Genomic DNA, 113,439 nt, shown 5'->3' with positions numbered 1-113,439 from the left:
GTCGGCCCGGGTTGAAGTTGCCCGTTGCTCCGGTGTCGCCGACGGACTGGCAGATCTGGCCGTTGTAGTTGCCGGCGTTGCCTGACGTGGAAATGTACGAGGAGAGTTGCATGCCGCAGGTCGCGTTCACCGTGACGCTGCCGCGGGCGTCGATGCCGGGGTTTACAGGATCGAGCGCGTAGAGGCACGCTGCCGGGTTGCCCCCACCCGCGGCCACAGCCACCGATTCGGCCTTCGCCTCGAGGCTGCGGTAGCCGAAGATCCAGGCGAAGTAGACCGGGATGGCGTTGCCCAGGGCGGCGCTGCGCCGGGCCGTGACCTTGACCGCGTTGGGCTGGGCGCCGCCGGCCGTGAACGCCTTGGCGCCGGGGTCGTAGGTGCCGACCACGACGTCCGTGGCCGCGGCGGCCGTGCCGTAGCTCGGCGGCAGGTTCTGCCCCACGAGCGAAACGCCCCGGCTCACCGCGGTCGCTGAATCCGGCAAGACCTGGACCGCCCCGAGCGCGGCGCTGTCGGCCGCGTTCTGGAGGCGCAGTTGGCTGAGGTGGAGGTTCGCGCCGTCGAGCACGACCGCGGCCGTTCCGAGGAGCACCGGAAGCACGATGCCCACGATCATCGTCATCGTGCCGTCCGCGTCGGCGCGGAAGCGGGCGAGAAGTGCCCTCACGGGCTCGGCTCCTTCTGCATCACCACGGTCGTGCTGAGGACCAGCCCGCCGTAGAAGCGGGCGAGAATCGAGGTCGGGCTCGCGGCCGAGGCGGGCAGCGAGACCGTCATGGTGTATTGGCCGTTCGCGAGAGTGGGGCCGATGACGGTGACGCTCCGATCGCCGACCCAGCCTGGCAGGCCGTCGCGCACCTTGGCGGGGGCGTCGGACGGGCTGATCCGGTTGGCGGCCACCTGCCTGGACACGTCCCAGGTCACGCGCTGCTCGGCCTCATAGGTGAAAAAGATGAGCCCGAACTCGACGACAGCCATCAAGATGAAGATCAGGATGGGCATGAGGAAGGCCAGCTCGATCGCGACGGCGCCGTCCTGGTCCTTGAGCATGGAAAATCGTCTTTCTCGGCGCGGTACGGCCTGAAACGTGCCACCGAGGCAGTGGCCTCATGGGCAATAGATGCAATAATCGGCATTCTGGCCCTTTTCTGTCTGTAAAGGGGCCGCTTCATCTTCCCGGTGAAAGGGTGGACTTGCATCCACCTTAACTTATACCAACCGCCCGAGATGCAGACGCATCGGGCCGTTGACTCATCTCGAAAGGTTGATGCCAAGCCAAAGGCTTGGCAAAAATTCGAGAGCGGAACCAACGGTTATTGGAAACGCCCCTTGGTATTGCGGATGTCACTATGGCGCCCGGAATCTCTTCCCTCAGGCCCGACGGCCGGGAGGAGCCTTCACCCGCAGCACGGGCAATTGGCGCCTCTCCGGACAAATGGCGGAAAAATGTTCAGTTTGAAGCTAAATTTCCAGCAATCTTGTTAAAAAGAGAAGACAAATTGGTTCCGACCGACGACGCCGCTGTGATCAGCGCAACCGCAATCAAGGTCGCGAGAAGGCCATACTCGATCGCAGTTGCGCCCGACTCGTCGACGATAAAGCGCTTCACCATGGTTGGCTGCCTTTAAGCTGGTGTTGCCGTGATCGGCCGGTCCATTTGACCTAGATCTTATTAAAATATATTTAAGGCGAATCGGCTTATTGATATTGCTGTGGATTGAACGGAGCGCCGCCGGAGAACTATCAGTTGTGGGGCGGGACGTGCGTGGCCGGGTGCTGCCAACGGTCATTGAAGGCCCATTGGTATGAGTTCACCACCGGCCAAGCCGACCCTGGGGGATGAAACCGGCTGACCGAGCGCTCCCTCCCGTGGCAGCCAACCCCGGCCCTCATGCTGAGGTGGCCGGCGGAGCCGGCCCTCGAAGCACCCCAGACCGGTGATCCCGGCCACCCGCGTCTCGGACCAGCGGTCCGGGGTGCTTCGAGGCAGCCTGCGCGATCTTCGATCGCCAGTGCGATCTGCGATCGCCCGCGCCTCAGCATGAGGACCGGTGGGGCTGCCACGCAGGTCGGTTTCGATTTAGCCGGTCGCTCGGCCACCGGCGGAATGGCCCAGCGTCGTACGTCACCCTGATCAGGATTGCCCGGCATGGCTCAGGTCGGTGGCAGAGGACCGAGGGGTCATCCCATGCGGCTGACCATCAGCCCATGCTCCGGACATCCGCCGAGGCGGTGATCTCGTCGTCCTGGGTGGCCCGGCGCACGAAGCGCGAGACGCGATCGATGGCCACCGACGGCCTTGAGCCCCGAGATCGTCACGGCGCCGCTTCAGTGGAGAGCCGGCAGCCGCCCGCCAGATGCCGAGCTTGTCGTCAGTTCAGGTCTCGGGTGGGGCAGATCGGCGCTCTGCGATGAACCCTTGGTCGGGACGGATCAGCGATGATCCGTCATGGGTTGTCTCGGGACGAGTGGCTAACCGAGTGGATGCAGCGATGGCCCTCCTTGACGATATCGTAAAAGGCAATCCCGTTACGGCAATCGGGATCGGCGCTGCCGTCATCGCGGTGCCGGTTCTCTTTCCATCCCTGCGCCCGCAATGGGCCGTGGCCATGAAAGGCGCGGCCAAGCTGTTCCTGGAGGCCGAGGACGGCGCTGAAGGCGACATCATTGACAGCTTGGCCCGGAAAGCAGTCGATCAGCTGGTCGATGCCATTGCCCATCACGAACCTGAACGGCGCCATGCGACGGCGGCGGCCGTGATCGCGAACTACAGGCACCGCGCGCAGGCTCGTGCCGATCGGTTCGGCTATGGCGAGAAGGACCGCGCGGCACGTTTCGACAGACACATGGCTCACCTTCGGCACAAGGTATTGCGCCGCCATTCAAGAGCATCGGACGAAGAAAAGGCCAGATGGGTCCATGTTGCGGAGATGATCTCCGAGGGATAGGGCTGGTCTGGTACGCCACCAGCACTCGGCTGCTCGATTGATGATCGATGCGGAGGCAATCATGGCATTTGTCGACGACATGCTCAAGACGACGGGTGGAGCGGGTGCCGGGATGATCGGCGCTGTCGGAGCTGTGCTTCTCGCGCCCATCGTGGTTCCGATGATGGGACGGCTGATCCGCCCGGCGGTCACGATCGCGTTGCGGTCGGGGATCGTTCTCTACCGCCAAGTCGGTCACGCAGCGTCCGAACTCGTTGCGGAGGCGCGGTCCGAGATGGCGGCGGATGCACGGCATGCGGACACGTCATCAGCTGCGAGGGTCCGACCGCATCACGAAACGGAACGAGAGCCCAGTCCAGCCTGAAGCTTCGTTCTGCCGGTGCAGCGCTCCGAATGGTCGAAGGCCGCGGGGCCGGACAACTCAGATGCGTCAGGAATAGAGGGAATCTGACCTCTGCAAGGAGAGGCCCATGGGCGGTGACAACAGGCCGGCCGCTCCCGAGGCGGACGATCGGACGGTCCTGTTGTTAAGCTGGCTTAACAAATTACAAGGCATTCGGCCCTCGTTCGTGCAACGAATGCGGTTTGGCCCGGATGCAGCCATCGGCCGTGATCGGCATGAGGCGCGAGGTCGAATGCCATGTCCGCTCTCGAAGATGCGTTCAAAGGCGGAAACGTCGTGACGGCGCTGGTCTTGGGGGTCGGGGCCGTCGTGATTGCGCCGGCAGTCCTGCCGGCAACGCGTCCCGTCGCCAAGGCGCTCATCAAGGCCGGCCTGATTGCCTATGATCAGGCTCGGACCGCACTTGCCGAGCTCAACGAGCAGGCCGGCGACATCCTGGCTGAGGCGCGCGCGGAAATCGCCGAACATGCTCCAGCGCCGGCACCAGAGGCCGAAAAGGCCTGAAACAACACGCAGGTGTCATTCCGGGGGCGGCACTTCGTGCAAGTCGGGAGAATGGAATGGCTCTCTTCGAAGATCTGATGAAGGGCGAGGGACTGGGCCTGGGCCTGGGCGTCGCCGTGGTGGCGACTCTCGCCGCCCCGGTCGTCCTGCCTCTGATGCGGCCGCTCGCCAAGGGCGTGATCAAAGCCGGTCTCATCGCCTATGATCAGGGCCGCGTTGCCCTCGCGGAGCTCAACGAGCGGACCGGCGACATCGTCGGCGAGGCCCGCGCCGAGATTGCCGAACGCGCCGAGGCGCGCGCCGCTGAAGCGGAGCGCGGCGGACGCGAGGAGCGGCGCCGGCGTCGGTCGATGACTGAACAGCCCGAGCCTGCGGCCACCTGACGACTTGGCACCTGACGACCTCGGGCGCAGGACCATTCAATCCAGGGCCCGGCTAGAGCAGAATCCGTTCACGGTGGAGCGGCTTCTGCTCTTAAGCCTTTGAGTTTGCCGCATTTTCTGCGACGAACCGGCATCCATTTCGTCGGACAATGCTTCTTCAAGGGCGCGGAGACCTCGGCCGCAATGGCGCAAACCGCTGCTCCGTCGCCCGGACCGCTTGAGCCTCCGTCTCGGCACACGGAACCGGGTGTTGCGGATCATTCCCTGCGGCCCGTGTCAGTCGTGCCGCTTCATGCCGCCCGTTCCGGCCGGGTGCGCGTGGCCGTCCATGGGCTGAGGGGATCTCCGGACCTCGGCGGCCGGTTGGAGCGCGGCCTCGCTGCGACCTCCGGCATTCGTTCGGCCAGCGCCAGCAGCCTGACCGGCAACGTCATCGTGCACCATGCGCCCGACACCACGGTCGAGGCGATCGTCGGGCGCCTCACGGCCCTGCTGCGAGGCGACATCGCTCCAGCCGAAGCGGATGCCGCATCGCGGTGGCATGTTGACGCCGCGACGGCCGTCGCCGCCGACCTGCATTCGGATACGAGGGTCGGCTTGAGCACGCGAGAGGCGGCGACCCGCCTCACCGCAGGAGCGAATCAGCTGCCCCCGGTGCGCCACCGCTCGTCCTGGGCCATCCTTGCCGGGCAGTTCGAGAGTTTGCCGGTGCTGATGCTGGCCGGCGCAGGCGCAATCTCCTTGGTGACCGGCGCTCTCGTGGAAGCCGGCGCCATCGCGGCTGTCGTCGCGCTCAATGGCACAATCGGCTTCTACACCGAGAGCCGGACGGAGCGGACGATCGAAAGCCTGGGGGCACCGGCCCCCCTCACCGCGCGGGTGATCCGCGACGGCAGATCCCAGAACCTGCCGGCGGAGGCGCTGGTGCCCGGGGACGTGATCACGCTCCAGCGCGGCATGGTCGTCCCCGCCGATGCGCGTCTGATCGAAGCACAGGCGCTCACGGTCAGCGAGGCCGCGCTGACCGGGGAGAGCCTGCCGGTGGTGAAGGCACCGGATCCCTTGCCGATTGAGGCCGTGCCGCTCGCCGACCGCACCAACATGGTCTATCGCGGGACGGTCGTGACCGGAGGCAGCGGCACGGCCCTCGTCGTGGCGACCGGCGGGCGTACCGAGGTGGGGCGGATTCAGAGCCTCGTGGGCAGCACCGCGGCGCCCGCGACCCCGATTCAGAAGCAGCTCGAATGTCTCGGGCGGCAACTCGCCTGGATGACGGCCGCGGCAGGTCTCGGCATCTTCGTCATCGGCCTGGTGCGCGGCTTGGCGCCCCTGCAGATCCTCCGCCTCGCGCTCGCCACAGCCGTCGCCGCGGTCCCGGAGGGACTTCCGATGGTGGCGACCTCGACTCTCGCGCTCGGGGTCGGGGCGATGCGGCGGCGGAGTGTCCTGGTGCGCCGTCTCGACGCGATCGAGACCTTGGCCGCGGCAGACGTGATCTGCTTCGACAAGACCGGCACCCTGACCCAGGGCACCATGTCGGTCTGCGTGATCGCGGTGGGGGAGCGCATCTGCGAGGGGCGCTCCGGAGAGTTCTTCGATCAGGACGGTGCGGCCGCCGCCCTCTCCGACGAGCGTATCAAACACCTTCTCGGCATCGGCAGCCTGTGCAGCGAGGCCGGTTTCGACACCGTCGACGGCCAGCTGGTCCCGACGGGCTCGGCGACCGAGAACGCGCTGATCCGGGCGGCCCTCGATTTCGGGCTCGATGTTTCGCAACTCCGGCGCGATTTCGCCCTTCGCACGATCCAGCATCGGACCGAGGCCTACCGCTTCATGGCCACGGTGCACGCCACCGGGACCGGAACCCTGATCGCTGTCAAAGGGAGCCCCGGGGAGGTGCTGGCGCGGTGCCGCTACGAGGCCCTGCCCGGGGGGCGCTGGCTCCTCACCCACGATCGCCGCACCGCGATCGAGGCCCTCAACGCCCGCATGGCACAGGACGCGCTCCGGGTCCTCGGCTTCGCCTATCGGCTGCGCGATGGGGAGCCGGATGGGCAGGCCATTGTCGAGGACCTGACCTGGGTCGGTCTGGTCGGTCTCGCCGATCCGGTTCGTCCGGGCCTCGGCGACATGATGCACTGCCTGCATCGAGCCGGTCTCCAGACCTGCATGTTGACCGGGGACCAGCGCGCGACGGCCCGGGCCGTGGGCCAGCAGATCGGCCTCGGCGCCGGCAACGGGAACCATGGCCTGACGGCGCTCGATGCGGCCGAGCTCGAGACCATGACGGAGCCGGAGCGTCAGTCGGTGCTGCGCCGGACGCAGGCCTTCGCCCGCATCAGCCCGGGGCAGAAGCTGGAGGTGGTGCGCGGCCTGCAGCGCTCCGGCGCCGTCGTGGCCATGGTCGGGGACGGGATCAACGACAGCCCGGCCTTGCGAGCCGCCGATGTCGGGATCGCATTCCGGCGGGACAGCCCGCCAGCGGCGCGCGAGGTTGCCGATATCTTCCTCGATACGGACGATCTGCAGGCTCTGCTGCCGGCCATCGCCCGCGGCCGCATGACGGCGGCCAACATCCGCAATGCGATCCACTACCTGGTCAGCACCAACACCAGCGAAATCCTCGTGATGCTGGTCGCCACGGCTGCCGGTTTTCGCGAGGCGCTCTCACCGATCCAGCTTTTGTGGATCAACCTGATCTCCGACGTGCTTCCGGGCATCGGCCTCGCCATGGAGCCGCCGGAGCCGGGCATCATGGAGGAGGGGCCGAGGCCCGTCGATGCTGCTCTCATCGGTGCCGACGAGGTCGGCCGCCTCGCGCGGGAAGCCAGCCTGATGACCGCCGGCGCCTTGCTGGCCTCGCTCGCGGGGGCTGCCCGGTACGGACGGGACGCGCCTCAGACGCGGACGATGACGTTCGGCAGCCTGACGGTCGCGCAGCTCCTGCATACGCTGACCTACCGCGGAAGCCGCGGCCAGATCAGGCCCCTCACGGACAATCCTGCGCTCATGCGCATCCTCGCTGGCTCGTTCCTGGCGCAGAGCGCGGCCTTCCTGATGCCCGGGGTCCGTCGCGTCCTCGGAATCACGCCGATTGCGGCCGCGGATGGCCTCGTGATGCTCGCCGGCGGATTGGGTCCCCACCTGGCGGCCCGAACGCTCGCGTCCAGGCGCCTCGATGAGGACCTGTATTTCCGCAGGCCGCAGACGGCGACCGGCCCTATGCTGCAAGCGCCAGAGGGCGAGGGGGCGGCAGGGGCAGAGGCTCGGAGCGATAGGCCTGAACCAAGGACATACGCTCGGAGCGGCGGGCCTGCACCCGCTTGAGCACGGCTTTGACGAGCGCCTCGACACAGAACTCGATGAGTTGCGCTCCGAATTGCCGGGTCACGAGCGCGACGATCATCTTGGTGGCGACGGCGCCGAAATTCGATTCAGCCCTCGGGAGCGACGCGACGCCCGCTCCGGCCTCGACCTGGGCGGCGTGAGGGCGGGACATGCGTCCGGCCGGCATCATGTCGAGGAACCGCTGGAGCAGGAGTGCGGGTTGGAAGCCGGTCCGGCTGTGGATCACGACGCTGGCCGCGAGCGGGTTGACGCCGACCTTCACGATTCCCGGCTGAGCCGAGAGCGAGCGTTGCAGCTCTGCAAAATACAGGCGATCGCCGCGCCGCCCCGGAACGACGATTCTCTGACGATTTCGCACGCAATGAACCAGATACGCTTTGTCTTTCTCGATCATCAAACCAGCCTGCCAGAGCTCGGTCCGGCGTGGACCCATGCAACCGCGCCGAAGGATGCGTCTGGATATGCACGCAATACGAATGCTGTGTGACAGCTTCCGGCGAGTCAGGCGGGTTCGCTCGGCGTGGCGTCAGACGGCGCATCGTGCGCGCCCGCGGCTTGGCGGGCTTGCTCGGCATGCGTCGCGAGCAGGATCCCGTAGAAGGCCAGCGAGGTCGCGGATCCGAGGAGTTCGCCGCGCAGCAGCTGCAGAAAGCCCAGAGCGCCGAAGAGGGCTGCGAGGCGCGGACGCCGGAGAATGCGGGCCGAACCATAGGCATGCCAGAAGCTCTCGGCGGCACTGCCCAGGAACTCGCCCCGGGCCGCCTGGGCCAGAGCAAGGCCGGAGAGGCCCGCCGCCGTCGTCTCGAGCAGCGCGGGCGGCAGGGATTTCGAGGGATCGATCTCGGTTTCCGTCGTGATGAACAGCTCGGCCTCGGCCGCGAGAGCGAGCACGGCCTCGATGACACCGGCGTGGTGCACGACGAGTCCGGCGGTGCGGGGGTCTGCCCGCAGCTCATGGATTGCGGGATGGTGAGAGAGTTGCCTCACGAGAGACGCGAAATACGGCTTGTCGCCGCGTCGAGACGGGATCTTGAGGCGAACCCGACCGGGGCTGTGGTGGATAATGTAGGCGGTTGGAGGCACGGACGGACAAACTCCGCCAAGCTTAACGTTCGAGTTGCAAGATCTTGCCAGCTTTTCGCTCGGACCTCCACATTCGACGCAGCCGCATGATCGTCGACGCGTCCGGAAGCCGGCAGGATGCGCATCCGGAAGACGACGCGCGGCGATGATGGTTGGAGTGGTGGCGATGCCCGCTGGCGTATCCGGATTCCCCCCGCCGGCCCCGTTCGGCCCGAGACCGTCCGACAAGGAAGGAGCGGCGCAGCGGCTGCGGCGCAACCGCGCCGTCGCCACGGGACTGCTCGCCGGCATGGGCGTGGTTTATGGTGCAACCTTTCTCGTTCAGGCTCCCGGCTTCGCCATTCTGCTTGTCCGCGCGACGGCTGAAGCCAGCGTGGTCGGCGGCCTGGCCGACTGGTTCGCCGTGACGGCACTGTTTCGTCACCCTCTCGGCTTGCCCATCCCGCACACCGCGATCATCCCGAGCAACAAGGACCGGATCGCGCGCGCGCTCGGGCGCTTCATCGAACGCAATTTCCTGACCCGGGAAGCCTTGCTGCGGAAGCTGAGGGACATTCATGTCGGGCGCAGGCTGGCCGAATGGCTCTCCACCCCCGAAACCGCTTCCCTCGTGACGGATACGGCCGTCGCGGCCCTTCCGCCTCTGGTGCGGTCCCTATCTCACCAGGACCTGCAGGAGTTCTTCCAGCGCACGGTCGGTGAACAGCTTCAGCAAACCGATCTCGCACCGATCCTGGGGCGGATCATCCGCCTGTTGTCGGCAAGCGGGGAGGCCGACGAGCTGTTCGAGCGCGCGGCGGACGTGGCGATGGACTGGATCGAGGACAACCGGCAGCGCATCGATGAACTGGTCGCCGAGCATAGTCGCTGGTGGATTCCAACGGCGATCAACCGTCGCGTCGCCAACGCCATCGTCACAGGCCTGATGGAGATCCTGGAGGGGTTGCAGGAGCCGGAGAACGAGGCGCGCCAAAAATTCCGCGAGGCCCTCAACGGCTTCGTGGACGAGCTTCTGACCTCGCCGGAGCGGCAAGCCGAGGTGAGCGCAGCGAAGAACCGGATTCTCGGCCATCCCGACGTGCAGGCTTGGCTCAACACCGTCTGGAAGGATGCGTCGCAAGCGGCGCTCGACGACCTGACGCGACCGGATTCCCGAACGCGGGCCGCGCTTTTCCAGACGGTGACCCTGATCGGAGGCGCATTGGCGACGGACCCTGCCTTGCAGCGCTATGTCGACAGGGCGGTGGAGCACCTCGCGGCCCGCCTCATCGCCTGGCGTGGAGAAATCGGCGGATTCATCGCCGAGGTGGTCCGCGGTTGGGATGCTCAGACACTCTCGGAACGTCTGGAATTCGTGGTCGGAAGCGACCTGCAGTACATCCGAATGAACGGCACTATCGTTGGCGGACTAGCTGGAGCCTTGATTTTTATAGTGACCAGGATCCTGGCGGAGTCCTAGGCTGGCAATGATTTCGTGTGTTCAGACATCGACTTATACGGTTTCCGGTTGATCTGTTCCGGCGATTACAGGCCAAGAGGTCAATAGAAACCGTTATCCGCCAACGCCCGCGCCATGTTCCGTCGGAGTTCGCCATCCTTGAACGGGAACGACGCGAAGAAGTGCGCCTGAGACATGCTCCCCCTGCGGCTGCGGACGTCTGCCGCCCAGCCCGCCGCGCGCTCGGGATCCTTGTTCAAGGAATGGGCGATCACGGCGATGAGCGATATCATCACATGGGCGCCGGGCGAGCGAGCCGCTCTGTCGGCCCAGGCCGCGGCCTGCTCCGCGTCGCCGTGGATGAGGTATGTCAGGGCACGGGTCGCCAGCATCGCATAGAGAAACGGGTCGAGCGGGCTGAGCGAGATCGCGATGTCGACGTTCTCGCTTCCGTTCAGATCGTGCTCGCAGATCGTCTCCGCCCATGCTCTGGCGTAGAAGCCCTGCGCATAGCTCGGACACAACGAGACCGACCGATCCAGCCAGGGAAAGCTCCGGTCGACATCGCCCGTCAGCCAGAATGCCCGGCCCATCGTGAAGTTGGCGAAAGGGTCGAGCGGGTCGAGTTCCACGCTGCGTTCGGCGAAGCGACGGGCCGCCCTGACATTGGCATCCGGATCTGCCGAATACCGGAGGAAGGCGCTCTGGAAATGCGCCGAGGAGAGACCGGCGCTGGCCCGGGCGAAGCCAGGCTCCAGGGCGACGGCGCGCTCGAACAGCGCCACTGCCGCCGCATTGTCCGAGGCGTTGAATCGATACAGATGCCTGAGGCCAAGGTGATAAGCGGACCAAGCGTCCAAGCTGCTCGGCACGGCAACGCTGGCGAGGGCCGCCTCGTTCAGCGGAATCTGGATTTCAAGAGCCGCGATGATGCTTGCGGTGATGCGGGCACGGATCTCGTGAATGTCGTCGATGCGGCCTGCAAATCGGTCTCCCCAGAGGATTCCGGCCGTTCTCGTGTCGGCAAGCTCGGCGGTGATCGTCACCGTGCCGGCAACGGTCTCGATGACGCCGGACAGGCAATAGTGAGCATCGAGCAGTCGCCCGATGCCGCAGATGTCGGGATCGTCCGATCGGAAGCGAAACGATGAGCCGCGGGCGATGACGAACAGCCACCGCAATCGGGACAATGCGGCGATCAACTCGTGCGCGATCGCATCGCCGATGGCCGGGTGCAGTTCCGACCGGCCGATGAGCCGAAACGGCAGGACCGCGATCGAGGGTCGTGAATGGTCCGCAGGCTTGGGCGGCCCCTTCTCCAGGCCGATCGGGGTCGGCAGCACTCGACCCGGGGCGGCGATGGTTCTGACATCCGCAACGAAGCGGAAGCCTTGGCCATGCAGGGTGCGGATGAAACGCTGTTCCTTCCCATCGTCCCCGAGGGCGCGGCGAGCAGATTTGATCCGGCTTGAAATCGCCGAATCGGAGACGAACCGCCCACCCCAAACCTTTTCGACGATCTCATCTTTCAAGACCATGCGGTCTCTGTTCTCCAACAGAAGCCGCAACACCGCGAAGACCTGAGGCTCGATAGGTATGATCACGCCATTCTGGCGCAGCTCGAGCTGGTCGGTGTCGAGTTCGAACCCTTCGAAGAGGTAGGGCATCGCCGGCCCTCCGTGGACGAGTGCATCGGCGCTGAAATTCTAGCACATCTCCACGATTTCTCCCCGGCCTCTCCAGGCCGCCTCCAAGCATGGCCGATCGGGTGCGCGATAGAACCGGGCCTGCAAGCCCGGGGCGGTTCCGGGCAAGGACCAGGGAGCACGATCATGCCACTCGTCGATATTCAGCTCATCGAAGGCGTCTTCTCGGCGACGCAGAAGAAGGAGATGATCGAGAAGGTCACGGATGCCATGGTCGCGATCGAGGGCGAGGCCATGCGCGGCGTGACCTGGGTGCGCGTGCAGGAATTTCGCAGCGGCGACTGGGGCATCGGTGGGAAAGGTCTCCGCACCGAGGACGTGAAGGCGTTGCGATCCTGAAGAGCCGGCACCCGGATCGGCACGACCTGTTGAGCGAACCGACCTGTTTCGTCTGCGCGCGAGCGGACTTGCGCGCAGGCCGCCCTGTCTCCGCGCACCTCGTCGACATGGCTGATTCTTGTTTCGAGACAAATGCCGCTCGAAATTAAATATTTCCTGAAAATCTTCGAAACGTCCTTTGTATTTTATATTTTAAAACCTAGAAAGATATCATCAGACGAATTGGCGTGTTTTATCCAGAAATCAGGAGTTCGTCATGCCGATGGCAGCAAGCCGGCTGTTCGTTCTCGCTGAGGACGGGTACGGTGAGGAGAGCGCGCAACTCGTTCTCGCTGCGGAGAGACGATTGCACGAGATTTATCAGCATAGCACGTGGGAGGGCGAACGGCTGATGGCAGCAGAGGTTATGAAAGCCATGAAGCGCATCGATGTCATGATCCAGGCTCACCGAATGCGCTTGGCTCGGGTCGGTGCCGCTGGCCCAACCGCTCGCCCGGTCCTGGAAAAGCGCCGCTGGTGGTTGGCTCTGCACCGCACCTAAGGGTGTTCTAGAGCAGGATCCGATCACGTTGCAATCGGATCCTGCTCCAGATCTTTGTTTTTTGCCGCATTTTCTGCGACGAACCGGCATCCACTTCGTCGGAAAATGCTCTAGGGAACAGCGCTCCGGAAGTCGAATGAACCCGATCGGCTTTCCCGCAGCATTGAAGATCTTCACTCCATCGAGATCCTCTGGCTGGATCTTGAGCGCGTAGACCCTGCGTCCATTCAGGTCCGAAGGCTCGGATTGCAGCTGGCCGTTGCTGCCCCAGCCGCACCAGAGATTGCCGTCGCGATCGACCCGGAAGCCGTCGAGCGCGCCCGGTACGGTTCAGGCGAGAATGCCTCGGCTGCAGGTGCTCTCGACGCGCAGTTTCAGGCTCTGCGGCCGAATTCCGCTGTCTCACGGCTCCAGGCGATCGCCTGCTCGCTCATGCTCACGCCGAGCCCCGGCCGGGTCGGAACGATCATGCGGCCGTCCTTGAGCTCAAGGCGCTCGTTGAACAGCGGTTCGAGCCATTCGAAATGCTCCACCCACGGCTCGCGCTGCATGGCCGCCGCGAGGTGGATGTGCAGTTCCATCGAGAAGTGCGGCGCGATCGTCAGGCCGGCGAACTCGGCGAGCGCGGCGACCTTCAGGAAGGGCGTGATGCCCCCGACGCGCGGCGCGTCCGGCATCAGGAAGTCGGCGCCGTTCTGGCGGATGAAGTCCCAATGCTCGGCGACGCTGGTCAGCATCTCGCCCGTGGCGATCGGCGTGTCGAGCTGCGCTGCCAGCGCGGCGTGGCCGGCAGCATCATAGCAATCGAGCGGCTCTTCGATCCAGATCAGGTTGAACTGCTCGAAGATGCGGCCCATCCGCTGCGCAGTCGGCCGATCCCATTGCTGGTTGGCATCGACCATCAGCGGAAAGGCATCGCCGAGATGCTTCCGCACGGCGGACACGCGCTTGAGGTCGAGGGCCCAATCCGGCTGTCCGACCTTGAGCTTGATGCCGCCGATCCCCTTCTCGCGGGAGCGCGTCGTGTTGGCCAGCACCTCCTCCAGGGGCGTGTGCAGGAAGCCCCCGGAGGTGTTGTAGCAGCGCACGGAATCGCGGTGCGCGCCCAAGAGCTTGGCGAGGGAGAGCCCCGCCCGCTTCGCCTTGAGGTCCCACAGGGCGACTTCGAAGGCGCCGATCGCCTGGACGGCCAGGCCGCTGCGACCGACCGAAGCTCCCGCCCAGGCCAGCTTGTCCCAGGCCTTCGCGATATCGTTCGGGTCCTCCCCCAGCAGAGCCGGTGCAATCTCCTTGGCGTGAGCGAACTGTCCCGGCCCGCCCGCCCGTTTGGAGTAGCTGAATCCGAGGCCGCGCTGCCCCTCGCTCGTCTCGACCTCGCAGAACAGGATCGCGATCTCGGTCATCGGCTTCTGGCGGCCGGTCAACACCTTCGCATCGCTGATCGGATTCGTCAGCGGCAGATAGACCGAGTGCAGCTTGATCCAGCTCACCGTCTCTTTTGCACCTGACATGATGGTCTCCGGCTGAAGATCTGCGACCAGCGATTCGACGCTCCCACGTGGTCTTGACGGTGGGAGCGTCGGCGGGCGGTCAGGTGGGCAGGGTCGCGATCTTGTGGGCCGGCCGCACCCGCGACGGCACCGTCACGACGGTAAGCAGCGCCGACAGGATCGCGCATGCGGTCAGGAAGCCCAGTGCGGCGCCGAACCCGCCCGTGGCGTCCTTGATCCAGCCGACCACGAAGGGCCCGACGAAGCCGCCGAGATTGCCGATCGAGTTGATCATCGCGATCCCGCCCGCGGCCGCCGTTCCGGTCAGGAACTCGCTCGGCATGGTCCAGAAGGCCGGCTTGCATCCGTAGAGGCCGACCGTGGCCACCGCGATGGCGACGACGGCCATCATGGTGCTGCCGTAGAACCCTGCCGCGGCAAGGCCGCCTGCGCCGAGAAGGCAGGCCACGACGTAGTGCCACTTGCGCTCTCGCATGCGGTCGGACGACCAGCTCCATGCGAGCAGCCCGACCGTGCCGACAATGTAGGGCGCCGCGCTGATCAGGCCGATCTGCAGGTTGGAGCCGCCGATTCCCTTCACGATCTGGGGTAGGAAATAGGTGATGCCGTAGGTCGCCGTCACGATGGTGAAGTACATCAGGGCCAGGGACAGGACCCGGACGTCCGTGAAGGCGCGGCGCAGGGTCATGTGGCCGCTTTCCTGCCTGAGCAGGTCCTGCCGCTCCTTCTCGATGGTGGAGCAGAGCCATGCCTTCTCGTCCGGCTGCAGCCATTCGGCCTTGGCGGGCGTGTCGGTGAGGTATCGCAGGACGACGAAGGCCAGGAGAACGGCCGGCGCCGCCTCGATGATGAAAAGCCATTGCCAGCCCGCGAGACCGAACAGCCCGTCGAGGCCGAGCAGCACGCCCGACAGGGCCGCGGTCACGGCATTCGAGACCGGGACGGCGACGTAGAGCGAGGCCAGCACGCGGCTGCGGTACGATTTGGGGAACCAGTAGGTGAAGTACAGGATCACCCCCGGAAAGAAGCCGGCTTCGGCGACGCCGAGCAGGAACCGCATGATCACGAAGCTCGTCGGCCCTGTCGCGAAGGCCATCGCGGCGGCAACCAGGCCCCACGAGATCATGATCCGGGCGATCCACCGCCGCGCACCGGCTTTTTCGAGCAGAAGATTGCTCGGGACCTCGAACAGAAAGTACCCGAGGAAGAAGATGCCGGCACCGAAGCCGAAATCCTTCGCCGACAGGCCGAGCGCATTGGACATGCCGCCCGTCGCGGCAAAGCTGACATTGGTCCTGTCGATATAGGCGACCAGATAGATGATGACGATGAGAGGCAGAAGCCGCCAGGCGACCTTGCGTATGGTCCTCGCCTCCAGCTCATCGTTGGCGCGATTCATCGTTCCCTCCTCTAAAAAACAGGATGATTTCTTGTTTTGATTATTGCGAGCCAAACTGAAAGGATGTGCAGGAGGCCTGCATCGATGCAGATGAAGCTCGGATCGGCTTAAGTTACGGGCGCCGGGTTGAACAGCGTGAGGTCGTTGTAGAGGCCCCAATGGTCGGACCACGGCTTGCGGCGCCCGCTCGCCACGTCGAGGATCAGCCGGAAGAGCTCCCAGCCCATCTCCTCGATCGTCGCCTTGCCGGTGGCGATCCGGCCCGCGTCGAGGTCGATCAGGTCCGACCAGCGCTCGGAGAGTTCGGTGCGGGTCGCCACCTTGATCACCGGCGCCTGCTTGAGCCCGTAGGGCGTGCCCCGCCCCGTGGAGAACACCTGCAGCGTGATGCCGGAGGCAAGCTGCAGCGTGCCGCACACGAAGTCGCTCGCCGGGGTCGCGGCGAAGATCAGCCCCTTCTGGCGCACCCGCTCGCCCGGCGCCAGCACGCCCCGGATCGCGCTGGTGCCCGACTTCGCCACCGAGCCCAGCGCCTTCTCGACGATGGTGTTGAGCCCGCCCTTCTTGTTGCCGGGAGACGGATTGGCGCTGCGGTCGGCCTCGCCGCGGGCGAGATAAGCGTCGTACCACGCCATCTCGCGGATGAGCGCGCGGGCCACCTCCTCGGTCTCGGCCCGGGGGGTGAGCAGGTGGATGGCGTCGCGCACCTCCGTGACCTCCGAGAACAGCACGGTGGCGCCGCAGCGCACCAGGAGGTCGGCGGCAAAGCCGAGCGCCGGATTGGCGGTCACGCCTGAGAAGGCGTCGCTGCCGCCGCATTGCAGCCCGACCACGAGGTCGGAGGCCGGGCAGGTCTCGCGACGGCGGCGGTTGAGCACCTCCAGCCGCGCCTCGGCCATGGCCATGATGCTGTCGAGCATCATGCCGAAGCCCTGGTGGCGCTCGTCTTGGAGGCGCACCACGCCCTCGGTCTGCCCGTCCGGCAGCAGGCGCTCCGCGACCAGCTTCTCGCAGCCGAGCCCCACCACCATCACCTCGCCGCCGAAATTCGGGTTCCGGGCGAGGCTCTGGAGGGTGCGGATCGGGATCGCCGCCTCCGGCGCATTGATGGCGACGCCGCAGCCATAGGCATGGGTGAGGCCGACCACGTCATCGACATTGGGATAGCGCGGCAGCAGCTCCTCGCGGATGCGCCGGATGGCGACGTCGAGGGTGCCGGCGACGCATTGCACGCTGGTGGAGATGGCCAGGATGTTGCGGGTGCCGACCGAGCCGTCGGGATTGCGGTAGCCCTCGAAGGTGTAGCCGTCGAGGGGCGGCAGTGGAGCGGGGACGCGGGTGGCGAGTTCCAGCGCGTCGAGAGCGGGGGCGGGCGGGGTGCGCATGCGCGATTCCTCGACCCAGGCGCCGCGCGGGATGTCCTCGCGGGCGGTGCCGATCACCTCGCCGTAGCGCCGGACCGCCTCGCCCGCGGCGATGTCGGCGAGCGCCACCTTGTGGCCCTGCGGCACGAATTCGCGCAGCACCAGGCCGTCCGGAAACACCGTCCCGGCCGGCAGCCCGAAGGCGTTGACCACGATCGCGACGTTGTCCGCCTCATGCACCCGGATGGTGCGCGGCACCTCGCCCATCGTCTTCATGTCTGCTTCGGCCAGCACGGATTCCTCCCTGTCCCGCGAGGCAGCTCCCGGTACTGCGTCAGCCTCGGTGCTGGCGCGGGAACCCGATGGACTGCGCTCTCCGGCTTGGGCGAGTGGCCTCACCCGATTTTGCTGAGTTCATAGAACCGTCAATCATCCAAGGCCAACTCATTGTCGGCATTGATCGATGCAACGATTGGATCAATCGCCTTAAGTGCCTGCAGCGCAGCGAGAACTCCCTCCGGACCATGCCGGTGATGGCGAGCGTCGGAGCTCAATGCGGTTCAGGTATCGATCTATGCTCTTTTTGAGCTTGATCAGCATTGAAACCGCATGCGTGGCCTCGTCCGCCTCCGGCCGCGAGCGACCGTGGAACCATTCCCGGCAGCCGCGATCGAACGAAATTGTTCGTCGTCGAGAGCGATTCTTTGCGCTTCCCGGCTGCCGATCGGATTCCTACGTTCTTTCTGTGATCAATAGATCTTGGCAGCCGCGGTGTACGAGGGGGATCCAGATGGCGACGGATGCACAAATCAGGGATGTTCTTTCCAACGTCACCACGGCGACCATCACGACAATTCTTCTGAAGAAAGGGCTGCGCAACGTCTGGCTGCGCGGGACGAAGCCGCTGCGCACGGGGCAGCCGCGGCTGGTCGGGCGTGCCTTCACCCTCCGCTTCGTTCCTGCGCGAGAGGACCTTGCGACGCCCGAATCCTGGTCGTCTCCGCGCTCGACACGTGCTGCCATCGAAGCCATGCCCGAGGGCTGCATCGCTGTCGTGGACGCGATGGGCGTCACCGATGCCGGGATCTTCGGTGACATCCTGTGCGCGCGCATGAGCAAGAAGGGCGTCGCCGCCCTGATCACCGACGGGGTGGTCCGCGACGTGGCGGGTGTGCTTGCCACGAACCTTCCGGTCTGGTGCCAGGGGGCCGCGGCCCCGCCTTCCGTGGCCGGCCTCACCTTCGTCGGCTGGCAGGAGCCGATCGCCTGCGGCGGGGTCGCCGTGTACCCGGATGACGTGATCGTGGTGGACGACGACGGCGCGGTGCTGATCCCGGCCGCCCTCGTGGACCACGTCCTCGAGACCGCACCCGAGCAGGAGCGGCTTGAGGGATGGATCATGAAGCAGGTCGAGGGCGGAGCCTCGCTGCCCGGCCTGTACCCGCCGAACGACGACAACAAGGCGCGCTACGCGGCCGAGACGAAGCGCTGAGGGCGCATCACAGCCTGACGGCCGGAGCCCGATGTCTCCGCCCGCATGGCGGCAGGCGTCGATGCCGAGGCCGTCGCGTCCCGACACTGAACGGAGCGCCATCCTGATCCCGCTCTGGAATCGGGATCAATCGGAAGCCATCGCTCCGTAAGGAGACAGGCGATGTTCGTCCAAGCGCGGCCCCGCCGGGCGCGACGAAACTTGCAGAAGAGTCCCCAAGAATCAGAAGAGTCCCGAATCATCGGCTGGAGCCCTCGGCTTGCACGTCGGGCCCTTGTCACCGGGATTGTGTGACAGCCTCCCTGACGCACCCCAGGAAGAGCTCGACGGCCGGGACGGTCCGCTGAGAGTAGCGGACGACGGCCTGGAGCGTGCGGTGGAACGCCAGCCGACCGAGCCGCAGGACACGCACCCGATCCGCCGTGGTGATCCACAGACCGGCCAACGGCACGATCGACACACCCAAGCCGCCCTCGACCATCCTCACGATGGCTTCGATCTCATCGAGTTCGAGGATCTGGTCGGGATCGATGCCCTGCTGTTGCAGAAACCGGGCGACCAGCCGCCCGGCGAAGGACGCCCTGTCATAGCGGATGAACGGGTGGTCCGACAGGATCTCGGCCGGATCGTCTGACGTGATGCGATGCGGCGTGATCAACACGAATTCTTCTTGCGCCAGATCCTCCGAATGCAAATCCTTCTGCAGGGAAAACGGCGGCTTCACCAGAAGAGCAAGATCGATCTCGCCGGAATCGACCTGATTGAGCAAAGTCAGGGACATTCCAGGAACCAGGTGGATCTTGAGATCCGGCGCTTGGCGTTGCAGGCTCACGAGCGCGCCAGGCAGTATGCCGGTCTGCACCGTCGCAATCGCTCCGACCTTCAGCTCGCCGCGTATGGTTGCGCCGTCTCCAACTTCAGCCATGCGCGAGAAGGTCGCCAGCATCTCTTCTGCGAGAGCGAGCGCCTTTTTGCCGTTCATGTTGAGCAACGCGGTGCGGCCGGTGCGGTCGAACAGGCGCATGCCGAGTTCCTGCTCCAGGTTGCGGATCTGCGCGCTGATTGCCGACGGCGTCAGGCCGATGACCTGTCCGGCCGCTGCGAAGCTCCCGTGGCGAGCGACGGTGACGAAGGTCTTGAGTTCACGGAGCATGGTTTCCAAACCGGCCTTGGCAGCAGGCTGCGTCTGACTTCGACAGGTCGCAGGGTGAAGCGTCGGGAGGATGGCGAGCAGCCCGGCGGCGCCGGAAGGTGGTCCGCTGCGCGCGGGGCGCTTGCCCTTCGGAGCGGCGAGCCCCGTTGGCCGAGTCAGGGTGAGGCCCCTGGTCCCAAGGACACCGACGTCGGGTGCGGGTGTTCCTCCGTCCCGCCTGACGCTCCTCGCTGGCCATCCAGGGGCAGCTTGTGCGGCCGGGCAGAGCGGTCCCGGCAGCCGACAGGGCCGCGCTTGCACCATTTGCGAGGAGCGCTGCCGTGACGGATCAAAGCGCCACGCCTGCTCCTCGCTGGCGCAACGGAGCCCTCCCAACGACATTCCGCGACCCAACGGCAGGCTGCGCTGGGCGGAACGGACGTCCGCTCCGCCTCTCGCAACCGTTCGACGCGACTTGCGCAGGATGTCCGTCCTGCGTCCCGCACGACGCTCGAACGCAGGACCCTATATGCCGCCCATGCAGAGATACTTGATCTCCAGATAGTCCTCGATGCCGTAATGCGAGCCCTCGCGGCCGAGCCCGCTCTCCTTGACGCCCCCGAACGGCGCCACCTCGGTCGAGATGATCCCCTCGTTGATGCCCACAATGCCGTATTCGAGCGCCTCGGCCACCCGCCACACCCGGCCGATGTCGCGGCCGTAGAAGTACGAGGCCAGCCCGAACTCGGTGTCGTTCGCCAGTGCCACCGCCTCCTCCTCGGTGCGGAACCGGAACAGCGGCGCCACCGGCCCGAACGTCTCCTCCCGGAAGATCTTCATCGCGGGGGTCGTCCCGCTCAGCACCGTCGGCTCGTAGAAGCTGCCGCCCAGCGCGTGGCGCCGCCCGCCCGTGAGGAGCCGCGCCCCTTTGTCGAGGGCGTCCCTGATGTGCTCCTCGACCTTCACCACCGCCTGGGCGTCGATCAGCGGCCCGATCACCGTGCCGGCCGCAAAGCCGTCGCCCACCCGCATGGCCTGCACGGCGCTCGCCAGGCGCTCCGCGAAGGCATCGTAGATGCCGTCCTGCACCAGGATGCGGTTGGCGCACACGCAGGTCTGGCCGGCGTTGCGGTACTTCGAGGCGATCGCGCCCTTCACCGCGAGATCGAGGTCCGCATCGTCGAAGACGATGAACGGCGCATTCCCGCCCAGCTCCATCGAGGTCTTCTTGATGGTCTTGGCGCACTGCGCAAGCAGTTCGCGGCCGATCTCGGTCGAGCCGGTGAAGGAGAGCTTGCGCACGATCGGGCTGGCGGTCATCGCCCCGCCGATCGCCTGGGCCGAGCCGGTCAGGCAGGAGAGCACCCCCGGGGGGATCCCGGCCTGCTGCGCCAGCGCGCACAGCGCCAGCGCCGAGAACGGCGTCTGGCTTGCGGGCTTGAGCACCATGGTGCAGCCGGCGGCCAGCGCCGGTCCGGCCTTGCGGGTGATCATGGCGGCCGGGAAGTTCCAGGGCGTGATCGCCGCGCAGACGCCGATCGGCTGCTTGAGCACGACGATCCGCTTGTCCGGCCCGTGGGCCGGGATGACGTCGCCGTAGACGCGCTTGGCCTCCTCGGCGAACCACTCGATGAAGGCGGCCGCGTAGGCGATCTCGCCGCGGCTCTCGGGCAGCGGCTTGCCCTGCTCGGCGGTCATGATGGCGGCGAGATCGTCCTGGTTCTCCAGGATCAGGCTGAACCAGCGGCGCAGGATCGCGGCGCGCTCCTTGGCGGTGCGCCCCCGCCAGTCGGGCAGCGCCGCCTGGGCTGCGGCGATGGCGCGCTCCGTTTCGGCGGCGCCCATCCTGGGCACCGTTCCGAGGACCTGGCCCGTGGCCGGGTTGTCGACCGCGATGGTCTCGCCGCTGTCGGCATCCACGAAGGCCCCGTCGATATAGGCCTGCTGGCGAAACAGCGCAGGGTTCTTCAGCGTAGGGAGCTTACTGCTCAGTATGTTTTCCATGATCAGCCATCCCTCGTGCGTTGGCACATTCAGAAGGCGCACAGCGCGTTGCGCCTCTCATCGTTTCGACAGCGCGTTCGCGGTCCCCCCTCCCCAGTGGATCATTCGCCGATATCTGTGCACGAGACCATGATGGAAACCTATGGCCTATGATGATGCGGCTGTTGGGCGACGTGCCGGCATGTCTGGCGCCGGATCGGATGGCGGCTTGGCCAGGAGCTTGAGTAGCGATCCATCTCGGTGGTCGGCTTGCGAACCGAGCCGCTCCAGCGCCTGGCGGGCGAGCGCGCCCCAAGCTTCAGCTCTGGGCGCATTCGTGAATCAAACTGCACAAATCCAAGATATGTAACCTGATTATCAGTCTTAGAATGGATGATATTCTCGAAGATTTTCGATAAAATACCGAAGTTTATCAGCGATAAATTAGCAAGTTATATTGCAATTATCTCCAATATTCGATGATATGCTGGAAAAGATCTTCAAAATCTGGACATCACCGGGCTGGCTCCGGGGATGAGCCGAGGCACACTTTCCGGATATCAACTTATCTGGATTCGACTTGGTGATTCGTGGGGTCTCGAGCTGAGTGCTGCAAGCTGCCACAGCCTTGGCAGGCGCCACTTCCGAGACGGATTCGAGAAATCAGCGATAGTTCAACCATCCGGCCTATGCGATCATGCGAGAGACACTAGGCGGCGCTGCGCCGCGATGGGTGTCGCGCACCAGGGCGAGAGGCGAGATGGCTCCTCAAGGCCGGTTCGTCTGGTTCGAGTTGATGACGGGCGACATGGCGGCGGCGAGGGCCTTTTACGCCGATGTCGTCGGCTGGGGCACGAGAGACGCCTCTGTGCCGGGCATGCCCTACACGCTCCTGACGATCGGCGAGACGTCGGTTTGCGGGATGATGGCGCTGCCCAGTGCGGCGCAGCGGACGGGGGCGCGGCCGAGTTGGATCGGCTATGTCGGCGCCAGCGATGTCGATGCCGCTGCCAACCGGGCTGTACGTCTCGGCGGCACGCTGCACATCCCGCCGACAGAAGTCCCGAATGTGAGCCGTTTCGCGGTCATCAGCGATCCGCAGGCGGCGCGGCTCGGGCTGTTCAGATGGCTCGTGCCCCGCCCGGAGGAGGTCGATCCAGCCGACCGTCCGGGCCATGTTGGCTGGTCCGAGCTCCTTGCCGCTGACGGACGTACCGCGCTGGGCTTCTACCGCGAACTCTTCGGCTGGGACTACGCGGAGGGCGGGGAGGTCGATCCGGCGGGCGAATACAGCGTGTTTGCGGCGGGCAGGCAAGCGATCGGCGGCGTGCTCACCAAACCCGAGATCGTGCCCGCTGCGTTCTGGCTTCACTACTTCGTGGTCCCGGACATCGCACGGGCGGCCGAGCGCGTGACGTCCGGAGGCGGCCAGATCCTCAACGGACCGATGGAAGGTCCCGGCGGCACCTGGATCCTGCACGGCATGGACCCGCAGGGAGTCCTGTTCGCCCTGATGGGGAGAGGACGCGCCCGGACCGTCACCGTGACGTGGGCAAGCGACTGGCACGGGCGCTCGTCCGGAGGCAGGGTCCTGATGACGCGCATCGGGTCACTCCATGCGGAAGCTCCCGGGGCGCCCGACGCGCCGCCGGAAGGCCCGCCGGGTCGGCGCGCGTGAACTCCCCCTGCAGCGTGCGAAGCGGCGCTTCGGCTTCCGGGCCGCCCGACTCGCCGGCGCTCGGCGGGATGACCATGAACCGGCCCGCGCCCGTCGCACCGGGGCCGCTCTCTTCCCGTCGGCGCCTGCTCATCGGTCTCTGGCGCCTGCTGCTGATCGGGGGAGTCCTCCTGCACGAGCGCGGCGCTGTCGCGGCGCGCCGGCCACGCGAGGCGCACACTGCACGAACGATCGCGGCCGTGATCGACCGCATGCTGCCGGCCGACGAGCTGCCGGGTGGATGCGCGCTCGGGATCGACCGCCGCATCCTCGCACTGGCCGATCCGGAGCTGCAACGGAGCCTCGCGGCCGGTGTCGCGTGGCTCGACGGCCGAGCCCGGAGGGTGAATGCCCCGGATTTCCTCGCGCTCGACGAAGCCCGGCAGGAGGCGATTCTCAGGGCCGCGAGAGCCTCCACTGCGGAGGGCGCTGCCGCCATCGCGTGGCGCCTGCGCGAGTTCGCTCTCACCGCCTACTACTCCCATCCGACCGTGATGGCGGCGTTCGCGTATGCGGGGCCGCCCCAGCCCGGGGGCTTCCCGGACTTCGAGGAGGCGCCGCGGTGACGGCGCCCGGCTGGGACGTCGTCGTCGTGGGAAGCGGGGCCGGAGGAGCCGCGGCGGCGTACGGCCTGTGCGAGCGCGGCCTGTCGGTCCTCCTGCTGGAAGCTGGTCCGCGCTTCGATCCGGCAGCCGATTACGGCCAGGCCAGGACGGATTGGGAGCTGCGCGACTTCCCCGAGAAGCCAGGGTCGCAGGGCCGGGTGAGCTTCGCGCGCGGTCAGGTCCTGGCGGCGGACGAACCCCAGCTCGCTTCGTGGAATCGTGTCTCGGGCCGTCACGTCGAGGGGCGGCGGCGCGTGATGGGCCAGTATCATCACGTGCGCGGGGTGGGCGGCAGCACTCTCCACTTCACCGGAGAGGCCCACCGTCTCCATCCCGCAGCGATGCGGATGCGGAGCCGCTTCGGTGTCGCCGCGGACTGGCCCATCGACTACGCGGAACTCGAACCCTTCTATGTCCGGGCCGAGCGGATCATGGGCGTCGCGGGCCCGGCGGCGCAGGGCGCCCGCTGGCGTTCCGCGCCCTTTCCGCTGCCGCCCCATCCCCTGTCCTACGGGGCGCGGACCCTCGGCCGGGGGGCTGCCGCGCTCGGGCTCGGCTGGGAGGCCAACAGCCGCGCGGCTCTCTCGCGGCCTTCCGGCAAGAGGCCGCCGTGCAACTATTGCGGCGCCTGCCAGATGGGCTGCATGCCGGGGGACAAGGGCAGCGCCGACGTCACATTCGTCGCCGGCGCGCTCGCGACGGGCCGCTGCACATTGCGTGCCGAATCGCCTGTCGTCCGGATCGAATCCGGCCCCGACGACCGCGTGGCCGCCGTGCTGGTCGGCCGCCCGGACGGCAGCCTGGAGCGGATCGTCACGCCACATCTCGTGCTGGCCGCCGGTGCGGTCGAGACGCCGCGACTGCTGCTCGCCTCGGACGACCTCGCCAACGAGAGCGGGCAGGTCGGGCGCAACTTCATGGAGACGCTGGCAACCGTGCTGATTGCCCTGCACCCGGAGCCGCAGCATGCCCGGCGGGGCTTGCCCGACGACGCCATCTGCTGGGACTTCAACGCACCCGACGCGATCCCGGGCGTGGTGGGCGGGTGCCGCCTCTACAACTCCTCGGCCGAAGCTGGCTTTCTGGGCCTGTCGGCCTTCGCCATCCATGCGGTGCCGGGCTGGGGCCGCGACCATGCCCGTGAGATGCGCCGCACCTGGGGGCACTCGCTGAGCCTCTCGGCCCTCGGCGAGAGCCTTCCCAACGCAGTCGCCCGGGTCGACCTCGACGCGCAGGCGCGCGACAGGTTCGGCATTCCGGTAGCCCGTATCACCTCCTGGCTGGTGGAATCCGAGATCGCCCGCCTGCGCTTCATGGCGGTCACCTGCCGCGCGATGCTGGCCGCCTGCGGCGCCACCGACCTGATCGATGTGCTGACCACCTGGGACATGTTCAACGCCACGCACGTCTTCGGCACCTGCCGTATGGGCACAGATCCGGCAACCTCAGTGATCGATCCGAGCCTGCGCTCCCACCGCTGGCGCAATCTTTGGATCACCGACGCGAGCGTCTTCCCATCGTCGGGAGGTGGCGAGGGGCCCGCGCTCACGATCGCGGCCCTGGCGCTGCGCACGGCGCAGGGGATCGGGCGCTGAACGGCGCGCCGGAGGTCCTATGCCGGGCCGTCCGCCTCCTCCTCGTCGAGCCCGCGCCCCAGCGCGAACTGGCCGACGGCCCCTTCAATGTGGTGCGGCAGGCCCGTCATCCTCGCGAAGAGCTCGATGTTGGCGCTGCCGATCGCGCAGCCGCCGAGCCCCATCTCCGTGGCTACGAGGTACAGCGTCTGCGTGAGGACGCCGACGTTCTTCAGGATCAGCTCATAGGCCACGGCGCTGTACTTCCACGACACACGGCCGAAGCGCGCCGCGATGGTGATCAGGACCTGTGGCGGGCCGGGCGCGCCCATCGCGAAGGCGGCGGCCGCAAGCAGCGCATCGAGGTCCTGCGGGCGCACATGGAGGAGCGTGAGGGCGTGCCGGCCTGCATCGTAATGATAGTAGCCGGGCGCGAGCCCGTCGCAGTGCCGGACCGCAAGGTAGAGTTCGAGTTCGTAGCTCGCCCCCGCCGAGGGATAGGGCCTCGCCGTGTAGGACATCATCGGGCCGCCATGCTCGCCGTCGAGCGGGCTGCACCACGTCGCCTGGACCCGAGCCGCGCTGTCGAGGAGCCGCGCCAGTTCGGCGCGCGTTAGCGGGGCCCGGTCGTCGAAGCTGCGGGTCGAACGGCGCTCGCGCAGCAGCGCCGTCACCGGCCGGACCGTTGCGCCGGGGGTGTCCGAGTCTCTGCGCAGGTCGATGGCCCGGCCGGGCCAGCGGGGGCGAATAGCCGGCGGAGGGTTCGACAGGCCGACATAGGGGTAGCGCCCCCCTAAGGGATTGGCGTGCCGGCCCTCCGTACTGCGGGTGTGGAAGAGAAAATCGTGGAAGTCCCAGAGCACGAGATGCTCGTCACCCTCCGTCGCGCGCAGCCCGGCATCGCCATCCGCCTCGATCCGAAGGAGAATCTGGCTGTCCAGCAGCAGGGCCAGCAGCTCGGTGCCCGGGAAGCCGTCCTGGCGGCGGAGCCGCGCGACGGGCTGCGGCTCGGAGAGGCTGGCGAGCATGGCAGCGGCAGCAGGATCGCCGAGCCGGAACAGGGCGCCGGAGCGGGGCGATTCCAACACCATTTCGCTCGCGCGCCGCCGCATGTAGGCGAACCGCGAGAGGACCAGGGTGTCGCCGTCGGTCAGGTCCGGCAGTTGCGGCCAGTAATCCGGAACCTGCGGCTCGATGACGACCTCGCCGCCGCGATCCGCGCGGACGAGGCTGTACTCGACGAGGCCGCTTCGGGCGAGGCGCTGGACGAGCCGCAGCACCTCCCGGTCGACGCTATCCCGGCTGGCGGCCAGCAGGTCCACCGGCAGACCCGCCGAGAGAGCGCGCATGTGCTCCACCACGCAGGCATCGAAAGTGCCGAGACTGACCGCTTGATGCTCGACGCGGACCAGGATCTCGCCGCCTGCGGCCGCCTCGAGGGCGATGTGGCGGCTGAGCCGGACCGACAGCGTCGCCGGCGACGCAGCCTGTATGTGCGCGGTCCGGGAGGCTTGCATGCTGGCAGCCCTCTCAGGTCGGGGGGAACAGCGGATTGAGGTCGCGCTCGGCAACGGGCCGGTCGAGCCAGCCGAGCGCGAGCGGAACGTCGTAGAGTCGTCCCGGGCCGAAGCGGCGATAGAAATGCCGCATCCCGGGGACGATCACCTTGACGACCGGTACGTCGATGTCTGGACGCGTCTGGTCGAGGACGAGGAAGTTGAGGCCGAGACGCGCCGTCAGGTCCACGCAGGCAAGGACTTGGTCGCGCCGGTCGAGGCGGGCGAACCCCGGGCGGAAATCCGGCGGAAGCCGCGGCGCGCCCTCGGGCACGAAGTACGGGTTGGCCTCCAGCCGCCACTGCTGGGCGTTCTCGTGAGCAGCATCAATGCCGTGCCGGCGCGCCATGAGCCCAATCGAGAAGAATTGATTGAGTTCGGTGATCGCGCGCAGCGCGGCGATCCGCGTGTCGAAATGGGCTCCCGAGCCGAACTCGATGCACTCCTCCCCATTCTCCATCCAGTGCGAGACCGCCACGAAGGTCGGGATGCCGAGATCGTTGGTGATGTCGAGCACCCACAGCCGGCGCCCGGCTTCGGTCAGTTGGGCGTGCAGGTCGCGGATGTAGGAATCTTCGAGCGCATCAAGGTCGAGGGGCGGCCGCCGCAGCCGGTTGTACCACCAGATCGCGTAGGCATCCCGCTCGACGAGTTCGAGGAAGCCCTGCACGATGGCTTCCTCGACCGTGTTCCCGGCCGCGCAGCCGTTCGAATCCGCACTGGTCTGGGCATGGCCCGGACCCCAGTAGAAGTAGTACAGGAAGCTCGTCGGCAGGTATCTGAACTTTTGGTCCCGCAGGGACCAGACCGGCGACCATTCCAGCGGAGCGGAGGGGTCGAAGGGGGCCGGCGCGGCGGATTCGTGATCGTGCGGCCCCGTCACGCGTTGACGGTATTGCGCATCGCTGAAGAGCATGACGTCGTTCGGAGCGATCGCCTCGCCGGGCGTGAACTCCGTGAAGCGCCGGACCACCCTGATCTCGTCGCCCTGGAAGATCCCGGAATAGCGCTCGATCGCCTCCATCAGGGCGCTGGCCTGGGCCTGCTCGGCCGTGCTGCCCTTGCCGTAACTGTCGCCGCCGAGCCCTGCCTTGAGCGCCCAAACAGTCTCGGGACGGGGCGAGAAGTTGTGTCGCGCGACGTAGCTGGTGTTCAGCGAGAGGTCGGCTTCCATCGGCTCCAGGCGCGAGACGACTCCGGTGAGCGGGCTCACGTGCTTGCTGTAGCGCGCGAACGTGGCTCCGGGTGACAGCGCCCGGTATCCGCCGCTCGTCAGGACGAGCTTGCCACCAGCCTTCAGCTCAAGGGGGATCGGCGGACGGCTCGGATCGCGCCGCCCTGGGTCGCCGCAACTCGGACATTGCGGACGCGCTGCCACGAAGTGCCGGGCGATGGTCGACCCAGTCAGATCGAAGCTGAGCACATGATCGCGCAGGTCCGTGCGGAAGCCGGTGGCGATCGCCTTCGCGATCTCGATGGCGGCAAAGGGCACGGCGCTCTGCCCGACCATGTTGCGGACCAGAGGCGACAGCGCCATGGGCTTGGCCTGCCGGCGCTCCAGGAAGGCCTTGATTTCCCGGTTCCATCGCATCCGGTCGGCGAGGCAGGTCCAGCAGGCGCCCCGTCCCGGGGTGAACAGAGGCCCCACGAGCGGAAAGATCCCGGAGGGTTGAACGAGCAACCAAGGCGTTCCCTCCGACAGGTGCCGCCGGTTCTCCGCCGCGAGACGCGCCTCGAGATAGTCGCTCGCCAGCACGATCGTGAGGTCGGCGGCGCGCCTGACCACCCGCACGCCGAGATCGGCCAGTGCCGCCGCGAGGTCCTCAGTGCCTGCCACATCGAGCGCTCGGATCCGCACTCGGCAGTTCCGGAGGTTCAGCTCCGCGGCCTCGGGCGGCAGGCCGAGGCTTGCCCAGAAGGCGGCCGCCGTGCCGTTGCCCGCCGTGTCGGTGAGCAGGACGAAGCGTCGTTCGACCAGCCGCCGGAGGGCTTCGGTGATGGCCGCGGTCGGGAAATCGGGCTCCAGCGTGTCGAAGATCGCCGCGAGGGTCAGCTCGGCCGCCAGCAGCGGTGCGAGCGCAGCATAAAGATCACCTTCCAGAAAGAACTTGCGGTGCTCTGAATAGAGGCAGACGGCGTTCGGAGGCAGCACGTAGATGGAAAAGTTCGGCGCGAACCGCGGAATCTCCCGGCCGTCTCGCCGAATCGCAACGTTCCCGCGATCAGCTGTCATCCTGAGATCGCCCTCCATGACATTGGTTTCGTCTTTGTTATGCGGTGCCTCATCATCCAGCCTCATTCCCGGGAGCCGATACGCAGCAGGCCAGACCTGCATCATCGCAGCACACGCGCGACATGATCAGCCTCCGCCTGGAGCGGACAACGCAGCGCCACCTGAATAAATCGGGTTCCGCAACAATACCCGACTCTTGTCGCTCCTGGAGAGATGCGAGGTCACCCTCTCAAAGCGTCCGGCGGCCTCGCGAGGCCCTCGTCTCCTCACACGAGGTCGAGTACCCGCTCATGGTTGAACGGGCACCAATTTTGAACAACTGGCCGAAATCGACTTGATCCGGGCCAGCTCGCCTGCCGTTGAGCCGTCGGGGTCGCTAGCACCGGCAGCCGCCGCAGCCGCCGCAGCCGCAGCGGCAGCCGCGGCAGCCACGGCAACCCCAGCAGCGACATCCTCTGCAGCCGCGCCATCCCCAGCAGCCGCGGCAGCCCCGGTAGTAGCCTGCGAGCTGCACGTCACCGCGCAACGTATCGGTCATTTCCCTGTCGAAGACGAAGAATGTCGCAAGGCTGACGTCGCTGATTTCTTCCTCGTGGAGACCGAGCGCCATCTCGGGCCGAGGTGGGACGTCCTGCGATGCTGCCTCCAGCGTTGGAACGCCGACAGCTGCGGACGCTCCACTGGCCATCGACAAGGTCAATCCGACAATGCCCGCTACTGGAACAGCCTCGTTCCGACACTTGTCCTTCGATGTTCGCGACACGGTTCCCTCCATTGTTGGAGTGAGAGTCGGACCGGTCCTTTGCATTCCATCCTGGCGCTGACGCGCTGGAAATTCCCATCATAATGATTTTCCAAGAAATGTCAATATGACTTGCGCCATTCCGTTCGGATTACTGTCGATTTGCAAGCAACACATCTAATCATATACGGAGTATTTTCTCAGGATGAATTCTCGTCAGTATGGCATATGAGATAGATACTTTCTTGTATAGACCTAATATACTTCTTAAATTAGGGCTGAATAAACAATATCATAGCATTATTACCTATGTTCAGACGGCGATATATTGGCAAGAGAGCTAAAATCACCTTACAAATGGCTGTAGATTGTCAAATCAGTAGACTGGTATCAACTCTCAAGCTTATCTGCGTCAAGGATCATCCCGGAACAATCAAGTTACGTCACGAGTCGAGATTCAGTTTCGGTTGAATCATGATTCAATGAGGCGGCAGCAGTCGTTTCGTGAGTGGAATTTTCAATGCGGCGAGTTCCGGCAATTAGATCCTGTTCACTGACCGGCTGCAGATGAGGTCCTGTCGGCGCAAGCATGCGCATCACCGCCATTGACGCCCCTCGTCGTCAAGTCACAGAACCCACGCATCGCAGTAGATTCGCCTCATACGAGTCGAGTTCAGGCTCTCAGGTCAGCGTCAGCCACGTTCAACGCGTTTTGAAGAAATAATCCTCACGCCTGAGAGCGCCGTAGACGAATGGCTCCTGTTTGCGGCCTGTATCCGCCAGCACATCATCGTGTACCAGCCCGAACATCTTGCGGATTTCGATACCCGGATTGGCAATATTCTTGATCAGGGCCGCCGCGAAGGGACTGTTCCCCGGACTGCCTTGCTCAACGAGCGCCACCTGGCCATGCCTGGCTGTGAACCGCAGACAGGGCCGCCCGCCTGGCTCCGCCATGGGCCGGCAGCGGATTCTGCCGATCAGCCGCCTGTGGAGATAGACCCGCTTCTCGCGCGTGACGGCCTCGCCATCGAACTGCCAGCGGTGGTCGGTGCGTCGCGGCAAGCTGTGCTCCGCCCCCGCCAACAGGATCGCCATCTTCGGGGACATTCGCCGCTACGCTTCCGAGCCATCGTTGCTACGCTTCGGGCTCGCCAGCCCCCTGCCGCCCGGTCGAGGCCGATCCCATCCGTGGAGTTGCTCGGGCCGGGCGCCGGGCCGTTCAGGCAATCGGCGACGCCGCGTTCAGGTGCTCGTCGGGGACCTGCTTGAGCTTGGACAGCTCGCCGATGGCCGGAAGTGTCGGCATGCCGGGGATGGCAGCGGGCCGGGTCGGAGGAAGAGGCAGCGGATCCCGGCCCGCCGGTGACGCCACGAACAAGGAAAAGGCAGCGCCACACCCATGGGCTGCTCGCTCTCGCGCCGGCCGTCTCTCACTCAGGTTGAGCGTCACCGAAGATGGTCGGCTTCAACGGCTCGTCCGGCCACGGCCTTGCGGAGATCGTCGAGGGCCGTTGGTCCCCGCATGATCGCGGATTGAGCGACTTAGAGCCGCCGACCTGATGCAATCAGGTTGGGAACGGCTCTAGTGGCCGTCGGCCCCGCCGCGGCGGCTGGCCTCGTAGAGGAACCACGTGCGCTCCTCGGCCTGATCGATCCACTCCTCGAGCATGCTCGCCGTCGAGACGTCGTTGTGCTCGTCGCAGAGGTCGTGCAGCTCACGCATCCGCGCGGTCGTCGCCTTGTTGTCGTCGCGCAGCTCCGCGAGCATGTCGAGGGGGTCGACGTAGTCCGCGTTGTTGTCGGCGATCCGCGTCTTCCGGGCCGCCTGGCCGAGGGAGCGCAGGGTCGTGCCGCCGATCTTGCGGGCGCGCTCGGCGACGTCGTCCGTCACCGCCAGGATCTGCGCCGCCTGCTCGTCGAGCAGCAGATGGTAGTCGCGGAAATGCGGGCCGCTCACGTGCCAGTGGAAATTCTTGGTCTTGAGATAGAGGGCCAGGAAGTCCGAGAGCAGCACGGTCAGTCCCTCGGCAATCTCCCGGGATGCCTCGGGCGAGAGGTCGGAGGGGGTGTTGAGCCGCTCGGCCGTCACGCGCAGGCGGGCATCGGCCGTAGCGGTCTTCGGCCGCGCGGCGCGGCTGCGGGAGGGCCGGACCGCCGCGCCGGCCTTGGGAGTACGGGCCATGAACCAATCTCCGGGTGGTCGGGCGCCGCCGGCGGCGCGCCTCCGCTCGCCAATTCGAGCGCGGCCGGATGGTTCCGCCGGAAGCCGCCCGGACCGAACCGGGCGCCATCAGGTCCGCGGATTGGGAGCGGATGCGGCGGGCGGTGCCTTCGGCGCCGTAGCGGGCTTGGGCACGGCCGGAGCTGCGGTCGAGGCCGTGGCCCGGCCCGCGGCGGGCTTCGGCCAAGGCTTCGGCGAAGGCTTCGGCGCGATCGAGGCGGTCGCGGCCACGTCGGGCTCAGGTCTGCCCGGAGCGGGCGACCCGCCGTCGAGGCTGTAGACGTCGTCGCGGAAATGTGCCCGTCCGTCGGGCGTGGCATAGCCGGTGAGGTACACGAAGGTGACGGGCACGGGCTTCGCGAGCTTGATGTCGCGCCGCTCTCCCGTCGCGATGCCGGTCTCGATCTCCATCGGCCCCCACACGGTGCCGGGGCCGCCCGGGCCCGGCGTCCCTTCGAGGAGCCACCCCACCAGCCCCTTGACCTCCGCCACGCGCACGCAGCCCGAGGAGTGGAAGCGCGCGGTGCGCGAGAACAGGTTCTTGGAGGGGGTGTCGTGCATGTAGACGGCGTGCCGGTTCGGCATGTCGATCCGCACCTGCCCGAGGGAATTGTCGAAGCCCGGATCCTGGCGCAGCGTGTAGTTCACCGCCTTCTCGGTCGACCAGTCGATCGCGGTCGGCTGCACCTCGTTGCCCTGCCCGTCCAGCATGCGGATATGCATCTTGGCGAGGTATCCGGGGTCCTTCCGCATGTGCGGAATGATGTCCTTCTTGATGAGCGAGACCGGGACGGTCCAGGTCGGGTTGAAGTTGACGTTGGTGATCCTGGTCTCGACGAGCGGCGAGGCGCGGTCGGGCTTGCCGACGACGGCCACGTAGCGGCGCGCGACGGTGCCGCGCTCCACCGCCTCGACGGTGGCCGAGGGGATGTTGGCGACGACGTAGCGCTCTCCGAAGGGGAAGCGGGATCCCATCAGCCGCGAAGCGGAGGCCGCGAGCTGGCGCTGGCGCGTGCTCGCCGGGACGTTGAGCGCCTTCACGGTCATGGGGCCGAGGAGGCCGGTGTCCGGCAGCCCGTGGCGCTGCTGGAAGCGCTTGAGGGCCGCCACGAGGGCCTCGTCCATGACGTCGGAGGCCGGGGCATCGGCGGCGAGGTCCTCGGTGACGGCGAGGCGGCGGCGCAGCAAGGCCACGGCAGGGTTCCGGTCACCGGGCTTGAGGGACAGGTTCGCCGGGACGCCCGGCCAGCCGCCCGCCTGGACGATCGCCTGGTAGCGGTCGGCCATCCGCAGGGTGTCGAGGAAGGTCGAGGGGGCCAGCGTCGGCGTCGGATCCTGCGAGATCTTCGCCAGTACGAGCGGCGGCAGCGCGCGGGAGGCCTTCTTCGGCGTGTCCTTGGGCGGATCCTTGGGCGCATCCCTGGACGGATCCGGAGCGGTCTCCCGCGCCGGTTCCGGGGTCGGCTGCGGCGGCAGCGCCGCGGGTTCCGGCGCGGGGGCCTTCGCGGGCTCGGGGGCCGGCGGAGCATCGGCCGGTGCCGGCGCGGCGCCCGGCGCCGGGACGGCGGCCGGCGGCACCGGCGCGGGCTGGGCGAGCGCCGAGGCCGCTCCGAGGAGCCAGGTCGCCGCGACGAAAGGCGACAGACGCGGCCGGCGCCGGCCGGGCGGGAGGGCAACCTGACGCAACACCATTGCCGGCCTCGTGATCGGACGAGACCGGAGAATCACCCGATTAGGGTTACGAAAGTCCTGCCGCTTCCGGCCCGGCCTTCGGCCAGGCGAAGAAGTCGCGCCCCTCGCTCTCCAGATGCCGGTTGAGCACCATGCGGTGCACCTCGTCGGCGCCGTCGACGAGGCGGGCCTGCCGGGCGTAGCGGTAGATCCACTCCAGCACCGTGTCCTTCGAGTAGCCGCGCGCACCGTTGATCTGGATGCCGATGTCGGCCGCCCGGTGCAGCAGGTTGGCGACGTGGATCTTCGCCATCGAGACCTCCTTGCGGGCGAAGCGGCCCTGGTCGAGCTCCCAGGCCGCGCGCATGACGAGCAGGCGCCCGATCTCGATGTCCATGGCAAGCCCGCCGAGCATCAGCTGCACGCTCTCGCGATCGGCGAGCCGCATCCCGAAGCCCTTGCGCTCGGCCGCATAGGCTCGCGCGATCTCCACGCAACGCATGGCGAGGCCGAGCCAGCGCATGCAGTGGGTCAGCCGGGCCGGCCCGAGCCGCACCTGCGTCACCTTGAGGCCCTTGCCCTCCCCGAGGAGCACGTCCTCGGGGGCGATCTCCAGCCCGTCGAAGGCGAGCTCGCAATGACCCCCGTGCTCCTCCGGCCCCATGATCGGGATGCGCCGGACGATCTCCCAGCCGGGCTGGTCGCGGTGGAACAGGAAGGCGGTGAGCCCGTGGCGGGGATCGTCGGAGGTGCGGGCGATCAGGATGAAATGCGCCGCGTCCTCGGCGCCGGTGATGAACCACTTGCGGCCGTAGATCCGGTAGCGCCCGTCCGGCCCACGCTCGGCCCGGGTCCGGATCATCGACGGATCCGAGCCGCCGCCCGGATGCGGCTCGGTCATGGCGAAGGCGGAGCGCACGGCGCCGGAGACGATCGGTTCGAGCCAGCGCTGCTTCTGCTCGGGCGTGCCGAGGGCTTCGAGCACCATCATGTTGCCGTCGTCCGGGGCGGCGGAGTTGAACACCACGGGGCCGAAGATCGAGCGATTCATCTCCGTGTAGCAGGCGGCCATGCCGACCTTGCTCAGCCCCTGCCCGCCGGTCTCGGGGCGCAGCTGCAGGCACCAGAGGCCGGCGGCCTTCGCCCGGGCGCGCAGATCCGCGAGCAGGTCGAGCCGGATGTTCTCGTGGGAGTCGAAATTCGCCCGGTCGGCCTCGACGGGCAGGATCTCGTCGGCCACGAAGGCCGCGATGCGGGCCCGGTAATCCTCCACCCGGGGCGGGAGCGTGAAGTCCATGGCAAGCCTCGGCTCAGTTCCAGTTCCGTGTCGCGCCGGTTTCGACTGCCCGATGCCCGGTCCTCGCGGCACGATCGGGCGGGATGACCGCATGCCGCGCCGCCCGGCCCTGCGCTGATCTTCGGCGCAGGACGGAAAAACGATCCTCCCGCGGGCGCCTTTGCCGCCGCTGCGGCGCGAAAGGAATTTCTGCGGCCAGGATTCACCTGTGTACGGGTCGGAACGCGACGGGGCTCCTAATGTTCTCTGTCAGGAGCCCCGTCGCTCCGGCCGGCGCCTCTGGCCTGTCCTGCCCGCAGCACTCGCCAGAAGACCCGGCCCTGATCCCCTCAGGCGATCGGGCCGGTATGCTTCTCGAGCAGCGCCCAGGCGTCGTCGCCGAACTTGCCCTTCCACTCCTTGTAGAAGCCAGCCGCCTGCAGCTTGGCCTGGAAGGCCTTGGTGTCGACGTCGTGGAAGATGAGGCCGCGCGCAGTGAGGTCCTTCTCCGTCGAGATGTTGCGCCGCGCCGTCTCCTCGCGCTGGGCCACGGCCTGCGTGTTGAAATGCTTGGCGACGACGGTGCGCACGTCCTCGGGGAGCCCGCGCCAGATCTTGCCGTTGGCGAGCAGCCAGAAGCCGTCCCACATGTGGTTGGTCTTCGAGAGGTGCTTCTGCACCTCGTAGAGCTTGGCCGCCTCGATCAGCGCGAGCGGGTTCTCCTGGCCCTCCGCGATCCGGGTCTGCAACGCCGAGTACACTTCCGCGAAGTTGATGGTCATCGGGGCGGCGTCGAAGGCCTTGAACATCGAGGTCCAGAGCGGGCTCGGAGGCACCCGGATCTTGAAGCCCTTGAAGTCGTCCGGCGTCAGGATCGGGCGGGTCGACGAGGTCGTCTGGCGGAAGCCGTTCTCCCAGATCCGATCGAAGGCAAACAGCCCCGCCTTGCCGATCTTGTCGCGCACATGGGCGCCGAGTTCCCCGTCCATGGCCGGCCAGAGCTTGTCGTAGGACGACCACGCGAAGCCGATGCCGCTGATGGCCGCAGCCGGGACCAGGGTGGCGAGGATCAGAGGCGAGAGCGTGAAGAACTCGAGGGCGCCCGAGCGCAGCTGGCTCAGCATATCGGTGTCGCCGCCGAGCTGGTTGTTCGGAAACACCTTGATGTCGACCTTGCCGCCGGTCTCCTCGCGGATCGCGTCGGCGGCCTTGACCATGTAGATGGTGAGCGGGTGGTTGACCGGGCTGTTGTTGGCTGCCTTGAGGCTGAACTCCGCCCCCTGAGCGGTGCTGATCCGCAGCACGGCGGGCGCCGCGACGGCGCCGGCAAGAGAGAGCTGGAGCGCACGGCGGCGCGAGATCGAAGTCATGGCGTCCTCTCCTGGCCCTCGAACGGGCCCGACCGGGCCCGTGGGCCCGCGTTCTTCGTTGGGCGCTCCCGCCCCCTGTGGGGCGGGTCCGCGGCGCGCTTAAAGCACGTTTCGAGTGCGCCGACATCAGAAAGCGCTCGGGCTTAGCTCTGCAACCGGCGCCGGGCCAGCCTCCATCGGCGTGCAAGGCTCGCACCAGCCAAAAGCCGGTAGAACATCCCCGGGAAGTCCGGCCCGGCGCCCGCCGGGGCGGCAACGGGGCTCAGGGAGCGGTGCCATGGGCGGGAAAACGAGATATCGGGGCGGCCTCGCGGCGCTGGCCCTGCTGGGAGCCGGATTGCCGGCGGCTGCCGGATCCTACGAGTTCGTTCCGGCCCCGCAGGCCGACCTCAACCGCGTCTACCGGGTCGACAAGGTCACGGGCGAGGTCACGTCCTGCCAGTACGGGCTGCAGGAGAACACCATCGGCACGACCCTGTGCTTCGGGCCCGGCGAGGGCGCCGGCCCCCAGGCTCCCTCCGAATACGGCCTCGTCGCCTCGCGCCACCTGCGGGAGGCCGGCGTGTTCCGGGTGAACCACCGCACCGGCGCCATGAGCATCTGCTACGTCCTCGACGAAGTCGTGGTCTGCACCCCGCAGGCGAGCGCCGGGAGCGATGCGCCCGCCGCACGGACCACCGGCAATGTCGTGACGCCTCAGCCCGCGCGCCCCTGACGCACGGGTCGCGCCGGCGCTTCCCCGGCAGCGGGCGCGCATGCTAGGGGCGTGCTGGCCCGCTTTAGCCATGCGCCGCGGGCACCGGACCGTCAGGGACACCGCCCCATGCTGCCCGCCTTCCCGCTTCCCTGCCCAGCCGGAGTTCCAGCGTGAGCGCCGACCTCAAGCGCGCCGCCGCCGCCCGTGCCGTCGACCTCGTCCAGGACGGCATGCGGCTCGGGATCGGCACCGGCTCGACCGCGGCCCAGTTCGTGGAGCTGCTCGGCGCACGGGTGCGGAGCGGCCTCTCCGTGGTCGGCGTGCCGACCTCCGAGGCGACGCACCGCGCCGCCGCCGCCGCCGGCATCCCGCTGACGACGCTCGACGAGACGCCGGAGCTCGACCTCACCGTCGACGGCGCCGACGAGATCGACGGATCGCTCCGTCTCATCAAGGGCGGCGGCGGTGCGCTCCTGCGCGAGAAGATCGTGGCGGCGGCCAGTCGCCGGATGGTCGTGATCGCCGACGGCAGCAAGCAGGTCGCCACGCTCGGCCGGTTTCCGTTGCCGATCGAGGTGGTGCCCTTCGGCCTCGGCGCGACGCGCCGCGCGATCGCGGCCGCGCTGACGCGGACGGGCTGCGCGGGCGAGCTCACTCTGCGCACCGGCCGCGACTTTGCGCCGTTCCGGACCGACGGCGCCCACCTGATTCTCGATGCGCATCTCGGTCGCATCCCGGACCCGGACGCCCTCGCGGCGGCGCTTGCGGCGGTGCCCGGCGTGGTCGAGCACGGGCTGTTCCTCGGCCTGTGCACCGGCGCCATCCTGGCCGCCGAGGAGGCCGGCGCCATCCGTCTCCTCACCCTCGGCGCGGTCTAGAAGCCGCGCTCCCGCGATGTCACGGCCGCGGGGTTCTCCTCTTTACGCGCCGCCATCGCCCCTGAGACCGGCGGCGCCTCTCATCGGAGCCTGTCCATGCCCTCGTGTCCTGCGCCCCTCCTCGCGGGCCTCCTCGCCGCCGTTCTGGCGGCCGCCCCGGCCGCAGCCCAGAAGGCGCCCGCCGCCGCTCCGGCTGCCCCCGCGGCCCCGGCGCCCGCCATCACGCCGAGCCACCTCGCGCTCGCCAAGGAGGTGATGCTGAATTCCGGCATCGCCCGCTCCTTCGACTCGATCATCCCGGTCTTCGGCGATCAGATCAAACAGGCCGCCGTCACCCGCCCCGAACTGACCAAGGATCTCGACGACGTCATCGAGAAGCTCCAGCCCGAGCTGGAGCTGCAGAAGCAGAAGATGATCGACACGGCGTCGCGCATCTACGCCGCGAAGCTGAGCGAGGCGGAGCTGCGCGAGATCGCGATCTTCTTCCGCTCGACCGCCGGCAAGCGCTACGTCGAAACCCAGCCTCAGGTGCTCGACGACATGGTCCAGGCGATGCAGTCCTGGACGCAGGATGTCTCCGAATACGTCATGGTCCGGGTCCGCGCCGAGATGGGCAAGCGCGGCCACCAGATGCAGTAGCGCGATGCGCGCCGCCGCTCCCACGGCCCAGGCGGAGGCCGGGCCGCCGATCGCCGCGCGCCTTGCCGGTTTCGCGGCCATGCTCCTGGCGGCCCTGCCCGCCGTGATGGCGGCGGCGAACCGGTCGAGCCCGGTCGTGGTGGGCTTGGCCGCCCTCCTGTTCCTGGCCGCCGCCGTCGCGGCGGAGGGCTGGCGGACGGCGACCGAGCGCCTTGCGGAGCCGCTCGCCACGCCGCTCGGCCTCGCGGCCCTGGCCTTCCTGGGCTGGTGCGCGGTGAGCGTCGCGTGGAGTCCGCTTCCGGCCCTGTCGCTGCGCCATGCCTCCGAATTCCTCCCGACGCTGCTCGCGGGTTTCCTGGTCGCGCGGCTGGCGCCCCCGCATCTCGGGCCGGTCCTGCGTCCCGCCGGCTGGCTGCTTCTGGCGACCTGCCTGTTCATCGAGATCGATCTCGCGACCGACGTCGCGGTGCGGCGACTCCTGCACGAGCGCGCCTTCGACTATGTCTACAACCGGCCGCTCGAACTGATCGTGCTGCTCTCAGGTCCGGTCGCGGTCCTGCTGGCGCGGCGCGGCAGCCCCCTCCTCGCCCTTCTCGCCGCCGCCGCTGCCGGCGCGGCGGCGTGGTTCTCGGCGAGCGGCGCCTCCGCCCTCGCCGCGATCGTGGCCGCCGCCACCTACGGGCTGGCGCGGCTGCTGCCGCAGCGGGCGATGGTGGCGCTTGCGGGCCTCGGCCTGATGGGCGCCCTCGCCCTTGCACCGCTCGAAGGCGATGTCCTCGCCGCCGTCATGCCGCCCAGGCTGCACGCGGAGATGGCGGCCAGCAACACCCGGGAGCGGGTGGTGATCGCCCAGAGCTTCGGCGCGGCGGTGGCGGCGGATCCCTGGCGCGGGACCGGCTTCGGAACGAGCGCCCGGTTCGACGCGCTGCCGGTGGCCCGGCGGCTCGACCCGGAGATGCGCCCCATGCTCACCGCCGGTCACCCGCATAACAGCTTCCTGCAGGTCTGGGCCGAGCTCGGCATCGTGGGCGCGGCGCTTGCCGCCATCGTGCTGCTGCTGACGCTGCGCGCGCTCTCGGCCTGGCCCAAGCCCGACTGCGCCGCGGCGCTCGCCGCCATGGCGGCCGCGGCGGGCATCGCCTTCGTGGGGCACGGGGCGTGGCAGGGATGGTGGATCGCGGGGCTCGGCGCCCTCGTCGCGTGGCTGCGCGCCATGCGCCATAGTGCCAAGGGCCAAGGAGACGCACCATGGGCAACGGAGCCGCCACGGACGATTTCGACGTCGACCTCTTCGTGATCGGGGGCGGCTCCGGCGGCGTGCGCGCGGCCCGGATCGCCTCGAGCTACGGCGCGACGGTCAAGCTCGCCGAGGAGTACCGGGTCGGGGGCACCTGCGTCATCCGCGGCTGCGTGCCCAAGAAGCTGATGGTCTATGCGGGCCGCTTCGCCGACGAGTTCGAGGACGCGGCCGGTTTCGGCTGGAGCGTCGAATCCCCGCGTTTCGACTGGGCGACGCTCAAGCGCAACCGCGATGCCGAGGTGACGCGGCTCGAGGGAATCTACACCACCAACCTGATGCGCGCCGGCGTCGACCTGGTGGCCGATCGCGCCGTCATCGAGGACGCCCACACGGTGCGCCTCGTGCGCTCGGGCAAGACGGTCCGCGCCCGTTTCATCCTGATCGCGGTGGGCGCGCATCCGGTCAAGGAGCCGGCGATTCCCGGGGGAGAGCTCGGCATCACCTCGAACGAGGTGTTCGAGCTCGAGCGCCAGCCCGAGCGCATCCTGATCGTCGGCGGCGGCTACATCGCGGTGGAATTCGCCGGAATCTTCGCCGCCCTCGGCAGCCGCACCACCCTGCTCCACCGGGGCGACCGGCTCCTGCGCGGCTTCGACGACGAGATCCGGGATGCCCTCGGCGCCGCCTATGCGCGCCGCATGGACCTGCGGCTCAACCGCACCATCGAACGCCTCGACCGGCGGGACGGCGCCATCCTGGCAACCCTCAGCGACGGAACGGACCTCCTGGTCGATCAGGTGCTGGTGGCGACGGGCCGGCGCCCGAACGTGCAGGGACTCGGACTGGAGAAGGTCGGCATCACCCTCGACACGGCCGGCGCGATCCCGGTCGACCGCTTCTCGCAGACCGCGGTGCCCACGATCTTCGCGGTGGGCGACGTGACGAACCGGGCCGCCCTCACGCCGATCGCCATCCGCGAGGGCCACGCCTTCGCCGACACGGTCTTCGGCGGCAAGCCCTGGGCGGTCGACCACGATCTGATCGCCACCGCGGTGTTCTCGACGCCGGAGATCGGCGTCATCGGCCACAACGAGGACGTGGCCCGCGCGCTCTACGGCGACATCGACGTCTACGAGGCGCGCTTCCGCCCCATGAAGGCGACGCTCTCGGGACGCGAGGACCGCATCCTGATGAAGGTCGTGGTGGCGCGCGAGAGCGACCGGGTGGTGGGCGTGCACGTCCTCGGCCACGACGCGGGCGAGATCATCCAGGCGGTGGCGATCGCGGTGACGATGGGCGCCACCAAGGCGGATTTCGACCGCACCATCGCGGTCCACCCGACGGCCGGCGAGGAGCTGGTCACGCTGCGCACGCCGCTCGCCGTGAAACAGCCGGTGGGCGTGGGGTAGCGCCGGCAGCAGCCCGCAGCGACACGCGTCTGCTTGCCATCCTGGTTGGGAATGCGGCGAACCGGCCCCGCGTCAGTTGCCACCGGCCTTGGCCGCCCCTGACGGATGAACCCGGCCGCAAGGCCCCGATGGCAGCCCCACCAGCCCTCATGCTGAGGTGCTGGGCGGCTTCCAGGTAGGTCAGGGTCTGTTTAGGTCGGGCGTCCGACGAGAGCAGGATCCGAGCCAGCCCGCATCGCCTGGATCTCGGGCACAGGTCCGATCTCCTCCGGGACGGCGCAGAGCCGGTGGCGGGCCATCCAGAGGCCGAGGCGCGGCGAGGCGGTGAGGACCGCGAGGGGGATCGCCGCGAGCGGCCCCAGAAGGAGCGGCCACAGCCATGGCAGCAGACCGGGCGCGAGAAGCGCGAGCCCCCCGCACAGGGCGGTGCCGAACAGCACCACGTCCGGCAGCCCCCGGCAGGCAGCGAGGACCGACAGGCCCGCCGCCTGCCGCCGCTGCCCTGCCCAGGTGACCCGGCGGTCGACCAGGAGCCCGGCCACGAACAGGCTGAGCCGCACCATGGCGATGCCGTAGAGCAGGAAGGAGAACACCGTCTCGGCCACGATGCCGGCGAGGAAGCGCGGGAGCCCCCCATGAGCCGCCGCCCCGCCGAGAAGCGCATCCGCGTAGCCGGCATATTTCGGCGCGAGCACGAGGCCGAGCCAGCCGAGATAGAGCGCAGCGGCCAGATCCGTCGGCGTCTCCGCCGGCAGATCGAGGAGCCGCAGCGGGAGGAGAAGCAGCGCCAGCGCGGTGGCGGGCGCACCGAGGAACATCAGGATCGCCCAGACGAGCTGGAAGCGGCTGACCGGGAGCAGGCCGGGCAGGCGCAGCAGCCGGACATATTGCAGGTTGCCCTGGCACCAGCGCGCGTCGCGGGCGAGGTGATCGAGGAGCGTCGGCGGATTCTCCTCGAAGCTGCCGGTCTCCACCGGCAGCACCCGGACCTCGTAGCCGGCCCGGCGCATCAGCACCGCCTCGACCTGATCGTGCGAGAGGATCGACCCGCCGAGCCTTCCTGGCCCGAGGGCGGGCAGCCGGCAATGCTCCGCGAAGGGGGCGATGCGCACGAGGGCATTGTGGCCCCAGAACGGGCCGCACTCGCCCGTCCACCACGCCATGGCGATGGTGTAGGGGCGCATCCCGTGGCGCATGCCGAACTGGAACAGCCGTGCGAAGGGACTCACGGCCGGCGCTGCGACGACGAGGCCCTGGAGGATGCCGATCCGCGGATGAGCCTGGGCGATGCGCACGAGCCGCAGGATCGCCTCCCCGGTCATCAGGCTGTCCGCATCGAGCGGCAGCATCAGTTCCTCGTCGGCGCGGGCGCAGAATTCCTGCAGGTTGCCGGCCTTGAAGCCCGCATTCTCCGCCCGCCGCCGGTAGTGGAGGCGCGCGGCCCGCGCCCCCGCCAGCGCGGCGCGCCACGCGGCGAAGGCCGCCTCCTCGCGGGCGATCAGGGCGGGAGCATCCGTGTCGCTCAGCACGTGGAAGCTGAACCACCCGCCATGGCCCGTGCGGTCGAGGCTCTCCTGCACGAGGCGCAGCCGCGCGAAGGCGCGCTCCGGCTCCTCGTTGCGCAGGGTCATCACGATGGCGGTGCGCAGGCGCGGCGGATCGGGCCGGTCTCCCGCCGCCGCGAAGGGGGCGGCTGCGGCAAGGCCCCGCGGACCGGCCCGCAGCAGCCCGAATCCGATCACCGCGTTCCAGAAGCCGAGCACGGTCCAGGGCAGCGCGAGCAGGCAGCAGGCGAACAGCGCGACGTCGATCGCGTCCCACCCGCCCGCGCCGAGGATCCGGGCGAGCGCCGCCGCGAACCCGGCGCAGCTGACCAGATTGAGGGCCAGCATGGCGATGCGGCGGCGGCGCAAAGCCGCGACGGGTTGCAGCCCCGCCGGCGTCGTGAGAGGAGCGGCGGTGGCCGAGTCTTCTTCGGCCAGCACCGGGGAGTCAGAGTGCAGCATCGCTCGGGATCCAGCGGCGCGGAAGAGCAGGACGGGACGGCGTCCGCCCGCGCACTCTGGTACACGGCGCCGGGCCGGGCGGAGTTGCGACGCCACACATTGCCCTCTCTCCGCCCCGGCGAGGTCCGGGTCCGCACCCTCTGGTCCGCGCTCAGCCGTGGCACCGAGCGCCTCGTCTTCGAGGGAAGGGTGCCGGAGCCGATCCGCGCGCGCATGCGTGCGCCGGCCCAAGAGGGCGATTTCCCGTTTCCGGTCAAGTATGGCTATTGCGCGGTCGGACGGATCGAGCCGGACGGCCCCCTCATCTTTGCGCTCCACCCGCACGAGGAGGCCTTCACCGCCACGCCGGAGGCCCTGTTTCCGCTGCCCGATTGCGTGCCGCCCCGCCGCGCGATCCTGGCCGCCACCATGGAGACGGCCCTGAATGGGATCTGGGATTCGGGCGCCGGGCCCGGCGACCGGATCGCGGTGGTCGGGGGCGGTATGGTCGGCCTGCTGGCGGCCGCCCTCGCCGCGCGCCTGCCCGGGGCCGAGGTGACGCTGATCGACTGCGACCCCTCCCGGGCCGCACCGGCCGCGGCGCTCGGCGTGCCCTTCCGGACGGCCCCGGAGGCGGATGGCGCGGCGGACGTCGTCCTCCATACCAGCGCCAGCGCCGAGGGCCTGGCGACCGCCCTCGCGCTTGCGGGCGAGGAGGCCCGCGTGGTCGAACTCAGCTGGTATGGGAGCGACAGCGTGCCGGCTCCCCTCGGAGTGTTCTTCCACCCGCGGCGGCTGCGGCTGGTGTCGAGCCAGGTCGGACAATTGCCGGCGGCCCGGCGCCCGCGCTGGACCCCTCGCCGCCGCCTGCTGAAGGCCCTCGATCTCCTCGGGGACCCTCGCTTCGATGCCCTGATCACCGAGGAGGTCGCCTTCGCGGATCTACCCGGCTCCCTGCCGCGCCTGCTCCGCCGCGGAGCGCCCGGGCTCTGCACCGCCATCCGTTATGATCCCCCCGAGGAGCCCTGATGTACGCCGTCGAAGTCCGCGACCACGTGATGATCGCCCACAGCTTCCGGGGCGCGCTGTTCGGCCCGGCCCAGGCGCTGCACGGGGCGACCTTCGTGGTCGACGTGGCCTTCTTCCGCGAGAGCCTCACGCCGGAGGGCGTCGTGGTCGATATCGGGCGGGCCGGCGAGGTGCTGAAGCGGATCCTCGCCCCGCTCAACTACTGCAACCTCGACGACCTGCCGGACTTCGCCGGCATCAACACCACCACCGAATTCCTCTGCGGCCATATCCACCGGGCGATGGCGGCGGCCGTCCGGGCGGGCGATCTCGGGCCGGGCGGCGAGGGCGTGTCGCGCCTGCGTGTGACCCTGCACGAATCGCATGTCGCCCGCGCCTGGTGCGAGGGGCCGCTCGATCCGTGATCGACGCCGTCTTCGCGGTTCCGGGCGATCTCGACGCGCCGACCGGCGGCTACGCCTATGCGCGCCGCCTGCTCGCGGAATGGCCGGCCTGCGGCCTGAGCGCCGTGCCCCTGCCCCTGCCCGGCTCCTTTCCAGACCCATCCGCCGCGGATCTGGCGCGGACGAAAGCCGCTTTCGCTCGCCTGCCCGCCGGCGCCGCCCTGCTGGTGGATGGCCTCGCCTACGGTGCCCTGCCCGAGCCGGTGATCCGGGCGGCGGGCGACCGGCCGCTCGTCGCCCTGGTGCATCACCCGCTCTGCCTGGAGACCGGCCTGTCCCCTGCCCGCGCCGAGGCGCTCCGGGCGAGTGAGCGCGCCGCCCTGGCGCTGGCGCATCGCGTCGTCGCGACGAGCCGCTTCACCGGCGCGTTGCTGATGCGCGACTTCGGGGTGCCGCCGGATCGGATCACCGTGGCGGAGCCCGGCACAATGCCGGCCGGACGAACGCCCTTCAGGCAGGGGGGTCCCGTCTCCCTGCTGGCGGTCGGCACGGTGACGCCACGCAAGGCCCATCACCTGCTCGCGGAGGCGCTCGACGGATTGCGCGACCTCGACTGGCACCTGACCATCGCGGGCGCCCTCGACCGGGCCCCCGCCTGCGCCGCGGCCCTGCGGCAGACCGTGACCGAGCAGGGGCTCGGCGATCGCATCCGGCTCGCCGGGGCGGTGTCGGGCGAGGTTCTCGACCGCCTCTATGCCGAGGCGGACCTGCTGGTCTCGGCGTCGCTCTTCGAGGGCTACGGCATGGCGCTCGCGGAAGCCCTGGCCCGGGGCCTCCCCGTCGTGGCGACGAGTGGCGGGGCCGCGGCCGAGACCGTGCCGGTGGCCGCCGGCCTCACGGTGCCGCCCGGCGACATCGCTTCCTTACGCGCGGCGCTGCGCCGCCTGATCGCCGATCCCGACGCGCGGCGCGCCGCCGCGGAGGCGTCCTGGGCCGCCGGCCAGCTCCTGCCGCGCTGGGCCGACACGGCAGCGGCGGTGGCGGCCTGCCTGCGGGGCGCGCGCCCGTGACGGGTTTCAGCCCCGAATGGCTCGCCCTGCGCGAGCCGGCCGACCATGCCGCCCGCGATCCCGCTCTCATGGCCGCGCTCGGTCGCGCCCTGGCGGCGCGAACCGAGCCGATCCGCGTCCTCGACCTCGGCTGCGGCACGGGCTCGAACCTGCGGGCGCTCGCCGGGCATCTGCCGGACCGCCAGCATTGGTGCCTGATCGACCACGACCGGGCGCTGCTCGCGGCGGCGCGCGCCGCCCTTGCGGACTGGGCGGAGCACAGCACGACGGATGGGGACGACCTCGTCCTGCGGCGGGCGGGGCGGGTGCTGCGGGTGTCCTGCCACGCCCGCGACCTCGCCTCCGGCCTCGGCGCCGTGCTCGATCCGGCCATGCCGGCCGATCTCGTCACGGCGGCGGCCCTGTTCGACCTCGTGTCGGAACGCTGGATCGACGCGGCGGTACGGGCCGTGGCGGCGGCCGGCGCGGCCTTCTACACCGCCCTCACCTACGATGGCGCCGAGCGCTGGACCCCGCCGCATCCGGCCGATGCCGCGGTCCAGACCGCCTTCCTGACGCATCAGATTCGCGACAAGGGGTTCGGACCGGCCGCAGGCCCGCAGGCGACGGAGGTGCTGGAGCGGGCCTTCGCCCGGTCGGGCTACCGGACCCTGCGGGGGCCAAGTCCCTGGCGCCTTCGCGAGGGCCCCCTCCTCGACCGGTTGGCTGCGGGCAAAGCCGCGGCGGTGCAGGAGACGGGCCTCGTTGCGCCGGAGCAGGTCATCGCCTGGCGGGAGGCCCGCACCGGCCCGGATCGCGCGGCGGTGATCGGCCATGCCGACCTCCTCGCCCTCCCGGCGCGCTGATCGCCCAAGCAGGTTTCGGAACAGTGCGTTGCGGTTTTCCGTCAAAAACCTGCGACACATCAAAAGCCTGAGCGGACGAAGCGGTGGCCTGCCCGCCAAGTCTGCTCAGCGTCACTCCGCCTCGTTCGGGGCCGGCTGCACATCGGCCGCCGCCTTGCGACCGAAGCCGCCGCGCTTGGCCAGGGCCGCCCGCTCGGCCGCGTAGGTCGGCGCGATCATCGGGTAATCCGGCGGAAGGCCCCATTTCCGGCGATACTGCTCGGGGGTGAGGCCACGCGTGTGAAGGTGACGCCCGAGCGTCTTATAGGGTTTTCCGTCCTCGAGGCTGATGATGTAGTCTGGCGTCACAGTCGTCTCGATCGGAACCGGCGGCGCTTCCTGCACCTCGACTGGCTTCGACGTCCGCTCGATGTCCTCCAGGGCGGAATGGACCGATCGGATCAACTCCGGCAGTTCTTGCGTCGAGCACGCATTGTTTATCAGATACAAAGCGATGATGTCGGCTGTCATCAGGGTGAGCTCGGACGCCATAGCCAGTACAAACCTGATCGATACAAAGAGTTACGCCGTCAACGCCTGACTATCGACGGCATCCCGGAAGTCAATGCGGGTTCCGGACGCTGCGTAGAAATTCGGCAGGGATAACGCACCGGGCCTCGACCGCGATTGTGCGGCGCGCTGCCGCATCATGCTGCGGTGCGGCAAGTCGTCACTGGCCTGCCGGAGATACACGCAAGGCGAGCGTCATGACGCATGTATCGCCCAGGTCGTACTGCCCCGGAGCACCCGGTTTCGGCCGTGGCGGCCCGCAGTCCCACACTGGCAACGAGATCGCGGCTGGTTGATAGGCACCGGGGACGGCCCGCCTATCCTCTTCGGAGCTTCGAGGAGGCTCGAGACGGCTGGTCTGGACTGGTCGATCCCAAGCTGGAATGGAGCAAGATGGCACCTTCGCCTTGACGAGCGTCGCTCCCGCGCGCGTTGCACGGCGGACACCGATGATCGCGCTTGCTCGACGCTGCCATCAACAGTCCCAGATGGCATGTGCGATGCTCAAGGTCCCGCACATTCATCAACCGGAGGTGCCCATGCGCGCGATGCTCACGGAACGCCGTGCCCTTCGGGAGGTCCGTCGGATCCCCCCGGATACCCTGGCTCCTCTCCGGGAGTCGGCGGATCACGGCGATGCCGGGCTGATCGCAACCTGCGAACGCGCCATCGCCTTGCATACCCTGCTGAGCAATCCGGCCGTCGTGCGCAGCATGAGCGACGACGAGTGGCAGGAAGCCTGCGACGGGTGGAACGGGTTCGTGGAGGCGGTCGCCACCATGCCGGCGGGCTCGGCGGACGGGCTCGCGGCCAAGGCGCGGGTGTTGCTGGACGAGGTCTCGACCACGCTCATGGCGGGGGCCCAGTTCGCCTGGGACGAGCGGGAACGACACGAGCGCCTCGTGGTCTCCCTCATCCAGGATCTGCTGCGCCTCGCGCGCGACGACACGGGTGGTTCCTCTCCCCATCGGTCGAAGGCGGGTTGAAGGCGTCGTCCCCGCCTCTGCCGCGGGAATGGCCGCGGGCACGAAACCGCAATTCAAGGTTGCATTCTTGGCAGGCCCGGTGATACGGCTTCCGGTTGATCTGTTCCGAGACGAATCCACGCGGGGACCCCCTCTCCCGAGTGGGAGAGGGGGCCCGCGCCCTCTTGTCTCCGAACGGGTCAACCGGAAGCCTTATGAGAGGTCGGGCGCGGAGCCGATCCGGCTGCCGCGGAACTCTCGCGGACATTACCGTCACCGCGGCGCAAGCTCCCCGGGCGCCGAAGCCGACTCCGCTTGCGGCGGCCGCGCCGCCTCGGGGCAAGCCCCGGGATAGCGTGAGGCCCGATGCTCCTCCCCCTCTCGTCGTGGTCGCCGCGTCGGGTCATGATCGGCCCCCGCGGGAGCCCGTCGGGCAAGCGCGGCGGTTGGACGGGTTCTTGCGTAAGCTCGGAGACCGAACGGGACCGGGAGGCGGGATGGACCTCAACACGATCACGGCCCTCCTGACGCCGCGCAGCCGGGAGGATCTGGCCGCTTGGCGGGAGGGGGATGCGTGGCTTGCCGGCGGCACCTGGCTGTTCTCCGAGCCGCAGCCCGGGATCGCCCGGCTCCAGGACCTCTCGCGGCTCGGCTGGACGCCCCTCGAGATCGACGACGAGGGATTGCGGATCGCCGCCACCTGCACCCTCGCGCAGCTCGACCGGATCGAGTGCCCCTCCGCCTGGATGGCCGCTCCGCTGATCGGCCAGTGCTGCCGGGCGCTCCTCGGCTCGTTCAAGATCTGGACCATGGCGACGGTCGGCGGGAATCTCTGCATGGCGCTGCCGGCCGGACCGATGATCGCGCTCACTGCGGCCCTCGACGGCACCTGCCTGATCTGGCGGCCGGACGGGAGCGAGCGGCTTCTGTCCGTGGTCGATTTCGTGCGGGGGCCGCAGGAGACCGCGCTCCAGCCGGGCGACATCCTGCGCCGCATCGATCTGCCGGCCGCCTCCCTCCGGCGGCGAACGGCCTTCCGGCGCATCTCGCTCAGCCCCAACGGCCGCTCGGGTGCGCTTCTCGTCGGCACGCGCGACCCGGGCGGAGCCTTCGCGCTCACCGTGACGGCGTCGATCCGCCGGCCGCTGCAACTCGCCTTCCCGACGCTGCCGGACGAAGCCGCCCTGCAGGCGAGGATCGCCGCGGCGATTCCGGACGCTCTCTACTACGACGACATCCACGGCGCGCCCGACTGGCGCCGCCACGTGACCCACCTCCTCGCCGAGGAGATCCGGCGCGACCTCGACGGAGATCCGCGCCCATGATCCTCACGGTCAACGGGCTGAGCCAGAGCGCGCAGCCCCGCCCCGGCCAGTGCCTGCGCACGCTCCTGCGCGACCTCGGCTGGTTCGGGGTGAAGAAGGGCTGCGACGCGGGCGATTGCGGCGCCTGCACGGTCCATCTCGACGGCGAGCCGGTCCATAGCTGCCTCGTGCCGGCGCTGCGGGCCGAGGGGCGCGCCGTGACCACGATCGAGGGGCTCGCCGGCCCCTGCCGGCCCGGCGATCCGGTGCCGGCGCGGCTGCATCCGCTTCAGGAGGATTTTCTGGCCGCGCAGGGCTTCCAGTGCGGCTTCTGCACGCCCGGCATGGTGATGACCGCCGCCGTCCTCGACCAGGGGCAGAAGCGCGACCTCGGCACGGCGCTCAAGGGCAATCTCTGCCGCTGCACCGGCTATCGGGCGATCGCGGATGCGATCGCGGGCGCGGGTGCGATCGCGGGCGTGGCGTCGGCCGAGGCGGAGCCGGAGGCAGACCCCTGCGGGCGCAGCCTCCCGGCCCCGGCCGGTCCGGCTTTGGTCAGCGGGCGGGCGCGCTACACCTTCGACCTCGCGCTCAAGGGCACCCTGCATCTGAAGGTGCTGCGCTCGCCCCATGCCCATGCGGAGATCCGGCGCATCGACCGCAGCGCCGCGCTCCGGGTGCCGGGCGTCGTCGCGGTCTTCACCCACGAGGACGTGCCGGGAGCGCGCTTCTCGACCGGGCGGCACCAGGATCCGCGCGACGACGCACCCGACACCCTGATGCTCGATCGCGTGGTGCGCTTCGTCGGCCAGCGCGTGGCGGCCGTGGTCGCCGAGAGCGAGGGGGCCGCCGAGGCCGGGATGCGGGCCCTCATCGTCGATTACGCGATCCGCCCGGCCCTGCTCGATCCCGAACGGGCCTTCGATCCCGACGCGCCCCTCGTCCATGACGGGCGCGACCGGCCGGGCGAGGATGCGCCCCCGCTCCATGCCCACCCGAACCTCGCGGCCGAGGTGCATGGGGCGATCGGCGATGTCGAGGCCGGCTTCGCCGAGGCCGACCTCGTGGTCGAGGGTACCTACCGCTCGCAGCGCATCCAGCACGCCCATCTCGAAACCCACGGCGCCATCGGCTGGCTCGACGAGGCGGGCCGGCTCGTCCTGCGCACCAGCTCGCAGGTGCCGTTCCTGACGCGCGATGCGCTCTGCGCCCTCCTCGGCCTCGACCGCGAGCGCGTCCGGGTGGTCTGCGGCCGGGTCGGCGGCGGCTTTGGCGGCAAGCAGGAGATGCTGACCGAGGACCTCGTCGCGCTCGCGGTGCTGCGCACCGGCCGGCCGGTGAAATGGGAATTCACCCGCACCGAGCAGTTCGTCGGCGCGACCACCCGCCATCCGATGCGGGTGCGGGTGAAGCTCGGCGCGCGCCGCGACGGCACGCTCACGGCGATCGCACTCGACGTGCTCTCCGAGACGGGCGCCTATGCCAATCACGCGGGCGGCGTGCTGCATCACGGCTGCAACGAGGTCATCAGCGTCTATCGCTGCCCGAACAAGCGGGTGGACGGCTATGCCGTCTACACCCATACGGTGCCGGCGGGGGCCTTCCGGGGCTACGGCCTCAGCCAGACGATCTTCGCGGTCGAATCCGCCATGGACGATCTCGCCCGGGGACTGAGGCTCGACCCTTACGAGATGCGCAGCCGCAATGCCGTGCGGCCGGGCGATCCGCTCGTCTCCACGAGCCTCGAACCGCACGACGTGGAGTACGGCTCCTACGGGCTCGATCAGTGCCTCGCCCTGGCTGAGGCCGCCATGCGCTCCCCCGGCGGCGAGGATCCGCCGGGCCCGGGCTGGCGCATCGGCGAGGGCATGGCGATGGCGATGATCGACACGATCCCGCCCCGCGGCCATTTCGCCGAGGCGCGGCTGACGCTCGACGGCGAGGGGGCCTATGCGCTCGCCGTCGGCACCGCCGAGTTCGGCAACGGCACCACCACAATCCACGGCCAGATCGCCGCCTCGGTGCTCGGCACGGTGCCGGCCCGGATCGCGATCCTCCAATCCGACACCGATGCGGTCGGCCACGACACGGGGGCCTATGGCAGCACCGGCACGGTGGTGGCCGGGCAGGCGGTGCTGCGCGCGGCGGAAGCACTCGCGGCCGCGATCCGTGAAGCGGCCGCCGCGCGCACCGGGACCGCGGCGGCGGCCTGCCGGCTCGTCGGCGGGGCGGTCGAGACGCCCGCGGGCCGTGTCTCCCTCGGCGACCTCGCGCCGCTCGCGGCGACGGGCCGCGCGGACGGCACGCCACGCTCGGTCGCCTTCAACGTCCAGGCCTTCCGGGTGGCGGTGCATCCGACGAGCGGCGAGGTGCGCATCCTGCGCAGCGTCCATGCGGCGGATGCGGGGCGGGTGCTCAACCCGATGCAGTGCCGCGGGCAGATCGAGGGCGGGGTGGCGCAGGCGCTGGGCGCGGCGCTCTACGAGGCGGTGCGTCTCGACGAAGCCGGCCGGGTCGTCACGCAGACCTTCCGCAGCTACCACATCCCGGCCTTCGCCGACCTGCCCCGCACCGAGGTGCTGTTCGCCGACACGCATGACCGAATCGGCCCGCTCGGCGCCAAGTCGATGAGCGAGAGCCCCTACAACCCGGTGGCGGCGGCGCTCGGCAACGCGATCCGCGCCGCGACCGGCGCGCGGCTCACGCAGACACCCTTCGCGCCGGACCGGATCTACCGCGCCGTGATGGCGGCGACGCAGGAGACCCCCGATGGACATGACGCGTGACGCCGCGACCGCCCGGCCGGAGGGCCTGCTGGAGCGGCTCTTCGCCCTGAAGGAGCACGGCACGACCGTGCGCACGGAGGTGCTCGCGGGGTTCACCACCTTCCTGACGATGGCCTACATCGTCTTCATCAACCCGAGCATCCTGGCCGATGCCGGGATGCCCAAGGGTGCGGTGTTCGTGGCGACCTGCCTCGTCGCGGCTTTGGGCTCGCTCATCATGGCGTTCCTCGCCAACTACCCGATCGCGCTCGCGCCCGGCATGGGTCTCAACGCCTATTTCGCCTACGTGGTCGTGCTCCAGATGGGCTATACTTGGCAGGCAGCGCTCGGCGCGGTGTTCATCTCCGGCGTCTGCTTTTTGATCGTCACGCTTACGGGCCTGCGCAGCCTCATCATCGGGGGCATCCCGCGCTCGATGCGGATCGCGATCACGGTCGGCATCGGGCTGTTTCTCGCGATCATCGCCCTCAAGAACGCGGGCGTGGTGGCGGCGAGCCCCGCCACCTTCGTGACCATGGGCGACCTGCACAAGCCGAGTACGGTGCTCGCGGTGCTCGGCTTCATCATGGTGGCGGTGCTGTCGGTGCGGAAGGTGAAGGGGGCGCTCCTCGCCAGCATCCTCGCCGTCACGGTGCTGAGCTTCCTCGTCGCCGGCAACGGCTTCCAGGGCGTGGTGTCGCTGCCGCCCTCGATCGCGCCGACGCTGTTCGCCCTCGACCTGTCGGGCGCCCTCTCGACGGGGCTCCTCAACGTCGTGCTGGTGCTGTTCCTGGTCGAACTCTTCGACGCCACCGGCACGCTGATGGGCGTGGCGAGCCGGGCGGGGCTCCTCGTCGAGGGCAGGATGGCCCGGCTCAACCGGGCGCTCATGGCCGACAGCAGCGCGATCTTCATCGGCTCGCTGCTCGGCACGTCGAGCACCACGGCCTATCTCGAGAGTGCCTCGGGCGTCGAGGAGGGCGGGCGCACCGGGCTCACGGCCGCGACGGTGGCTCTGCTGTTCCTCGCCTGCCTGTTCTTCGCGCCGCTCGCCGGCTCGGTGCCGCCCTACGCCACGGCGCCGGCCCTGTTCTACGTCGCCTGCCTGATGCTGCACGAACTCGTGGATCTCGACTGGGACGACCTGACCGAGGTGATCCCCGCCTGCGTCACGGCACTGCTGATGCCCTTCACCTACTCGATCGCCAACGGCGTCTCCTTCGGCTTCATCACCTACGCGGCGCTGAAGCTCCTCACGGGACGGGCGCGGGAGGTGAAGCCGATCGTCTGGGTGATCGCGGCCGTGTTCCTGTTCAAGTTCGTGGAGGCGGGCGGGGCTCACTGACGCGGCCGCACCCGGACCAGCGACGACGCCTTGCCAGGAAACCCCGCCCAGCAAACCCCGCCCAGGAGATCCCACCGTGCCGACCGACAGCCCTTCCCCGCCGCCCCGCCTCACGGCGATCCGCGGGTCGGCGATCAGCTTCTCCGGCAATCCGTTCCACCTGCCGGCGCGGGCCTGCTTCATCCATCACGCGGATGCGCTGATCCTGATCGAGGACGGGCGCATCAGGGCCTTCGAGCCCTACGATCCCGCCCGCGTGCCCGCCGGCGTCACGCCGGTGCATTACGAGAACGCCCTCATCTGCGCGGGTTTCGTGGATACGCATGTCCACTACCCGCAGGTGCAGATGGTCGGGTCCTTCGGCGAGCAGCTGCTGGCCTGGCTCGAGCGCTACACATTCCCGGCCGAGCGCGCCTTCGCGGATCCGGCCCATGCGGAGATGGCCGCCAGGGTCTTCTTCCGCGAGATCCTGCGGGCCGGCACGACGACGGCGGCGGTCTACTGCACGGTGCATCCGCACTCGGTCGACGCCTTCTTCGCGGAATCCGAGCGGTTCAACACCCGCATGGTCGCCGGCAAGCTGCTGATGGACCGCAACGCCCCGGACGACCTGCGCGACACCGTGGAGCGGGGCTACGAGGAGAGCCGCGCCCTGATCCGCCGCTGGCACGGAAACGGGCGCCAGCATTACTGCGTGACGCCGCGCTACGCCGGGAGCTGCACGGAAGCGCAGCTCGACTCGGCCGGCGCGCTCCTGCGCGAGCATGACGGCCTGTTCCTGCAGACGCATCTCAGCGAGAGCCCGGACGAGGTGGCCTGGGTGCGCGACCTCTTCCCGGCCCGTTCCAGCTATCTCGACGTCTATGCCCATGCGGGGCTGGTACGGCCCCGGGCGGTGTTCGGCCACGGCATCCATGTGAGCGAGGAGGAATTCTGCACCTGCCACGCCACGGGGGCGGCGCTCGCCCATTGCCCGACCTCGAACCTGTTCCTCGGCAGCGGGCTGTTCCGGCTGTTCGATGCGCTCGATCCGCGCCGGCCGGTGCGGGTCGGCCTCGGCTCGGATGTCGGGGCGGGCACGAGCTTCTCGGCGCTGCGCACGCTCGGCGAAGCCTACAAGGTCGCGGCGTTGCGGGGCGATGCCCTCGACGCGCTCCGCGCCTTCCATCTCGCGACGCTCGGCGGGGCGCAGGCGCTCCATCTCGACGACCGCATCGGCCGCATCGCGCCCGGCTACGACGCGGATCTGTGCGTGCTCGCCCTCGACGCCACGCCCTTCCTGGCCTTCCGCACCGCCCGCTGCGAGAGCATCGAGGACCTGATGTTCGTGCTGATGACACTCGGCGACGAGCGCACGGTGCGGGCGACCTGGGTCGCGGGCGAATGCGTCTACGACGCGTCCCGCCTGCCCGACCCCTTCCGCTATCCCGGGAGTCCAGAGGGCGAATAGCCCTCTGGCGCGGGTGCAGGGCGTGCGCAGCGCCCTGCTCCTATTGCATCAGCGCGAGTGCGTCCGAGAAGAAGGTCGGGCCGCCGAAATTCCCGGATTTCAGCGCGAGCCGCATGTCGCCCCGCACGGTGCCGAGCACCGGCACGCCGGGCGCGATTTCCGGCCCGACGCGGAAGGCCGTGAGCCCGAGCGCATCGACGACGGCGCCCGAGGTCTCGCCGCCGGCCACCACCAGCCGGCGCACGCCGCGGGCGACCAGCCCCTCGGCGATGCCGGCCAGCGCCGCCTCGATCGCGTGGCCCGCCGCCTCGCGGCCGTGCCGGGCCTGGAGGACCGTGACGGCCTCCGGGCTCGCGCTCGACGCAATCAGCACCGGGCCGCTCCCGATCCGCTCCGCCGCCCAGGCGAGGGCGTCCTGCGCCTCCTCGGGGCCGGCGAGCAGCCGCTCGGGATCGAGGCGGCGCACCGGCATCACGGCCTCCGCCATGGCGATCTGCCCGAGGGTGGCCTGCGAGCAGCTCCCGGCGAGGCAGGCGGCCGGCCCGCCGACGGGCGCGCCGAGCCCCTCCGCGGCGGAGGCGGCCTGCACGCGGCCGCTCGCCACCAGGGCCTGGGCGAGGCCGAGGCCGAGGCCGGAGGCGCCGGTCGAGACGGGATCGGACAGGCAGGCGGCGCCGAGCACCGCCAGATCGGCGTCGAAGACCGCATCGGCGATTGCCGCGCCCTTGCCTTCGGCCGCGAGCGCATCGAGGCGGGCCCGCACGGAGGCCGGCCCCTTCGCCACCGTGGCGAGATCGACGAGCCCGACCGGATGGCGGCTCTGGCGCGCGAGCACCCGCACCAGATTCGAGTCCCGCATCGGGTTGAGGGGATGATCCTTGAGCGGGCTCTCGTGCAGGGGCACTGCACCGACGAAGAGGTGGCCCTGGAAGACGGTGCGTCCGGTCTCCGGGAAGGCCGGGGTCACGAGGGCGATCGTCGCGCCCGCATCCGCCCGCAGGGCGTCCGTCACCGGGCCGATATTGCCGGCATCGGTGGAATCAAAGGTGGAGCAGACCTTGAACAGGACGTGGCCGGCGCCGCGGGCGCGCAGCCAGGCGTCGGCCTCGCGCGCGCGGGCCACGGCCTGATCGGCGGGGATCGAGCGGCTCTTCAGCGACACCACCACCGCGTCGATGCCGGGCAGGTCGAGATCCGGTCCCGGCACGCCGATGGTCTGGACCGTGCGCAGGCCCGCCCGGGTCAGCGTGTTGGCGAGGTCGGAGGCGCCCGTGTAGTCGTCGGCGATGCAGCCCAGTGCGAGACTCATGACCGGCCTCCCCGGAAGGGCGCGAACCAGCCGAGGCCGGCTTGCGTCCCGGCCTTCGGGTTGTACTCGCAGCCGACGAAGCCGTCATAGCCGAGCCGGTCGAGTTCCGCGAACAGGAAGGCGTCGTTCATCTCGCCGGTTCCGGGCTCGTGGCGGTCGGGGACGCTCGCGGTCTGGACATGCCCGATCATCGGCATCAGGGCGCGCAGCCGCATGGTCACGTCGCCATGCAGGATCTGGCAGTGGTAGAGGTCGAACTGCAGCTTCAGGTTCGGCAGGGCAAGCTCGCGGATGAGATCCGCGGCGGCGCCGAAGTCGTTCAGGAAATAGCCCGGCATGTTGCGGCCGTTGATCGGCTCGAGGAGCAGGTCGAGCTCTTCCCGCGCGAGCCGCTCGGCGGTCCAGGCGACCGCGCGGCGATAGGCGTCCCGGGCAGCCGGATCCGCCCGGTCGGCCATGCCGGCCATCAGGTGGAGGCGCCGCACGCCCGTCTCGGCCGCGTAGGCGAGCGCGGTCTCGACGCCCGCCTTCAGCTCGTCGAACCGGTCGGGCAGGGCCGCGAGGCCGCGCTCGCCCACCGCCCAGTCGCCGGGCGGCAGGTTGAACAGGGCCTGCGTCAGGCCGTGGCGGCGCAGGCGCTCGCCGATGGCCTGTGGCGGATGCTCGTAGGGGAACAGGAACTCCACCGCCGCGAACCCGGCCTCCGCGGCCGCCGCGAAGCGGTCGAGGAACGGGTGCTCGGTGAACATCAGCGTGAGATTGGCGGCAAAGCGCGGCATGGCTCCTCCCTCCTTTCGCGGGTTGTCTCGTCGGCCTGGGTCAGGGCAGCGCCGTGCCGGTGACCTGCGCGTAGAGCCGGGCGACGGACGCGTCGTCGTCGCGCCCCATTCCGGCAGCCGAGGCCATCAGGAACATCTGCAGGGCGGCCGCCGCCACCGGCACCGGGAAGCTTTGCGCCCGCGCCATGTCCTGCACGATGCCGAGATCCTTGACGAAGATGTCGACGGCGCTGCGGGGCGCGTAATCGCCCGTGAGCACCCGCTTCATGCGGTTCTCGAACATCCAGGAATTGCCGGCCGAGGCGGTGATCACCTCGTAGACCTTGGCGAGGTCGAGCCCCTGGCGGGCCGCGAAGGCCATGGCCTCGCTCGCCGCCGCGATATGCACGCCTGCGAGGAGCTGGTTGATCATCTTGAAGGCGGCGCCCTGGCCGGCGGCGTCGCCGAGTTCGTAGACCTTCGCCGCCATGGCGTCGAGCGCCGGCCGGGCGCGGGCGAAGGCCGCCGCGCTCCCGGAGGCCAGGATGGTCAGCGCGCCCTCGGCGGCCCGCTGCGCCCCGCCGCTGATCGGCGCATCGAGATAGTGCCGGCCCTGCGCTTCGAGCCGGGCGGCAAGCCCTCGGGCGATGTCCGGATCCATGGTGGCGCAGGAGATGAAGACGGCGCCCTCCGGCATCGCGCCCGCGACGCCCGCCTCGCCGTCGCGCCCGAACAGCACCGCCTCGGTCTGCGCCGCGTTCACGACGACGCAGACGACGATGTCGGCACCCGCGGCGGCCGCGGCGGGGCTCGCGGCCTGGCCTCCGCCCTCGCCCGCGAAGCGGGCCATGACTGCCGGATCGAGGTCGAAGCCCACGACGTCGAGTCCGGCGCGGCGCAGCGACAGCGCCATTCCGAAGCCCATGGAGCCGAGGCCGATTACGGCCGCGCGAGCAGACCTGTCGGTCATGGCGACGTCCCTCCCCCTGGTGCGTCGTCGTGCGGTGCGACGCGCGAGCACTGTGACACGGCGGCGATTCTCCGCCAGCCCCGCCCGGCGGCGCCGTGCCCGTCCCCCGGCTTACCAAGCTCTGGCAGCGCTGCCAATCGCCATCACCTTCCTGTTTCAGATGCGTTGAGCGGGGCCGGAAGACATGACATCGTGCGGTGCCGGGCGGCGAAACCTCGTCGGAGCCGATCCGGGCGGGAGGATTCATGGAGGATCACGAGGGACGGGGCAGCTCCGCCGAGGGGCTGTCGGCGGGCCGCGAAACCGTAGCGCGCCGTCCCGTGACGCTCGCGGACGTCGCCCGAGAGGCGCGCGTGGGCGAGAGCACGGTCTCGCGGGTGCTGCGCAGCCACGGCTCCTTCTCGGAACGGACGCGGGCGCAGGTCGAGGCGGCGGTGGCGCGGCTCGGCTACGTGCCGAACCGCATCGCCGGGACGCTCGCCTCGACGGGCTCGCGGCTCATCGGCATCGTGATCCCGTCCCTGTCGAACATCGTGTTCCCGGACCTGCTGCGGGGCGCCACGGGCGCGCTCGATGCGGAGGGCTTCCAGTCGGTCATCGCCGTTACGGATTACGACGAGGAGCGGGAGGAGGCGCTCGTCGCCTCCCTGCTGAGCTGGCGGCCGGCCGGGCTCATCGTCACCGGCCTGGAGCACACGCCGGGGACGGTGCGGCGGCTCACGGCGAGTGGGGTGCGGGTGGCCGAACTCCTCGATATCGACGGGCCCGGCCTCGACATCGTGGTCGGCTATTCCAACCGGTCGGCAGGCGAGACGAGCGCCCGCTACCTAGTGGCGCGGGGCTATCGGCGCATCGCCTATCTGGGCCACGACCTCACGCGGGATCGCCGCGCGGGCAAGCGCTACGCGGGTTTCCGGGCGGCCCTCGCCGAGGCCGGCCTGCCGCTGCACGCCGAGGAGCGCATCGCGGCGCCCTCGTCGGTAGAGGCCGGGCGCAACGGCCTCGCGGCCCTGCTCGGGCGGGCGCCCGACTGCGACGCGGTCTATTTCTCGAACGACGACATGGCGCTCGGCGGCTATTTCCACTGCCTCGCCGCCGGACTGACGGTGCCGGACCGGCTGGCGCTCTTCGGCTATAACGGCCTCGACGTGGGCCGGCTGATGCCGCAGCCGCTCACCACCATCCGCACGCCGCGGGTGGAAGCCGGGGCGACCGCCGCGCGCCTGCTCTGCAACGATGCGCCCGCTACCGTCGTGGATCTCGGCTTCGAGCTGATCACGGGCGCGACGGCGTGAGGGAGGGGGCCGATGAGCGAGAGCGACCTGCGTGAGGCGATCTGCCGGTTCGGGCGCTCGCTGTTCGAGCGCGGCCTGACGCCGGGCTCATCGGGCAACATCTCGGTGCGGCTCGACGACGGCGGCTGGCTCGTCACGCCGACGAACGCCTCGCTCGGCTTCCTCGACCCGGCCCGGATCTCTCGCCTCGATCGCGAGGGGCGGCTCCTCTCGGGCGATCCGCCCACCAAGGAGATCCCGCTCCACGGCGCGCTCTACGACTCGCGGGATTCGGCGCGCGCCATCGTCCATCTGCATTCGACGCATGCGGTCGCGGTCTCGATGCTGCCGGAGATCGACCCCCGCGCGGTGCTGCCGCCCCTCACCCCCTACAGCGTGATGCGGGCGGGCGCCGTGGCGCTGGTGCCCTATTACCGCCCGGGCGACCCGGCCGTGGCCGACGCGATCCGGGGGCTCGCGGGCGCCTATTCGTCGGTGCTGCTCGCCAATCACGGCCCGGTGGTGGCCGGGGACACGCTGGAAGCGGCGGTGTTCGCGACGGAGGAACTGGAGGAGACCGCCAAGCTCTACCTCCTGTTGCGCAACCTCAACCCGCGCCACCTCACCCCGGCCCAGGTCGAGGATCTGGTGCGGCATTTCGGGCTGACGCTGCCGGAGCAGCACAGGCATTCCGACTGAAGCAGTCCGAGACGATCACGTCGCATCCGCGATGCGGATCAGCGCGAAGCCGTCCCAGCCCTTCTCGCCCACGGTCTGCACCACGGTGGCATCGAGGCGGGGCTCGGCGGCGATGAGGTCGAGGGCGCGGCGCACGCCCTGCACGTTGGCGTCGCCCTCTGCATCGACCACCGCGCCGCTGCGCACGACGTTGTCGAGGACGATCGCGCCGCCGGGCCGGCTCAGCTTCAGCGCCCAGGCGAGGTAATCCGGGTTCGAGGGCTTGTCGGCGTCGATGAAGACGAAGTCGAAGGGCGCCTCGTCGACGAGGCCGGGCAGGACGTCGAGCGCCCGCCCCTCCTGCAGGGAGATCACCTCCGACAGGCCCGCCCGCGCGAAGGAGGCGCGGGCCACCGCCGCATGAAGCGGATCGGCCTCGATCGTGACGAGGCGCCCGCCCTCGGGCAGGGCGCGTGCGAGCCAGAGGGTCGAGTAGCCGCCGAGCGTGCCGATCTCCAGGATGCGCCGCGCGCCCTGCATCCGGGCGAGCAGCATCAGCAGCTTGCCCTGGTTGGGCGCCACCGCGATCGGCGGCAGGCCGGCCGCATGGCTGGCCTCCAGGGCCGCCGCGAGCGCAGCGTCCGGCGGAATCAGCCGCTCGGCGACATAGCGGTCCACCGCCTCCCAGCGCGGCGCCTCGGTCATCGGTGCCTCACTCGATCCAGCCGCGCAGCTCGCGCCGCACGATGTGCTCGATCACCCGCATGCCCTCCGGCCCATCGTTGAGGCAGGGCAGATAGGCGAAATGCTCGCCGCCCCCCGCCTCGAAATAGTGCCGGTTCTCGCCGTCGAGCTCCTCCAGCGTCTCCAGGCAATCGGCCATGAAGCCCGGCGCCACGATGGCGAGGCGCTTCACGCCCTGCGCCGCCAGTTCCTTCACGGTCTCGTCGGTATAGGGCTTGAGCCATTCCTCGTTGCCGAAGCGGGACTGGAAGGTCACGCGCATCCGCTCGGGCGAGTAGCCCAGCGCCTCGCGGATCAGCCGCCCGGTCTTCACGCATTGGCAGTGATAGGGGTCGCCCTTGAGGAGGTAGGATTTCGGCACGCCGTGGAAGGAGGTGAGGATCACCTCTGGCTCGAAGTCGAGCTTGGCGAGGTCGCGGCGGATCGCGCTCACCACGGCCTCGATATAGACCGGATCGTCGTGATAGGGCGGCGAGACGCGCACGGTCGGCTGCCAGCGCATCTTCATGAGCGCCCGGAACGCCTGATCGCAGGCCGTGGCCGAGGTCGCGGCGGCGTATTGCGGATAGAGCGGCACCAGCAGGATGCGGTCGCAGCCCTGGTCGAGCAGGGCCCGGATGCGGCCCTCCACCTCCGGCTTGCCGTAGCGCATGGCCCAATCGACCACGACGCGGTCGCCCATGGCGGCCTGAAGCTTCTGCGCCTGGCCCCGGGTGATGGTCTTGAGCGGCCCTTCGTCGAGATCGGTGTTCCACACCGAGGCGTAGTCGCGTCCCTTCGGCCCCGGCCGCTTGGTCAGGATCACGAGGTTGAGGAGCGGCCACCAGATCGCCCGCGGCACCTCGATGACGCGGCGGTCCGAGAGGAACTCCTTGAGATAGCGGCGCATCGGCCAGTAGCCGGTGCCTTCGGGCGTGCCGAGATTCATCAGCAGCACGCCAACCCTGCCCCAGGCCACCCGGGGATGCCCCTCCGGACGCACACCGGCCGAAGCCGGCGGGACAGGAGTGGCGCCGCGTTCCAGCACCGCGGCCTTCGTCACCTCGTTCATGACCATCCAGACAAGTTCGCCGCGGCTCGTCCACGGACCATCCCACCGTGTCCAAAATAGCGCGCAGCGGAGGCGATCCAACGCGTCGAGACGCAGCAGCCCGCCGGGCGGGCGCAGCCGCCTTGCACCGCCGTGCGGAAAGCTTGACCATACGCGCCGGCGCCGCCAGGGGGCGAATCGACGGTTCCGGACCTCGGCACTGCGGCAGCGCCCGTCTTGATCAAACGGTGGCCGGTGTTCGCCTTCCCCTACGACATACCCGGAACGCTGCTGGCCGCGGCGCTCTGCATCCCGTTCCTGCTCTGCCCCGGCGCGGTGTTCGCGCAAATCCTCGATGCACCCGGCTGGGCGGAGGCGCGCACGCGGCTCGACCGTATCGCCGTCGCGGCGCTCTGCAGCTTCGCCTGCCTGCCCGTGCTGCTCGACCTCGCAGGGCGGCTCGGCCCCTGGCCGATGGTCGCGAGCGTGGTCGTCCTGGCGGTTCCCGGCGCCGTATTCCTGGCCAAGCCGGCGCCCACGCCGGTCCCACGGCGCGGTCTCATCGTCACGGCCCTCGCGCTCGCAGCCTACGCCGCTTTCGTCGTCGCGATGCTGGTGGACTGGCATGTCTCCGGCGGGGCGAGGCGCAGCCTCCTCATGGTGGATTACGTCAAGCACGCCACCGCCAGCTGGGTGATCGCCGAGGCGGGAACGCCGCCCTACAACCCGACCTTCCTCACGCCGGACCGCCCTGCTGCCTATTACTACTTCTTCTACACGCTGACGGCGGTCATCGAGCGCCTGGGCCTCGGGGCCGTCGCGGGCCGACAGGCCGTCTTCGGCCTCGACCTCTGGATGGGACCCGCCCTGTTCGCCCTGGCCCGGACCGTCTATGGCCAGGCTCGGCTCGACAGGGCCCGGCCGGGCGCGTGGCGTGCCGAGACCTGGCTGCTGATCCTTCTCCTGACGACGGGGCTCGACCTCCTCGGCGTCGTGGTGATCGGCATCCTGTCGAACGGGGCCAACTTCCTCGTCGACTTCGAGCAGTGGAACACGCAGGTCTCCGCATGGCTCACGAGCGTCCTGTGGGTGCCCCACCACGTGGCCGGCCTGATCGCCGCCATGGTCGGGGCGATGGCGCTCGCCGCCGAGGACGACGCGCCGCCGGATCTCCGGCGCAGCCTGCGGCGCGGCGCGCTCGCCGGCCTCGCCTTCGCGTCGCTCGCGGGCCTGTCGATCTACCTCGCGATCGGTCTCGCGGCGACGATGGCCCTCTGGCTGGTCCGCCTCGCGCTGCGTCGGCGGTGGGCCAGCCTCGCGCGGGCCCTCGGCGCGGCGGCGCTCGCCCTTGCGCTCGCCGGATCGTGGCTCGCGACCATCGTGCAGGGTCGCGTCCTGGGGGGTGGCGACCCGTCGCTCGCCTTCGAGATTCGCAAGTTCCTGATCGTTGACATCCTCCTGCCGCCGGGCAGCCCGATCCAGGCAATCACCAACTTCCTGGCCCTGCCCCTCAACTACGGCCTGGAGTTCGGGGCATTCCTGATCGGCTCGCTCGTGTTCTGGAAGCGCGAGGGGCGGCGCGGCCTCGCGAGCGAGCTCTCGGTCGTCCTCGTCCTCGCGACTGCGGCCTCCTTCCTGATCGGCTCGTTCCTGCGGTCGAGCATCCTGTTCAACGATCTCGGCTGGCGGGTGATGCTGTTCGCGCAGCTCGCCACGCTGCTCTGGACGCTCGCGGCCGTGCGGGCGGGATTCGAGGCCCGCCCGGTTCTCGCCCTGGGCGGGTCCCGGCGCGCGGCCGTCCTGTTCCTCGCCTGCATCAGGCTCGGCATCGCAGGCGAGATCTACGGGATGATCCAGCTGCGCTGGAACCGGATCATGACTGCCGAGGAGGTCGCCCTGCTGCCGCAGGAGCGCGACGCCTGGGCGTGGCTCACCCGGAACGCGCCCCGCGGCACCGTCGTGCAGGAGCGGCCCGACCCGCCCCTGTGCCGCGCCTACGGCTACGGGCTCTACGGCCATTTCCCGACCGCCGTGTCGGATCCCTGCAACGGCCTGCTGTTCGGCGCCTCCGCCGCCGCCGTGGAGGCGCGCATCGCCCGGCTCGCCCCCGTCTTCGCCGATCCGCGCCTGACCTTCGCGGAGGCGATGGCCGTCGCGGCCGAGGAGCGCGTCGGGATTCTGGTGGTGACGCAACAGGATCCCGTTTTCGCTGCCCCGACCGCCTGGACCCGGGCGGCGCAGCCGCTCTACGCCAATCCCGGCGTGATGATCTTCGCGGTGCCGGACGCCGCGCGGGCGCCATGAGGGGCTGTGTGCTCGGCGGCCTCGTCGCCGCCGCCCTCACCTACGGCCTCGCCCTGATCCTCGGCACGGCCCTGTTCCTGGCGATCACCCGTACGGGCCTGTTCGCCGGCATCCCGATCCTGTTCTATCGCGGGATCGCCTCGCTCGGCGCCACATTCGTCCTGCTCGTCGGCGCGATGGCCTGGGTGACGCGCCGTCCGCGCCTCGGCCTCGCGCCGCGCGATGCGGTCGGGGCGAGCGTCACGGCGGTCGCCCTCCTGCTGACCGCCTTCACCCTCGGACCCGTGACCGTCGACCGGTCGATCTCGGTCTTCGTCCTCAGCCGCTTCGCCGCCGCGCCCGAGGGGCTCGACGAAAAGGCGGTCCGGGAGGCGTTCCTGCGCATCTATGTGGGCGAGTGGGCGCAGATCCAGCGCCGGCTCGACGAGCAGGTCGCGTCCGGCAACCTCGTGCGGGCCGACGGCAGCTACCGACTCACGCCGCAGGGCGAGCGCTTCATGCGGACCGCACGGGAAACCGCCCGGGTCTTCGACACCGATCGCCGCTTCGTCGGCCTCCCGGCGGAGCCCTGGTGAAACCGCGGCGTCTTCCACCGGTCAAGAAGCTCGGCCAGAGAGGAAGCGCCCGCCCCCCAACCCCACGAGACCCGTCGCGATGCCCCATCCCACCCGCCGTGAGACCTTCGGCTTCGGCCTCGGGGCCGGGCTGACCGCCGCCCTGGCTCCCGGAGCGGCCCGGGCGCTCGGGCCCGACACGGATTTCACCGTCGTCCTCATCAACGACATCTACCGCATGGGGGCGCTCGACGGACGCGGCGGCTTCCCGAAGCTTGCAGCGATCGTGAAGAAGGAGCGGGCGCGGGGCGTCCCGGTCCTGGTCTGCCATGCCGGCGACACGCTCTCGCCCTCGCTGATGTCGGGCATCGACAAGGGCCGGCACATCATCGAACTCACGAACATGATCCGGCCGGACGTGTTCGTGCCGGGCAACCACGAGTTCGATTTCGGGCAGGCGGTCTTCCGGCAGAGGATGTCCGAGGCGAACTTCCCGGTCTTCGCCGCCAATCTGCGGCAGGCGGACGGGACAGCGATCCCGGGGCTCCAGGATTCGACCATCCTCAGCCTCGGTCCGGTGGAGGTCGGCGTCGTCGGCATCACCCTGCCCGAGACGCCGTCGAAGTCGCAATCGGGCGACTGGCGCTTCGGCCCTGCCCTCGACGCGCTGCGCCTGGAGGCCGGCCGGCTGCGGGCGGCGGGCGCGGCCTTCATCGTGGCGGTCACCCACACCGACCGCCCGACCGACGAGGCCCTGGTGGCGAGCCGCCTCGCCGAGGTGGTGCTGTCCGGCCACGACCACGACCTCGCCCTGCGCTACGACGGCCGCACCGTCTTCGCGGAATCGGGCGAGGAGGGCTACCATGTCACGGCCATCGACATCCGGCTCGAGCTGCTCGGTCAGGGCCGGGAGCGCCGCATCCTGTGGGCGCCGCGCTTCCGCATCCACGATTCGAGCGAGGTCGAGCCGGATCCCGAGGTCCAGGCGGCGGTCGACCGCTTCGAGGCGGAGCTCTCGCAGGAACTCGACCGCCCGCTCGGCCGCACCGACACGGACCTCGACACCCGCGTCGCCGCCGTACGAACTTCGGAAACCGCCTTCGGGAACCTCGTCGCCGATGCCTTGCGCGACGCGACGGACGCCCAGGTCGCGATCACCAACGGAGGGGGCATCCGGGGCAACAAGCATTATCCCACCGGACGGATCCTCACCCGGCGCGACGTGCTCACGGAACTGCCCTTCGGCAACACCATGGTTCTCGTCGAGATCACCGGGGCGCAGCTGCGCGCGGCGCTCGAGAACGGCTTCCTCGATGTCGGACGCCCCTCCGGCCGCTTCCCGCAGGTCTCCGGTCTCACCGTCACCGTGGCGGCCGCCGCTCCGCCTAAGCAGCGCGTGACGGAGGTCCGCATCGGCACCGAGGCCCTCGATCCGGAGCGCCGTTACCGGGTCGCCGCCAACAACTTCATGCTCGGGGGCGGCAACGGCTACGGCATGCTCGGCGAGGGCCGGATCCTGATCGGGGCGACGGACGGAACGCTCGTCTCCAACGCGGTGATGACCTACATCCGGAAGTCCGCGCCGCTCACCATCGAGACCGGCCGCATCCTGATCCGGTGATCCGTCCGCCGCATGCCTGAATCCGACACCGTCGCGGGGGCGCTCTCCCGCTTCCGCGCGAGCGAGTCACCCTGGCTCGCCCTGCCCTTCTTCCAGAACGGCAGCGCCGAGCGGGTCGCCGCGGCAGTCGATGCCCGCCGCGCCGCGGGGGCGACCGTGCTTCCGCCCGCCGATTCCGTCTTCGCCGCCCTGATCCTGACGCCGCTCGACCGGGTGCGCGCCGTGATTCTCGGGCAGGATCCCTACCCGACTCCGGGGGATGCGCACGGGCTCGCCTTTTCCTATCGGGGCAAGCGGCGCCTGCCCGCCTCGCTCAAGGTCATCCTCGCCGAGATGGCCGAGGAGACCGGCAGCCCGGTTCCGACCAGCGGCGATCTCACGGCCTGGGCGCGCCAGGGCGTCCTGCTTCTCAACACGGCGCTGACGGTGGAGGCCGGCAAGTCCGGCGCGCATCTCAAGCTCGGCTGGTCGGCGCTCACCGACCAGGCGGTGGCCGCGGTCTCGGCGGAGCAGCCGGCGGTTGCGTTCCTGCTCTGGGGCGCCCCCGCACGCCAACGCGCCGCGCTCGTCGACCGCGCCAAGCACCTCGTGCTGGAGGCGGGGCACCCCTCGCCGCTCAACCGCCGGGCGGATTTCCGCGGCACTCGCCCGTTCAGCCGGGCGAATGCATGGCTTGCGGAGCGCGGCGTCCCGCCGATCGACTGGCGCCTCGCCTGAGGCTCAAGCCAACGGTCATTTTCAATGACCGTTGGCTCCGTTCCCGGATTTTCGCCAAGCCGAAGGCTTGGCATCGAAAATTCGAGATGGCTCAACGGCCCGCTGCGTCAGCACTTGGCTTACGTCAGCAGCCTGGGCCGTTGAGATCAAGCGGCCGGAGCCTTCGCGGGGATCCCGGTGACCTCGGCCGAGGGCTCCTCGCTCAGCCAGCGGTAGAGCACGCCGCCGAGCACGCCCCCGATGAGCGGCGCCACCCAGAACAGCCACAGCTGCCCCAGGGCCCAGGCGCCCGCGAACAGGGCCGGGCCGGTGCTGCGGGCCGGGTTGACCGAGAGATTGGTGACCGGAATGCCCACGAGGTGGATCAGCGTCAGGCCGAGCCCGATGGCGATCGGCGCGAAGCCGACGGGCGCCTTGCCGTGCGTCGATCCCATGATGATGAACAGGAACATCATGGTCAGGACGAGCTCGGTCAGGAAGGCCGAGACGAGGCCGTAGCCGCCGGGGGAATGCGCGCCGTAGCCATTCGCCGCGAAGCCCTTGCCCAGGTCGAAGCCCGGTGCGCCGCTGGCGATCGCGTAGAGCACCACCGCCGCCACCACGGCCCCCACCACCTGCGCACCCACATAGGGCCCGATGTCCCGGACCGGGAAGCGCCCGCCCGCCGCAAGGCCGACCGTCACCGCCGGATTGAGATGGCAGCCCGAGACGTGGCCGATCGCGTAGGCCATCGTCAGGACGCTGAGCCCGAAGGCGAAGGAGACTCCGAGCAGCCCGATTCCCACTTGCGGAAAGGCCGCGGCGATCACCGCACTGCCGCAGCCCGCGAAGGTCAGCCAGAACGTGCCGATCGCCTCCGCCACGCATCTGCGCAACATCATAACACTTTCTCCTGGATCCCTGTGCCCGCGACCGTTGTCGACCGGCGCATCGCGTCGACGCGACGCCGTCAGCCGGAGGCTGGATCAGCCGCGTTGCTGCGGCCGGCAGCATACGCTGCCGTAAGTGCCTGGCAAGTGGAGGCACCCGTCCGTTCCACCGAATACTCGGCACACGCGTGGCGTGCGAACTAATGGCCTTGCATCCGAATCAAAAGCCAAGTATGCGGGCCGTCAGTCGGGTTCGGCCTCTCCGGCCACGAAGCGGAGGGTGCGCAGTCGGGCCTCCTCGTCGGTGAACTGGCGCGGCGGCGACTTCATGAACCAGCTCGACGGACCGACCAGGGCGCCGCCGATGCCGCGGTCGCGGGCGATCCCTGCGCAGCGCACCGCGTCGATCACGATGCCGGCGGAGTTCGGCGAGTCCCAGACCTCGAGCTTGAGTTCGAGATTGAGCGGCACGCCCCCGAAGGCCGTGCCTTCGAGGCGGATATGCGCCCATTTCCGGTCGGACAGCCAGGGCACGTAGTCGCTCGGCCCGACATGGATGTCGGATGGGTCGAGCGGCACGTCGAGCTGGCTCGTGACCGCCTGAGTCTTCGAGATCTTCTTGGATTCGAGGCGCTCGCGTTCGAGCATGTTGCGGAAATCGGCGTTGCCGCCGAAGTTCAGCTGATAAGTGCGGTCGAGTCTGACGCCGCGCTCGCGGAAGAGGTTGGCGAGCGCGCGGTGGACGATGGTGGCGCCCACTTGGCTCTTGATGTCGTCGCCGATGAGCGGCAACTGCCGCGCCGCGAACCGCGCCCGCCATTCGGGATTCGAGGCGATGAAGACCGGGATGCAGTTCACGAAAGCGCAGCCGGCCGTGAGGGCGGCCTCGGCGTAATGCTCGGTGGCGGCCTGCGAGCCGACCGGCAGGTAGGAGACGAGCACGTCGGCGCCGGCCTTGTCCAACGCGGCCGCCACGTCGACGGGCGCTTCCGGCGATTCCTCCACCAGGTCGCGCAGGTAGCGGCCGAGACCGTCGAGGGTCGGCCCGCGGGCGACCGTGACGCCGGTCGGCGCCACGTCGGCGAAACGCGCGGTGTTGTTGGGCGCCGCTCCGATCGCCTCGGCGAGGTCGCGCCCGACCTTCGAGGCCGCGACGTCGAAGGCCGCCGCCACCCTCACATCGGCCACGTGGTAGCCGCCCAGCACGACGTTCATCAGACCCGGCACAGCCTCGCCCGCTTCGACCGAGCCGTAGAAGGTCAGGCCCTGGACGAAGGACGACGCGCAGTTCCCGACGCCCGCGATGGCGACCCGCAGAGTCCTCTGTCCCAACGCACGCACTCCTCTGGCAAGAGGCCCGGCGGCGCCGGACCCTGACGAACCTGCGGCTCCGGTCCTCGTATCCGGGGCCAGGTGGGTAAGTAGAACACTATCAGGGAGTATCATCCCCTCGCGCAGCCCATCGCCTTCGGCGTCGCGACCCCGTAGGCTCGAACCGGGAGGCAGGCATGAGAAGCTTCGACGGGCCCGAGGCCCTGACGGCGGCGCTCGGCGAGGAGATCGGCGTCGGCGATTGGATCACGGTCGATCAGCCGATGATCGACCGCTTCGCGGAGGCGACGGGGGATCATCAGTGGATCCACGTCGATCCGGAGCGGGCGGCGCGCGATTCGCCCTACGGCGCCACGGTGGCGCACGGCTATCTGACGCTGTCGCTGGTGCCGCTCTTCATCGCCGGGGTGCGCCGGCTGGAGGGGCTGCGGCTCAGCCTGAATTACGGGCTCGACCGGGTGCGCTTCCCGGCGCCGGTCCTGGTCGGCTCGCGCCTGCGCGGCCGCGTGCGCGTGGCCGCGGCGAACCCGGTGCCGCCGCGGGGCCTGCGCGTCACCTACGGCGTGACGGTGGAGATCGACGGCCAGGAGCGCCCCGCCTGCCTCGCCGACGCGGTGGTGCTGCACCACTGGTGAGGGTCCCTCCGGCTTGGCCGGACGGGCGGTCCCCGCCTTTTGCGAGGCACCTTTCGCGCCTTCGTGAGTTCGCCACCGGCCGGGCCGACCCTGATCGACGAAACCGGCTGAATGAGCGCTCCCGCCCTGGGGCAGCCAACCCCGGCCCTCATGCTGAGGTGCTGGCGATCGCAGATCGCACTGGCGATCGAAGATCGCGCAGACTCGAAGCACGCCTGAGCGCTGGTCCGAGGCTCTGGCGGGATGGGAGGATCGGTCCGGGGTGCGCGCCGGCTGATGCCGGCCAGAGGCTCGCTCCGGTGCGATCTTCGATCGCCTGTGCGATCTGCGATCGCCAGCACCTCAGCATGAGGAGCGGGGCGGCTTCCACCTCGATTGAGGACCGGCCTAGCCCCAGCCGCGGCCGCTATGGCTTCTTCGGCTCTTCAGCCTTCGGCGCCGCGTCCGTCTTCTCGATCTTGGCCTGTTCGCGCAGCTTGGTGATGATGTCCTGCTGCGTCTTGCGGGTCAGATAGGTGTCGATCTGCTCCTTCATCTCGTCGAAGGACGGCACCGGCTTGGTGCGCTTCTCCTCCACCTTGATGACGTGCCAGCCGAACTGGGTCTTCACCGGGTCCGATACCTTGCCGGCATCGAGCTTGAAGGCGGCCTCGGCGAAGGCCGGGACCATGCGCTCCTTGGTGAACCAGCCGAGATCCCCGCCCTCGGCCTTGGAGCCGGGATCCTTCGACGTCTCGGCGGCGACCTTCGCGAAGTCCTCGCCGCCCTTGATGCGCCCGGCGATCTTCTTGGCCTCGGCCTCGCTCTCCACGAGGATGTGGCGCGCATGCACCTCCTCCTCGGGCTTCAGGGTCTTGACCGTCTCGTCGTAGAGGCTGCGGGCCGCCTCGGGCGTCACCGCCTTCTTGGCCTCGCGTTCCAGATACTCGTCGAGGAGCAGCTTGTCGCGGAAATAGGCGAGCTTGCGGCTGAAGTCCGGGCTCTCCCCGACCTTGGCCTTCTCGGCCGCCTGGGCGCCGAGCTTGAGGTCCACCATGTAGTCGACGAGGAGGCCCTTCTTCTGCTCGTCGCTCACGCCCGGCAGGGACAGGGCCGGATCGTCGGCCGCCACCGCGAGATCACCGGCCGTCACCGGGGCGCCGTTCACGCGGGCCACCACGGTGTCGGGGGCCGGAGAGGGGGCCTGGTTGGTCTGCGCGGCAGCCGGAAGGGCAAGGCCGAGCGCGAGGGCAGCCGTGCGCCAGAGAAGGGAGAAGGTCTGCATCGGACGATCCTTGCGCCTCGTGTCGGGCCCGTCCGGGACGGGCGCGGCGGACAGGTGGCGCAGATCGCCCGGCAACACAAGAGAGTTGCGGGGCCGCAGCGTCGCCGCAGGGGGCTGCGGGACCGTCTTGTGCGGTCGCCACCCGCTCGATCTCCGTCCCGCCGAATCGGAGGCGGTGCGGCGTCCCGAAGGGATCGAAGGAGATCAGGATCCGCGTGCTCGCGGCGCGGCCGAGTCCAGGCTAAGCAGGTTTCGGAACAGTGCCTTGCGGTTTTCCGTCAAAAACCTGCGACACAGCAAAAGCCTGAGCGGACGAAGCGGTGGCCCGCCACCGCTTCGTCCGCTCAGGGCGGATTCTGTTGAAAAACTCCGCTGTTGCGGCGGTAGTCGCGGGGTGATTCACTCCTGTCGAAAGACGGAGATCGAAGCAGATGATGGGACCTCGGCAAGTCGAGCAGGGCGCCCTGTTTTACGAGTTCTCGCTCGATACCCACGTACCCGCCGACCATCTCCTGCGCGCCATCGACCGCTTCGTCGACCTGTCGGGCCTACGCGCGCACCTGCGTCCCTTCTACAGCACCACGGGTCGGCCTTCGGTCGATCCCGAGCTGATGGTTCGCATGCTGCTCGTCGGCTACTGCTTCGGCATCCGCTCCGAGCGCCGTCTGTGCGAGGAGGTGCATCTCAACCTCGCCTACCGCTGGTTCTGCCGGCTCGGGTTGGATGGCGCGGTGCCCGACCACTCGACCTTCTCCAAGAACCGACACGGTCGTTTCCGTGACAGCGACCTGCTGCGCGAGGTGTTCGAGACCACCGTGCAGCGCTGCATCGAGGAGGGGCTGGTCGGTGGCGAGGGCTTCGCGGTCGATGCCAGCCTGATCCGGGCCGATGCCAACAAGCAGCGCTCCGCAGACGCCTCCGAGGCCGTCGACTGGAACGATCTCGCCCGGATCCGCCGGTCGGTGCGCGAGTACCTCGACACCCTCGACGAAGCCGCCTGGGGAGCAGCGAGCGAGGTCCAGCCGAAGTTCGTCTCCCGCTCCGACCCGGCGGCGCAGTGGACGGGCGCGCTGAAGGGCCATGCCTTCTTCGCCTACGCCACCAACTACCTGATCGACCTCGACCACGCCGTGATCGTCGATGTCGAGGCCAGCCGCGCCATCCGGCAGGCGGAGGTCGGGGCAGCCCGCACCATGATCGCGCGCGCGCAGGACCGCTTCGGGCTGTGGCCGGCCCGGCTTGCGGCCGACAGTGCCTACGGGTCGGCCGAGCAGCTCGCTTGGCTCGTGCACGAGCGCGGGATCGAGCCGCACATCCCCGTCTTCGACAAGTCCGAGCGCCGCGATGGCACCTTCAGCCGGTCAGCCTTCACCTACGACCCTGCAGCCGATGCCTACACCTGCCCGGCCGGCCACCCATTGCGGCCACGCCAGAAGGTCTATCGGACGCCGTTCCCGCTCGTCGACGACGATGGCATGATGCGCTACCGGGCCAGCAAGCGCGACTGCGACGCCTGCGCGCTGAAGCCACGATGCTGCCCCACCACACCCGCCCGCAAGATCCCGCGCTCGATCCACGAAGGCGCCCGGCAGATGGCGCGCGACATCTGCGCCTCGGAGGAGGGCCGCACCTCGCGGCGCGAGCGCAAGAAGGTCGAGATGTTGTTCGCCCACCTCAAGCGAATCCTGAAGCTGGATCGGCTGCGGCTGCGGGGTCCGAACGGGGCCCGGGACGAGTTCCACCTCGCCGCAGCGGCCCAGAACCTCAGGAAGCTCGCCCAGCTGATCCCGCTACAGCAGCTGAGCCCGGCCTGATCGGCCGGGATCCCCCTCATGTTGGATCGGCTCGCTCAGCCGATCGGTGCTCGATCCAGATCGCCCGCGAGTTTTTCAACGAAATCGGCGCATGCCGGCCTTAACCAGGTGCCCTCGGCCCGGCTTGAGAATGCTGCAGTGCAGCACAATCTTCGCAACGCCATCCAGATCTGGACGGCCGGATCTCGTGCCCCGCTGCCCCCCGGCAGCACGATCGCCTCTTCGAGGAGCCGCCCCGATGAGCACCTACCGCTTCGACCGGATCCTCTCCCCCCGCTCCGTCGCGCTCGTGGGCGCGAGCGCAAGGCCGGGCACCTTCGGCGCCGCCATCCTGCGCAACCTGCGCGAGGCGGGTTTTCCTGGCGCCATCTGGCCGGTGAATCCGCACCACGCGCAGATCGGGGACCTGCCATGTCTTCCCTCGGTGACGGAGCTGCCGGAGCCCGCCGACCTCGTCGTCGTGGTCTCGCCCGCCGAGACGGTGCCGGGGGTGGTCGCGGCGGCCGGCGCCCGCGGATGCGGCGCCGCGGTGATCGTCACGGCGGGCCTCGGCGCGGGCGAGGGCTCGGCCGCCGAGGCGGCCCGCCGGGCCGCGCGGGCGCACGGCCTGCGCCTGCTGGGGCCCGAATGCATAGGGCTCGCGATCCCGGCCGCGCGGCTCAATGCCAGCCTGCTCGCGCACATGCCCCCGAAGGGCGATCTCGCGCTGATCGCCAAGTCGCGCACCGTGGCAGCCGGCATCGCCGAATGGGCGGTCGGGCGCGGCTACGGCTTCTCCGGCGTGGTCTCGCTCGGGCTCGCCCTCGATGTCGACATCGCGGATTGCCTCGACCATTTCGCCGCCGACCGCGGCACGCGCGCCATCCTGCTTCACCTGGAGGCGGTGAAGGACGCACCGAAATTCATGTCGGCGGCCCGCGCGGCCGCCCGTGCCAAGCCCGTGGTGGTCCTGCGCTCGGGCCGGCACGAGACCTGCCGCGCGGATGGGCGCCCCGTCACCCACAGCGGCACCCTGGCCAAGCCGGATGCGGTCTACGATGCCGCCTTCCGGCGCGCCGGTCTGCTGCGCGTCACCGCCCTGCAGGAGATGTTCTCGGCGGTGGAGACCCTGGGGCGGCAGCGGCCCTTTCCCGGCAAGCGCCTCGCCATCGTGGCGAACGGGCGGGGCGTCGGCGCCCTGGCGGTGGACCGTCTCGCGGATCTCGGCGGCATGCTCGCCTGCCCCTCGGACGAGACGCGGGAGCGGCTCGATGCCGCCCTGCCCTCGACCGGACTCGCGCCGGCCGCCTGGACCAATCCCCTCGATCTCGGGGCCGATGCGGACGGCGCACGCTACGCCGCCGCCCTCGACGCGCTCCTCGCCGACCGGGAGAACGACGCCGTGCTCGTCATCAACGTGCCGACCGCGCTCTCCGACGGCCAGGCGGTGACGGGCGCCGTGGCGGAAGCGGTGCGGCGCGGCCGCCGCGCGAGCTTCCGGGCGAAGCCCGTCTTCGCCGTCTCGGTCGGGGACACCGCCGCTTCCACCAACACGCTCGGGATTGCGGGCATTCCCCACTTCGCCACCGATACGGAGGCCGTCGAAGGCTTCATGCACCTCGTGCGCTACCGCGAGGCGCAGGACAACCTGATGAAGACGCCCGATTCGCTGCCGAAGGATTTCTCGCCGGACGTGCCGGCGGCGCGGGCGATCGTCGAGGCCGCGGTCCGGGAGGGGCGCACCTGGCTCGATCCCCGCGAGGTGGCCGGGCTCTTCGCCGCCTACGCGATCCCGATGCTGCCGGTCCATTTCGCCGCCGATGCCGATGCGGCCGCGACGGCCGCATGGCCCGTGATCGCGGCCGGCGGGACGGTGGCGCTCAAGGTGGTCTCGCCCGACATCGTGCACAAGTCGGATATCGGCGGGGTCCATCTCGACCTCACCAGCGAGGCCGCCGTGCGCGAGGCCGCAGCCGAGATCCTGGCGCGGGCCGCCCGGGACCGGCCCGACGCGTCCGTGACCGGCTTCGTGGTGCAGCCGATGCTGCGCCGCCGCAAGGCCCGCGAGCTGATCGCGGGGCTCACCGACGATCCGGTCTTCGGCCCCGTGGTGGTGTTCGGCCGGGGCGGCACGGCGGTCGAGGTGATCGACGACCGGGCGCTCGCCCTGCCGCCCCTCGACCTGCGGCTCGCCGCCGAGCTGATCGGGCGCACCCGCGTCTCGCGCCGGCTGAAGGCCTACCGCGACGTCGCGGCGGCGGACGAGCGCGCCATCGCCCTCGTCCTCGTCAAGATCGCCCAGCTCGCCGCCGACCTGCCGGAGGTGCGCGAACTCGACATCAACCCGCTTCTCGCCGACGAGACCGGCGTGATCGCGGTGGATGCCCGCGTGGCGGTCGCGCCGCCCGGGGCCGCCCCGCGCCATGCCCGCCTCGCCGTCCGGCCCTACCCGACCGAATGGGAGCGCCGGATCGCCCTCGATGCCTTCAGCGTCTTCATCCGTCCGGTCCGGCCGGAGGACGAGGGGATCTTCGAAGAGTTCTTCAGGCACGTGAGCGAGGCCGACCTCAGGCTGCGCTTCTTCGCGCCGGTCCGCGATTTCAGCCATGCCTTCCTGGCCCGGCTCACCCAGCTCGACTACGCCCGCGCCATCGCCTTCGTCGCCATCGACGACGAGACCGGCGCGATGATGGGCGCGGTCCGCCTCCATGCGGATGCCAACCACGAGTCGGGCGAATACGCGATCATGATCCGCTCCGACCTCAAGGGCGTCGGGCTCGGCTGGGCGCTGATGGGCCTGATGCTCGACTGGGCGCGGGCCGAGGGCATCCGCCATGTGGAGGGCCAGGTGCTGCGCGAGAACACCACGATGCTCGCCATGTGCCGCAAGCTCGATTTCGACGTGCGCACCGATCCGTCGGATCCGGAGGTGATGCTGGTGCGGCTGGACCTCGACTCGCCGCGGCCGGAACCCGAGGCGTGAGTCACCCTTGCCCTTCGCCGAAAACCTGCTATAGGGCGCGCCTCGCGTTCGCTCCGGCCGGGGGCTGAACGGACGGTGCCGCCTGCCGGCATGTGGGGCCGCAAGGCCCCGGCGTCCCGTGTCTCCGCCTTCGAACAACCGCTCGGGCCTTGCTTGCAGGCTCGAAGGGCTTGGCGCCGTGCGACGCGACCGAGAACCGGCCCGACCGCCAGACTTTAAGTCCGGCGCGACGGCTCCACTCCGACGAAAGGCCCACCATGGCTCTGTACGAGCACGTGTTCCTGGCGCGCCAGGACGTGACCTCGCAGCAGGTCGAATCGATGATCGACACCTACAAGGGCGTCATCGAGGCGAACGGCGGCAAGGTCGAGAAGACCGAGATGTGGGGCGTGAAGTCCCTCGCCTACCGCATCAAGAAGAACCGCAAGGCCCATTTCACGCTCCTCAACATCGACGCGCCGCCGGCGGCGCTCGCCGAGATGGAGCGGCAGATGCGGATCTCGGAGGACATCCTGCGCTTCCTCACCATCCGGGTCGAGGCGCTGGAGACCGAGCCCTCCGCCATGATGCAGAAGCGTGACCGCGACGAGCGCAAGGACCGCGAGCGCGGCCGGCGCCGGGACGAGGACGGCTTCAGCGGCGACCGGAACGAGGAGAACTGATCATGGCCTTCGGTGCTGGTGGCGGTGGCCGCCGTCCGTTCTTCCGTCGGCGCAAGACCTGCCCGTTCTCGGGCCCGAACGCCCCGAAGATCGACTACAAGGACGTGAAGCTGCTCTCCCGCTACGTGTCGGAGCGCGGCAAGATCGTTCCCTCCCGCATCACGGCGGTGTCGGCCAAGAAGCAGCGCGAGCTCGCCCAGGCGATCAAGCGCGCCCGCTTCCTCGGCTTCCTGCCCTACGTGATCCGCTAGGCCGGATCCTGTTCCTGAACCCGGCGGTCACGAGGCCGCCGGGGTCGTTGGGGTATGAGACGCCCCTAACCCTGCCGCAACGGCAGCGGGACAGCGGATGGATTGATGGCTTCTTCCCTCGGCATCGGCGTCGTCGCCGGCCTCGCCTCGGCGCTCCTCATCGGAGTGATCGTCACCGCGACGCCGCTTGCGCTCCTCCTCTACCTGCTGGCGCCGCTGCCGATCGTCATCGTGGCGCTCGGCTGGAGCCATCGGGCGGGCCTCGTCGCCGCCGCGACCGGAACGGTCGCGCTGATGCTCGCCGCCTCGCCGCTGCGCGGCCTCGCCTTCCTGGTCTCGACCGCGCTCCCCGCCTGGTGGCTGGGCTACCTCGCCCTGCTCGGGCGGCCGGCGGCCGGCGGCCCGCCGAGCACCCTCGAATGGTATCCCCTCGGCCGGCTCCTCGCCTGGACCGCGGCGACGGCGGCCGTGGCGATCATCCTCGTGGTGATGCTGTCCTCCGGCGACCACGCGGCCTACGAGGAGCGCATCCGCCGCATCGCCCATGCGGTAATGCAGATCGAGATGCAGACCGTGCAGCCGGGCGGCGCGCCGCCTCTGCCCGAGGCCGATCTCGCCCGGGTCGCCGACCGCCTCGCCCGCATCGCACCGGCGGTGATGGGCGTGACCTTCACGCTGCTCCTCGTCTTCTATCTCTGGGCGGCCGGCCGCATCGTGCACCTGTCCGGCCGCCTGCCCCGGCCCTGGCCGGACATCCCAGGCACCATGATGCCGCGGCGCATCCTCTGGGGGCTCGCGGCCGCCGTCGCGCTGACATTCGCACCGGGCTTTGCCGGCACCTTCGGGATCGGCCTCGTCGGCGCGCTCTGCGCCGCCTTCGCGCTGCAGGGGCTCGCCGCCATCCACGACCGCAGCCGCGGCCGGCCCGGACGCGCCCCGCTCCTGATCGGCCTCTACCTGCTGGTCCTCCTCACCCAGGGGCTTGCACTCGCGGCCCTGACGCTGTTCGGGCTCGCCGACACGCTCTTTTCCCTGCGCCGCCCGGCGGAGGTGCCGACGCCCTGACTCCGCGCCCCGAAGGGCGCGCATCCTTTCTCCCATCCTCAGAAGGAGTGACGACGATGGAAGTGATCCTGCTCGAACGCGTGGCCAAGCTCGGCCAGATGGGCGAGACCGTGAAGGTCCGCCCGGGCTTCGCACGCAACTACCTGCTCGCCCGCGGCAAGGCCCTGCGCGCCACGGAGGCGAACAAGAAGCGATTCGAGGACCAGCGCATCCAGCTCGAGGCCCGCAACCTGGAGCGCCGCAACGAGGCGCAGGCCGTGGCCGAGAAGCTCGACGGCCAGAGCTTCGTGCTCATCCGCCAGTCCGGCGAGACGGGCGTGCTCTACGGCTCGGTCTCGACCCGCGACCTCGCCGAGGTGCTGACGCAGAACGGCTTCACGGTCGGGCGCGACCAGTTCAGCCTCAACCAGCCGATCAAGACGCTCGGCCTCCACACCGTCCCGGTGGTGCTGCACCCCGAGGTCGAGGTGACGGTGACGGTCAACGTCGCCCGCAGCCCCGAAGAGGCAGAGCGCCAGGCCCGCGGCGAGTCGACCGTCGTGCGCGATGAGCTCGACCTGGAGGAGCTCGGCCTGGAGGTCGGCGCGGCCCTGGCCGAGGCCGGCCCGGAGGGCGAGGAGCGCTGAGTCCGTCGCCCGGGCGATTCGGTCGGGGACCGAGTCGCCCGGCAGCTGCCTGGCCGCATCGAGCGGTGCCGAGGGCAGGCGCCCGAACGGGAAAGCCGGGAGAGCGGGGACAAGCCAGCCTCCGGGCTTGACATGTTCCACTTTCGTTCCAGCATAGCGGGGTCCGATGCGCGAGCACCGGACCCCGTTCGCATTCGCCGGGCCGTGACGGGCGGGGCGCCGTGCCGCCCGGGACCGTCAAGCTTCGGTCAACCCTGCCGGTGCCATCGTCGCCGGATCGCCGAGAGGCCGCGCGCCGATTCGCGGCGCAACGACACGGAGTTTCGCCGGATGGCCATTCCCAGCACCCTGACGGCGAACCTGGAGGCCGTGACGCAGGAATACCGCGTGGCGCCCCACAACATCGACGCCGAGCAGGCCCTTCTCGGCGCGATCCTGGTCAACAACGATGCCTATTACCGCGTCTCGGACTTCCTTCTCCCCGAGCATTTCATGGAGGAGGTGCACCGGCGCATCTTCGAGGTGGCGGTCAGCCTGATCAAGGCGGGCAAGCTCGCGAGCCCGATCACGCTGAAGACCTATCTGGGCGACGCCGATCTCGGCGGGCTCACGGTGAGCCAGTATCTCGCGCGGCTCGCGGCCGAGGCCACGACGGTCATCAACGCCGAGCATTACGGGCGCACGATCTACGACCTCGCCCTGCGGCGGCGCCTGATCACGATCGGCGAGGATCTGGTGAACGGCGCCTACGAGGCCCCCGTCGAGACCTCGCCCCGCGACCAGATCGAGGCGACGGAAAGGCGCCTGTACGAACTCGCCGAGACCGGCAAGTACGACGGCGGCTTCCAGAGATTCTCGGAGGCGCTCACCGCCGCAGTCGATATGGCGGCCAAGGCCTACCAGCGCGAGGGCCGGCTCTCGGGCATCGCCACGGGCCTCTCCGACCTCGACGCCAAGATGGGCGGCCTGCAGCCCTCCGACCTCATCATCCTGGCGGGCCGGCCCGGCATGGGCAAGACCTCGCTCGCCACCAACATCGCCTTCAACATCGCCAAGGCCTATGCGGGCGAGAAGCAGCCGGACGGGACGCTGAAGACCGTGAACGGTGGCATCGTCGGCTTCTTCTCCCTTGAAATGTCGGCCGAGCAGCTGGCCACCCGCATCATCGCCGAGCAGTCCGGCGTGGCCTCCTACAAGATCCGCCGCGGCGACATCCGCCCGGAGGATTTCTACAAGATCACCGACGCCGCCCGGGACATGCAGACGATCCCGTTCTACATCGACCAGACCGGCGGCATCTCGATCGCGCAGCTCGCCGCGCGGGCACGGCGTCTGAAGCGCCAGCGCGGCCTCGACCTCCTGGTGGTCGACTACCTCCAGCTCCTGTCAGGCGCTGCCCGCAAGGGCGACAACCGCGTGCAGGAGATGACCGAGATCACCACCGGCATGAAGGCGCTCGCCAAGGAGCTGGAAGTGCCGATCATCGCCCTGTCGCAGCTCTCGCGCCAGGTGGAGGCCCGCGACGACAAGCGGCCGCAGCTCTCGGACCTGCGCGAATCCGGCTCGATCGAGCAGGACGCCGACGTGGTGCTGTTCGTCTTCCGCGAGGAATACTACGTCAAGAACAAGAAGCCGCGGGAAGGCACGGAGGAGTTCTTCGCCTGGGAAGCGGAGATGAACCGGGTCTACGGCAAGGCCGAGGTCATCATCGGCAAGCAGCGCCACGGGCCGACCGGCACCGTCGAGCTGCAGTTCGACGCCGAGATCACCCGCTTCTCGAATCTCGCGCATGGGGACCGGCTGCCGGATCAGATGTGAGGGGCGTCGATCCCGTCCGTCCCGCAGATGATGGGCGGCCGGCGGGCCCGCGGGTTTCGGTGGCAGGCAGCGCAGCCTCGCCGATCCGGCTATAAGCCGGGCGACGCGCCGCGAGACGAAACGGCCACCGACAATCTTCCATCCGGATTTGGGGCGATGACTGCGACCTCCTCTCACGGCGCCCGTCTGACGATCGACCTCGGCGCCCTTGCGGCGAACTGGCGCCGCCTCGCGGCGGAAGCCGCCGGGGCCGAATGCGCGGCGGTGATCAAGGCGGACGCCTATGGTTGCGGCATTGCGCAGGTCGCCCCCGCCCTGTGGGACGCGGGCTGCCGGACCTTCTTCGTCGCCCATCTGTCGGAGGCCGAGCGCACCCGCGCCGTCCTCTCCGACGCGACCATCTACGTGCTCAACGGCTTTCCGCCGGGCAGCGCGCCGGCCTATCGGGCGATGGGATTCCGGCCCGTCCTCGGCTCCCGCAGCGAGATCGCCGAATGGGCGCAGGCCTGCCGGTCCCTCGGCGAGCGGCTCCCGGCCGCGCTGCATGTCGATACCGGCATGAATCGGCTCGGGCTCAACCCCGCCGAGGCGATCGATCTCGCGGGCGACGCTGTGCTCGGCGCGTTCCAGCCGACGCTGCTGATGAGCCATCTCGTCAGCGCCGAGGTGCCGGGCGATGCGATCACGGCCCGCCAGATCGCCGAATTCGCGCGGGTGCGCATGGCCTACCCGGCCCTGCCCGCCTCGCTCGCCAATTCGGCAGGGATCTTTCTCGGCAAGGCCGCGCGGCACGAGATCGTGAGGCCGGGCTACGCGCTCTACGGCGGCAACCCGACGCCGGAGCGGGAGAACCCGATGCGCCCGGTGGTGCGCCTCGAAGCCGCGATCCTGCAGCTGCGCGAGGTCGCGGCGGGCGAGACGGCCGGCTACAACGCCCGCTGGACCGCGCCCGGCCCGCGGCTTCTCGCGACCCTCTCCCTCGGCTATGCGGATGGCTATCCGCGGGCGGGGTCCGGCCGCGCCGAGGCGCTGGTGGGGGGCGTGCGCTGCCCCTTCGTCGGCACGATCTCGATGGACCTCGTCATCCTCGACGTGACGCAGGCGCCGCCCGAGGCGGTGCGGCGGGGCGCGCCGGTGGTGCTGATCGGCGACGGCCTCACGCTCGACGAGGTCGGGCAGCGGGCCGGAACGATCGGCTACGAGATCCTGACCAACCTCGGATCCCGCTACGATCGTCACTATATCGAGGGATCATCCCTCTCCGCATAGGACGCGGAACCCCTCTTCCGGACGGTCGAGCGGGTCTCCGCGGCTCATCCGGCGGGTTGAGACTCTGTCAGACGCATCTGGAAGCGCCCGACGGAGGCTCAGTCTTTGATTGGTCGTATGTCCGGACGGAGAACCGGCGCCGGGGGGCCGGTGTCCGCTTCTCCTGGACAGACTCTAGCGCGAAAGACCCATGGCCAGATCCCACCAGACCTTCGTTTGCCAGTCCTGCGGGGCGGTCTACAACCGCTGGCGCGGGCGCTGCGAGGCCTGCAACGGCTGGAACACGATCGTCGAGGAAACCGGCGGGGCGAGCCCGGCGGCCGGGCCGGTGGCCACGCGGCCGAGCCGGGCGAAGGGCCGGATCTTCCCCCTCGAAGGCCTGTCCGGGGAAGTGAAGGATGCGCCGCGCACCCCCTCGGGGATAGCGGAGCTCGACCGCGTGACGGGCGGGGGCTTCGTGCGCGGCTCGGTCATCCTGCTCGGGGGCGACCCGGGGATCGGCAAGTCGACCCTGCTGATGCAGGCCTCCGCGGCGCTGGCGCGGCGGAGCGAGCGCGTCGCCTACATCTCGGGCGAGGAGGCGGTCGGGCAGGTACGGATGCGGGCCGAGCGGCTCGGCCTCGCCGCCGCTCCCGTCGAACTCGCGGCCGAGACCAATGTCGAGGACATCGTCGCCACGCTGACGCAGGGACGCCCGCCGGCACTGGCCATCATCGACTCGATCCAGACCATGTGGACCGAAACGGTCGAATCGGCGCCCGGCACCGTGACGCAGGTGCGTGGCTCGGCCCAGAGCCTGATCCGCTTCGCCAAGACCAGCGGCACGGCCGTGATCCTGGTCGGCCACGTGACCAAGGACGGCCAGATCGCGGGCCCGCGCGTCGTCGAGCACATGGTCGACGCGGTCGTCTCCTTCGAGGGCGACCAGGGCCACCATTTCCGCATCCTGCGCGCGGTGAAGAACCGCTTCGGCCCGACCGACGAGATCGGCGTGTTCGAGATGATGGATGGCGGCCTTGCCGAGGTGCCCAATCCCTCCGCCCTGTTCCTGGCGGGCCGCGACCTCGCGGCGCCCGGCACCGCGGTCTTTGCCGGCATGGAGGGCACCCGCCCGCTCCTGGTCGAGATCCAGGCCCTGGTCGCCCCCTCGGCGCTCGGCATGCCGCGGCGCGCCGTGGTGGGCTGGGACCCGAACCGGCTCTCCATGGTTCTGGCGGTGCTCGAAGCCCATGCGGGCATCCGCCTCGGCACGCACGATGTCTATCTCAACGTGGCGGGGGGGCTGCGCATCACCGAGCCGGCCGCCGACCTCGCGGTGGCCGCCGCCCTCGTCTCGTCTCTCTCCGGGACACCGCTGCCCTCGGACGCGGTCTATTTCGGCGAGATCGGCCTCTCGGGGGCGATCCGCCCGGTGGCGCAGGCGACCGCGCGGCTGAAGGAGGCGCAGAAGCTCGGCTTCGCCCGGGCGCTGATGCCGCAGGGCCGCGGCGATGGCGGCGAGCGCGGCCTCCCGGCCGAATCGCTGCGCCACATCACCGACCTCGTGGCCGGCGTCGCCGCCGGCAAGGCCGTCGCACGCAGCCAGAAGCGGGCGCGGATGCCCGCCTATGACGAGCAGGAGTGATCCGGTTTCCGGACGATCCGTCCGGAAACCGGATCACCAAGCCCGCGCGGCGATTGAGCGGAGCCGACATCCGCATGGCGAAGCCATCGACCGGATGTCGGATGAGCGGCGGGACCAAGCCGCACAGGACCGCCCGGGTGACGGATCGGCCCCGGGAGGGTATAGGTCATATGCGGCGCGGGGCAGCCGCACCCTCACGTCAACGCCTTCCGCTCCCGGTGCGTTCCTGAGATGCCGTTCTCCGTTCTCGATCTCGTCGTCCTCGGCGTGGTGGTCATCTCGGCCCTGCTCGCCGCGGTGCGTGGCTTCACGCGCGAGGTTCTGGCCATCATCGCCTGGGTCGTCGCAGCCGCCGTAGCCTGGAAGCTCCACCCGATGCTGCAGCCCATGGTGATGCAGCACATCTCCAGCGAGACCGTGGCCCGGGTCGTCTCGATCGCAGCGATCTTCCTCGCTACGCTGCTGGTGGTGTCGATCATCACCGTGAAGATCTCGGACCTCATCCTCGACTCGCGCATCGGGGCGATCGACCGCAGCCTCGGCCTCGCCTTCGGGGCGGCACGCGGCTTCCTGATCTGCGTGATCGGCTGGGTCTTCCTCGCCTGGCTGGTCCAGGGCAAGGTTCCGGACTGGGCGCAGCAGGCGCGAGCCAGGGACATCCTCGACAATACCGGCCAGAAGCTGGTGGCGATGCTGCCGGGCAACCCGGACGAGCTGCTCAAGCAGTTCCGCAAGCCCAAGCCCGAGGTCGATCCCGGCACCGACGTTCCGGCCGAGGGCGATACGCCTCCGCAGCGCCGGACGGATGCCACCCCTGCGCGCCGGTAGCCGCTCGTCGCCTTGGCTCCGCCCCACTCCTCGCCTACATGACGGTGGCGAGACCGGGCCGGTCTGACCGGCCCGGTCACGACGTCGTGGACGAACGATCGATCGGCCTCGCGCCATCGCGCAGGGTCGGATAGCCAGGGCCGTGGCAGGACCGGCCGCGAGGGTCTTTACATCATGGCAGCACGAGCGGGTTCGGGCCGGGTCGCGTCCGCGGGCAGCGCGGATTATTCCGGCGGTCTCGACCTCGACGGCGACACGCTCCGCGAGGAGTGCGGCGTCTTCGGCATTCACGGGCATCCGGACGCCGCCGCGATCGTGGCGCTCGGCCTCCACGCGCTTCAGCACCGCGGGCAGGAGGCAGCCGGCATCGTCTCCTTCGACGGGCGGGTGTTCCATTCCGAGCGGCGGATGGGCCTCGTCGGGGATTCCTTCTCGGATCTCGCCACGATCGAGCGCCTGAAGGGCCTCTCGGCCATGGGCCACGTGCGCTATTCGACGACAGGCGAGACCATCCTGCGCAACGTGCAGCCGCTCTTCGCGGAACTCGAGACGGGCGGCCTCGCGGTCGCCCATAACGGCAACCTGACGAACGGCCTGTTGCTGCGCCGCCAGCTCGTGCGCGACGGCGCGATCTGCCAGTCGACCTCCGACACGGAGGCGATCCTCCACCTCGTGGCCCGCAGCCGCCACGTGCGCATCGTCGACCGGGTCATGGACGCGCTGCGCCAGATCGAGGGCGCCTACGCCCTCGTGATGATGACGAACAAGAAGCTGATCGGCGCCCGCGACCCGCTCGGCATCCGCCCGCTCGTCCTCGGCGAGCTCGACGGCCGCTACATCCTCGCCTCCGAGACCTGTGCCCTCGACATCATCGGGGCGCGCTTCGTGCGCGACATCGACAACGGCGAGATGGTGGTCATCGACGACGGCGGCATCCGCTCGATCCGCTTCGCGCCCGAGGCGCCGATGCGGCCCTGCATCTTCGAATACATCTACTTCGCCCGGCCGGACTCGGTCGTGAACGGCAAGAACGTCTACGCGGTGCGCAAGAGCATCGGCGTCGAGCTCGCCAAGGAAGCGCCGGCCGATGCCGACATCGTCGTCCCGGTGCCGGATTCCGGCGTGCCCGCCGCCCTCGGCTACGCGCAGGAGACCGGCCTGCCCTTCGAGATGGGCATCATCCGCAACCACTATGTCGGGCGCACCTTCATCCAGCCGACGCAATCCGTGCGCGAGCTCGGCGTGCGGATGAAGCACTCTGCGAACCGCGCGGCGATCGCCGGCAAGCGCATCGTGCTGGTGGACGACAGCCTCGTGCGCGGCACCACCTCGGTGAAGATCGTGCGGATGATGCGCGAGGCGGGCGCCACCGAGGTTCATTTCCGCATCGCCTCGCCGCCGATCACGCATCCGGATTTCTACGGCATCGATACGCCCGAGAAGGAGAAGCTGCTCGCCGCCACGCACGATCTCGAAGGCATGCGCCGCTACATCGGCGCCGATTCCCTCGCCTTCCTGTCGATCGGTGGCCTCTACCGGGCCATGGGCGAGGAGCAGCGGGATCCCCACTGCCCGCAATACACCGATCATTGCTTCACGGGCGACTACCCGACCCCGCTGACCGATCTCGCGGTCGCCTCGCCCAAGCGCATGGCGATCCTGGCCGAAGCCGACTGAGCGCCGATGTCCGACACGCCGAACCCGCAGACATCCAAGCCCCTCGCCGATCGCATTGCCGTCGTCACCGGCGCCTCCCGCGGTATCGGCCGCGCGGCGGCGCTGGCGCTCGCCGAGGCGGGCGCCCATGTCATCGCGGTCGCGCGCACGCAGGGCGCCCTGGAGGAGCTCGACGATGCGATCCGCCAGACCGGCGGTTCGGCGACCCTCGTGCCGCTCGACCTGACCGACTACGACGCCATCGACCGGCTCGGCGCGGCGATCCACGAGCGCTGGGGCCGGCTCGACATCCTGGTCGGCAATGCGGGCGTGCTCGGCCGGCTGATGCCCCTGGGGCATGTCGAGCCGAAGCTGTGGGCGAGCGTGATGGACGTGAATCTCACGGCGAACTGGCGGCTGATCCGCTCCCTCGACCCGCTGCTGCGGCGCTCGGAGGCCGGCCGGGCGATCTTCATCACCTCGGGCGCCGCGTGGAGCTGCAAGGCCTATTGGGGTCCCTACGCGGTCTCGAAGGCGGCGCTGGAAGCCCTGGTGCGCACCTATGCGGCCGAGACGGCCACGACCCCGATCCGGGCGATGCTCGTCAATCCCGGCCCCTTGCGCACGGCGATGCGCCGGGCGGCGATGCCGGGCGAGGATCCGGAGACGCTGCGCACGCCCGAGGATCTCGCGCCCCATATCGTGCGGCTGGCGAATCCCGCCTGGACGGAAAGCGGGCTGATCTACGACTTCCCCACCGACTGGGTGCTGACGCCGCAGAAGCCGGCCTGACCATTCCGAGCATCGTCGGGGTTGGCTCCGGAGCGAGCGAGCCGCTATGAGGCGCCCGGAGACGAGGGTTCGCAATGATCGACGTCAGGGCGATGTGTGCCATCGGGCAGCGGGGCCAGCTCGGCCTCAACGGACGCCTGCCCTGGGAGGGCAATACCGACCCACTCTACATCGAGGACGTGACGCGCTTCTTCGCCGAGACGCAGGGCCACGTCCTCATCGCCGGACCGAAGACGATCGAGGCGGTGCCGGATTTCGCTTACAAGGATCGCACCATCGCGGTCATCCGCTCGCACGAGGATCCGCAGGCGGTGCTCGCCCGCTATCCGGGCCGACGCATCTTCGTGGGCGGCGGCGTCGCGGTCTGGAACGTCTACGCGCCCTACATCCAGCAATGGGACATCACCCGCCTGCCCTATGACGGCGAGGCCGACCGCTGGTTCGATCCCGCTTGGCTGGTGGGGGGCAAGCTGCGAGGGTGAGATCCTGGCGGGGATCCGATTCGATGAGCGAGACGACGGACCAGTTCAAGCGCAAGCCGCGCCGCAAGCCGGAGCGCGGGCGCAGACTCACGGTCTCGGCGGAGCAGAAGGCAGCCTACGAGGCGCTGCTGCGCGAGAAGGAGCAGCGGGAGGCCTACACCAAGCACCTGCCCGCGGATGCGAAGCCGCGCTGAACCTCGGACCGTGTCCGACTGGGGACGATCACCCTGACCTGAGCTGCAGGGCCGGGACGGGGCCCCGTCGAACCGGCCCTCACTCCCCCTTGTCGAAGGGGTTCTTCGAGGTGCGCAAGGACAGCCGGATCGGCACGCCCGGCAGGTCGAAGGTGTCGCGCAGGCCGTTCACGAGGTAGCGCGTGTAGGATTTCGGCAGCACGTTGAGCTGGTTGCCGAACAGCGCGAAGTGCGGCGGGCGCGCCTTCACCTGCGTGGCGTAGCGGATCTTGATGCGCCGGCCCGAGATCGCGGGCGGCGGATTCGCCTGAACCGCCTCGGACAGCCACTGGTTGATGCGCGCCGTCGGCACCCGGCGGTTCCAGACCTCGAAGGCCGCCACCACGGCCTGCATCAGGCGATCGATGCCGTTCCCCGCGAGCCCGGAGAGCGGCACCACGGCGGCGCCGCGCACCTGCGGCAGCAGCCGTGCGGCCTTCTCCTTCAGCTCCTTCAGCAAGCCCGGCTGATCGGCGACGAGATCCCACTTGTTGAGGCCGATCACCAGCGCACGGCCCTCCTGCTCGACGAGGTCGACGATGGTGAGGTCCTGCTTCTCGAACGGGATCGTCGCATCGAGGAGCACCACCACCACCTCGGCGAAGCGCACCGCCCGCAGACCGTCCGAGACGGCGAGCTTCTCGAGCTTGTCGTCCACGCGGGCGCGCCGGCGCATCCCGGCGGTGTCGTGAAGCTTGATCCGCCGCCCGCGCCATTCCCAGTCGAGGGAGATCGAATCGCGAGTAATGCCGGCTTCCGGCCCGACGAGGAGACGGTTCTCGCCCAGCATCCGGTTGATGAGGGTGGACTTGCCGGCATTCGGGCGCCCGACGATCGCCACCTTGAGCGGCCTGTCCCCGCCGGCCTCGTCCTCCGCCTCGTCCGGCTCCGGCAGCACCTCCGCCAGCGCGTCGAGCAATTGGCCCATGCCCTCGCCATGCTCGGCCGAAACCGGCACCGGATCGCCGAGGCCGAGGCCGAACGCCTCGTAGGCCCCCGCGAGGCCGGCCCCGCCCTCGGCCTTGTTGGCGAGCAGGATCACCGGCTTGTCGGCGCGGCGAACCAGCTCCGCGAAGGGCTGGTCGGCCGGGAGCAGGCCGGCGCGGGCGTCGATCACGAACAGCACGGCATCCGCCTCGGCGATCGCCGCCTCGGTCTGGGCGCGCATGCGGCCGGCGAGCGATTCGGAATCCGCCTCCTCCAGCCCCGCCGTGTCGATGATGGTGAAGAGCAGGTGCCCGAGCCGCGCCTCGCCCTCGCGCCGATCACGGGTGACACCGGGGCGGTCATCCACGAGGGCGAGCTTGCGGCCGACGAGCCGGTTGAACAGCGTCGATTTGCCGACGTTGGGACGCCCGACGATCGCGACGGTGGGCATCGGCATGGGGAAGGTTCCTGATCGAAAAGGTCGTGACCGGCGCCGGAACGCACCGGAACCGACTCTCTATAACGTGGGAACCCCTCTCCCGTGCGGGAGAGGGGTTCCGGTCATCCTCGTTCTGCCGGCGGACGAACCTACCGCGTCACCTGCGGCGGGGGTGGAGCCGCCTGGGGCGCGGGCGTCGCGTCGCTGACCTGCACCTTTCCGCCCGCCACCAGGGCGATGTAGACCTCCAGGCGCTGGCGCAGCCCCTGGGGGGTCTCGCGGTCGGCAGCGATCTGGTCGAACCAGCGGCCGGCCCCGTCGAAATCGCCCTTCCTCAAGGCCGACAGCCCGAGCATCTCGCGGGCCGTGTGCCGGAAGGCGTTCGTCGGCGTGGCGAGCCCCTGCAGGGTGTTGAGCGCCTCCGGGTCGTCCGCGTCGAGCCGCAGCAGCGCGCCGCGCAGCCGCGCCACGTCCCGCAGGCCCTGCCCGACCGCATTGTCGTCCGCGATGGCCGCATAAGCCTTGGCGCCTGCGGCCGGTTCGACCTTGCCGGCCTCGGCCGCGGCGCGGAGCCGGGCGAGAACCCGGTAGCCTCCGGGCGCATCCGCAGCCACCGCCTCGAAGGTCTTGGCGGCATCCGCGCCCTTGTCCTTGGCGGTGCGCACGGCCTCGTCGAAGCGCCGGCTCGCCGCCTCGGCCTGAACCTGCTGCTCGTGCTGCCAGAACCGCCAGCCGCCGATGCCCAGCACGACGAGCACCGCGATCCCGATGAAGACGCCGCTGTAGCGCTTCCAGATCTCGGCCGCCCGGTCCCGTCGGTATTCCTCGTTGACCTCGCGGATGAACTCGTCTTCTTTCATCTCGGACTCGCTCGCCGGAACCGTGCCGCGCGCGCCCGCGACAGGGCGGCCCGCGTAGCACAGACGCGCCGGGAAGGCGAGCGCGCCGGAGCGGTGAGTGCGCCGGAACGGCGCCGCTCAGGCCTGCCCCGGCCAGACGGCGACGCCGATCAGCCACGGATGCAGCACCCGGGCGAAGACGAACCACGCCACCGCCCCGATGCCGACCGCAAGCGCATCGTTGCGCCAGCCCGCCGGGGCTGCCGCCGGACCCGCATGGGCCTTCACCTCGTCGCGCCGTTTGGCGCTGATGCGCGCCGCCACCGCCCAGGCGAGAATGCTGCCGAAGAGCAGGATCGAGCCGAGATCGCCATTGGCGAGGAGATGCGCCACAGCCCAGATCTTCACCCCGGCGAGCATCGGGTGCTTGAGCGTGCTGCGGATCCGCCCGGGCAGGTAGGCGGCCACGACGGCGACGAAGGCGACGAGCACCAAGACCAGGGCGAGGTGCCGCGTCCAGACCGGCGGCGACCACAGCTCGACATAGCCGTGCTGCCGGTACTGGCCGAAGCCGATGCCGATCACGATCAGCCCGGCGAGGGAGAGGAGCGAATAGCCGATCTTGTAGGGCGCTTCCCCGATCCGCTCGATCAGCCGGGCGCGGGGGCCGCGCAGCATGGTGAAGGCGTGGGTGCCGAGGAACAGCACGAGGCCGAGCACAAGGACCAGCATGGGGGTGCCACCAGGGTTTTCGGGGGAATCGGCGGCTCGCGCAAGCAAGTCGCAAGCAAGTGTCGGACAGGCTGGCGCGAAAAGTCCAGGTCGAGCCGATGCGCCTTCCCCTTCTCGCCGCGTGGCTTTGCGCCGCGGTCCTGACCGCGCCGCGGGCCGAGCCCGGCCCGCCGCTCTCGGCCCTGACGCTGCTCGGGCCGCCCCGGGTGGTGTTCCAGGCGAGCCGCGACGCCTGCGACGGACACGACGTGCCGGATGCGCCGGCCCGCGCCTTCCGGGATGCGGCGGGCTCCCTGGTCGTCTTCGGGATGCACTACCGGAACCGGGCCCTGCGCGGGCCGGACGCCGACAGCCTGAAGCTCGATTGCCGCATCGTCCTCGATTCGGGTCTCGCCGCGGAGCCCGAGCGCTACGACGACCGCAGCTGGATCACCGCCACCTGGACCGAGGACGGCCGCACGGTCCTTGCCCTCCTCCACCACGAGTACCACGCGGAGACCCATCCCGGCCGCTGCATCTCCGGCGAGACGATGGCCTGCTGGTACAACACGATCCTGGCCGCGCGCTCGACGGATGGAGCCGCGAGCTTCACGCGCGCATCGCCGCCCGTCGTGGTGGCCGCCCCTCCCTTCCGCCAGGAGGTCGAGCAGGGCCGCCACCGGGGTTTCTTCAACCCCTCGAACATCGTGCAGGACGCAGGCTACTGGTACTTCTTCGCCTCGAATACCGGCTGGGCCGGGCAGCCCTTCGGCGTCTGCCTGTTCCGCTCGGACGACCTGCGCGACCCGGGCCGGTGGCGGGCCTATGACGGGAAGGATTTCACCGCCGCCTTCCCGGACCCCTACCGCAGGGGGGCGAAGCCGGCGGGCGCCTGCAAGCCGATCGCCCCCTTCCCGGCTCCGGTCGGCTCCGTGAGCCGCCACCGCGGGACGGGCGCCTGGATCGCTGTCTTCCAGGCCGCGGCAGGCGGGATCTTCCCGCGCTCGGGCTTCTACTGGACCACCTCCCGCGACCTCCTGGCCTGGGACGAGCCGCGCCTGCTCCTCGCCGGCCCGACCCTCTACGACGATCCCTGCAAGGCGGGCGGCGAGTTGATCAGCTATCCGTCGCTCATCGACCGGGATGCGCGCGGCCGCAACTTCGACGACGTGGGCGACCGCGCGGAGCTCTACTACGCGACGCTGAGGACGAAGGGTTGCGCGATAACCTCCGATCGCGACCTCATGCGCCGGCCCGTGGCGATCAAGGTGTGGCCGTAGCATTCATCCAGGAGACGAGGACGCCGGATCCGGGGGACCGCCATCACGACCGGGTGTCCGTCGGATTCGTATGAGTTCACCACCGGCCGGGCCGACCCTGGCGGATGAAATCGCGGCAGAGCGAGTTCTTCCTTCTGGGGCAGCCAACCCGGCCCTCATGCTGAGGTGCTGGCGATCGAAGATCGCACCGCAGCGAGCCTCGAAGCACCCCTGAACGGCGCTCCGAGACACCAGTTTGGCCCGGACCACCGGTCCGGGGTGCTTCGAGGCAGCCTGCGCGATCTTCGATCGCCAGTGCGATCTGTGATCGCCCGCGCCTCAGCATGAGGAGCGGAGCGGCTGCCAAGCAGGTGTCCGGGATGGGGAAGGGCCTTCGAGTCTCTTTTGCATCCGACAGACGCGAGCCCCGCCTCTCCGAGGCAACGGCAGTTCCCCGGGCGGGGAAGGGCCGAAGGGGCGTCACGCCGCCGGGGCCGGGATCAGCAGCTGCTCGGCCGCCGCCCGCGCCGCCCCCTCAAGCGGACGCGGCCGCCGCGTCGCCGCGTCGAGAAGGACGCAGGTCGCTTCCGCCTCCCCAACCAGCCGGTCGCCCGCGGTGATCCGGTTGCGGAACCCCATCGAGGTGCGGCCGAGGCGGGCGAGCCAGGTCCCGGTGCGGACGCGGTCCGGAAAGTGGAGCTCCGCCCGGTAATCGATGACGAACCGGGCGAGGACGAGGGCGCTGCCCGGCGGCAGCACCGGCGTGATGTGCGTGGCGAAGAACTGCACCCGCCCGCTCTCGCAGAAGCCTGCGAAGACCGCGTTGTTCACGTGGCCGTTCGCATCGGTGTCGCGGTAGCGCAGGACATCCTCGGTCCAGAGGATCCGCGGATCCTCGGCGGACAGGATCTCAGCCATGGCGGGCCGCAATACCCCCGAGATGGAAGACGCGGTGAGGCACCAGCTCGCCCCGCTCCACATCGCCCACCGCCACCAGGATGCCGTTGCAGGTCGCGTAGGCCTTGCCGGCGGCCGGGGCGTCGCGCCCGCGCAGGATGACCGACTGGCCGCGCATCAGGCGCAGCGCCATGTCGCGCGAGACCGGCACGCAGGGCACCGCATCGAGCGCGGTCTCGACGGGACGCAGCACCGCCGGCACCTCCTCGCCCTGCGCGGCCTCCAGCGCCCCGATGGTGCAGGACTGGTCTTCCGCGAAGGGTCCGACGCGGGTGCGGCGCAGGGCCGAGACGTGGCCGAGGCAGCCGAGCGCACGGCCGAGATCGCGGGCGATCGCCCGCACATAGGTGCCCTTGCCGCATTCGGCCTCGATGATGGTGCGCTCCTCCGTGTGGGCCACCACCGCGAGCCGGTCGATCTGGACCGGACGGGCCACGAGATCGATCACCTCGCCGTCGCGGGCGAGGTCGTAGGCGCGCTCGCCCTGGATCTTGATGGCGGAGTAGCGCGGCGGCACCTGCTCGATCGCGCCGACGAAGCGCGGCAGCACGGCCTCCACCTCCTCGCGCGTCGGGCGCTTGTCGGAGATCGCGACCGGGCGCCCCTCCGCGTCGTCGGTGTCGGTCTCGGTGCCCCAGGTCACGGTGAAGACGTAGGCCTTCCGCCCGTCCATGACGAAGGGAACGGTCTTCGTCGCCTCGCCAAGCGCAATCGGCAGGATGCCGGAGGCCAGCGGATCGAGGGTGCCGGCATGGCCGGCCTTCTTGGCATTGAGCGCGCGCTTCACGGCAGCGACCGCATGGGTCGAGGTCATGCCGACGCCCTTGTCGAGGATGACCCAGCCGCTGATCTCGCGGCGCTTGGGCCGGTCGCCCTGCGGGCGTCCCCTTCCGCGGGGCGGCCGGCCCTCGCGCGGCGGCGCAGCCGGCATGGCCCCGGCAGCCTGGTCCTCGTGCATCATCGATCCCGTCCCCAAAAAGAGGCGGACGGCCCTGCGGAAGCCTTCCGCGCCGCCCCCTCGATCTCTTCAATGGTCGTTGAAGCGCGCCGTTTCAGGCGGCGCGGTGCCTCACTCCCCGGAATCGCGGTCCGGGCCGAGATCCCGCTGCACCTTGTCGCTGCGCAGGAGCCTGTCGATGCGCGCCGCCTCGTCGAAGGTCTCGTCGCGGCGGAAGCGCAGGTCCGGGGCGAATTTGAGGTTCACCCGCCGCGCCACCTCCTGGCGCAGCACCTTGCGATTGCGCTCCAGCGCCTCGATCACGGGCTGCTCGTCCTCGCCGCCGAGCGGCATCACGTAGGCGGTGGCGAGCTTGAGGTCCGGCGACATGCGGACCTCTGGCACGGTGATGACATGCCGGCTCAGCACCGGGTCCTGCAGGTCGCCCCGGCTCAGCACCTCCGCGATGGCGTGGCGCACGAGCTCGGCCACGCGCTGCTGGCGCTGCGTGGGGCCGGCGGATTCGGTCGGTTTGCGCATGGTCTTCAATCCGGGCTTGAACCGGGCCGCGCGCGGTCGCGCCGCGCACCGGCAGGGGTGATGCCTCGGAGCCTGAACCGACGAGCCCGAGGCGATGAGACGCCCCGGGCTCGGCAGAAAGGGGCCGCCCGGCGAGGCGGCCGAACGGCGTCAGGCGCGGATCAGAGCGTCCGCCGCTCCTCATGAACGATGTAGCACTCGATCACGTCCCGGACGCGCATGTCCTGGTAGTTCTCGAACGCCATGCCGCATTCCTGGCCGGCCGTGACCTCGCGGGCATCGTCCTTGAAGCGCTTGAGCTGCGAGAGCTTGCCCTCGTGGACGACGACGTTGTCGCGGATGAGCCGGACCTGGGCGCCGCGCTCGACGCGGCCGTCCTCGACGCGGCAGCCCGCGATCTTGCCGACCTTCGAGACGTTGAAGATCTCGAGGATCCGGGCCTCGCCGAGGCGCTCCTCGCGCAGGGTCGGCGGCAGCAGCCCCGACATCACCGCCTTCACGTCATCCACGAGGTCGTAGATGATGTTGTAGTAGCGGATCTCGACGCCGGCCCGTTCGGCGGCTTCGCGGGCCTCCTTGTGGGCGCGCACGTTGAAGCCGATCACCACCGCGCCCGAGGCCTGGGCTAGCGTGATATCCGACTCGGTGATGCCGCCCACGCCCGTGTGCAGGATGCGCGCGCCGACCTCCTCGTTGCCGAGCTTGTCGAGGGCCCCCGCGATGGCCTCCACGGAGCCCTGCACGTCGCCCTTGACGACGAGCGGAAGCTCCTTGCGGCCGGCGCCCTCCTTGAGGTCGCGCATCATGTCCATGAGCGAGCGGCCCGAGGCGGAGCCCGCCGCGGCGGCGCGCTCGCGCTTCATGCGGGCGCGGTACTCGGTGACCTCGCGGGCGCGGGCCTCGTTCTCGACCACCGCGACGCGGTCGCCCGCCTCCGGCGTGCCGTTGAAGCCGAGCACCTCGACGGGAACCGCCGGGCCCGCCTCCCGCACGTTGCGGCCGGTATCGTCGATGAGGGCGCGCACGCGGCCCCATTCGGCACCCGCCACCACGATGTCGCCGGTGTGCAGCGTGCCGCGGGCGACCAGCACGGTCGCGACCGGGCCGCGGCCGCGGTCGAGCTTCGCCTCGATCACGGTGCCTTCCGCCGAGCGGTCGGGGTTGGCGCGCAGGTTCAGGATCTCGGCCTGCAGGGCGAGGCCCTCCAGGAGGTCGTCGAGACCCTGCCTGGTTTTGGCCGAGACCTCGAATTCGAGGGTCTCGCCGCCCATCGACTCCACCTGAACGTCGTGCTGGAGGAGTTCGTTGCGCACCCGCTGCGGGTTGGCGTCGGGCTTGTCGATCTTGTTGATCGCCACGACGAGGGGCACCTCGGCCGCCTTGGCGTGGGCGATGGCCTCGACCGTCTGGGGCATGACGCCGTCATCGGCCGCCACCACCAGCACGACGATGTCCGTCACCTTGGCGCCGCGGGCGCGCATGGAGGTGAAGGCTGCGTGGCCGGGAGTGTCGATGAAGGTGATCTTGCCGCCCGAGGGCGAGGAGACCTGGTAGGCGCCGATATGCTGCGTGATGCCGCCCGCCTCGCCCTCGACGACGTTGGCGTTGCGGATGGCGTCGAGCAGCGAGGTCTTGCCGTGGTCGACGTGACCCATGATGGTCACGACCGGCGGACGCGGCTGGGTGTCCTCGTCGATATCGGGCTCGTCGAACAGGCCCTCTTCGACATCCGACTCCGCCACGCGGCGGACCGTGTGGCCGAGTTCCTCGGCGATCAGCTGGGCCGTATCCGAGTCGATCACGTCGGTGATCTTGTGGATCTGGCCCTGCTTCATGAGCAGGCGAATGACGTCCACCGCGCGCTCGCTCATGCGGTTGGCGAGCTCCTGGATGGTGATCGTCTCGGGGATGACCACCTCGCGCGACAGCTTCTCCTTCTGCTCCACCTGCCGGTGGCCGGTGAGGCGCTGGGTCCGGCGGCGGAAGGAGGCGAGTGAGCGGGTCCGCTCCTCCTCGCCGGAGGTCGCGGTCGCGATGGTCAGGCGGCCGCGGTTGCGGTCGCCGCCCGGCGATTTCGGCGTCTTCGGCGGGGTGATGATCTTCAGCGGCATGCCGGGCCGCCGGATCACCCGCTTGGTATCCGCCTCGTCGTCGGCCGCGGCCGGCGCCGGACGGCCGGAGGCCGGCCGCGCGGTCGTGGCGCCGGGCGCAGGGGTTGCGCTCGCTGCCGGCTTCGGCTCGGGCTTGGGCTCCGGCGGCTTCGGGGCCGGACGGGCCATGAAGTTGAGGTCGCGGGGCTTGCGCGCATCGGCCGTGATGACGCGGCGCGGCTCGGCGGGCGCGGCCGGACGCGCGGAAGCCGCGGGACGCGCAGGAGCCGCGGGACGCGCAGGAGCCGCGGGACGCGCAGGAGCCGCGGGACGCGCAGGAGCCGCCGGACGAGCGGGAGCGGCCGCTGGGGCGGCCGGACGCGGCGCCGGGGCCGCCGGAGCAGCAGCAGCCGGACGAGCGGCCGGAGCCGCAGGGGCTGCAGCCGCCGCGGCGGCGCGGGCCGCCTCCTCGTTCATGCGGCGCTCGGCCTCCTCGGCGGCCCGCCGCTTGCGGGCCTCCTCCTGGCGGCGGCGCTCCTCTTCCTCGCGCTTGCGGGCCTCCGCGGCCTCGCGCTCGCGGGCCTCGGCAGCCTCGCGCTCGGCCCGGCGGCGGGCCTCCTCGGCGGCGCGGCGGCGGTCCTCCTCCTCGCGACGGCGGGCATCCGCCAGGGCGGCGAGGCGGGCGCTCTGCTCCTGGTCGCTCAGGGTGCGCAGCACCACGCCCGAGCGCGCGGGCGCCTGACGCGACTCGGAGCGCGACGCCGGGGCGCTCGCGGCGGGCCGGCTCGGCGCCGGCGCGGGGGCCGTCTCCTTCGGGGCAGCCGGCGCCTGCGGGGCACCGATGACGCGACGCTTCACCGTCTCAACCACGACCGACTTCGAGCGGCCATGGGAGAAGCTCTGGCGCACGATGCCCTGCTCCACCGGACGCTTCACGGAGAGCGTCTTGGCGGGGCCAGCGTGCAGCGTCTTGTCGCCCGGATTCTTCGTCTCACTCATTCAGTTCAGATCCTGGGGGTTCTCATCGTCCCGGGATCCGGCCTCCCGGAGGCCGCCTCCCACCTGCATCCCGGGAACGGGCCCGCATCGGGCCGATCCCACTTCCTCACTCACCGGCCGTCCGGGGACCGGTCATGATCTACGTTCCATCAGCCTGGACGTCGTCCGGGAGGGCCGTGTCGGCGTCGCCGTGCGGCGCCAGTCCGACATCCCCGGTCGCGGCCTCCGCACCGCGAAATGTGCGGAGCCGACGCCAACGCGCGAGCAAGCCGGTCGTGCCGGCTCCCGCGACGAGGGCAGCGTGTATCACATGATCCCGGCCCAAGGCCATGTCCAATTCTTCACTGGACAGATCGTCCACCACCGGGATCCCCGATATGGCATCGCCGTAGCGGCGGCGCAATGCCTGGGCGAGCTTGCGGCGCCCGTCGGGGCTGGCGTCGCTCGCATGCACCAGGGCGGCGATGCCCGCCGGGCTCGCCACCGCGCTCTCCACCTTGGTGAAGCCGGTGACGACGCAAGCAGCCTTGTTGGCGAGCGAGAGGGCCTGCCGGAGATCCTGCCGCAGGCCGGCCTCGATCACGTCCGCGAGATCGGCCGGGACCACGGTCGCCCTGCCCTTGAAGGCGCGCTGGAACAGCCGCTTGCGCACGGCCTCGGTCACCGCCGCCCGGGTCGCCGTGACCCAGGCCCCGCGGCCCGGCAGGCGGGCCTTGAGATCCGGCACCACGGCGCCGTCGGGCGACAGGGCGAAGCGGATCAGCCCGGAGGGGTTCTGCGCCGTGCGGGTGACGAGGCAGGTCCGCTCCGCATGCGCGCGCCCGCGCCCGACCCCGGCATCGAGGATGCCGGGGGGCAGGTCGTCGGCGGGGGTGTCGGTGTCCTGCATCGCTGCGCTGGCGTCGTCTCGCGGGGTCGGGGTCGATGGGCGGTGCGGGAGCCTCGCTCTCGGCGAGCCGGAGCCCCGCGCCGTCTTCGTCACCGATGGTGATCAGGTAGGCTGGCCCTCGGACTCCTCCAGGGCCTGCTCGTCCTCGGCCGGCGCCTCCGGAGCGGCCTCGATCCAGCCGGCCCGCACGCGGGCGGCGACGATCATCGCCTCCGCCTCGGCGCGGGAGAGGTCGAAGCCGTCGAGGTAGCCTGCGTGGCGCACCGCCTCGGCCCCGCGGCCCTCGGTGTAGCCGACGAGGTCGTCGGTGGCGCAGCCGGCGAGATCCTCGATGGTCTTCACGTCGTTCTCGCCGAGCGCCACCAGCATCGGGGTGGTGATGCCGTCGATCTCGCGCAGCTCGTCGGAGACGCCGAGCTCCTTGCGGCGGGCATCGTTCTCGGATTCGATCCGGGCAAGGTAGTCGCGGGCGCGCGTCTGGATCTCGGCGCCGGTCTCCTCATCGAGGCCCTGGATGTTGGCGATGTCGCCCGGCTCGACATAGGCGATCTCCTCGACGGAGCGGAAACCCTCCGCCGCGAGCAGCTGGCCGACGGTCTCGTCGACGTCCAGCGCCTCCATGAAGGCGTTGGTGCGCTCGATGAACTCCTTCTGCCGGCGCTCCGATTCCTCGGCCTCGGTCAGGATGTCGATGTCCCAGCCGGTGAGCTGCGAGGCGAGCCGCACGTTCTGGCCGCGCCGGCCGATGGCGAGCGAGAGCTGGTCGTCGGGCACCACCACCTCGATGCGGTCGGCCTCCTCGTCGAGCACGACCTTGACGACCTCGGCCGGCTGCAGGGCGTTGACGATGAAGGTCGCCTGATCCTGCGACCACGGGATGATGTCGATCTTCTCGCCCTGCAGCTCGCCGACCACCGCCTGGACGCGCGAGCCGCGCATGCCGACGCAGGCGCCGACCGGGTCGATGGACGAATCGCGGGAGATCACCGCGATCTTGGCGCGCGAGCCCGGATCGCGGGCCACCGCCTTCACCTCGACGATGCCGTCGTAGATCTCGGGCACCTCCTGGGCGAAGAGCTTCGCCATGAATTGCGGGTGCGAGCGCGACAGGAAGATCTGCGGCCCGCGCACCTCGCGGCGGACATCGAACAGGTAGGCGCGGATGCGGTCGCCCGGCCGGAAGGTCTCGCGCGGGATGCTCTCGTCGCGGCGCACGATGCCTTCGCCGCGCCCCAGATCGACGATGACGTTGCCGTACTCGACGCGCTTGACGAGGCCGTTGACGATCTCGCCGATGCGGTCCTTGTACTCCTCGTATTGCCGGTCGCGCTCGGCGTCGCGGACCTTCTGGACGATGACCTGCTTGGCCGATTGCGCGGCGACGCGCCCGAAATCGAAGGGCGGCAGGGTGTCGGCGATCACGTCGCCCACCTGGGCCGCGGGATTGTGGCGGCGGGCGGTCTCGAGATCGATCTCGCGGGCGTCGTTCTCCACCTGATCCACCACCAGCATGTGGCGGGAGAGGCGCAGCGCGCCGGTGCGCGGGTCGATCTCGGCGTGAACGTCGGTCTCCGCGCCGTAGCGGGAGCGGGCGGCCTTGGCGATCGCCTCCTCCATCGCGCCGATGACGATGGAGCGGTCGATGACCTTCTCGCGGGCGACGGCGTCGGCGATCTGCAGGAGTTCGAGCCGGTTGGCGCTGACGACGGCCATGAGTGGTGATCCTTCCCTGAAATGCGGGGCGCCTTCCGGCGCGGGATGTTGTTGTGGTGCGGTCAGTGGGCGGTGGGCGCCTCGCCTTCGCCCTCCTCATCCTCGACGGGGGCGGAGCCGCGGCGGAGCGACTCGCGGATGAGCGCGTCGGTGAGGACGAGATGCGCCTCGCCGATGTCGCGGAGCCTCAGATCGTAGGAGGCCGGCGTGCCCTCCTTGGCGTCGGGGAGGTCGATGCGCACGCTCTCCCCCTCCGGCGCCCGGATGATGCCGCGGAAGCGCTTGCGGCCCTCCAGCGGCACCGTGAGCTCGACCTTGGCCTCGTGCCCCGCCCAGCGGGCGAAGTCGCCGACCCGCACCAGCGGCCGATCGATCCCCGGCGAGGAGATCTCCAGGTGGTAGGCCCGGCCGATCGGGTCATCGACGTCGAGGAGCGGCGAGATCGTGCGGCTCACCGACTCGCAATCCTCCACCGTCATGGTGCCGTCCGGCCGCTCGGCCATGATCTGGACCGTGCAGCCGTTCTGGCCGGTGACGCGCACCCGCACGAGGCGGAAGCCGAGCCCTTCGAGGGAGGGCTCGACGATCTGCGCCACGCGGGCGGCGACGCCGGTCTCGGTGATCAGGCGCTTCTCGGCCGCATCGGCCGGGTGATGGTCTGGGGCGTCGGTCATGGTGTCGGGCCGTGACGTCCTCGCGGACGGGCTGGCGTTCCGCTCGCGCCCTTCCAAGCTCGCGGCAATAAAAAAGAGCGGACCCCGGGGGGCCCACTCCCGCACCGCAGCCTCATCGACCGCGAACAGAACTGTTGGCGAACAGATAGTCCGGCAGCCACCCGAATGCAAGGATTTTGACGCCGCGGCGCCTTCGGGGGCTCGCCCGCACCCTCTACACGGACCGGAAGTGGCCAAGCCCGCCGCAGCGACCCGGTTGCCCAGAAGCTGCCCAGGACGACCACGCGCGCATCAAATGTTGCACTCAGTATGATCAGGCAACATCTGTTGCATCTGCCGGCGAACAGGCGTATAGAATCCCGCATGGACCACGGCCCGCTCACCGACGAGATCGTCGCCACCTTCGAGACGCTGGGACCCCAGCTGCAGGCGGCCGCCCGTTTCGTCCTGGAGCATCCGAACGACGTTGCGCTTCTCTCCATGCGCGAGCAGGCCCGCCGGGCAGGCGTCCAGCCCCACTCGATGACGCGCCTCGCCCAGCGTCTCGGCTTGCCCGGCTACGACGATGTCCGGGCGCTCTACGCCGCCGCGGTCCGTGAGGGCTCGCTCGGCTTCTCCGGCAAGGCCGGAACCCAGGTCGCCCATCAGAAGGCCAAGGGCGAGAGGGCACTCGCTGCCGAGATCATCGCGTCGGTCCACGCGCAGATCGGGCGGCTCACCGAGCCGCCGGCCCTCGATCGCCTCGTCACGGCCGCGGGACGGCTCGCCTCCGCCGAGCGCATCTACTGTCTCGGCCTCCGCTCCTGCCATCCCGTGGTGGCGCAGTTCGCCTACGTGATGTCGTTCCTCGGCGAGCGGGCCGTGCTTCTCGATGCCGGCGCCGGGACCGGCCTCGATCCGATCCGCTCGGCCACAACCCGGGACGTCCTCCTGGCAGCCAGCATCGCTCCCTACACGCGCGCGACGATCGAGACCGCGCAATACGCGGACAACCAGGGCGTGCCGGTCGTGGCGGTGACCGACAGCCTGGTATCGCCGCTCGCCGGTGTCGCCCGGGAGACCATCGTCGTCCCGACCGACAGCCCCTCGTTCTTCCACACCGTCGCGCCGGCCTTCGTCGTCGGCGAGGTGCTCGCCGCCCTCCTTGCCGGCCGAGGCGGGCAGGCGTCGCTCGCCGCCATCCGGCGCACCGAGGCGCAACTCGCCGCCTTCGGCATCCACTGGACACCCCCGGCCACACGGAAATCGTCATGACCCGCATCCTGCACCGACAGATCCACGCCCCCTTACGCACCGCCACGGGCGGCCGCGGCGTCGAATTGTTCGACCAGGAGGGGCGCGCCTATATCGACGCATCGGGCGGTGCCGCGGTGTCCTGCCTCGGCCACGGCCATCCGGACGTGATCGCGGCTTTGCACGCCCAGGCCGACAGGCTGGCTTACGCGCATACCAGCTTCTTCACGAGCGAGCCGGCCGAGGCCCTTGCCGAGCGGCTCGTCACTGACGCCCCCGCGGACCTCGACTACGTCTACTTCGTGTCCGGCGGCTCGGAGGCCGTCGAGGCGGCGCTCAAGATGGCCCGCCAGTATTTCGTCGAGATCGGGCAGCCCGGGCGCAGCCGGATCGTCGCCCGGCGTCAGAGCTACCACGGCAACACGCTGGGCGCGCTCGCCGCCGGCGGCAACGAATGGCGCCGGGCGCAGTTCAGGCCGCTCCTGATCGAGACGCACCACATCGACCCCTGCTACGCCTATCGCTACCAGCGGCCCGGCGAGAGCGAGGCGGAATACGGCCTGCGGGCCGCCCAGGCGCTGGAGGACAAGCTCCTGGAACTGGGCCCCGAAACCGTGATGGCCTTCGTGGCCGAGCCGGTGGTGGGCGCGACGGCCGGCGCCGTGCCGGCCGCGACCGGATATCTGCGCCGCGTGCGCGAGATCTGCGACCGCTACGGCGTGCTCCTCATCCTCGACGAGGTGATGTGCGGCATGGGCCGCACGGGAACGCTGCATGCCTGCGAACAGGACGGCGTCGCGCCGGATCTGATGCCGGTCGCCAAGGGGCTTGGAGGCGGCTACCAGCCGATCGGCGCGACGTTCCTGAGCGGCAGGATCTACGACGCCTTCGCCAACGGCTCGGGCCTGTTCCAGCACGGGCACACCTACATCTGTCACCCGATGGCCTGCGCGGCGGCGCTTGCCGTGCAGGAGGTGATCGCCCGCGAAAACCTCCTCGACAACGTGAAGGCGATGGGCCGGCACCTGCGGCGTCGGCTCACCGAGCGCTTCGGCAACCACCCGCATGTCGGCGACATCCGCGGCCGGGGCCTGTTCATGGGCGTGGAGCTGGTCGAGGACCGGGGCAGCAAGGCGCCCTTCGCCCCCGCCCTGAAGCTCAACGGGCGCGTCAAGCGCGAGGCGATGGAGCGCGGGCTGGCGGTCTATCCGGCCGGCGGCACCATCGACGGCGTGCACGGAGACCACGTGCTCCTGGCGCCCCCCTTCATCATCGATGCCGCGACCGTGGATACGATCGTGGAGCGCCTCGGCGAGGCCCTCGATGCGGCGATCGCCCAAGCCGCCTGAGAGCGGCGCAACCCTGCCGCCTGGCCGGATCCAGGCCCGCCCAAACCGGAGGATATCGACCATGCGACGCCTGATGCGAGCGGCTGCAGCCGCAATGATGACGCTTGCCCTAACGGCAGCCCTCCTGCCGGCGCGAGCCGAGGAGCTGACTGGCACGTTGAAGAAGATCAAGGAGACCGGCACCATCGTCATCGGCTACCGCGAATCCTCGGTGCCGTTCTCCTATCTCGACAACGACCAGAAGCCGATCGGCTTCTCGATGGACCTGTGCGGCCATGTCGTCGAAGCGGTGAAGAAGAAGCTCTCCTTGAGCGACCTGAAGGTCGCCTACAACCCGGTCAACTCGGCCACGCGGCTGCCGCTCGTCGCCAACGGGACTGTCGACCTGGAATGCGGGTCGACGGCCAACCAGCTCGCGCGCCAGAAGCAGGTCGCCTTCTCGGTCTCGACCTTCGTGGCGCAGTTCAAGTGGCTGACCCGCGTCGACAGCGGGATTTCCTCGCCCGATGACCTCAAGGGGCGGAATGTCGTGGTGACGGCCGGCACCAACACCGCGCAGTTCCTGAACAAGCTCAACCAGGAGCAGAAGCTCCAGCTCACTATCACGCAGGGCAAGGACCACGCGGAGAGCTTCCTACTCGTCGAGACCGGGCGGGCCTCGGCCTTCATGGAGGACGACATCCTGCTGGCTGGCGTGAAGGCGAATGCGAAGGAGCCCGCCCGGTTCAAGATCCTGGACAAGGCGTATTCCGCGGATCCGTATGCCCTGATGTTCCGGCGGGACGATCCGGCCTTCAAGGCCGTGGTGGACGAGACGCTGATCGGGCTGATGAAGTCCGGTGCGTTTGCCGACCTCTACGCCAAGTGGTTCGAGAGCCCGATTCCGCCGCACGGCGTCAATCTCGCCTTCCCGATGTCCGACAAGCTCAAGGAACTGACGAGAAATCCGTCGGACAAGGCCAACTCGTGACCCGGTCTCGTCCGATCGCACCGGGGGCCGGGACAATCAATGACTTGGAGCCGTGTCACGGCTCTTGAGGTCTTGATTTCGCGCGCGCCTTTGCGCCGATCCGTCGCAGATAATGCGAAGAATCAAAAACCTGGAGCAGGATCCGTTCCACCATGAACGGATCCTGCTCCAGGGTCAAAACCCAATCGGCCTGGCCATGCTAAGGGCGGCTTCCGAGACTCTGCGGACGCTGAGCCGACGGACGCTTCGCGCCGATTTCGTTGAAAAACTCGCGGGCGATCTGGATCGAGCACCGATCGGCTGAGCGAGCCGATCCAACATGAGGGGGATCCCGGCCGATCAGGCCGGGCTCAGCTGCTGTAGCGGGATCAGCTGGGCGAGCTTCCTGAGGTTCTGGGCCGCTGCGGCGAGGTGGAACTCGTCCCGGGCCCCGTTCGGACCCCGCAGCCGCAGCCGATCCAGCTTCAGGATTCGCTTGAGGTGGGCGAACAACATCTCGACCTTCTTGCGCTCGCGCCGCGAGGTGCGGCCCTCCTCCGAGGCGCAGATGTCGCGCGCCATCTGCCGGGCGCCTTCGTGGATCGAGCGCGGGATCTTGCGGGCGGGTGTGGTGGGGCAGCATCGTGGCTTCAGCGCGCAGGCGTCGCAGTCGCGCTTGCTGGCCCGGTAGCGCATCATGCCATCGTCGTCGACGAGCGGGAACGGCGTCCGATAGACCTTCTGGCGTGGCCGCAATGGGTGGCCGGCCGGGCAGGTGTAGGCATCGGCTGCAGGGTCGTAGGTGAAGGCTGACCGGCTGAAGGTGCCATCGCGGCGCTCGGACTTGTCGAAGACGGGGATGTGCGGCTCGATCCCGCGCTCGTGCACGAGCCAAGCGAGCTGCTCGGCCGACCCGTAGGCACTGTCGGCCGCAAGCCGGGCCGGCCACAGCCCGAAGCGGTCCTGCGCGCGCGCGATCATGGTGCGGGCTGCCCCGACCTCCGCCTGCCGGATGGCGCGGCTGGCCTCGACATCGACGATCACGGCGTGGTCGAGGTCGATCAGGTAGTTGGTGGCGTAGGCGAAGAAGGCATGGCCCTTCAGCGCGCCCGTCCACTGCGCCGCCGGGTCGGAGCGGGAGACGAACTTCGGCTGGACCTCGCTCGCTGCTCCCCAGGCGGCTTCGTCGAGGGTGTCGAGGTACTCGCGCACCGACCGGCGGATCCGGGCGAGATCGTTCCAGTCGACGGCCTCGGAGGCGTCTGCGGAGCGCTGCTTGTTGGCATCGGCCCGGATCAGGCTGGCATCGACCGCGAAGCCCTCGCCACCGACCAGCCCCTCCTCGATGCAGCGCTGCACGGTGGTCTCGAACACCTCGCGCAGCAGGTCGCTGTCACGGAAACGACCGTGTCGGTTCTTGGAGAAGGTCGAGTGGTCGGGCACCGCGCCATCCAACCCGAGCCGGCAGAACCAGCGGTAGGCGAGGTTGAGATGCACCTCCTCGCACAGACGGCGCTCGGAGCGGATGCCGAAGCAGTAGCCGACGAGCAGCATGCGAACCATCAGCTCGGGATCGACCGAAGGCCGACCCGTGGTGCTGTAGAAGGGACGCAGGTGCGCGCGTAGGCCCGACAGGTCGACGAAGCGGTCGATGGCGCGCAGGAGATGGTCGGCGGGTACGTGGGTATCGAGCGAGAACTCGTAAAACAGGGCGCCCTGCTCGACTTGCCGAGGTCCCATCATCTGCTTCGATCTCCGTCTTTCGACAGGAGTGAATCACCCCGCGACTACCGCCGCAACAGCGGAGTTTTTCAACAGAATCCGCCCTGAGCGGACATTGTGGCTCGGTACCCGAAAGCGGACGTTCGTGATCGACGGACGTCGCGTCCAATCACGCCCTTCTTCCGACGTCCAGCGTGGCCAGCAATCATAGGTTTTGATAGAGAGAGATCGATTACGCGACAACGATTGGATGACGGCAATGACCGCTGTTGATCCGATAGGCGTTACAACACCGGAGCGCCACATCATGTCCTTGCTGGAATCCGTTGCGACACTTCGCTCGATCACGAGGGTAATTCCCGCAAAGCTAGTTGCCTTATGTCTTATCTCGACTAGCGCGCCAACACCGAGCCTTGCGGAAACGTCACCGCCCCAGACGGCCGGCATTCCCATATCCAATGGCCAGATCGACAAGGCTATCGCCAGTCTCGATGCGATCGCCAGCGACGTCATGAAGAGGAGCGGCGTGCCGGGCATGGCAGTCGCGGTGGTGCGGGATGGCAAGACGGTATATGCGAAGGGTTTTGGCGTCCGGAAAATCGGCGAGAGCCAACCGATCGACGCAGATACCGTGTTTCAGATCGCGTCGCTTTCGAAATCCCTTGCGGCCAGCGTTGTCGCCCATGAGGTTGGACTGGGCACCATCAAGTGGGACACGCCTCTCGTGGCGCACCTGCCCTGGTTCAGGCTTGGTGACCCGTGGATCACGCAGCATGTCACCATTGCCGATATGTTCAGCCATCGCTCTGGTTTGCCGGAGCATGCCGGCGATGATTTGGAAGATTTCGGCTATGACCGACGAACCGTGCTGGAGCGCCTGCGCCTGCTGCCGCTTCGCAGCTTTCGAGATACTTACGCTTATACGAATTTCGGCTTGACGGCAGCGGCGGAGGCCGTAGCTGCAGCATCGGGCAAGGACTGGGAAAGCCTTTCCGAAGATGTCCTTTACAAGCCGCTCGGCATGACCGCGACCAGCTCACGCTTTGCTGATTTCGCAAAGCAGTCGAATCGCGCCTTTGGGCATGTGAAGGTCGGTGACGCCTTCCTGCCGAAATATCAACGTCTGCCCGACGCGCAGTCGCCGGCGGGCGGCGTCAGTTCATCGGCAAACGATCTCGCTCGATGGTTGGCGTTGATGCTGCAAAACGGCAAATTCGAAGGTCGTCAGATCATTCCAGCGGATGCGCTGCTTCCGGCGGTGACGGCCGAGGCCATTTCGACCCACTCCTTCGCGGTTGACGCAAGGCCGAGCTTCTACGGGTACGGATTCGGCGTTGGAATCACACCGGCGGGCCGGACGATTGTCAGTCATTCCGGCGCCTTCGCGCTGGGGGCCGGAACCCATTACGCGATGATCCCATCGGCTGGGGTCGGAATTGTCGTGCTGACCAACGCGGGACCGGGCGGTGCAGCGGAGGCACTCGGCGCCTCCTTCATGGACCTTGTCCAGTTCAGCATGGTCACGCGGGATTGGCTTGCCGCCTATAGGGCAGCGATGTCGGAGCTCTTGGCGCCGACGGGCGACCTTGTCGGCAAGTCACCACCCACCACTCCAGCGCCGGCGGCAAAGCTTTCATCCTATATCGGTAGCTATGCCAACCCTTATTTCGGCAACGCCGAGATCGTCGAGGCGAATGGCCATCTGGAGCTGAGGATCGGCCTTTCGGGCAAATCGTACATGTTGACGCACTGGGACGGTGACATGTTTTTGGTTAGCCCTTCCAGCGAGAACCAAGCCGATGGTTCGCTGTCGTCGATCGCATTCAAACGGACCGGCAACGAGCCGGCGCGCGAAGTGACGATCGAATATCTCAACGGCAATGGGCTCGGCCTGTTTCTGAGGCGTTGATAGGCCCTAAACCGACAGCCACCGCCGCACCTGCGCCTCGACCATCCCGGATCGCGGCCCGGCCTCGACCACCTGGCCGCGATCCATCACTGCGTAGGAATCGCAGAGGTCGCGCGCCCATTCGAAATACTGCTCGACCAGCACGATCGCCATCTCGCCCTTCGCGCGCAGGTAGTCGATGGCCCGGCCGATCTCCTTGATGATCGAGGGCTGGATGCCCTCGGTCGGCTCGTCGAGGACGAGGAGGCGGGGACGCGTGACGAGCGCCCGGCCGATGGCGAGCTGCTGCTGCTGGCCGCCCGAGAGGTCGCCGCCGCGCCGGCCCAGCATGTCCTTGAGGACCGGGAACAGGTCGTAGATCTCACCCTGCACATAGCGGTCGCGGCGCTTGAGCGGCGCGAAGCCGGTCTCCAGGTTCTCCTTGACGGTGAGCAGCGGGAAGATTTCGCGGCCCTGCGGCACGAAGGCGATGCCGCGGCGCGCCCGGTCGTAGGGGGCGAGCCGGCTGATGTCCCGGCCGTCGAGCCGGATCGCGCCCGCCGAGACCGGCTGCTGGCCGACGATGGCGCGCATCAGCGAGGTCTTGCCGACGCCGTTGCGGCCGAGCACGGCCGTCACCTTGCCGATCTCCGCCTGCAGCGAGACGCCGCGCAGGGCCTGCGCCGCACCGTAATGGAGGTCGATCGCCTCGACGTTGAGCATCGCGCCGGTCCCTTCAGCGACCCAGATAGACCTCGACCACCCGCGGGTCGGCCGAGACGGAATCGATCGAGCCCTCGGCCAGCACCGCGCCCTCGTGCAGGCAGGTGACGCGGCAATCCAGGGCGCGCACGAAATGCATGTCGTGCTCGACGACGATGACCGCGTGATCGCGGGCGATGCGGCGCAGCAGCGTCGCGGTCGCCTCAGTCTCGGCATCGGTCATGCCGGCCACCGGCTCGTCGACGAGCAGGAGTTTTGGGTCCTGCGCGAGGAGCATGCCGATCTCCAGCCATTGCTTCTGGCCGTGGGAGAGGTCGGCGGCCGGCCGCGCCCGGTGGGCGAGGAGCCCGGTCGTCGTCAGGATCGCGTCGATGCGCTCCGCCGCGATGCGGTTGCGCCAGCCGAACAGCGAGGCCGTCGCACCCCGCGGGCCCTTCAGCGCGAGCAGGATGTTGTCGGCGACCGTGTGGCTCTCGAACAATGTGGGCTTCTGGAACTTGCGGCCGATGCCGAGTTCCGCGATGGCCGCCTCGTCCATCCGGGTGAGGTCGTGCAGACCGTCGAACAGCACCTCGCCGGAATCGGGCCGGGTCTTGCCGGTGATGCAGTCCATCATGGTGGTCTTGCCGGCCCCGTTCGGGCCGATGATGGCGCGCATCTCGCCGGGCATCAGGGTCAGCGACAGGCCGCGCAGCGCCCGGTAGCCGTCGAACGTGACCCTGATGTCGTCGACATAGAGCAGTGCGTTGGTGAGGCGGCGGTCCTGCGGGGCTGCATCCAGGGCGATCGCAGCGCTCATGACTGGCGTCCTTCCTCGGCGAGGGCGGGCTCGCCCGGCGCCGGACCGGGCAGGGCCGCCGGCCGGCCATCGAAGCGCTCGGCGAGCGTCCCGACGATGCCGCGCGGCAGGAACAGGGTGACGACGACGAAGAGGGCGCCGAGCATGAACAGCCACGCATCCGGCATCGCGCCCGTGAGCAGGGTCTTGGCGTAGTTCACGAGGACGCCGCCCAGCGCCGCGCCGACGAGCGTGCCGCGGCCGCCGACCGCGACCCAGATCACCGCCTCGATCGAGTTGGCAGGCGTGAACTCGGACGGGTTGATGATGCCGACCTGCGGCACGTAGAGGGCCCCCGCCACGCCCGCCATCATGGCGGAGACCGTGAAGGCCAGAACCTTGAAATGCGCCGTGCGGTAGCCGAGGAAGCGCGTGCGCGATTCCGCGTCCCGGATCGCGATCAGCACCTTGCCGTAGGCCGAGACCGTCATGAAGCGGGCGAGGAGATAGGCGAGCGCCAGCGCCACCGCGGACAGCCCGAACAGCGCCACGCGGGTACCCTGCGCCTGCACGTTGAAGCCCAGGATGTCCTTGAAGTCGGTGAGCCCGTTGTTGCCGCCGAGCCCCATGTCGTTGCGAAAGAAAGCGAGCATGAGCGCGAAGGTCATCGCCTGGGTGATGATCGACAGGTAGACGCCGGTGACCCGCGAGCGGAAGGCGAGCCAGCCGAACACGAAGGCGAGGAGCCCGGGGACGAGCAGCACCATCGCGGCCGCGAAGGGAAAGGAGTCGAATCCGTACCAGTACCAGGGCAGTTCCTTGTAGTTCAGAAAAACCATGAAGTCGGGCAGGACCGGATGGCCGTAGACGCCGCGCGGGCCGATCTGGCGCATCAGGTACATGCCCATCGCGTAGCCGCCGAGGGCGAAGAAGGCGCCGTGGCCGAGGGAGAGGATGCCGCAATAGCCCCAGACGAGATCGAGGCTCAGCGCCAGGATCGCGTAGGTGAGATACTTGCCCATCAGCGAGACCGCGTAGGTCGGCACATGCACGGCCGAGCCCGGCGCGGTCATCAGGTTCAGGACCGGAACCGCCACCGCGAAGGCGGCGAGCACCGCGAGGAAGATCAAGCCCTTGCGGTCGATGAGGCCAATAAGCGTCATGGGTCAGGCCTCCACGGCGCGGCCCTTGAGCGCGAACAGGCCGCGCGGGCGCTTCTGGATGAACAGCACGATGAAGACGAGGAGCAGGATCTTGCCCAGCACCGCGCCCGCATAGGGTTCGAGGAACTTGTTGGCGACCCCGAGGGTCAGCGCCGCGACGAGGGTTCCCCAGAGATTGCCGACGCCGCCGAACACCACGACCAGGAACGAGTCGATGATGTAGCTCTGGCCGAGATTGGGCGAGACGTTGTCAATCTGCGAGAGCGCCACGCCCGCGATGCCGGCGATGCCTGAGCCGAGGCCGAACGTGAAGGCGTCGATCCAGGGGGTGCGGATGCCCATGGAAGCGGCCATGCGCCGGTTCTGCGTCACCGCCCGGGTCTTGAGGCCGAAGGAGGTGGCTTTCAGGATCAGGTTGAGGCCGAGGAACACCGCTAGCGCGAAGAGCACGATCCACAGCCGGCCCCAGGTGATGGAGAGGCCGAACACGTCGACCGCGCCGGCCATGTAGGAGGGCGCGCCGACCTCGCGGTTGGTGGGGCCGAAGAGCGAGCGCACCGCCTGCTGCAGGATCAGGCTGACGCCCCAGGTGGCGAGCAGCGTCTCGAGCGGCCGGCCGTAGAGGTGGCGGATGATGCCCCGCTCGATGACGATCCCGACCGCGCCCGCGACCAGGAAGGCGAGCGGGATGGCGATGGGCAGCGACCAGTCGAACAGGCCGGGCATCCGCTGGCGGATCGCCTCCTGCACCAGGAAGGTCGTGTAGGCACCGAGCATCACCATCTCGCCATGCGCCATGTTGATGATGCCCATGACGCCGAAGGTGATCGCGAGCCCGATGGCGGCGAGCAGCAGCACCGAGCCGAGGGAGACGCCGTACCAGGCATTCTGCAGGTTCGCGACGAGGGCGAGCCGCCATTCCACGCCCGCGATCGCCTTGGCGGCTGCGTCGCGCACGGCCGGCGACGGATTGCCCGAGAGGCCGCGCAGGATTGCGAGGGCGTCGCCGTCGCCGCGCGCCTGCAGCACCGCCACGGATGCGATCCCGGCGCCCTCCGGCGTGTCGGGCTTCGCAAGGAGCGCTGCGGCGCGGGCCTCCTCCATGGCGCGCTTCACGCCCGCGTCGGTCTCGCGCGCGAGCGCCGTCTCGAGGGCGGGCAGCGCCGCGACGTCGCGGGCCTTGAACACCGCATCGGCGGCATTGCGGCGCAGGCCTGGATCCGGCGCCACGAGGTTGAGCGTGCCCTGCGCCGCGTCGATGGCCCGCCGGACCCGGTTGTTCACGCGCACGGGCTTGAACCCGTCCGGGCTCGGGAGGGCCGCCCCGGTCCGGACTTCCGTCAGGGCGCCGCCCTCCCGGATCGCCAGGGTCTTGTCCTCGGCGCGGACCAGGAGCCTGCCGTCGGCGAGCGCGCGCAGCACGGCGCCGGCCTTCGGGTCGCCGCTCGTCGCCAGCCCGGCGATGCCGGCTTCGATATCCGAGTAGCTGTCGCTTGCGAGCCGCGCATAGGCGGCATCGGCCGGCGACTGCGCCTGCACGGGGCGCGGTCCGGCCGCACACCATGCGGCGAGGACGAGGGCGAGGATGATCCAGCGGCGCATCCGGGCTTTCCGATGATGTGTTGAATGATTGATCGAGATCCGGGCGAGGCGCGGGACCCGCGGGATCCCCTCTCCCATTCGGGTCCCATTCGGGAGAGGGGATCCCGCGCATCAATTGGAATTGAGGCGCCGCTCAGGTGGCGCTCCGCCGGCCGGCGCTTACGCGCCGCCGCACTTCTTGGTCTTGGTGTTGTAGTTGCCGCAATTCAGCTTGACCCAGTCGGCCACGAGATCCTTGGAGCCTTCGAGCTCCTTCGACCACGCGTCGCCCGGAACCAGGCCGTCGGTCTTCCACACCACGTCGAACTGTCCGTCACCCTTGATCTCGCCGATGAAGACCGGCTTGGTGATGTGGTGGTTGGGCAGCATCTCCGAGGTGCCGCCAGTCAGGTTGGCCTGCTTCGTGCCCGGAAGCGCCGCGATCACCTTGTCGGGATCGGTCGTGCCGGCCTTCTCGACCGCCTTCACCCACATGTTGAAGCCGATGTAGTGGGCCTCCATGGGATCGTTGGTGACCCGCTTCGGGTTCTTGGTGAAGCTCCGCCACTTCTCGATGAAGGCCTTGTTGTCCGGCGTGTCGATCGACTGGAAGTAGTTCCAGGCCGCGAGGTGGCCGACCAGCGGCTTGGTGTCGATGCCCGCCAGCTCCTCCTCGCCGACCGAGAAGGCCACGACCGGGATGTCCGTCGCCTTGATGCCCTGGTTCGCCAGCTCCTTGTAGAAGGGCACATTGGCGTCGCCGTTGATGGTCGAGACCACCGCGGTCTTCTTGCCCGCCGAGCCGAACGCCTTGATCGCCGCCACCCGGGTCTGCCAGTCGGACTGGCCGAACGGCGTGTAGTTGATCGAGATGTCCTCGGGCTTCACGCCCTTCGCCTTGAGATAGGCTTCGAGGATCTTGTTGGTCGTGCGCGGATAGACGTAATCCGTGCCCTCCAGCACCCAGCGCTCGACCTTCTCCTCCTGCATCAGATAGTCGACGGCCGGGATCGCCTGCTGGTTCGGGGCGGCGCCGGTGTAGAACACGTTGCGCTCGCTCTCCTCGCCCTCGTACTGGACGGGGTAGAACAGGATCGAGTTCAGCTCCTTGAACACCGGCAGCACGGATTTGCGCGACACGCTGGTCCAGCAGCCGAACACCGCCGAGACCTTGTCCTTCGCGATCAGCTCGCGCGCCTTCTCGGCGAAGAGCGGCCAGTTCGAGGCCGGATCGACCACGACCGCTTCGAGCTTCTTGCCGAGCACGCCGCCTCGTCTGTTCTGCTCATCGATGAGCATGAGCATGACGTCCTTGAGCGTCGTCTCGGAGATCGCCATGGTGCCCGAGAGCGAGTGCAGGATGCCGACCTTGATCGTCTCCTGTGCGGAGGCGGCCGTTGCCGTCAGGGCGCCGAGTGCCAGCCCGCCCGCGACCGTCGCGCGCGAGAGCCATGCCTTCCAGGACATCGTCATGTGTTCCGTTCCCCTGACCTGTTGTCCGGTCGCGCACGCTCCGGCAAGCGATGTGCCAATTCCGCATGCAGCGGCAGCCGTGGCCGCAGCGGCCGCCTGCCCCGCAGGGCCGCGCCGATTCCGGCCGCTGCACCGGAACTGGGCACCGGCAGACCGCAACACAGCCCAAGATCAGCTCACTCTGCCTCGTTTTTCGGCAGATCCCGTTCGGCCGCTCCACTGATCCGGCGCCGGCCCTAGCTCCCCGCACGGGCGGAGGAGAGCCAGGGCACATGATCAAGGATCTCTGGTACAAGAATGCCGTGATCTATAGCCTGTCGGTCGGCACCCTCATGGATGCCAATGGCGACGGGTGCGGGGATTTCGAGGG

The 113,439-nt window shown here is 69.4% G+C and carries 97 protein-coding genes and 1 pseudogene (2 of these 98 running past the window's edge); 54 read left to right on the top strand and 44 right to left on the bottom strand.

Annotated features, from left to right (window positions below; all coding sequences use genetic code 11):
- The 3 genes from MNOD_RS22160 to MNOD_RS43830 form a co-directional block, all read right to left on the bottom strand.
- Positions 1-667: the 5' portion of a TadG family pilus assembly protein gene (locus MNOD_RS22160; protein WP_015931201.1), read on the bottom strand. It extends 557 nt beyond the left edge of the window; the window shows 667 of its 1,224 coding nt (coding positions 1-667); the start codon lies at positions 665-667; its stop codon lies beyond the left edge, outside the window.
- Complete coding sequence (locus MNOD_RS22155) at positions 664-1,050, bottom strand: TadE/TadG family type IV pilus assembly protein (protein WP_015931200.1); 387 nt, start codon at positions 1,048-1,050, stop codon at positions 664-666. The genes MNOD_RS22160 and MNOD_RS22155 overlap by 4 nt, the downstream gene beginning before the upstream one ends.
- Before the next feature lie 400 nt (positions 1,051-1,450).
- Positions 1,451-1,612 (bottom strand): Flp family type IVb pilin, encoded by a 162-nt coding sequence (locus tag MNOD_RS43830; RefSeq protein ID WP_015931199.1) that lies wholly within the window; start codon positions 1,610-1,612, stop codon positions 1,451-1,453.
- Between the two features lie 880 nt (positions 1,613-2,492).
- Here MNOD_RS43830 and MNOD_RS22150 point away from each other — a divergent pair.
- The 6 genes from MNOD_RS22150 (at position 2,493) to MNOD_RS47020 (ending at position 8,073) form a co-directional block, all read left to right on the top strand.
- Positions 2,493-2,948, top strand: coding sequence for a hypothetical protein (locus MNOD_RS22150; RefSeq protein WP_015931198.1), 456 nt, complete (start codon positions 2,493-2,495; stop codon positions 2,946-2,948).
- 40 nt (positions 2,949-2,988) lie between these two features.
- A complete protein-coding gene (locus MNOD_RS22145; protein WP_043749235.1) occupies positions 2,989-3,312 on the top strand; it encodes a hypothetical protein in 324 nt (107 codons plus the stop codon).
- Positions 3,313-3,588: 276 nt separating this feature from the next.
- Complete coding sequence (locus MNOD_RS22140; protein WP_015931196.1) at positions 3,589-3,855, top strand: DUF5132 domain-containing protein; 267 nt, start codon at positions 3,589-3,591, stop codon at positions 3,853-3,855.
- Between the two features lie 56 nt (positions 3,856-3,911).
- Entirely contained in the window at positions 3,912-4,238 is a 327-nt protein-coding gene (locus MNOD_RS22135; protein WP_015931195.1) for a DUF5132 domain-containing protein, read from the top strand.
- 273 nt (positions 4,239-4,511) lie between these two features.
- On the top strand, positions 4,512-7,565 hold the full coding sequence (locus MNOD_RS22130) for a cation-translocating P-type ATPase (RefSeq protein ID WP_244424547.1): 3,054 nt from the start codon (positions 4,512-4,514) through the stop codon (positions 7,563-7,565).
- 40 nt (positions 7,566-7,605) lie between these two features.
- Positions 7,606-8,073 (top strand): hypothetical protein, encoded by a 468-nt coding sequence (locus MNOD_RS47020; protein ID WP_157091531.1) that lies wholly within the window; start codon positions 7,606-7,608, stop codon positions 8,071-8,073.
- Positions 8,074-8,087: 14 nt separating this feature from the next.
- Here the strand turns inward: MNOD_RS47020 and MNOD_RS22120 are convergent, their stop codons facing one another.
- A complete protein-coding gene (locus MNOD_RS22120; RefSeq protein WP_043749233.1) occupies positions 8,088-8,504 on the bottom strand; it encodes a hypothetical protein in 417 nt (138 codons plus the stop codon).
- A gap of 310 nt (positions 8,505-8,814) precedes the next feature.
- Here MNOD_RS22120 and MNOD_RS22115 point away from each other — a divergent pair, with 310 nt between their 5' ends.
- Positions 8,815-10,128 (top strand): DUF445 domain-containing protein, encoded by a 1,314-nt coding sequence (locus MNOD_RS22115; protein ID WP_043749230.1) that lies wholly within the window; start codon positions 8,815-8,817, stop codon positions 10,126-10,128.
- Positions 10,129-10,208: 80 nt separating this feature from the next.
- Here the strand turns inward: MNOD_RS22115 and MNOD_RS22110 are convergent, their stop codons facing one another.
- Positions 10,209-11,774: a winged helix-turn-helix domain-containing tetratricopeptide repeat protein gene (locus MNOD_RS22110; protein ID WP_015931190.1), complete on the bottom strand. Its 1,566-nt coding sequence runs from the start codon at positions 11,772-11,774 to the stop codon at positions 10,209-10,211.
- A 165-nt stretch (positions 11,775-11,939) separates the two neighbouring features.
- On the opposite strand from MNOD_RS22110, the gene MNOD_RS22105 reads away from it, so the two are divergent.
- Both MNOD_RS22105 and MNOD_RS47015 read left to right on the top strand, forming a co-directional pair.
- Entirely contained in the window at positions 11,940-12,152 is a 213-nt protein-coding gene (locus tag MNOD_RS22105) for a tautomerase family protein (RefSeq protein WP_015931189.1), read from the top strand.
- A gap of 256 nt (positions 12,153-12,408) precedes the next feature.
- Positions 12,409-12,693 carry a hypothetical protein gene (locus tag MNOD_RS47015; RefSeq protein WP_015931188.1) on the top strand — a complete coding sequence of 95 codons (285 nt, stop codon included), beginning with the start codon at positions 12,409-12,411 and terminating at the stop codon, positions 12,691-12,693.
- A 114-nt stretch (positions 12,694-12,807) separates the two neighbouring features.
- On the opposite strand, the pseudogene MNOD_RS49295 reads toward MNOD_RS47015, so the two are convergent.
- From MNOD_RS49295 to garD, 4 genes and pseudogenes are all read right to left on the bottom strand, one after another.
- Positions 12,808-13,014 (bottom strand): annotated as a pseudogene (locus MNOD_RS49295) (SMP-30/gluconolactonase/LRE family protein); the annotation flags it as partial.
- Positions 13,015-13,067: 53 nt separating this feature from the next.
- Positions 13,068-14,204 (bottom strand): L-talarate/galactarate dehydratase, encoded by a 1,137-nt coding sequence (locus MNOD_RS22095; RefSeq protein ID WP_015931187.1) that lies wholly within the window; start codon positions 14,202-14,204, stop codon positions 13,068-13,070.
- 79 nt (positions 14,205-14,283) lie between these two features.
- Positions 14,284-15,603: an MFS transporter gene (locus MNOD_RS22090; protein WP_015931186.1), complete on the bottom strand. Its 1,320-nt coding sequence runs from the start codon at positions 15,601-15,603 to the stop codon at positions 14,284-14,286.
- A gap of 107 nt (positions 15,604-15,710) precedes the next feature.
- Positions 15,711-17,243, bottom strand: a complete 1,533-nt coding sequence (garD, locus tag MNOD_RS22085; RefSeq protein WP_043749226.1) for a galactarate dehydratase — start codon at positions 17,241-17,243, stop codon at positions 15,711-15,713.
- Positions 17,244-17,757: 514 nt separating this feature from the next.
- On the opposite strand from garD, the gene MNOD_RS22080 reads away from it, so the two are divergent.
- Positions 17,758-18,459 carry a ribonuclease activity regulator RraA gene (locus MNOD_RS22080; RefSeq protein WP_015931184.1) on the top strand — a complete coding sequence of 234 codons (702 nt, stop codon included), beginning with the start codon at positions 17,758-17,760 and terminating at the stop codon, positions 18,457-18,459.
- Between the two features lie 277 nt (positions 18,460-18,736).
- Here MNOD_RS22080 and MNOD_RS22075 read toward each other — a convergent pair whose 3' ends face one another.
- Together MNOD_RS22075 and gabD are read right to left on the bottom strand one after the other, a co-directional pair.
- On the bottom strand, positions 18,737-19,612 hold the full coding sequence (locus MNOD_RS22075) for a LysR family transcriptional regulator (RefSeq protein ID WP_015931183.1): 876 nt from the start codon (positions 19,610-19,612) through the stop codon (positions 18,737-18,739).
- A 504-nt stretch (positions 19,613-20,116) separates the two neighbouring features.
- Complete coding sequence (gabD, locus tag MNOD_RS22070; RefSeq protein WP_015931182.1) at positions 20,117-21,595, bottom strand: NADP-dependent succinate-semialdehyde dehydrogenase; 1,479 nt, start codon at positions 21,593-21,595, stop codon at positions 20,117-20,119.
- A gap of 739 nt (positions 21,596-22,334) precedes the next feature.
- Here gabD and MNOD_RS22065 point away from each other — a divergent pair.
- The 3 genes from MNOD_RS22065 (at position 22,335) to MNOD_RS22055 (ending at position 25,491) form a co-directional block, all read left to right on the top strand.
- Entirely contained in the window at positions 22,335-23,252 is a 918-nt protein-coding gene (locus tag MNOD_RS22065; RefSeq protein WP_015931181.1) for a VOC family protein, read from the top strand.
- 74 nt (positions 23,253-23,326) lie between these two features.
- On the top strand, positions 23,327-23,857 hold the full coding sequence (locus tag MNOD_RS22060) for a gluconate 2-dehydrogenase subunit 3 family protein (protein WP_015931180.1): 531 nt from the start codon (positions 23,327-23,329) through the stop codon (positions 23,855-23,857).
- A complete protein-coding gene (locus MNOD_RS22055) occupies positions 23,854-25,491 on the top strand; it encodes a GMC family oxidoreductase (protein ID WP_015931179.1) in 1,638 nt (545 codons plus the stop codon). The genes MNOD_RS22060 and MNOD_RS22055 overlap by 4 nt, the downstream gene beginning before the upstream one ends.
- Before the next feature lie 17 nt (positions 25,492-25,508).
- Here MNOD_RS22055 and MNOD_RS22050 read toward each other — a convergent pair whose 3' ends face one another.
- From MNOD_RS22050 to MNOD_RS22020, 7 genes are all read right to left on the bottom strand, one after another.
- On the bottom strand, positions 25,509-26,987 hold the full coding sequence (locus MNOD_RS22050) for a SagB/ThcOx family dehydrogenase (protein WP_015931178.1): 1,479 nt from the start codon (positions 26,985-26,987) through the stop codon (positions 25,509-25,511).
- 13 nt (positions 26,988-27,000) lie between these two features.
- Positions 27,001-29,259: a TOMM precursor leader peptide-binding protein gene (locus tag MNOD_RS22045; RefSeq protein ID WP_015931177.1), complete on the bottom strand. Its 2,259-nt coding sequence runs from the start codon at positions 29,257-29,259 to the stop codon at positions 27,001-27,003.
- A 1,444-nt stretch (positions 29,260-30,703) separates the two neighbouring features.
- A complete protein-coding gene (locus MNOD_RS49290; protein WP_244424546.1) occupies positions 30,704-31,099 on the bottom strand; it encodes a caspase family protein in 396 nt (131 codons plus the stop codon).
- Between the two features lie 487 nt (positions 31,100-31,586).
- Positions 31,587-32,186 carry a Dps family protein gene (locus MNOD_RS22035; RefSeq protein WP_015931176.1) on the bottom strand — a complete coding sequence of 200 codons (600 nt, stop codon included), beginning with the start codon at positions 32,184-32,186 and terminating at the stop codon, positions 31,587-31,589.
- 108 nt (positions 32,187-32,294) lie between these two features.
- Complete coding sequence (locus MNOD_RS22030; protein ID WP_015931175.1) at positions 32,295-33,917, bottom strand: L,D-transpeptidase family protein; 1,623 nt, start codon at positions 33,915-33,917, stop codon at positions 32,295-32,297.
- Between the two features lie 46 nt (positions 33,918-33,963).
- Positions 33,964-35,193, bottom strand: coding sequence for an acyl-CoA dehydrogenase family protein (locus MNOD_RS22025; RefSeq protein WP_015931174.1), 1,230 nt, complete (start codon positions 35,191-35,193; stop codon positions 33,964-33,966).
- Positions 35,194-35,522: 329 nt separating this feature from the next.
- Positions 35,523-36,542 carry a TRAP transporter substrate-binding protein gene (locus MNOD_RS22020; RefSeq protein ID WP_015931173.1) on the bottom strand — a complete coding sequence of 340 codons (1,020 nt, stop codon included), beginning with the start codon at positions 36,540-36,542 and terminating at the stop codon, positions 35,523-35,525.
- A gap of 277 nt (positions 36,543-36,819) precedes the next feature.
- On the opposite strand from MNOD_RS22020, the gene MNOD_RS22015 reads away from it, so the two are divergent.
- The 5 genes from MNOD_RS22015 (at position 36,820) to gor (ending at position 41,405) form a co-directional block, all read left to right on the top strand.
- Positions 36,820-37,257: a hypothetical protein gene (locus MNOD_RS22015; RefSeq protein WP_015931172.1), complete on the top strand. Its 438-nt coding sequence runs from the start codon at positions 36,820-36,822 to the stop codon at positions 37,255-37,257.
- A 212-nt stretch (positions 37,258-37,469) separates the two neighbouring features.
- The gene (gene rpiA / locus MNOD_RS22010) at positions 37,470-38,117 is read left to right on the top strand and encodes a ribose-5-phosphate isomerase RpiA (protein ID WP_244424807.1); all 648 of its coding nucleotides are present in this window, start codon (positions 37,470-37,472) and stop codon (positions 38,115-38,117) included.
- A gap of 96 nt (positions 38,118-38,213) precedes the next feature.
- A complete protein-coding gene (locus tag MNOD_RS22005) occupies positions 38,214-38,756 on the top strand; it encodes a DUF2059 domain-containing protein (protein WP_015931170.1) in 543 nt (180 codons plus the stop codon).
- Positions 38,757-38,760: 4 nt separating this feature from the next.
- Positions 38,761-40,053: an O-antigen ligase family protein gene (locus MNOD_RS22000; protein ID WP_015931169.1), complete on the top strand. Its 1,293-nt coding sequence runs from the start codon at positions 38,761-38,763 to the stop codon at positions 40,051-40,053.
- On the top strand, positions 40,005-41,405 hold the full coding sequence (gene gor / locus MNOD_RS21995) for a glutathione-disulfide reductase (RefSeq protein WP_015931168.1): 1,401 nt from the start codon (positions 40,005-40,007) through the stop codon (positions 41,403-41,405). The genes MNOD_RS22000 and gor overlap by 49 nt, the downstream gene beginning before the upstream one ends.
- Before the next feature lie 191 nt (positions 41,406-41,596).
- Here the strand turns inward: gor and mdoH are convergent, their stop codons facing one another.
- Entirely contained in the window at positions 41,597-43,411 is a 1,815-nt protein-coding gene (mdoH, locus tag MNOD_RS21990; RefSeq protein WP_015931167.1) for a glucans biosynthesis glucosyltransferase MdoH, read from the bottom strand.
- An 84-nt stretch (positions 43,412-43,495) separates the two neighbouring features.
- Here mdoH and MNOD_RS21985 point away from each other — a divergent pair, with 84 nt between their 5' ends.
- Genes MNOD_RS21985 through MNOD_RS21970 form a run of 4 tightly spaced genes read left to right on the top strand, consistent with a single transcriptional unit; the run spans position 43,496 to position 46,717 of the window.
- Positions 43,496-44,419, top strand: coding sequence for a zinc-dependent alcohol dehydrogenase (locus tag MNOD_RS21985; protein ID WP_015931166.1), 924 nt, complete (start codon positions 43,496-43,498; stop codon positions 44,417-44,419).
- A complete protein-coding gene (locus MNOD_RS21980; RefSeq protein ID WP_015931165.1) occupies positions 44,419-44,823 on the top strand; it encodes a 6-pyruvoyl trahydropterin synthase family protein in 405 nt (134 codons plus the stop codon). The genes MNOD_RS21985 and MNOD_RS21980 overlap by 1 nt, the downstream gene beginning before the upstream one ends.
- Positions 44,820-45,872, top strand: a complete 1,053-nt coding sequence (locus tag MNOD_RS21975; protein ID WP_015931164.1) for a glycosyltransferase family 4 protein — start codon at positions 44,820-44,822, stop codon at positions 45,870-45,872. Before MNOD_RS21980 ends, MNOD_RS21975 begins: the two co-directional genes overlap by 4 nt.
- Positions 45,869-46,717: a methyltransferase domain-containing protein gene (locus tag MNOD_RS21970; protein WP_015931163.1), complete on the top strand. Its 849-nt coding sequence runs from the start codon at positions 45,869-45,871 to the stop codon at positions 46,715-46,717. The genes MNOD_RS21975 and MNOD_RS21970 overlap by 4 nt, the downstream gene beginning before the upstream one ends.
- Before the next feature lie 111 nt (positions 46,718-46,828).
- Here MNOD_RS21970 and MNOD_RS21965 read toward each other — a convergent pair whose 3' ends face one another.
- Positions 46,829-47,248 carry a Ros/MucR family transcriptional regulator gene (locus tag MNOD_RS21965; RefSeq protein WP_015931162.1) on the bottom strand — a complete coding sequence of 140 codons (420 nt, stop codon included), beginning with the start codon at positions 47,246-47,248 and terminating at the stop codon, positions 46,829-46,831.
- Positions 47,249-47,805: 557 nt separating this feature from the next.
- Here MNOD_RS21965 and MNOD_RS21960 point away from each other — a divergent pair.
- The 5 genes from MNOD_RS21960 (at position 47,806) to guaD (ending at position 55,095) form a co-directional block, all read left to right on the top strand.
- Positions 47,806-48,252, top strand: a complete 447-nt coding sequence (locus tag MNOD_RS21960) for a hypothetical protein (protein WP_015931161.1) — start codon at positions 47,806-47,808, stop codon at positions 48,250-48,252.
- A gap of 476 nt (positions 48,253-48,728) precedes the next feature.
- A complete protein-coding gene (locus MNOD_RS21955; protein ID WP_015931160.1) occupies positions 48,729-49,556 on the top strand; it encodes an FAD binding domain-containing protein in 828 nt (275 codons plus the stop codon).
- Positions 49,553-52,321: a molybdopterin-dependent oxidoreductase gene (locus MNOD_RS21950; RefSeq protein ID WP_015931159.1), complete on the top strand. Its 2,769-nt coding sequence runs from the start codon at positions 49,553-49,555 to the stop codon at positions 52,319-52,321. Before MNOD_RS21955 ends, MNOD_RS21950 begins: the two co-directional genes overlap by 4 nt.
- A complete protein-coding gene (locus tag MNOD_RS21945) occupies positions 52,305-53,645 on the top strand; it encodes an NCS2 family permease (protein ID WP_015931158.1) in 1,341 nt (446 codons plus the stop codon). The genes MNOD_RS21950 and MNOD_RS21945 overlap by 17 nt, the downstream gene beginning before the upstream one ends.
- A gap of 76 nt (positions 53,646-53,721) precedes the next feature.
- A complete protein-coding gene (gene guaD / locus MNOD_RS21940) occupies positions 53,722-55,095 on the top strand; it encodes a guanine deaminase (RefSeq protein WP_015931157.1) in 1,374 nt (457 codons plus the stop codon).
- A 40-nt stretch (positions 55,096-55,135) separates the two neighbouring features.
- On the opposite strand, the gene otnK is transcribed toward guaD, so the two are convergent.
- From otnK to ltnD, 3 genes are read right to left on the bottom strand one after another with little or no spacing between them, the layout of a single operon-like run.
- Positions 55,136-56,404 (bottom strand): 3-oxo-tetronate kinase, encoded by a 1,269-nt coding sequence (gene otnK / locus MNOD_RS21935; protein ID WP_015931156.1) that lies wholly within the window; start codon positions 56,402-56,404, stop codon positions 55,136-55,138.
- Positions 56,401-57,183 carry a 2-oxo-tetronate isomerase gene (gene otnI, locus MNOD_RS21930; RefSeq protein WP_015931155.1) on the bottom strand — a complete coding sequence of 261 codons (783 nt, stop codon included), beginning with the start codon at positions 57,181-57,183 and terminating at the stop codon, positions 56,401-56,403. Before otnI ends, otnK begins: the two co-directional genes overlap by 4 nt.
- A gap of 40 nt (positions 57,184-57,223) precedes the next feature.
- Positions 57,224-58,132 (bottom strand): L-threonate dehydrogenase, encoded by a 909-nt coding sequence (gene ltnD, locus MNOD_RS21925; RefSeq protein ID WP_015931154.1) that lies wholly within the window; start codon positions 58,130-58,132, stop codon positions 57,224-57,226.
- Positions 58,133-58,377: 245 nt separating this feature from the next.
- Here ltnD and MNOD_RS21920 point away from each other — a divergent pair, with 245 nt between their 5' ends.
- Positions 58,378-59,427 carry a LacI family DNA-binding transcriptional regulator gene (locus MNOD_RS21920; RefSeq protein WP_015931153.1) on the top strand — a complete coding sequence of 350 codons (1,050 nt, stop codon included), beginning with the start codon at positions 58,378-58,380 and terminating at the stop codon, positions 59,425-59,427.
- A 12-nt stretch (positions 59,428-59,439) separates the two neighbouring features.
- Positions 59,440-60,105 (top strand): 3-oxo-tetronate 4-phosphate decarboxylase, encoded by a 666-nt coding sequence (otnC, locus tag MNOD_RS21915; protein ID WP_015931152.1) that lies wholly within the window; start codon positions 59,440-59,442, stop codon positions 60,103-60,105.
- A 15-nt stretch (positions 60,106-60,120) separates the two neighbouring features.
- Here otnC and MNOD_RS21910 read toward each other — a convergent pair whose 3' ends face one another.
- Entirely contained in the window at positions 60,121-60,789 is a 669-nt protein-coding gene (locus tag MNOD_RS21910) for an O-methyltransferase (RefSeq protein WP_015931151.1), read from the bottom strand.
- A gap of 7 nt (positions 60,790-60,796) precedes the next feature.
- On the bottom strand, positions 60,797-61,879 hold the full coding sequence (gene hemH / locus MNOD_RS21905) for a ferrochelatase (protein WP_015931150.1): 1,083 nt from the start codon (positions 61,877-61,879) through the stop codon (positions 60,797-60,799).
- Positions 61,880-62,095: 216 nt separating this feature from the next.
- Between hemH and MNOD_RS21900 the strand changes: the two genes are divergently transcribed.
- The 4 genes from MNOD_RS21900 (at position 62,096) to ung (ending at position 67,054) form a co-directional block, all read left to right on the top strand.
- On the top strand, positions 62,096-64,162 hold the full coding sequence (locus tag MNOD_RS21900; RefSeq protein ID WP_244424543.1) for a hypothetical protein: 2,067 nt from the start codon (positions 62,096-62,098) through the stop codon (positions 64,160-64,162).
- Entirely contained in the window at positions 64,159-64,737 is a 579-nt protein-coding gene (locus tag MNOD_RS21895) for a hypothetical protein (protein WP_015931148.1), read from the top strand. The genes MNOD_RS21900 and MNOD_RS21895 overlap by 4 nt, the downstream gene beginning before the upstream one ends.
- Positions 64,738-64,816: 79 nt before the next feature.
- Positions 64,817-66,337 (top strand): bifunctional metallophosphatase/5'-nucleotidase, encoded by a 1,521-nt coding sequence (locus MNOD_RS21890; protein WP_015931147.1) that lies wholly within the window; start codon positions 64,817-64,819, stop codon positions 66,335-66,337.
- 12 nt (positions 66,338-66,349) lie between these two features.
- Positions 66,350-67,054, top strand: coding sequence for a uracil-DNA glycosylase (ung, locus tag MNOD_RS21885; RefSeq protein ID WP_015931146.1), 705 nt, complete (start codon positions 66,350-66,352; stop codon positions 67,052-67,054).
- Between the two features lie 146 nt (positions 67,055-67,200).
- Here ung and aqpZ read toward each other — a convergent pair whose 3' ends face one another.
- Positions 67,201-67,935: an aquaporin Z gene (aqpZ, locus tag MNOD_RS21880; RefSeq protein ID WP_015931145.1), complete on the bottom strand. Its 735-nt coding sequence runs from the start codon at positions 67,933-67,935 to the stop codon at positions 67,201-67,203.
- A gap of 231 nt (positions 67,936-68,166) precedes the next feature.
- Positions 68,167-69,255: an inositol-3-phosphate synthase gene (locus MNOD_RS21875; RefSeq protein WP_015931144.1), complete on the bottom strand. Its 1,089-nt coding sequence runs from the start codon at positions 69,253-69,255 to the stop codon at positions 68,167-68,169.
- 176 nt (positions 69,256-69,431) lie between these two features.
- On the opposite strand from MNOD_RS21875, the gene MNOD_RS21870 reads away from it, so the two are divergent.
- Positions 69,432-69,890, top strand: a complete 459-nt coding sequence (locus MNOD_RS21870) for a MaoC family dehydratase (protein WP_015931143.1) — start codon at positions 69,432-69,434, stop codon at positions 69,888-69,890.
- Between the two features lie 406 nt (positions 69,891-70,296).
- Here MNOD_RS21870 and MNOD_RS21865 read toward each other — a convergent pair whose 3' ends face one another.
- Entirely contained in the window at positions 70,297-71,154 is an 858-nt protein-coding gene (locus MNOD_RS21865; RefSeq protein ID WP_015931142.1) for a peptidylprolyl isomerase, read from the bottom strand.
- Between the two features lie 431 nt (positions 71,155-71,585).
- Here MNOD_RS21865 and MNOD_RS21860 point away from each other — a divergent pair, with 431 nt between their 5' ends.
- From MNOD_RS21860 to MNOD_RS48200, 14 genes are all read left to right on the top strand, one after another.
- A complete protein-coding gene (locus MNOD_RS21860; protein WP_012631264.1) occupies positions 71,586-72,968 on the top strand; it encodes an IS1182-like element ISMno9 family transposase in 1,383 nt (460 codons plus the stop codon).
- Between the two features lie 238 nt (positions 72,969-73,206).
- A complete protein-coding gene (locus MNOD_RS21855; RefSeq protein WP_015931141.1) occupies positions 73,207-75,930 on the top strand; it encodes a bifunctional acetate--CoA ligase family protein/GNAT family N-acetyltransferase in 2,724 nt (907 codons plus the stop codon).
- A gap of 257 nt (positions 75,931-76,187) precedes the next feature.
- Positions 76,188-76,592, top strand: coding sequence for a 30S ribosomal protein S6 (gene rpsF, locus MNOD_RS21850; RefSeq protein WP_015931140.1), 405 nt, complete (start codon positions 76,188-76,190; stop codon positions 76,590-76,592).
- Positions 76,593-76,594: 2 nt separating this feature from the next.
- The gene (rpsR, locus tag MNOD_RS21845; RefSeq protein ID WP_015931139.1) at positions 76,595-76,843 is read left to right on the top strand and encodes a 30S ribosomal protein S18; all 249 of its coding nucleotides are present in this window, start codon (positions 76,595-76,597) and stop codon (positions 76,841-76,843) included.
- 105 nt (positions 76,844-76,948) lie between these two features.
- Positions 76,949-77,908, top strand: a complete 960-nt coding sequence (locus MNOD_RS21840; RefSeq protein ID WP_015931138.1) for a DUF2232 domain-containing protein — start codon at positions 76,949-76,951, stop codon at positions 77,906-77,908.
- A gap of 56 nt (positions 77,909-77,964) precedes the next feature.
- Complete coding sequence (rplI, locus tag MNOD_RS21835; RefSeq protein WP_015931137.1) at positions 77,965-78,534, top strand: 50S ribosomal protein L9; 570 nt, start codon at positions 77,965-77,967, stop codon at positions 78,532-78,534.
- Positions 78,535-78,864: 330 nt separating this feature from the next.
- Positions 78,865-80,352, top strand: a complete 1,488-nt coding sequence (locus MNOD_RS21830) for a replicative DNA helicase (RefSeq protein ID WP_015931136.1) — start codon at positions 78,865-78,867, stop codon at positions 80,350-80,352.
- A gap of 156 nt (positions 80,353-80,508) precedes the next feature.
- Positions 80,509-81,621 carry an alanine racemase gene (alr, locus tag MNOD_RS21825; RefSeq protein ID WP_015931135.1) on the top strand — a complete coding sequence of 371 codons (1,113 nt, stop codon included), beginning with the start codon at positions 80,509-80,511 and terminating at the stop codon, positions 81,619-81,621.
- 190 nt (positions 81,622-81,811) lie between these two features.
- Complete coding sequence (radA, locus tag MNOD_RS21820; protein ID WP_015931134.1) at positions 81,812-83,245, top strand: DNA repair protein RadA; 1,434 nt, start codon at positions 81,812-81,814, stop codon at positions 83,243-83,245.
- A gap of 231 nt (positions 83,246-83,476) precedes the next feature.
- A complete protein-coding gene (locus tag MNOD_RS21815) occupies positions 83,477-84,073 on the top strand; it encodes a CvpA family protein (RefSeq protein ID WP_015931133.1) in 597 nt (198 codons plus the stop codon).
- A 174-nt stretch (positions 84,074-84,247) separates the two neighbouring features.
- Positions 84,248-85,750, top strand: coding sequence for an amidophosphoribosyltransferase (purF, locus tag MNOD_RS21810; protein ID WP_015931132.1), 1,503 nt, complete (start codon positions 84,248-84,250; stop codon positions 85,748-85,750).
- Between the two features lie 6 nt (positions 85,751-85,756).
- Entirely contained in the window at positions 85,757-86,521 is a 765-nt protein-coding gene (locus tag MNOD_RS21805; protein WP_015931131.1) for an SDR family NAD(P)-dependent oxidoreductase, read from the top strand.
- A 74-nt stretch (positions 86,522-86,595) separates the two neighbouring features.
- Entirely contained in the window at positions 86,596-87,003 is a 408-nt protein-coding gene (locus MNOD_RS21800; RefSeq protein ID WP_015931130.1) for a dihydrofolate reductase, read from the top strand.
- 23 nt (positions 87,004-87,026) lie between these two features.
- Complete coding sequence (locus MNOD_RS48200) at positions 87,027-87,197, top strand: hypothetical protein (RefSeq protein WP_015931129.1); 171 nt, start codon at positions 87,027-87,029, stop codon at positions 87,195-87,197.
- Between the two features lie 79 nt (positions 87,198-87,276).
- Here the strand turns inward: MNOD_RS48200 and der are convergent, their stop codons facing one another.
- The 3 genes from der to MNOD_RS21785 all read right to left on the bottom strand — a co-directional run bounded on the left by der (position 87,277) and on the right by MNOD_RS21785 (position 90,173).
- Complete coding sequence (gene der / locus MNOD_RS21795; RefSeq protein WP_015931128.1) at positions 87,277-88,620, bottom strand: ribosome biogenesis GTPase Der; 1,344 nt, start codon at positions 88,618-88,620, stop codon at positions 87,277-87,279.
- A 131-nt stretch (positions 88,621-88,751) separates the two neighbouring features.
- The gene (locus tag MNOD_RS21790; protein WP_015931127.1) at positions 88,752-89,462 is read right to left on the bottom strand and encodes a tetratricopeptide repeat protein; all 711 of its coding nucleotides are present in this window, start codon (positions 89,460-89,462) and stop codon (positions 88,752-88,754) included.
- Positions 89,463-89,579: 117 nt separating this feature from the next.
- Positions 89,580-90,173: an NnrU family protein gene (locus tag MNOD_RS21785; RefSeq protein WP_015931126.1), complete on the bottom strand. Its 594-nt coding sequence runs from the start codon at positions 90,171-90,173 to the stop codon at positions 89,580-89,582.
- Positions 90,174-90,271: 98 nt separating this feature from the next.
- Between MNOD_RS21785 and MNOD_RS21780 the strand changes: the two genes are divergently transcribed.
- Positions 90,272-91,432, top strand: coding sequence for a hypothetical protein (locus tag MNOD_RS21780; RefSeq protein ID WP_015931125.1), 1,161 nt, complete (start codon positions 90,272-90,274; stop codon positions 91,430-91,432).
- A gap of 459 nt (positions 91,433-91,891) precedes the next feature.
- On the opposite strand, the gene MNOD_RS21775 is transcribed toward MNOD_RS21780, so the two are convergent.
- The 7 genes from MNOD_RS21775 to rimP form a co-directional block, all read right to left on the bottom strand.
- A complete protein-coding gene (locus tag MNOD_RS21775; RefSeq protein ID WP_015931124.1) occupies positions 91,892-92,329 on the bottom strand; it encodes an acyl-CoA thioesterase in 438 nt (145 codons plus the stop codon).
- The gene (truB, locus tag MNOD_RS21770) at positions 92,322-93,329 is read right to left on the bottom strand and encodes a tRNA pseudouridine(55) synthase TruB (RefSeq protein ID WP_015931123.1); all 1,008 of its coding nucleotides are present in this window, start codon (positions 93,327-93,329) and stop codon (positions 92,322-92,324) included. The genes MNOD_RS21775 and truB overlap by 8 nt, the downstream gene beginning before the upstream one ends.
- 108 nt (positions 93,330-93,437) lie before the next feature.
- Positions 93,438-93,845, bottom strand: coding sequence for a 30S ribosome-binding factor RbfA (gene rbfA, locus MNOD_RS21765; RefSeq protein WP_015931122.1), 408 nt, complete (start codon positions 93,843-93,845; stop codon positions 93,438-93,440).
- 161 nt (positions 93,846-94,006) lie between these two features.
- On the bottom strand, positions 94,007-96,934 hold the full coding sequence (gene infB / locus MNOD_RS21760) for a translation initiation factor IF-2 (protein ID WP_015931121.1): 2,928 nt from the start codon (positions 96,932-96,934) through the stop codon (positions 94,007-94,009).
- A gap of 139 nt (positions 96,935-97,073) precedes the next feature.
- On the bottom strand, positions 97,074-97,823 hold the full coding sequence (locus MNOD_RS21755; protein ID WP_015931120.1) for an RNA-binding protein: 750 nt from the start codon (positions 97,821-97,823) through the stop codon (positions 97,074-97,076).
- Between the two features lie 102 nt (positions 97,824-97,925).
- On the bottom strand, positions 97,926-99,536 hold the full coding sequence (nusA, locus tag MNOD_RS21750; protein WP_015931119.1) for a transcription termination factor NusA: 1,611 nt from the start codon (positions 99,534-99,536) through the stop codon (positions 97,926-97,928).
- A 62-nt stretch (positions 99,537-99,598) separates the two neighbouring features.
- A complete protein-coding gene (gene rimP, locus MNOD_RS21745; protein ID WP_043749208.1) occupies positions 99,599-100,210 on the bottom strand; it encodes a ribosome maturation factor RimP in 612 nt (203 codons plus the stop codon).
- A 363-nt stretch (positions 100,211-100,573) separates the two neighbouring features.
- On the opposite strand from rimP, the gene MNOD_RS21740 reads away from it, so the two are divergent.
- The 3 genes from MNOD_RS21740 to MNOD_RS21730 all read left to right on the top strand — a co-directional run bounded on the left by MNOD_RS21740 (position 100,574) and on the right by MNOD_RS21730 (position 103,762).
- Complete coding sequence (locus MNOD_RS21740; protein ID WP_015931117.1) at positions 100,574-101,464, top strand: MurR/RpiR family transcriptional regulator; 891 nt, start codon at positions 100,574-100,576, stop codon at positions 101,462-101,464.
- Positions 101,461-102,792, top strand: a complete 1,332-nt coding sequence (locus MNOD_RS21735) for an aspartate aminotransferase family protein (RefSeq protein WP_015931116.1) — start codon at positions 101,461-101,463, stop codon at positions 102,790-102,792. The genes MNOD_RS21740 and MNOD_RS21735 overlap by 4 nt, the downstream gene beginning before the upstream one ends.
- Before the next feature lie 61 nt (positions 102,793-102,853).
- Positions 102,854-103,762, top strand: coding sequence for a transporter substrate-binding domain-containing protein (locus tag MNOD_RS21730; protein ID WP_015931115.1), 909 nt, complete (start codon positions 102,854-102,856; stop codon positions 103,760-103,762).
- 339 nt (positions 103,763-104,101) lie between these two features.
- Here MNOD_RS21730 and MNOD_RS21725 read toward each other — a convergent pair whose 3' ends face one another.
- Positions 104,102-105,484: an IS1182-like element ISMno9 family transposase gene (locus tag MNOD_RS21725; RefSeq protein WP_012631264.1), complete on the bottom strand. Its 1,383-nt coding sequence runs from the start codon at positions 105,482-105,484 to the stop codon at positions 104,102-104,104.
- A 238-nt stretch (positions 105,485-105,722) separates the two neighbouring features.
- Here MNOD_RS21725 and MNOD_RS21720 point away from each other — a divergent pair, with 238 nt between their 5' ends.
- Positions 105,723-107,372, top strand: a complete 1,650-nt coding sequence (locus MNOD_RS21720; RefSeq protein ID WP_244424542.1) for a serine hydrolase — start codon at positions 105,723-105,725, stop codon at positions 107,370-107,372.
- A gap of 6 nt (positions 107,373-107,378) precedes the next feature.
- Here the strand turns inward: MNOD_RS21720 and urtE are convergent, their stop codons facing one another.
- The 5 genes from urtE to urtA all read right to left on the bottom strand — a co-directional run bounded on the left by urtE (position 107,379) and on the right by urtA (position 113,063).
- Positions 107,379-108,074, bottom strand: coding sequence for an urea ABC transporter ATP-binding subunit UrtE (gene urtE / locus MNOD_RS21715; RefSeq protein ID WP_015931113.1), 696 nt, complete (start codon positions 108,072-108,074; stop codon positions 107,379-107,381).
- Positions 108,075-108,087: 13 nt separating this feature from the next.
- Positions 108,088-108,873 carry an urea ABC transporter ATP-binding protein UrtD gene (gene urtD / locus MNOD_RS21710; protein ID WP_015931112.1) on the bottom strand — a complete coding sequence of 262 codons (786 nt, stop codon included), beginning with the start codon at positions 108,871-108,873 and terminating at the stop codon, positions 108,088-108,090.
- A complete protein-coding gene (urtC, locus tag MNOD_RS21705; protein ID WP_015931111.1) occupies positions 108,870-110,015 on the bottom strand; it encodes an urea ABC transporter permease subunit UrtC in 1,146 nt (381 codons plus the stop codon). Before urtC ends, urtD begins: the two co-directional genes overlap by 4 nt.
- Before the next feature lie 3 nt (positions 110,016-110,018).
- Complete coding sequence (urtB, locus tag MNOD_RS21700; protein WP_043749202.1) at positions 110,019-111,617, bottom strand: urea ABC transporter permease subunit UrtB; 1,599 nt, start codon at positions 111,615-111,617, stop codon at positions 110,019-110,021.
- A gap of 159 nt (positions 111,618-111,776) precedes the next feature.
- Positions 111,777-113,063, bottom strand: a complete 1,287-nt coding sequence (gene urtA, locus MNOD_RS21695) for an urea ABC transporter substrate-binding protein (RefSeq protein WP_050783536.1) — start codon at positions 113,061-113,063, stop codon at positions 111,777-111,779.
- 278 nt (positions 113,064-113,341) lie between these two features.
- On the opposite strand from urtA, the gene MNOD_RS21690 reads away from it, so the two are divergent.
- Positions 113,342-113,439: the start of an alpha-amylase family protein gene (locus MNOD_RS21690; protein WP_015931108.1), read on the top strand. 1,567 nt of this gene lie beyond the right edge of the window; only the first 98 of its 1,665 coding nucleotides appear in the window; the start codon lies at positions 113,342-113,344; the stop codon falls past the right edge of the window.

It is taken from the genome of Methylobacterium nodulans ORS 2060 (assembly GCF_000022085.1).
Lineage (GTDB): Bacteria > Pseudomonadota > Alphaproteobacteria > Rhizobiales > Beijerinckiaceae > Methylobacterium > Methylobacterium nodulans.
Note: the sequence above shows the minus strand (reverse complement) of the source record. Positions and strands in the feature narration are given on the sequence as shown.

Bases quoted from the DNA above. Each gene is read 5' to 3' on its own strand.
- MNOD_RS22155 (WP_015931200.1), bottom strand. From the start codon at position 1,050: ATGCTCAAGGACCAGGACGGCGCCGTCGCGATCGAGCTGGCCTTCCTC.
- MNOD_RS43830 (WP_015931199.1), bottom strand. From the start codon at position 1,612: ATGGTGAAGCGCTTTATCGTCGACGAGTCGGGCGCAACTGCGATCGAG.
- MNOD_RS22150 (WP_015931198.1), top strand. From the start codon at position 2,493: ATGGCCCTCCTTGACGATATCGTAAAAGGCAATCCCGTTACGGCAATC.
- MNOD_RS22145 (WP_043749235.1), top strand. From the start codon at position 2,989: ATGATCGATGCGGAGGCAATCATGGCATTTGTCGACGACATGCTCAAG.
- MNOD_RS22140 (WP_015931196.1), top strand. From the start codon at position 3,589: ATGTCCGCTCTCGAAGATGCGTTCAAAGGCGGAAACGTCGTGACGGCG.
- MNOD_RS22135 (WP_015931195.1), top strand. From the start codon at position 3,912: ATGGCTCTCTTCGAAGATCTGATGAAGGGCGAGGGACTGGGCCTGGGC.
- MNOD_RS22115 (WP_043749230.1), top strand. From the start codon at position 8,815: ATGATGGTTGGAGTGGTGGCGATGCCCGCTGGCGTATCCGGATTCCCC.
- MNOD_RS22110 (WP_015931190.1), bottom strand. From the start codon at position 11,774: ATGCCCTACCTCTTCGAAGGGTTCGAACTCGACACCGACCAGCTCGAG.
- MNOD_RS22105 (WP_015931189.1), top strand. From the start codon at position 11,940: ATGCCACTCGTCGATATTCAGCTCATCGAAGGCGTCTTCTCGGCGACG.
- MNOD_RS47015 (WP_015931188.1), top strand. From the start codon at position 12,409: ATGCCGATGGCAGCAAGCCGGCTGTTCGTTCTCGCTGAGGACGGGTAC.
- MNOD_RS22095 (WP_015931187.1), bottom strand. From the start codon at position 14,204: ATGTCAGGTGCAAAAGAGACGGTGAGCTGGATCAAGCTGCACTCGGTC.
- MNOD_RS22090 (WP_015931186.1), bottom strand. From the start codon at position 15,603: ATGAATCGCGCCAACGATGAGCTGGAGGCGAGGACCATACGCAAGGTC.
- garD (WP_043749226.1), bottom strand. From the start codon at position 17,243: ATGAAGACGATGGGCGAGGTGCCGCGCACCATCCGGGTGCATGAGGCG.
- MNOD_RS22080 (WP_015931184.1), top strand. From the start codon at position 17,758: ATGGCGACGGATGCACAAATCAGGGATGTTCTTTCCAACGTCACCACG.
- MNOD_RS22075 (WP_015931183.1), bottom strand. From the start codon at position 19,612: ATGCTCCGTGAACTCAAGACCTTCGTCACCGTCGCTCGCCACGGGAGC.
- gabD (WP_015931182.1), bottom strand. From the start codon at position 21,595: ATGGAAAACATACTGAGCAGTAAGCTCCCTACGCTGAAGAACCCTGCG.
- MNOD_RS22065 (WP_015931181.1), top strand. From the start codon at position 22,335: ATGGCTCCTCAAGGCCGGTTCGTCTGGTTCGAGTTGATGACGGGCGAC.
- MNOD_RS22060 (WP_015931180.1), top strand. From the start codon at position 23,327: ATGAACCGGCCCGCGCCCGTCGCACCGGGGCCGCTCTCTTCCCGTCGG.
- MNOD_RS22050 (WP_015931178.1), bottom strand. From the start codon at position 26,987: ATGCAAGCCTCCCGGACCGCGCACATACAGGCTGCGTCGCCGGCGACG.
- MNOD_RS22045 (WP_015931177.1), bottom strand. From the start codon at position 29,259: ATGACAGCTGATCGCGGGAACGTTGCGATTCGGCGAGACGGCCGGGAG.
- MNOD_RS49290 (WP_244424546.1), bottom strand. From the start codon at position 31,099: ATGGCGATCCTGTTGGCGGGGGCGGAGCACAGCTTGCCGCGACGCACC.
- MNOD_RS22035 (WP_015931176.1), bottom strand. From the start codon at position 32,186: ATGGCCCGTACTCCCAAGGCCGGCGCGGCGGTCCGGCCCTCCCGCAGC.
- MNOD_RS22030 (WP_015931175.1), bottom strand. From the start codon at position 33,917: ATGGTGTTGCGTCAGGTTGCCCTCCCGCCCGGCCGGCGCCGGCCGCGT.
- MNOD_RS22025 (WP_015931174.1), bottom strand. From the start codon at position 35,193: ATGGACTTCACGCTCCCGCCCCGGGTGGAGGATTACCGGGCCCGCATC.
- MNOD_RS22020 (WP_015931173.1), bottom strand. From the start codon at position 36,542: ATGACTTCGATCTCGCGCCGCCGTGCGCTCCAGCTCTCTCTTGCCGGC.
- MNOD_RS22015 (WP_015931172.1), top strand. From the start codon at position 36,820: ATGGGCGGGAAAACGAGATATCGGGGCGGCCTCGCGGCGCTGGCCCTG.
- rpiA (WP_244424807.1), top strand. From the start codon at position 37,470: ATGCGGCTCGGGATCGGCACCGGCTCGACCGCGGCCCAGTTCGTGGAG.
- MNOD_RS22005 (WP_015931170.1), top strand. From the start codon at position 38,214: ATGCCCTCGTGTCCTGCGCCCCTCCTCGCGGGCCTCCTCGCCGCCGTT.
- MNOD_RS22000 (WP_015931169.1), top strand. From the start codon at position 38,761: ATGCGCGCCGCCGCTCCCACGGCCCAGGCGGAGGCCGGGCCGCCGATC.
- gor (WP_015931168.1), top strand. From the start codon at position 40,005: ATGGGCAACGGAGCCGCCACGGACGATTTCGACGTCGACCTCTTCGTG.
- mdoH (WP_015931167.1), bottom strand. From the start codon at position 43,411: ATGCTGCACTCTGACTCCCCGGTGCTGGCCGAAGAAGACTCGGCCACC.
- MNOD_RS21980 (WP_015931165.1), top strand. From the start codon at position 44,419: ATGTACGCCGTCGAAGTCCGCGACCACGTGATGATCGCCCACAGCTTC.
- MNOD_RS21965 (WP_015931162.1), bottom strand. From the start codon at position 47,248: ATGGCGTCCGAGCTCACCCTGATGACAGCCGACATCATCGCTTTGTAT.
- MNOD_RS21960 (WP_015931161.1), top strand. From the start codon at position 47,806: ATGCGCGCGATGCTCACGGAACGCCGTGCCCTTCGGGAGGTCCGTCGG.
- MNOD_RS21955 (WP_015931160.1), top strand. From the start codon at position 48,729: ATGGACCTCAACACGATCACGGCCCTCCTGACGCCGCGCAGCCGGGAG.
- MNOD_RS21950 (WP_015931159.1), top strand. From the start codon at position 49,553: ATGATCCTCACGGTCAACGGGCTGAGCCAGAGCGCGCAGCCCCGCCCC.
- MNOD_RS21945 (WP_015931158.1), top strand. From the start codon at position 52,305: ATGGACATGACGCGTGACGCCGCGACCGCCCGGCCGGAGGGCCTGCTG.
- otnK (WP_015931156.1), bottom strand. From the start codon at position 56,404: ATGAGTCTCGCACTGGGCTGCATCGCCGACGACTACACGGGCGCCTCC.
- otnI (WP_015931155.1), bottom strand. From the start codon at position 57,183: ATGCCGCGCTTTGCCGCCAATCTCACGCTGATGTTCACCGAGCACCCG.
- ltnD (WP_015931154.1), bottom strand. From the start codon at position 58,132: ATGACCGACAGGTCTGCTCGCGCGGCCGTAATCGGCCTCGGCTCCATG.
- MNOD_RS21920 (WP_015931153.1), top strand. From the start codon at position 58,378: ATGGAGGATCACGAGGGACGGGGCAGCTCCGCCGAGGGGCTGTCGGCG.
- otnC (WP_015931152.1), top strand. From the start codon at position 59,440: ATGAGCGAGAGCGACCTGCGTGAGGCGATCTGCCGGTTCGGGCGCTCG.
- MNOD_RS21910 (WP_015931151.1), bottom strand. From the start codon at position 60,789: ATGACCGAGGCGCCGCGCTGGGAGGCGGTGGACCGCTATGTCGCCGAG.
- hemH (WP_015931150.1), bottom strand. From the start codon at position 61,879: ATGAACGAGGTGACGAAGGCCGCGGTGCTGGAACGCGGCGCCACTCCT.
- MNOD_RS21895 (WP_015931148.1), top strand. From the start codon at position 64,159: ATGAGGGGCTGTGTGCTCGGCGGCCTCGTCGCCGCCGCCCTCACCTAC.
- MNOD_RS21890 (WP_015931147.1), top strand. From the start codon at position 64,817: ATGCCCCATCCCACCCGCCGTGAGACCTTCGGCTTCGGCCTCGGGGCC.
- ung (WP_015931146.1), top strand. From the start codon at position 66,350: ATGCCTGAATCCGACACCGTCGCGGGGGCGCTCTCCCGCTTCCGCGCG.
- aqpZ (WP_015931145.1), bottom strand. From the start codon at position 67,935: ATGATGTTGCGCAGATGCGTGGCGGAGGCGATCGGCACGTTCTGGCTG.
- MNOD_RS21870 (WP_015931143.1), top strand. From the start codon at position 69,432: ATGAGAAGCTTCGACGGGCCCGAGGCCCTGACGGCGGCGCTCGGCGAG.
- MNOD_RS21865 (WP_015931142.1), bottom strand. From the start codon at position 71,154: ATGCAGACCTTCTCCCTTCTCTGGCGCACGGCTGCCCTCGCGCTCGGC.
- MNOD_RS21860 (WP_012631264.1), top strand. From the start codon at position 71,586: ATGATGGGACCTCGGCAAGTCGAGCAGGGCGCCCTGTTTTACGAGTTC.
- MNOD_RS21855 (WP_015931141.1), top strand. From the start codon at position 73,207: ATGAGCACCTACCGCTTCGACCGGATCCTCTCCCCCCGCTCCGTCGCG.
- rpsF (WP_015931140.1), top strand. From the start codon at position 76,188: ATGGCTCTGTACGAGCACGTGTTCCTGGCGCGCCAGGACGTGACCTCG.
- rpsR (WP_015931139.1), top strand. From the start codon at position 76,595: ATGGCCTTCGGTGCTGGTGGCGGTGGCCGCCGTCCGTTCTTCCGTCGG.
- MNOD_RS21840 (WP_015931138.1), top strand. From the start codon at position 76,949: ATGGCTTCTTCCCTCGGCATCGGCGTCGTCGCCGGCCTCGCCTCGGCG.
- rplI (WP_015931137.1), top strand. From the start codon at position 77,965: ATGGAAGTGATCCTGCTCGAACGCGTGGCCAAGCTCGGCCAGATGGGC.
- MNOD_RS21830 (WP_015931136.1), top strand. From the start codon at position 78,865: ATGGCCATTCCCAGCACCCTGACGGCGAACCTGGAGGCCGTGACGCAG.
- alr (WP_015931135.1), top strand. From the start codon at position 80,509: ATGACTGCGACCTCCTCTCACGGCGCCCGTCTGACGATCGACCTCGGC.
- radA (WP_015931134.1), top strand. From the start codon at position 81,812: ATGGCCAGATCCCACCAGACCTTCGTTTGCCAGTCCTGCGGGGCGGTC.
- MNOD_RS21815 (WP_015931133.1), top strand. From the start codon at position 83,477: ATGCCGTTCTCCGTTCTCGATCTCGTCGTCCTCGGCGTGGTGGTCATC.
- purF (WP_015931132.1), top strand. From the start codon at position 84,248: ATGGCAGCACGAGCGGGTTCGGGCCGGGTCGCGTCCGCGGGCAGCGCG.
- MNOD_RS21805 (WP_015931131.1), top strand. From the start codon at position 85,757: ATGTCCGACACGCCGAACCCGCAGACATCCAAGCCCCTCGCCGATCGC.
- MNOD_RS21800 (WP_015931130.1), top strand. From the start codon at position 86,596: ATGATCGACGTCAGGGCGATGTGTGCCATCGGGCAGCGGGGCCAGCTC.
- MNOD_RS48200 (WP_015931129.1), top strand. From the start codon at position 87,027: ATGAGCGAGACGACGGACCAGTTCAAGCGCAAGCCGCGCCGCAAGCCG.
- der (WP_015931128.1), bottom strand. From the start codon at position 88,620: ATGCCGATGCCCACCGTCGCGATCGTCGGGCGTCCCAACGTCGGCAAA.
- MNOD_RS21790 (WP_015931127.1), bottom strand. From the start codon at position 89,462: ATGAAAGAAGACGAGTTCATCCGCGAGGTCAACGAGGAATACCGACGG.
- MNOD_RS21785 (WP_015931126.1), bottom strand. From the start codon at position 90,173: ATGCTGGTCCTTGTGCTCGGCCTCGTGCTGTTCCTCGGCACCCACGCC.
- MNOD_RS21780 (WP_015931125.1), top strand. From the start codon at position 90,272: ATGCGCCTTCCCCTTCTCGCCGCGTGGCTTTGCGCCGCGGTCCTGACC.
- MNOD_RS21775 (WP_015931124.1), bottom strand. From the start codon at position 92,329: ATGGCTGAGATCCTGTCCGCCGAGGATCCGCGGATCCTCTGGACCGAG.
- truB (WP_015931123.1), bottom strand. From the start codon at position 93,329: ATGATGCACGAGGACCAGGCTGCCGGGGCCATGCCGGCTGCGCCGCCG.
- rbfA (WP_015931122.1), bottom strand. From the start codon at position 93,845: ATGCGCAAACCGACCGAATCCGCCGGCCCCACGCAGCGCCAGCAGCGC.
- infB (WP_015931121.1), bottom strand. From the start codon at position 96,934: ATGAGTGAGACGAAGAATCCGGGCGACAAGACGCTGCACGCTGGCCCC.
- MNOD_RS21755 (WP_015931120.1), bottom strand. From the start codon at position 97,823: ATGCAGGACACCGACACCCCCGCCGACGACCTGCCCCCCGGCATCCTC.
- nusA (WP_015931119.1), bottom strand. From the start codon at position 99,536: ATGGCCGTCGTCAGCGCCAACCGGCTCGAACTCCTGCAGATCGCCGAC.
- rimP (WP_043749208.1), bottom strand. From the start codon at position 100,210: ATGACCGACGCCCCAGACCATCACCCGGCCGATGCGGCCGAGAAGCGC.
- MNOD_RS21740 (WP_015931117.1), top strand. From the start codon at position 100,574: ATGGACCACGGCCCGCTCACCGACGAGATCGTCGCCACCTTCGAGACG.
- MNOD_RS21735 (WP_015931116.1), top strand. From the start codon at position 101,461: ATGACCCGCATCCTGCACCGACAGATCCACGCCCCCTTACGCACCGCC.
- MNOD_RS21730 (WP_015931115.1), top strand. From the start codon at position 102,854: ATGCGACGCCTGATGCGAGCGGCTGCAGCCGCAATGATGACGCTTGCC.
- MNOD_RS21725 (WP_012631264.1), bottom strand. From the start codon at position 105,484: ATGATGGGACCTCGGCAAGTCGAGCAGGGCGCCCTGTTTTACGAGTTC.
- MNOD_RS21720 (WP_244424542.1), top strand. From the start codon at position 105,723: ATGACCGCTGTTGATCCGATAGGCGTTACAACACCGGAGCGCCACATC.
- urtE (WP_015931113.1), bottom strand. From the start codon at position 108,074: ATGCTCAACGTCGAGGCGATCGACCTCCATTACGGTGCGGCGCAGGCC.
- urtD (WP_015931112.1), bottom strand. From the start codon at position 108,873: ATGAGCGCTGCGATCGCCCTGGATGCAGCCCCGCAGGACCGCCGCCTC.
- urtC (WP_015931111.1), bottom strand. From the start codon at position 110,015: ATGACGCTTATTGGCCTCATCGACCGCAAGGGCTTGATCTTCCTCGCG.
- urtB (WP_043749202.1), bottom strand. From the start codon at position 111,617: ATGCGCCGCTGGATCATCCTCGCCCTCGTCCTCGCCGCATGGTGTGCG.
- urtA (WP_050783536.1), bottom strand. From the start codon at position 113,063: ATGTCCTGGAAGGCATGGCTCTCGCGCGCGACGGTCGCGGGCGGGCTG.